The sequence below is a fragment of the Niveispirillum sp. FG156 genome (genome assembly GCF_057809555.1).
Map to the genome: position 1 here is coordinate 1 of NZ_JBMDKE010000018.1, position 109841 is coordinate 109841.

Sequence of the window (109841 nt, forward strand, 5' to 3'; positions counted from 1 at the left end):
CACGAAGGTGGGAGAGGGAGGGGCCCGAACGCGCCAGCGTTTGGGAGGGTGAGGGAGCGACATCTCCCCCCGCCCCTCAGTTCGCAAACGCCGCCTTCAGGGCCGCTGCCCCCTGGGCGATCGCAGCCTTGGCGGCTGGCGTCCCGGCCAGGCCATTCAGCATCACGAAATCATGGATGGTGCCGTTGTAGCGTGTGGAGGTCACCGTCACCCCCGCCTGGATCAGCTTCTTGCCATAGGCCTCACCCTCATCCCGCAGCAGGTCGTTTTCCGCCACGATGATGGTGGCCGTCGGCAGGCCCTGTAACTGCTCCAGACTGGCCTTCAGGGGGAAGGCCGTCACCTCGCCGCGCTTGTCGGCGGGGAAGGTGGCATCCAGGAAGTAATGCATGGCCTTTTCCGTCAGCCACGGGCCATTGCCGAACGCCTGATAGGAGCTGTTGGCCGACACATCATCGGTGACGGGGTAGAACAGCAGCTGGTGGCGGATGGATGCCCCCTGACGCGCCTTGGTCATCAAGGTGATGGCGGCGGCCATGTTGCCGCCTGCACTGTCGCCGGCAACCGCGATGCGGCTGCCATCCAGCCCGTACTGCGCGCCATTCTTGGCCACGAACTGCAGGGCGGCATAGCCCTGTTCATTCTGGGCCGGATAGACGGCTTCGGGCGCCCGGTCATAATCGACGAAGACCACCGCGGCGCCCGATGCGGCGGACAGTTCGCGGATCAGATGATCATGGGTGTTGCGGTCGCCCATCACCCAACCGCCACCATGATAATACATGATCACGGGCAGCAGGCCCTTCGCACCTTCCGGCTTCACGATGCGCACGGCCACCTTGCCCGTGGGGCCGACGGGGAAGCTGGTGTCCTGCATGCTGGTGGCGGCGGATTTCAGCGTCTGAGCCTGGGCACCCGCCAGCACGGCGCGGGCGTCGCTGTAGGACAAGGTGTAGATCGGCTTACCCCCCGATGCCGCCACGGCATCGACAAAGGCCTTCGTCCCGGCTTCCAACACAGGCGCATCGGCCAGGGCCGGGCCGGTCAGGGCAGCAACGGAAAGGGCCAGGGCGGCAACGGTGTTACGCAGACTGTTCATGATGATCTCCTGTCTGTCCGGTGAAGGGAGGGGGGGCGCCGGTTCGGTGCCCGTCATTCGATGGATAGAGTGATATTGTACGATTTAATCGTGTGCGATATAATTAAATGGATGGCGGCCATGCAGCAAAAGCGCCTGCGATCATATCGCGCACGATGCAATATGAAGGGTCATCACCGCTCATGCCCACGCAGGTGCCGCCATGTCCGACACTCCCGCCCTGAAACTGGGCGATTTCATCTGCTTCTCGCTTTACTCGGCCAGCCACGCCTTCACGCGTGTCTATAAGCCGCTGCTGGACCGGCTGGGCCTGACCTACCCGCAATATCTGGTCATGGTGCTGTTGTGGGAGAAGGATGGTCAGACGGTGGGCCAGATCGGCGAACAGCTGTTCCTGGAAAGCAGCACCCTGACCCCGCTGTTGAAACGGCTGGAGGCGGCGGGCCATGTCCGGCGCGAACGCAACCCCGCCGATGAACGCCAGGTCCTGATCCGCCTGACCGATACGGGCCGGGGCCTGAAGGACCAGACGGTGGATTTCTTCGAGCACCTGACCCAGGCCGTGGGCATGGGGTTGGAGGAAATCACCGAGCTGCGCGACAATATCCAGCGGTTGCGGTCCAACCTGAACCGGTTTGCGGGGTAGGGTGTATCAGGGCTGATCCGGTCCGCATTTTCTTCGTCATCCCGGCGCAAGCCGGGACCCAGGGCCAAGCGCCCCACTTGTCAGCAGCACCGATCGAGGCAAGCCGAAGCGTCATTTCCTGTGGCTCTGGGTCCCGGCTTGCGCCGGGATGACGAAAATGGAGAGCGAGGAATCGATTAACCGCGCTATCACCCCGCCCGCTGTGCCTCCCCTGACCGGCGCACAAGGTCGGCAATGTCCAGCAACTGTTTCGACAGCGGGCTGGATTTGCGCCAGACCATGCCGATGGTGCGCGATGGTTCCGGGTCCTTGAAGCGGGCGATGGAAACGGCGGCGGATTTGGTCTCCACCGCGACCGCCATTTCCGGGATCAGGGTGACGCCGATACCGGCCCCTACCATCTGCACCAGGGTGGACAGCGACGATCCGTCCAGCAACTCGCGCGGCAATGCTGTATTCATGTTGCAGAAGGACAGGGCCTGATCGCGGAAACAATGTCCTTCCTCCAGCAGCAGCAGGCGCATTTCACGCAGGGCCTCCGGGCTGGGCACGGGTTTGCCTTCCTCCTCCGCCGGGCGGACCAGCACGAAATTCTCTTCAAACAAAGCCACCTCGGTCAGGGATGGTTCCGACACGGGCAGGGCAACGACGGCGGTATCCAGCCGCCCCTCCAGCAGCTCATGCAGCAGCTTGGGTGTCACCGTTTCGCGCACATGAATGTCCAGGTCGGCATTCATACGGGTCAGGTCACCGATGATGGATGGCAACAGATACGGGGCCACCGTGGGGATCACCCCGATGCGCAGCCGCCCCGCCAGCTGATCCCGCGCGGCGCGGGCCAGATCGCCCAACTCATCCACCGACCGCAGGATGTCGCGCGCGCGGGCGGCAAATTCCTCCCCGAACCCGGTCAACCAGATCTGGCGGGGCCCGCGCTCAAACAGAGGTGCCCCCAACCCCTCCTCCAACTCCTTGATCTGCATCGACAGGGCGGGCTGCGAGATGGCGCAATCATCCGCCGCGCGCCCGAAATGGCCCAGCCGCGCCAGCGCATCGAAATAGCGAAGCTGCTTCAAGGTCAGGTTTGTCATAAGTGTACCTTATTAAGGCAATCAGAAAATCCGACTTAATCTTATCACATAAGTTTGCTAAATCTTAGTTCGCGAGGATGAGGAGCCCCCATGTCCCAACCGCGTCGCGTCACATCACCCCGATGGATCGCGGGTTCCGGTTTACCGGAACGGCAGGGGGCTTTGTGTGCCGGTCCGGCGGGAAATGCCGGGGCCGGTCGATATGTTCACCGATACCGAAGTCTGACGTCCTGATGGGCGCGATGCTGCTTGACCGCGGCGAACCCTTTCGTGCCCGCACCGCCACAATCGATCCATGACAGGAGATAAGAATGGACGGGAATAATTCGGGGAGCGCTGCCAAGTGCCCTGTGCTGCATGGGATTCGTCCCAATGCCACCTTTGGCGGCCGTTCCAACCGTGACTGGTGGCCCAACCAGCTGAACCTGAAGATCCTGCACCAGAACACGGCCCTGTCCGATCCGTTCGGTGGCCGGTTCAGCTATGCCGAGGCGTTCAAGGGCCTAGATTATGCCGCCCTTAAGGCCGATCTGACGGCGTTGATGACCGACAGCCAGGATTGGTGGCCCGCCGATTACGGTCATTATGGTGGCCTGTTCATCCGCATGGCCTGGCACAGCGCCGGCACCTACCGCACCTCCGACGGACGCGGTGGCGCCGGTTCGGGCACGCAGCGTTTCGCGCCGCTGAATTCCTGGCCCGACAATGGCAACCTGGACAAGGCGCGCCGCCTGCTCTGGCCCATCAAGCAGAAGTACGGCAAGGCCATCTCCTGGGCCGACCTGATGATCCTGGCAGGCAATGTTGCCCTGGAGTCGATGGGCTTCAAGACCTTCGGCTTTGGCGGCGGTCGCCCCGATGTTTGGGAGCCGGAAGAGGATATCTACTGGGGCAAGGAAGATACCTGGCTGGGCGACAAGCGCTATAGCGGGGATCGTGACCTGGAAAACCCGCTGGCCGCCGTCCAGATGGGCCTGATCTATGTGAACCCCGAGGGGCCGAACGGCAACCCGGACCCGATGGCGTCGGGCCGCGACATCCGCGAGACCTTTGCCCGTATGGCCATGAATGACGAGGAAACGGTCGCCCTGGTGGCCGGCGGCCACACGTTCGGCAAGGCGCACGGCGCCGGCGATCCTGCCCATGTCGGGCCGGAGCCGGAAGGCGCGCCCTTGGAGGCCATGGGCTTGGGCTGGCTGAACAGCCTGGGCACCGGCAAGGGTGTGCATACCATCACCAGCGGGATCGAGGGGGCCTGGACCCCGACGCCGACGCAGTGGGACAATTCCTATTTCGACACGCTGCTGGGCTATGACGAATGGGAACTGACCAAGAGCCCGGCTGGCGCGCATCAGTGGAAGCCCAAGGACCCGGATGCTGCCACGACGGTGCCCGACGCGCATGACCCGACAAAGCGTCACGCGCCCATGATGACGACGGCGGATATGGCCCTGCGCACCGATCCGGCCTATCTGGAAATTTCCAAGCGGTTCCGCGCCAATCCGGAAGAGTTCGCGGATGCCTTTGCACGGGCCTGGTTCAAGCTGACCCACCGCGACTCGGGTCCCAAGAGCCTGTATCTGGGGCCGGAAGTGCCGGCGGAAGACCTGATCTGGCAGGATCCGATCCCCGCCGTGGATCACCCGCTGATCGATGCCGCCGACATCGCGACGCTGAAGGCCAGCATCCTGGCGTCTGGCCTGTCGGTACCGGAACTGGTGGGGGCGGCCTGGGCCTCGGCCTCCACCTTCCGGGGATCGGACAAGCGCGGCGGGGCCAATGGCGCCCGTGTCCGTCTGGCCCCGCAGAAGGATTGGGTCGTGAACCAGCCGGCACAGCTGGCCAAGGTTCTGGGCGTGCTGGAAGGTATCCAGGCCGGGTTCAACGGCAGTGCGTCTGGCGCTAAGAAAGTATCGCTGGCCGACCTGATCGTGCTGGCCGGCGTGGCGGCGGTGGAGAAGGCGGCGGCAGATGCCGGCCATGCCGTGACGGTGCCCTTCACGCCGGGCCGTGCGGATGCCAGCCAGGATCAGACGGATGTGGACAGTTTCGCGGTGCTGGAACCGGTGGCCGATGGCTTCCGCAATTACCTCAAGACCGAATATTCGGTCCCGGCGGAAGAGATGCTGGTCGACAAGGCCCAGCTTCTGACCCTTACGGCCCCGGAAATGACGGTGCTGGTGGGCGGCATGCGCGCGCTGAACGCCAATTCCGGCGGGGCGCAGCATGGGGTGTTCACCAAGCGTCCGGGCGTGCTGTCCAACGACTTCTTCGTCAACCTGCTGGATGCCAGCACCGTCTGGAACGCCACGGACGGCACCCAGGGTGTGTTCGAAGGCCGCGACCGGACTAACGGTGCCATCAAATGGACCGCCACCCGCGTCGATCTGGTCTTCGGCTCTAACTCCCAACTGCGCGCGCTGTCCGAGGTTTATGGCAGCAGCGATGGTGAGGCGAAGTTCGTGAACGACTTCGTCGCCGCCTGGACCAAGGTGATGAATGCCGACCGGTTTGATGTGAAGTAAGCGCGGTCGGGTTGGTTGAAAAGAATGGCGGCTCCGGAATGACCGGGGCCGCCATTTGTTTTTGAAGACGTCGCTCCCTCACCCTCCCGAAAGCTTGCGCATTCGGGCCCCTCCCTCTCCCACATTCGTGGGCGAGGGGCGTAACTTCATGATGTGCCTGACATCGCCCCTCGCCCGCTTGCGGGAGAGGGAGGGACCCAAGCTGGAAGGCTTGGGAGGGTGAGGGAGCGACGCGCCCCTCACGCCGCCAGCAGCCTCTCCACCGTGTCGCTGGTCTGGTCGTTCAGGCGGAATTGCAGGCGCAGGCGGTTGCCTTCCTGCTGGATCACGCGGCCGGGCAGGGCGTGGCCGGACAGGCGCAGTTCCACTTCCGTCCCCGCCTGCACCGAGGCGCCGGTGAGCGCACAGCCGCCCAGGCCGATATCGGACAGGGTCACCTCGAACCGTTCCACTTTGCCGCGCGGGCCGTGGGCCGTTAGTTCACCGCGCAGGGCGCAGGAACGGCGTTCGAACTGGCGGCGTTCGCCGGCCTTCTGCATGGCCGACAGGAATTCCTCCACATCGGCGCGCAGCCGCTCGGACTGCTGCGACAGGTCGCCGGCGGCGGCCAGGAGCTGAGTGGAGGCGACCTTAGTGAATTCCGCACTTTCGCGCACGGTGCCCAGGCTTTCCGTCACCTCGCGTGTGCGGTCGGCGGCCTCTGTCACGTTGCGGGCAATCTCGTCCGTGGCGGCGCCCTGTTCGGTGACGGCAGATGCGATGGCGCCGGAATTGCCATCCACCTCCCCGATGATGCGGGCGATGGTGGAGATGATGCCGACGGCGTGACCGGCGGCCCCCTTCACGGCATTGACCTTTTCCTGGATTTCGTCTGTGGCCCTGGCCGTCTGGGTGGCCAGATTCTTCACCTCCGACGCGACGACGGCGAAGCCCTTGCCGGCCTCTCCCGCCCGCGCCGCCTCGATGGTGGCGTTCAGGGCCAGAAGATTGGTCTGGGCCGCGATGGCATGGATGAAATCAACCACGGCACCGACGCCATCCACCACATTGGCCAACTCATCCACCACGCCGCGCGCCTTGTCGGCCTCCGACACGGCATCCTTGGTGGTTAGGGAGGTGCGTTCGATCTGCGAGCCGATCTCCGCACTGGACGCGGCCAGTTCCTCCGTCGCGGCGGCTACGGTCTGGGCATTCTGGGTGGCGCGGTCGGCGCTCTGCCCCGCGATGCCGGTGCGGTTGGTGGTTTCATCCGCCTGATGCGACAGGTTGCGGGCCGTTGCCTCTAACTCGGTCGAGGCACTGGCGAAGGTGCGCAGCTGCCCGCTGACCGCCATCTGGAAGTCGCGGACCAGTTCCTCCAGTGCGGCCTGCCGACGGGCGCGGGCCTCCTGCTCGCGCTGCTGGGACTCTTCCAGTTCACGGTTGCGCAGGGCATTGGCCTTGAACACGCCCATGGCGCGGGCGAGCGCCCCCACCTCATCCTTCTGCTCGGCAAAGGCCACCTGCACCGTCAGGTCGCCATCGGCCAGCTGCCCCATGGACCGGGTCAGTTGTCCCAAGGGCGCGATGATGTAGCGCAGGACCACGAACAGCACGGCCCCCGACGCGATGGCGAACAGCAGGGCCGTGACGGCCAGCGTGATGATCTGTTCCTTGTGGAACTTGCCGATGCGCGTATCGAGCAGGCGCGACAGGTCGGCGGAGCCGGCGGTATACAGCGCGTCGATACGGGTCAGGGCGGCGATGGTGGCGGCATTGTCCAGGGCCTGGCTCTCCGCCTGGCTCACCAGGGTCTTGAAGGCGGCCTGCAGGTCGGCATCCGGCTTGCTCAGGGCCTTGGCCACGCTGCCATCGGCGCTGGCATCGATGGCGGCCTTTACCGAATTGCCCGACCCGTCGGCCACAGCCTTCAGCCCGCCCAGCGAGACATAGAGATCGACCTTCTCCTCCGCACTGACGCTGCCGTCGGCGTAGAGCATGTGGGTCAGGCTGTACATGGCGCTGGTCTGATCCAGCAGGTCCGGCAGCTTGATTAGCGCCAGATCCATGACGTAATAGCTGTCCAGATCGGGGTCCAGGATCAGGTTCGACTTGTCACCCACCCGCGTGATCAGGGCGCGCAGGGCCGTGCGGGCAGGACCCGTTGCCTGTCCGGCTCCAAGCGCGGCCACGGCATCCTTCACCTGGGTGGCGGCCTCCATCCCTTCGCCATACTGGCCGTCCAGCTTCTTCACCTGATCGGCCAGCGCCTTGCCATCCACGCTGTTCCTCGCGATTTCCGCCTTGGCGAGCGTCATCTGCACCTGTGCCAGCCCGCGCAGGTAAAGCGTGCCCTGCTGTTCCTTCTCGGCAAAGCCGATGGCCTCGCCTTGTTTTGCGACCAACGCCCAGAGCAGGAAGGCCACAGGCACCAGGAACAGCAAAGACGCCAGACCCAGCTTCGGGGTTATGGGCAGATCACGCAGCATCGTCAGGACTCTCCAGATTGGCACTAGTGAGGAAAGTGAACGCGGCGGTGGCGTGCCCGTTCGGTTCGGGCGGTATTTTCACAGAGTCTAACTGGGATTTGCGTGGCCCGGAATACGCGAAATGGCGAAGGGCCTTTGGCGGTGTAGTGTGTTGATGCCGCAGGGGGATGCGATGATCTGCTCCGCCACCTTCGGCCCGGCCCCGTGCCGCATCTGACGCACGCAAATGGCCAATGTTAGAAGTGAATGCCTATTTTTGCCGAAAATTCCCATGTAAGTGCGAAGACTACTGCGATCAACAATCAAAACGCAGTCCGTGCTCATAGACAAAGTTCCTTGGGAACTCTCGAAGCTTGTTGCGCATAAGGAGTAAGTGTTCAAGCCTTATTGTCCAGAAACGGGGGTGCTGTATTCCAATCTGATATCGCAGATACGCTGGTCGGAGAAAAATCTGCCGGATACAGCATAAATCCAGCGCCAATTGAAAGGGTTTTCAACGGCCACAGGTACTGTGCTATCGTGCTTGCCAGTCAGCTTGCATCTGACTTCCTCTGGGACCCTGCTAAACAACTTTATTTCTGTCAGGACTTGATATTCATGCTGCGGGCCATATTATCGGAATGAAACTTTGAGGCCAATATCGGCGCTGCTGTCCCTTCCGCCTAAAGTAGGCTCCACACGATCAACGACGGCGTCGGCTCTTGGTGTCGCGATAGGGCTGTGTGAAGTAAAATCGGAGAGAAAATTGAACGGAATTGCATCTTCCGGTAACGTCCTGTGTAATCTGGAAAACGCGCAAAATTATCTGCGCGTGCGCCTTGTGAACGTTATTGTCGACTGTAGCGTCGGCATCCATCCTTGGGAACAGTTTCCGGAACGCCCCAACCGCCTTGCGGTTAACGTGGATATGTACTGCAAGGGCTATGCAGATGCCGGCGGTTTTGAGGGCGGTGGAATTGTCGATTATGACCCTATCCGGTCCTTCATTGTGAGTTGGAGCAAGCGGCCCCACACGCCGTACCTGGAGACGCTGGCAGAGGCGCTTATCGTTGAATGCTTCCGTGATGCCCGCGTTGACGCAGTGTGCGTGTCCATCCTCAAGCCGGGCATCTTCAATGAGACGGCGGGCGCTGGAATCGAGATTTTCCGCAAACGTTCCTGAATGGGCGCCATTGCAGACCAGGGCGGGACGAACTCGAATTCCTTCTTGAGGATATTTTCAGCGGGCCCCCGACATATCGGGCCCGTCCTCATCCCTCCTGCGTCGCACGGGCTTCGAACATCACGTCTCGATTGCGCGGCTGCAGATGTTGTCCGCCGTCGATTGTGATTGTTCGACCAGACATCAAAGGCGCCTCAAGGCAGTATGCGACGAGTGCCGAAATATCAGCGGGCGTGGAGCCGCGACCGAGTGGTGCGGTCGCATGGGCTGTTTGGAAATCTTCTTCCGTCTGGTCACCACTGGGCAGACAAAGCCCGGGTGCAATCGCCAGAACCCTGACACGGCCTTGCCACGCCATTGCGCTAAGGCGGGTGACGCCTTCAAGGGCGAGCTTGGTTGCCGTGTAGCTGAAGAAATCGGGGTTAAGATTTGATATTTTCTGATCCAGAATATTGATTATGCACCTGTCCTCCAGGATTTCGCCCTGATTGGCGAATGCCTGAGACAAGAGCGTGGGCGCGCGCAGGTTGACAGCAAAGGCATGATCCCAGTTTTCAGCCTTGAAGCTGTCCGCCTCATCGAATTCAAATACCGATGCGCTGTTCACCAACGCCCGAATTGGCCCCAGGGCGGCCTGTGCCGCACTCACAACCTGAATACCGACATCGGGCGATGCCAGATCGGCCTGAATCAGGGCCGCCCGGCGTCCCAGTTGTTCCACTTCTTGGGCGACAGCTTCTGCCTCTGAGCGGGATGTCCCGTAATGGATGGCCACATCCCATCCCGCGCGCGCCAGATGCATCGTTATGGCCCGCCCAAGGCGCTTGGCAGCGCCAGTAACGATCACCGTTTTTGATCTCATGGAGGGCAGCCTAAAGTCAGTGGGCGAATGGGGCGCCGCCAGCAGCGGGCCTATCTGGAAGTAGCATGGCGGGCTGCCACCTCAAGCGGGGGCCTTTTTTACCTGCGTTGAACTTTTCGCACCAGCCGCATGAAGGCCGCTTCTATTGGGGCGCTTCAGAAGGAACCAGAAAGTCCAAAGCGTTTACGCGATCAGCGTGCAATGCCTTGTGGTGCCAGCAGGCTTCGCAGAACGCCCAAAAGAGCCGGCACGGTAGGTATTATCCGCGCCCTGCGTTCTGTACCGATGGTCGTGCAAAAATGCCAAAAGCCCCTTGGAACTTCTCCAAGAGGCCTATTTTTCATCGCCTTAGCGAGAAAATGGCGGAGGGGATGAGAGTGAAAGAGGCAAGGGCCGTCAAGCCGTTGTCGTGGCTAACTGCCAAAAGCGCCCCTTTGATTTCATTGCCCTTTTCAGCCTTAGGGCTAACCTTTCTAAGCGCTACCGCTCTACTCGCATGGGTGGTGGACATGCGTAGCGTCGTCGCCAACCCCACCCCGAACCGCCACCATCTGGCCGGGGAGTTACTGGACCTGTCCCGCGACGTGCGCCGCATCGGATGCGGGTTCCGTACTGACCCGGAAACCATTGCACTGGCCAAGGACAGCATCGCGGCCCGGCTGTGCGCTATCGCCCGCCAGTTGGAGGGGCACGCGCAGCTATGACCGGGACCAAACCCGAACCCAACCCCTTCGATAGCGCGGTCCTGTTCACCCCGCCCACACCCGGTGACGCAGCTTACGACAGCATCCGCCGGACGGTTGATGAAGCGGAACAGGTCGAGTTCAAGCCGCGAATCGTCGCATCCTCACGCGCTTCCCCGCTTATCGAGACGGAAGCCGGGGGCATTCGTGCCTGTCTGGCAAACGCCATCACGCTGCTGTCCGGGGAGCATGTGCCCGGCATTTTCCCGGACGGCAAGAACCCATGGGACGGTGTCCTTGCACATAACGAGTTCGCCATGCGGACCATTGCCAAGGCCCCCTTGCCTTGGACCGACCCGGCAGAGAAAGCCCAATGGCAACCGCGTACATGGACTCCGCAGGACGATTTCTATGCAGCGGACTGGTTGCAGCATCAGGGCTGCCTTGTAAACCCCAAGGTGGTATCGGCAGCGGTTGAGGCCGTGGCCCATCGTGCGCGCTTCCACCCCGTCCGTGACTACCTGGAAAGCCTGAAATGGGATGGTGTCCACCGATTGGAGGATTGGCCTTCCGATTATCTGGGGGCAGACAACAGCACCTATACCCGTGCTGTCGGATCACGATGGATGATTTCGGCGGTGGCCCGTGTCTTTGAACCGGGCTGCCAGGCGGATTGCGTCCTGATCCTGGAAGGCTGGCAAGGACAGGGGAAGTCATCCGCCCTGCGCACCCTTGGCGGGGAGTGGTTCACAGATGACCTTGCCGACCTGACCAGCAAGGACGCGGCGATGCAGACAGCCGGGGCATGGATCATTGAGGTGGCCGAACTGGACGCCTTCAGCCGTGCCGAGGCGGCCCGCATCAAGGCATTCGTGAGCCGTCGCATTGACCGCTTTCGACCACCCTATGGCGAGCGTCTGATAGACAACCCGCGCCAATGCGTCTTTGCAGGCACCACCAACAAGACGGACGGTTATCTACAGGACGCCACGGGCGCACGGCGCTTCTGGCCTATCCGCGTGGGCACCCCCGATCTGCCCGGCTTGGAGCGTGCGCGCAACCAGCTATGGGCGGAAGCCGTCCACCTGTACCGAACCCGCGCCCCCTGGTGGCTGGATACCGACGAACTGCGGCAAGAGGCACAGCAAGAGGCAGATGCACGGTATGATGCAGATAGCTGGGACTACCTCGTGTCCAAGTATGTCAGCGCCTTTCCCAGCATTTCCATTGGCCAAGTGTTGGAAGGCTGCCTTGCCCTTCCACCATCCGAGTGGTCGAAGGGCAACGAGATGCGCGTGGGCAAGATACTGACGGCCATGGGCTGGGAGCGGTATCAGGTGCGTGATGGGCAGGCCCGTCAACGGCGGTACAGGCCACCTGTCACCACCTTGTCACCACCTGCAAGCGAAGTGGTGACACGAAAACATGAATGAAATCAAAGCTGTCACCACTGTCACCACTGTCACCACCTGACGCGCGTACATGTGAGTTATCAGCACAGAACAAGAACACCCCCTTTCTCCGTATATAGAAACAAGTGGTGACAGTGGTGACAGTGGTGACAACGTTGAAATCATTGAACAATTCCTGTCACCACTTCTAGAGAGGTGGTGACAAGGTGGTGACAGGGTCAGCGGTCTGGGTCCCTCCCCCCTGCATCCCCCGTGGGTAATTCGAACCCACCACTTCCTTAGTCTCCAAGGGTTTAGGATAGTAAAATGCAGACGCTCTTAGACACTTTACCCGGCTTGCCCAAGGCTCCCGTCAGCCTGTCCAAGAGCGACTTTGCCCGCGAAATGGGGGTGACGCCGGGACGCATTTCCCAACTGATCACCCGTGGCCTGCCTGTTCTGCCGAATGGCCGGATCGATCCCGAGGTCGGGCGGGAGTGGTACGCGGCGAACATCGATCCCAGCCGGCGGCGGGCGGTGGTGCAGGCAGGCGAACATGGTTCGCGTCCTGTCAGCATCAAGGACGAGATCGAAACCGAACGTCTGGCCCATGCCCGCATGAAGCGCCTGCACCTGGAAAGGACGCTGGTGGACAAACAGGCGGTAGAGGCCGCCGTGTTCTCCCGTGCGCGGGCCGAACGGGACGCCCATCTTGCCTGGGTGGTCCGCATATCGCCCTTGCTGGCTGGGCAGGTGGGCAGCGACCCGGCCACCGTCTTCGCCTTCCTGGATCGGGAGATGCGGGCGCACCTGGCCGCCGTCGCCAGCCGTCCGATGGAGGGCCTGGCCGATGCTTGACGATGTGACCGCCTGGGTTGATGGCGTCTGGCGGCGGGGCATGTGCCCTGATCCCAGCATGACGGTTGCCGAATGGGCCGACCGGTTCCGCATCCTGCCCCCGTCCAGCGCCGAACCCGGCCCGTGGAGTACCGCCCGCCTGCCCTTCCTGCGGGAGCCGATGGAGAGGCTGACGGTCACCGACCCCACCGAACGGGTGGTGGTGATGAAAAGCGCCCAGGTGGGCGGCACCGAAACCGCCCTGAATTTCGTGGGCTATTGCATCCATCAGGCCCCCGGCAACGTCATGCTGGTCATGCCGTCCACCGACATGATCCGCCGCAACACGGCCACCCGCATCGATCCGCTGTTGGAACACACGCCCGTGGTGAAGGATCGGGTGGTGCCCTTCCGGTCCCGCGACAGCGGCAACAGCGCGACCCGCAAGAAATTCCAGGGTGGCGAGCTGCTGATGGTAGGCGCCAACAGCCCCTTGGGCCTGCGCAGCCTGCCCGCCCGCTTCATCCTGTTGGACGAAGTGGATGGCTTCCCGGTGGACGCGGACGGCGAAGGCGATCCGGTGGATCTGGCCATGCGTGCCGCCATCACCTATCGCGGGCGGCGGAAGATACTCATGATCTCCACCCCCACCACCAAGGGGTTCAGTCGCATCGAAACCGCCTACCTGGAATCGGATCAGCGCCGCTTTCATGTGCCCTGTCCGCATTGCGACGAACCCCACGTTCTGCGGTGGGAGAATGTGCGGTGGCCGGAGGGGCAGCGGCACCTTGCCCACCTGGTCTGTCCCCATTGCGGCGCTGAAATCACTGAGGCACAGCGGCACGCCATGGTCGGGCTGGGGGAATGGCGGGCCACGGCCCCCGGTGACGGGCGCACCGCCGGCTATCATATCGGCGGGCTGCTGTCCCCCTTCGTGTCCGTGGCCGAGCTGGCGGTGGAGCATGGCACCGTGTGCAAGGACCCGCCCCGCCACAAGACGTTCAAGAACGTCAAGCTGGGGGAGCTTTGGGAGGATGAGGGTGTCGGCATTACCGACGCCATGGCCTTCCTGGACCGGCGGGAGGATTGGGGCGAGCTGTTGCCGGCGGGCGTGGTCTGCCTCACCGCCGGAGTGGATACCCAGAATGACCGGCTGGAATTGGAGGTGGTGGGCTGGGGCCGGGATGAAGAAAGCTGGTCCATCGACCATCAGGTGCTTTGGGGCGACCCCGCCCAGCCCGAGGTTTGGGCGGCCCTGGATGCGGAATTGCGCCGCACCTTCCGCCACAGCCGGGCTGTGCCCGACATGCCCATCCGCGCCGTCGCCATCGACAGCGGCGGGCATCGTACCCAGGCCGTCTATGGCTTCGCTGCGGAGCGCCAGACGCGGCGCGTGTGGGCCATCAAGGGAAGGGGCGGTGCCGGCATCCCCGTATGGCCGAAACGCCCGTCACCGGCGGGCCGGGGCAACATGCCGCTGTACATCGTGGGCGTGGATGCGGCCAAGGAAACGATCTATCAGCGCCTGCCCCTGGTGGGTGCCGGTGCCGGCTGTTGCCATTTCTCCATGGCGCGGGATGAAGACTATTTCCGCCAGCTGACCGCTGAACGGCTGGTCACCCGCTATGTTGCCGGAAAGCCCGTGCGGGAATGGGCCAAGCAGAAGGGGGCACGCAATGAGGCCTTGGATATAAGGGTTTACGCCTACGCCGCCCTGCATGGCCTGGTCGCCTTGGGCTTCCGGTTGAACCGGGAAGCCGAAGGGCTGGACACAACCCCGATGCGACAGGCGAACGACACAGCACCCCTGCGAACCGTGTTCGCCGGCCCTACGTCGATCAAAAGCCGGTTCATGGGTGGTTAGGCGCTGGCATATCGGAGGGTTTCAAAACTCTCCGATAACTATCCGCAAAAATAGTACAATGATTTCAAGGCATTCGGAGGGTTTTGGATAGTTCGTATAGTTTGTCTACGTACACATATGAGAAATTGCCCGCTGATGGCACCTCTCACACGCGCACCCGCGCGCAACAGTCCAAACCTTCCGAACTGTCCGGTGCAGGCAGATTGCCTTGTCTCCCTGCGCTCCGAACTCTCCGTAGGGTTGGAGGGTTAAGGCTTGGGTAAATAGCCGTTCGCCTGCAACCACTCACGACAGATGCGCTCAACCATGAGGGAAATCGAGCGTTCATCGTCCTTGGCAGCCTTTTCAAGCGCGGCCTTGGTCTCCGGTGATAAACGGACACTGGTGGGCAGTGCTTTCATTGTAACTAATCCTGACTACAAACGCATTGACGTCAAACGGAACGTTAGTGCATTGTAGTCAATATAAAGCGACCGGGCAAGCGGGGTAGGAGCCGCCGGCCCGGTCTAACCCAACCGACCTTGTATGGAGGCACGGCATGGCTACTCGCATGCCTATCACCCGCCGGGGTGTTCTGTCAGCCCTTCCCATGGCCATTGCCGGCAGTGCCGTCGTGGCGGTGGCCGCGAACCCGGTCCCGGTGCCCTGCGCACCGCAACCCGATGCGGAGCTGATCCAACTGGGGGAAGCGTTCGAAGCCGCATGGCGGCATGAGAACGAGGAATACGCCCTGATAGAGGGCGTTGAACAGACGATCGAGAACGAAGAGATCATCTGCGCTTCCGCCCATGCGGCGACCCGCGCCACCAACGCGCTGGTAACCCAGATCATGCAATGCCGCGCCGTGACGGTGCAGGGCATGCGCATCAAGGCGCGGGCCATATCCTGGTGTCATGCCGGTGACCCGGCCCTTGCCGATTCGCTGAACCAAAGCACCGACACCATGCTTGCCGCTAGCATCATCCGCGACCTGTTGGGGGAATGACGCCATGGCCAAGGCCCCGAAACAGCAACCCCTGTCCGACCAAGAACGCGAGCTTTTGCACTACTTCCGCGCCTGCACCCCCGAGCGCCGCCAGCTTCTCTGGGAACTGTCCAAGGAACTTTGCCGCGCCAGCCCCAAGATCGAAATCCATGTGGTCACCGGCTCCGAGGCGCAGTGACCCTTGACAACCATCATCAACACACAGAAAACTCATGACACGGATTTGAGATTTTATGGAGGGTGTTATGAGCTATTCAGGCTTTGGCTACGGATGTAACAGGGACGAAGCGGCGCGGATCGCTGGGGTAACCCCGGACCAAATCCGCAACTGGATGGACCGTTATCATCTGTTCAGTTCCTTGCAGCGCGGCAGCGGCTTTCACCTCACGTTCGGCATGCGTCAGTTCATGACACTATCCGTGGTCGCGGCCATGATGGATATCGGCATGTCGGCCCGTGACGCCTGCGATATCGCTCGGTCGGAAATCTTCCACCGCAACTTCCTGAATAAGCCGAATGACAGCGTTTCCTTTACCCGTAACAAGGAAGGGCGCTGGATATATATCGAACTGCCCGGTTCCGTGGTGACCATCACAGTCCACTTGGATCCGTTGTATCGTGGCATCCGGGACCGGATGGGCATCGAGGCCGACAGCAACCCAGTCCTGGCTGCCGAACTGGCCCTCTGGGATGCCGAGTTGGCCAAGTTACGCGCCCGGCAGGAAGGGTAACGGGCCATGGGACTGCGGGATATCATCCGCCAGTTTCGTGGACACTCTGCCCGCTCCTTCGACGGCGCGGCTGGTGGCCGGCGCTGGGAAGGGGCGAAGTCCATCGCGAGCATGGAAGCCGCGACCCGCACCGCCGCCCTGCCCCTGCGCCGCCGGGCACGCTACTATGTCGCCAACAACCCTTGGGCCGCGAACGCCGCCGGCAGTTTCGCCGCCAATCTGGTTGGGGCTGGCATCAAGCCGCAGTCACAGCACCCCAGCCCGGAAGTCCGCCGTGCCATCAACCAGCTTTGGGAACGCTGGACGGACTTCGCCGATGCAGAAGGGGTGACCGATTTCCAGGGGATGCAAGCCCTTGCCGCCCGTACCCTGTTCACCGATGGCGAGGTTTTCGCCCGGATGGAGGCCGGCGGTTCCGGCCCCGTCCCCCTGATTGTCCGCCTGATCGAACCGGATCAGGTGGACGCCAGCCTGTCGCGCGCCCTGGATAATGGCCGCCGCATCATTGCGGGAGTGGAGTTCGACGCGCAGGGCACGCGCACCGCTTACCACGTCCTGCCCACCAGACCGGGTGACCCGGCGCTTACCGCGCTGTCACCCGTTGCCGTGCCGGCGGCGGATATGGCCCACCTGTTCCAACCCGTGGCACCCGGACAGGTGCGGGGTGTTTCCTGGCTACACCCCGTGCTTCTGCGGCTTCACGAGTTGGACCAAACGGAAGATGCCCAGTTGGTCCGCCAGAAGGTGGCGGCCCTGTTCGCGGGCTTCATTCTGGACGGGGAGGGCACCGCCGCCGGCTTCGAGGCTGATGGCAAGATGGCAGGGCCCAGCGTGTTGGATGGCGGGTTGGAGCCGGGCACGCTGAAAGTGCTTCCGCCCGGCAAGGATATCCGGTTCTCCGACCCGGCCCAGGTGGGCGACGTGCCCGACTTTATCAAGACCCAGCTGCGCGGCATCGCCGCCGGCATGGGCATTCCCTACGAGATGCTGACGGGTGACCTGTCATCCGTGAACTACAGCAGCATCCGGGCAGGCCTGGTGGAGTTCCGCCGCCGCGTGGAACAGGTGCAGCACAGCACCATGGTTTTCCAGTTCCTGCGCCCCGTCTGGCGGCGGTTCATCACCTTGGCCGTGCTGTCCGGTGCGCTGCCTGTCCGCGACTTCGCCGCCAATGCCGAAACCTACATGGCCGTGAAATGGATCACGCCGGGCTTTGATTGGGTGGACCCCAAGAAGGACGCGGAAGCGGATGCCATTGCCGTTGCCGCCGGGTTCAAGTCCCGGCGGGAGGTGGTGGCGGCCCGTGGGTACGATGTTGAAGCCCTTGATGAAGAAATCGCGGGCGATGCGGCCCGCGCAACCGGCTTGGGCCTGAAGCTGGGCACCCCGCCCGCAACCAGCCCCGCCACTACCAACGAGGACAAAACCGATGCGTGAGAGCGCTGATATCCTGGATGAAGGCACCGACGATCTTTCCGACCTGTTGGGGGAGGAAGGGAGCGAGGATTTGGGTTTTCTGGACGACATCCTGTCCGATCTGGCCGGAGCGCCGCTGCACACCCGCAACGCCCCGGCTTCCGACCTGATCGTGCGGGAAGCGGCCATTCAGCCGCGCACCTTGAACGATGCATCCCGCACCGTGGAAGTGACCTGGTCGACCGGTGCCGCCTATCGCCGCCGTGATCTGGCCGGCGACTTCATGGAAGTGCTGAGTATGGACCCGGCCCATGTGAACATGTCCCGGATGCGGGGTGCCCCGGTTCTGGACGCTCACCAGAAAACGGGCATCCGCCAAGTTCTGGGGACCGTCTTGGACGCCAGCGTTGACGGCAATGTCGGGCGTGCCACCCTGCAGTTCAGCGCCCGCCCGGATGTGGCCCCGATTTGGGATGATGTGCGGGCCGGTATCCTGCGGAATGTCAGCGTCGGGTACACGGTGGAGAAGTGGCAACAGGGCACCGATGCGTCGGGCCTGCGTAGCCTGACCGCCGTGGAATGGACCCCCTATGAAATCAGCTTTGTCCCCGTGCCGGCGGATGCCGGCGCACAGGTGCGAACCATGTTCGCCCCGCCGACCGGCGGCGAACGGGCGACCGTGAATGGCGAAATCCGTCAGATTGCCCGGCTGGCCGGTCTGGGAGAGGATTTCGCCAATGGCCAGATCGACCGCAACGCCACGGTGGATCAGGCGCGCGCCGCTGCATTCACCGCCCTGGCAGGGCGTTCCGGCGGCCCGATCCTGACCCAGCGGGCAGATATCGGCTTTTCCAACGACGATCCCACCGTGCGGGCCGAACGGATCGGTGAAGCGCTGTACACCCGCATGATGCCGGGGCATCGCCCGTCAGAAGCGGCCCGCGCCTACATCGGCTTGTCCCTGCCCGAGATCGGGCGGGATATCCTGCGCTTGCGCGGCATCTCCACCACCGGCATGTCGGCAGCGACCGTCATCACCCGCGCGCTGCACACCACCAGCGATTTTTCCCTGATCCTGGGGGATGCGTCCAACCGCATCCTGCGACAGGCCTATCAGGCGGCACCCATCGGGATTAAACAGCTTGCCCGCCAGACCAGCGCCAAGGACTTCCGCGCCAAGATGGCCCTGATGCTGTCGGAGGCCCCGACGCTGGAAAGGGTCAATGAAGCCGGTGAGTTCAAGTCGGGCACCCTGTCGGAAGCGGCAGAAACCTACCGCCTGGAAACCTTCGGGCGCATCGTTGCCATCAGCCGGCAAGCCCTGATCAATGACGATCTGGGGGCCTTCACCAGCCTGAACACCCGGTTCGGCACGGCAGCGGCGGAGTTTGAAGCGTTGCAGTTGCTGGCGCTGTTGGAAAGCAACAGCGGTAATGGCCCGACCATGGCGGATGGCAAGACGCTGTTTCACGCTGACCACGGCAACAAGGCCGGGACGGGTGCCGCCCCCAGCGAGACCACCTTGGACGCCGCCCGCATCGCCATGCGCAAGCAGACGGGCCTTGCCGGCGGACGGATCAGCGTCGCGCCCCGCTATGCCCTGGTGCCGGCGGAGCTGGAAACCACCATGGATAAGCTGGTTGCCGCCATCACGCCGGCCACCACCGGCGACGTCAACCCGTTCGCCAACCGTCTGACCCCCATCGTGGAGGCCCGGTTGACCAGCTCCAAGCGTTGGTATCTGGCCGCTGATCCTGCCCAGATGGACGGGCTGGAATATGCCTATCTGGACGGCGAACCCGGCCCCCAGATCGAAAGCCGCAACGGCTTTGAGGTGGACGGTGTCCAGATCAAGGTTCGGATGGATTTCGGGGCCGGTTTCATCGAACACCGGGGATGGTACGCCAACCCCGGCCCGGCGTAAGGGGGCACCATGGCGACCACGGAAGAGCTGACAAAGCATCGCGACGATCTCACCAAGGCGCGCTTTCAAGGTGCCCGGTCTGTCCAATTTGGTGAACGGGTGGTGACCTTCCGTTCTGACGCGGAAATGGCCGCGCTTGTCGCCACTTTGGACCGGCAGATTGCGGGCACCTCCCCCATCACAACCGTTCGCATCACTTCATCCAAGGGACTTTGACCATGCGCAACTATGTCCAACCGGGGAACACGGTGACCGTCGCCGCCCCCTATGCCGTTCTGTCCGGCGCTGGCGTTCTGGTGGGTTCGCTGTTCGGCGTTGCCTCCACCAGCGCCGCCGAAACCGCCCAGACCGAGATTGTCACGGAAGGCGTGTTCGACCTAGCCAAGGTGCAGGCCCAGGCCTGGACGGTCGGGCAGCCCATCTATTGGGATGCCACCGCCAAGCTTTGCACTACCACAGCCACCGACAACACCCGGATCGGCGTGGCCCTTGCGGTGTCCGCCAATCCCAGCGGAATTGGCCGTGTCCGCCTCAATGGCAGCTTCTGACGGCTGGGGGGGGCATCATGCCGGCATCACCTCGCACCACGCGCCTTCCGCCCAATCTGCCCCCGCGGCTGATTTGCCGGGAAGCCGCTGCGGAGTATGCCGGCATCTCCCCGTCGAAGTTTGACGAGATGGTTCGGGATGGCCGCATGCCGCGCCCCCGCCGGATCGATAGCCGCGTGCTGTGGGATGTCGCGGCCTTGAACCGATCTATCGACAACCTGCCGGGTGGCGAAGATATCGCCAACCCATGGGATGAAGTCGCATGACCAGCATTCGGCTGAAATTCATCCATCGCTACAAGGACCGGCATGGCAAGGAACGCATCTACTTCCGCCGTGGGGCGGAAAAGCGCGTTGTCCTTCCCGGTCCTGTGGGATCGCCTGCCTTCCTGAAAGCCTACAACGCAGCGCTGGCCGGTGATGGGGAGAAACAGCCATCCGTTAAGTCCCCACCGCCGGGCAGCCTTTCTGCCCTCTGCGAAGCCTACTATCGAAGCGCCGACTTCACGCAGTTGAGCGAATCGACCAAAGGCACCTATCGGGGCATCATCGAGAATTTCCGCGCCAAGCATGGGCACAAGCCGGTTACCCAGTTGGAGGCCCGCCATGTGCGCGGCTTCATGGATGACAAGAGCGACACGCCCGCCGCCGCCAACAACCTGTTGCGCATGCTGCGGCTGTTGATGCGGCATGCCCTGGAACGCGACTGGATATCCACCGACCCCACCCAGGCGGTTCGCCCGGTGCGCCGTAAGACGGACGGCTTTGCCACCTGGTCAGAGGATGACATCGCCCGCTATGAGGCATTCCACGCGGTGGGGAGCCGGGAGCGGCTGGCCTTCGCCCTGTTGCTCTACACGGGTGCCCGCCGGTCGGACGTGGTCAAGCTGGGGTGGCAGCATGTGCAGGGTGACCGGCTGGTGTTCCGCCAGCAGAAGACGGGTGGGCGGGTATCAATCCCCATCCACAAGGAACTATCGGCCATCCTGACCACCGTGCCACGCGACAGGCTGGCGTTCCTGTCCACTCGCTACGGAAAGCCGTTCACGGCAGAGAGCTTCGGGAACTGGTTTCGCGGCACCTGCAAGGATGCCGACGTGCCCGATGATTTGAGCGCCCATGGTCTGCGCAAGGCCGTTGCGCGGCGCTTGGCGGAAGCCGGATGCACCCCGCATGAAATTGCGTCGGTGACCGGTCATTCGACCCTGAAAGAGGTGGAGCGCTACACCAAGGAAGCGAACCGGGATCAGTTGGCAGAGGCCGCAATCGCGTCCATCGGGGCCAAAGCAGGAACACCCAATGGCTAACCGGTCAAAGCGGTTAGTCACAAACCGGGGAAAAGATATGATGCATCAATGCCCGCTTGGGCAAGATGGCGGAGGGGATGAGATTCGAACTCACGATACGCTTTTGACGTATACCCGCTTTCCAGGCGAGCGCCTTCAACCACTCGGCCACCCCTCCGCACTGGATGGGCGCGGAACATAATGAGGTCGATCCGATCCCGCAAGCTTTTTAATCACCCCTGTTTCGGCATGGCGGACCGGCGTTGCGACAGCAGCTGGATCAAGGCCATATCGTTGTGCGCTTCCAGGGGCAGCATCGCCTGATAGGGATCGCCCGGCAGATTCAGCAGGCGGGCGAAGGCCGGTTCGGTTTTAACGCCGGCCTGTTTAAGGGCGCGGATCGCCGGGCGCAGGCTGGGGTCCAATAGCAGGAGGCGGGCCTCCACCAGCATGTGCCGCCAGCCCATCTGCCGCTCCACCGGCACATCCTGCACGAAAATCTCGACGGGCAGACCATCCAGCGTGAAGGCGGCCACCAGGGCAGGACCGTCGCTGACGGTGATCAGGTGGCGCCTGTACCCCTGTTCCTGGCCGAATCCAGCGTCCAGCACGGGGGCGAAGCTGGTGGGGACGGCGGCGACCAGGATGTCGATGTCGGAGCCATCAATGGTGATGTCGATGGGGAAGGTGCCGGCAAGCGCGCCGTCGGCGCCTTCCAACCGGTCGAAGGGCTGGTGCCGTGACAGGGTGGCGAAGGCCCGGCGTTGATCCTCACTGCCATGCGCCAGGAAGGACCAGTCACGGAAATCGGGCAGCCTGTCAGGCATGGGGGGCCGGCTTGATCCGTTCGCCGAAAATGGCCGTGCCGACGCGCACGAAACTGGCGCCCAGGCGCACCGCCAGCTCGTAATCCCCGCTCATGCCCATCGACACCTCGCGAAGGCCGTGGCGCTGGGCCAGATCGGACAGCAGGGCGAAGAAGGGGGCCGGTTCCTGACCGGCGGGCGGGATGCACATCAGGCCATCGATGGTCAGGCCATGGGTATCGCGGCATTCATCCAGAAAGGCAGCAAGGTCGGCAGGCGCGATGCCGGCCTTCTGCGGCTCCGCCCCCACATTCACCTCCACGAACAGCCGGGGCAGGCGGCCTTGGCGGCGTCCTTCCTCGGCCAGGGCGGCGGCCAGTTTGGGGCGGTCCAGCGTTTGGATCACATCGAACAGGGCGACGGCTTCCTTGACCTTGTTGGTCTGCAAGGGGCCGATCAGGTGCAGTTCGATATCGGGATAGCGTTCACGAGCATCCGGAAACTTGGCTTTCGCCTCCTGCACCCGGTTCTCCCCGAACAGGCGGTGACCGGCGGTCAGTGCGGCTTCAAGCTTTTCCACAGGTTGCACCTTGGACACCGCGATCAGGCGGGCGGCACCGGCGGGGCGCCCGGCCTCAATGGCGGCTTTGTCGATGCGGGCCTTGATCTCGGCCAGGTTGGCGGCCACATCGTTGGCGGGATCGGTCATGGTTGGCTTCTCGTGCAATTACCGGAGCAGGTAGGCCATCGGCCTTGTTTTCGCCCCATCACGCACGTAAAGCCCTTCCTGTCCGCCCCGTCAATCCCGTGGCCGCGCGCCATCGCCGATATGGATGTGATCTTGCCCCGCCTGTCCCGCGCCATCCGCACCGCCGCCGTCAGCTTGCTGGCCGCGTTCCCCGCCGCCGGCGAAACGGTGGAGTTCACGGGGCGCGGCGTGGGGCAGGGGGCCGTCGTGCGCACGGGCGAGGGGCATGATATTTTCGGCGCCTATGCCGCGACGGGGGAGGGGACGGTCACGACCGATAGCGGGCTTGGCCTGTCGCTGACCGCCACGGTGGGGTCGGGCGATTATCAGAAAAGCCTGGACCGGCCCGGACGCAACGACCAGCTGACGGTGAATGAGGTCTTCCTGACCGTCAATTCCGCCTGGGGGCGCCTGCGCGTGGGGGATGAGGATGGGGCGGCCAAGCGGGCCGTCGATCTGCTGCCGCTGCTGGCGGGTGGGCAGATGGATGGGCTGTGGACCGGCATTGCCGGTACGGCCCCGCCCATCGACCATCTGGGCCGCGACAGCGATGATGCCACCAAGCTGCTGTATGAGACGCCGCGCGTCATGGGTCTGCGCTTAGGGCTCTCCTATGCGCCCAAGCGTGACAGTCTGGTGGAGGATATCGCCAAGCAGACGCCGGGCCGGCTGGATCGTGATCTCTGGGAGATCGGCCTGAATTACCAGGGCGACATCGACGCGGTTTCCTATGAACTGGCTGCCGGCTATGTGACCGCCGACAGCCGCAATCCCCTGCTGGGCGATACACAAAGCCTGAAACTGGCGGCATTGGCGCTGTATGGCGGGTTTTCGGGCAGCGTCATCTATGTGGATGACGGCGATAGTGGCCGGTTGAAGGGGGATGATGCCACCAGCACCACCCTGATGGCGTCTTATGAGAACGGCCCCTATGGCGCGGCCCTGTGGTGGCAGGGCGTCAGCCAGGATATCAGCCGGGATTACGATGCCTATGGCGCCGGCCTGTCCTGGCGCATCCTGGATGAAACCAGCCTCAGCCTGGACACCGTCCGTTATGAGGGCGGGCGCAGGGGCTGGGTGGGGACGCTGGGGGTCGAGGCGCGGTTTTAAGTTCTGGCTGGGCCATCCTCTCTTTCGTCACCCCGGCGGAAGCCGGGGCCCAGCATTGAGCGGCGTCTGCCGCGATATGGAGTCATTCGGCGCTGACCGCGCCTCACGCTGGGTCCCGGCTTTCGCCGGGATGACGATAAGGGGGTGTTTGCATGCATCTGACGGACTGCACCACCCCTCCCTACCGAAACCCCTTCCCTTCCATGTGAAATTCGCCCATCTACCGCGCTTGACCCGCAGGTGCCCGCTGGTCAAAAGTCGCGCTCCATCTATTTCCAACTCCTATCAGGGGAAAAGCCATGTCGTCGGCTGAAGTGCCCGTTTCCAGCGCCCAGGTTGCCATTACGCTGCCCGATGGCAGCGTGCGGACCTATGCGCAGGGCACTACCGGGGCCGACGTGGCCGCCTCCATCGCCAAGTCGCTCGCCAAGGCCGCCCTGGCCGTGAAGATCGACGGCGTTGTCCGTGACCTGGCCCTGCCGCTGCAGGCCGATTGCAACCTGGCGATCATCACGGACAAGAACGAGGCCGACGCGCTGGACCTGATCCGGCACGATGCCGCGCACATCATGGCGGAAGCCGTGCAGGAACTGTATCCCGGCACGCAGGTGACGATCGGCCCCGCCATCGCCACGGGCTTCTACTATGATTTTGCGCGCGACACGCCGTTCACGCCCGACGATCTGGTGAAGATCGAAAAGCGCATGCACGAGATCGTGGACGAGAACCGCCCCTTCACGCGTGAGGAATGGGACCGGACCGAGGCCATCGAGCATTTCAAGTCGATCGGCGAGAAGTACAAGGCCCAGATCATCGAGGATCTGCCCGCGTCCGAAACCATCACCATCTATCGCCAGGGCAAGTGGTACGACCTGTGCCGCGGGCCCCACCTGCCCAGCACGTCGCGCGTCGGCCATGCCTTTAAGCTGATGAAGGTGGCCGGTGCCTATTGGCGCGGCGATGCCAAGAACGCCATGTTGCAGCGCATCTATGGCACGGCCTGGCGCACCGAAAAGGAACTGGCCGATCACCTGCACCAGATCGAAGAGGCCGAAAAGCGCGACCATCGCAAGCTGGGCCGCGAAATGGACCTGTTCCATGTGCAGGAAGAGGCGACGGGGTCGGTGTTCTGGCACCCCAAGGGCTGGGCGCTTTACCGGAGCCTTGAAAACTACATCCGCGCCAAGCTGGTCACCGCCAACTATGTCGAGGTGCGCACGCCGCAGCTCTATGATTCGAGCCTGTTCAAGGCGTCGGGTCATTGGGACCTGTATGGCGACAACATGTTCAAGGTCCGGGAATCGGTGTCCGAGGACGGGGTGGAGAAGTATCTGGGCGTGAAGCCCATGAACTGCCCCGCCCATGTGCAGATTTTCCGCCAGGGCCTGAAGAGCTATCGCGACCTGCCGCTGCGCATGGCCGAGTTTGGCAATTGCCACCGCAATGAACCGTCAGGCGCCCTGCACGGTATCCTGCGCGTGCGCAATTTCACCCAGGATGACGCGCATATCTTCTGCACCGAGGATCAGGTCGGCAGCGAGGCGAAGGAATATTTCGCGTTGCAGCTGGGCGTCTATAAAGACCTGGGCTTCGACAAGATCGCCGTGAAGCTGGCCTTGCGCCCCGACAACCGTCTGGGCGATGACGCCACCTGGGACAAGGCCGAGGAAAGCCTGCGTGTCGCGCTCCGCGCCAACGGTCTGGAGTTCGAGGAGCTGCCCGGTGAGGGTGCCTTCTATGGCCCCAAGGTGGAATTCCACCTGACCGACGCCATCGGTCGTTCCTGGCAGTGCGGCACCTTGCAGCTGGATTTCCAGCTGCCGGAACGTCTGGACGCCTCCTATATCGGTCAGGATGGGGCCAAGCACCGGCCCGTCATGCTGCACCGGGCCATCCTGGGCAGCCTGGAACGTTTCATCGGCATGATGATCGAACATTATGCCGGCAAGTTCCCGCTCTGGCTGGCGCCCACCCAGGTGACCGTGGCCACCATCGTGTCGGACGCCGACGCCTATGCCGAACAGGTGGCAGCCAAGCTGCGCCGGGCTGGCCTGCGGGTGGAACTGGACGTTCGCAACGAGAAGATCAACTTCAAGGTCCGCGAACATTCGCTCCAGAAGGTGCCGGTCATGCTGGTGGTTGGTGCCCGTGAGGCGGAGCAGGGAACGGTCGCCGTGCGTCGTCTTGGCTCCAATGCGCAGGAAATCCTTGCCCTTGACGCCGCCATTGCTAATCTATCGGAAGAGGCGCGTCCGCCTGCGGATACGTCCTCCACCGATTCAGCGTTCTAAGATCGACCCTACCACCGTATAATAACGGATCGCCGCCCGCCCGCGCGCCCAAGCTGCCGCCGGGCGGCGATCCCAGGAAGACAGGAGAAGTTTCCATAGCCAGGCCTACCTCCCAAGACCGCGAACCCCAACGCGACGGTCCCCGCATCAACCGCGAAATCAATGTCCGTTCCGTGCGTCTGGTTGACGCCGAGGGCGAGATGGTTGGTGTCGTCAGCCTGCGCGATGCCTTGATTGCCGCTGAGGATGCCGGCCTCGACCTTGTCGAGGTCAGCCCCAACGCTGATCCGCCCGTCTGTAAGATCCTCGACTATGGCAAGTACAAGTACGAGGCGCAGAAGAAGGCCAACGAGGCCCGCAAGAAGCAGAAGATCATCGAAGTCAAGGAAATCAAGCTGCGTCCGAATATCGACGAGCATGATTACGAGATCAAGATGAAGGCCATGCGCCGCTTCCTGGAAGAAGGCGACAAGGTCAAGGTCACCATGCGCTTCCGTGGCCGCGAAATGGCCCACCAGGATATCGGCATGGCCGTTCTGGTAAAGGTGCGTGAGGCGCTGGACGATCTGGGCAAGGTCGAACAGATGCCGAAGCTGGAAGGCAAGCAGATGATCATGGTCTTGGCGCCGCGCTGATCGGCTGCCCCCGATGATCAAAAGAAAAGGCCGTATCCTTCGGGATGCGGCCTTTTCTTTTGGGTGCTTGTTGGGATTCACCTGAAATCGAGAAGACCCGCCTCCCGGCGAAGGCCGGGGAGGCACATACTCTCAGTTCAGCAGGTCTTAGTGTGCGACCGGCTTCTCCGGCGCGACATAGCGGAAGCTGATGCTCTTGGCCTGGGTGCCCTGGTTCTCTGGCCGGCGCGACTCGAATTTCGTGGACTGGTTGGGGAACAGGCGGCGCACGGGCGGCACGATGCGCCAGGCGTACAGTTCCTTACCGTCTTCTCCGACGGCGACGGCCTGGATATCGGGCACATCGCGCTGGCTGTCGGACTTGTTGGCGATCTCTCCCGATACGAACAGCATGTTGATGCCTTCGATGTCGCGGATTTCAACCTTGGTGGTCTTGGGATCACCCGGTTCCGACAGGCCCGTGCCCGGCAGTTCGGCCAGCCCCGCCATTTCATAGAGCGGGAAGGCGGCGGGCCAGGCCTGGATGATCATGTCCTTGCCATAGAACAGCCCGGCCCCGATGCCGCCCACGGCCAGTACCAGTCCGGCCCAGGCCGCTATCGCGGCCCGGCTGGCCTTGGACTGGCCTGGAAGGGCCGGCAGGTTGCTGCCTTTCGGGATGGGCCGGGGCCGGAAGGGCCGGGCCAGCCCCATATCATCGGCGTCGGCGTCGAATCGCTTGGAATCGAATCCATCGCTGTTGCCATCCCCACCCAGATCCCCGAATCCAGCCAGATCATCGCCCGGCGGATCGTCGAACAGGTTGCCGCGTGGCTCCTCCATGGGCGGGGGAGGCGGCGGCGGTGGGGGGGGGGAGACGGCGTTACGGGCCGGGGGGCGGCTTGCTGGCGCACTGCCGCCGCCGGCACCGGGCCGTTCCACCACGGCCAGCGGTGCCTTTGCCGGTGCTGCCGGACGTTGTGCGGCTGGCGCGCGCTGTGCTGGTGACGCGGCTGCGGGCCGGGAGGAGGGCGGCGGCGGTGCCACCGCCATGTTCGGCTCAGCGAACCAGACGTTCCCGCACTGGCCGCATTTCACCTTGCGGCCCGCACCCAGAAGACGCCCGTCGAGCATGAAGCGTTTTGCGCAGGACGGACAGGACAGGATCATCGGGTCGGGGCGCCGGGATACGGGGTGGATCGGAAATCGGAAGGCGAACGGCGATGCCGTCCGCGCCAATCCCTTATAGGCGGGCGCGGGCATCCTGTGCAAGGACGGGGGCGGAAAGAAGCGCTACCTCCGTCGGACGGGGTCTGCCGGCTTTACCTTGCCGTCCGCCCATGCCATTCCTGTCGCTGACCGACGGGCCGGGATGAACGGCCCCCCACAGCCGGAACAGGGACCGATGCGCCGCCGCGCCCATTTCGACATACCGCTGAGCCAGGACGCGACGGGGCGTTTCCTGCCCTGGATCATCGCCCTGATGGTCTATCTGGCGGCGCTGGCCCTGGCCGTGTCGCTGATTCTGTCGGGCTTGGCGCGGCGCTGGGACAGCGAGCTAACGGCGGGCATGACGGTACAGGTGGCGCCCACGGGCACCGCCAATGCCCGCGAACTGGATGAACGCGTGCGCAAGGTCATGGACGCCCTGTCGGCCAGCGCCTTTGTCGCGACGGCCAGCCGTCTGTCGGACGCCGATGCCCGCGCCCTGATCGAACCCTGGCTGGGGGAAGGGGCGCTGGTCTCGGAACTGCCGCTGCCGGTGCTGATTGATGTGCGTCTGGCCGACGGGGCCAATGTCGCCGACCTGTCCGAACAGCTGAACCGCGCCGCGCCTTTTGTGACGGTGGAGGACCCGGCCCGCTGGCTGGGTGACCTGCGCCGGCTGGCGCGGACCGTTCAGGCCGTGTCTGTCGGCATCATCGCGCTCATCGGTGGGGCGGGCGTCATCTCCATCATCTTTGCCGCATCTTCCGGATTCGCGGTGCATCGGCAGGAGGTGGAGCTGCTGCATGTCATGGGCGCCACCGACGGCTATGTCGCGGGCCAGTTCCAGACGCATATGCTGCGTCAGGCTTTGCTGGGTGGTGGTGTCGGTTTCCTGCTGGCGCTGGCCACGCTTTGGGGCCTGGAACAGGCGGGGCAGGGGCTGGGTGCGTCGCTGCTGCCCGACATGGCCCTGTCGCTGCGGGATTGGGCGTGGCTGCCTGTTGTGCCGGTGGTGGCGGCGCTGCTGGCTGCCCTGACGGCACGGCTGACCGTCATGCGGGCGCTGGGGCGTCTGCCGTGAGCGGACATCCGGCTTCCCGGCAGTTGCGCAGGCTTGTGCTGCTGGTCGCCCTGCTGGCGGGGACCTGGGGCGGTGGCCTGTTCCTGTTTGCGGCCTCCCTGCCGCGTCAGGCGCCCGAGGATGATGTCCGCACCGATGGCATCGTGGTGCTGACCGGTGGCAGCGAGCGGCTGTCGGTCGGGTTTGACCTGCTGCGCGCTGGCCGTGCCCGCAAGCTGTTCATCTCTGGTGTCTATCGCGGCGTGGATGTGCGCGAATTGCTGGCCATCTCCTCCAAGTCGGGTAACGACCTGGAATGCTGCGTGCAACTTGGCTACGACGCCGACGACACCGAAGGCAATGCGGTGGAAACCGCGCGCTGGATGGCCGATGAAGGCTTCCACAGCCTGCGCGTCGTCACCGCCAATTACCATATGCCGCGCAGTCTGGTGGAGTTCCGCCGCGCCCTGCCCGGTGTCACCCTGGTCCCCCATCCCGTAACACCGCAGAAGGTGCGCCTGGACGGGTGGTGGAGCTGGCCCGGCACGGCAGAGCTGATCATCGGGGAATATAATAAATATCTGCTGGCCGTGGTCCGTGCGGCCCTGACGGCGCCGCGCCCGGCGGTCTGACCCTACGGTACCGGCTATGGACAGGGCGGGGCCCTTCCGGTTAAGTGCACCCGCCCGCCGATCTTCCGGACCAGATGCGCATGATTTTCCTCCGCTCTCTGCTGTTCAACATACTGTTCTTTGCCTGGACGGCGGTTTACTGCACCTCGATCTTCTGGACGCTGCTGTTCCCCCGACCGGTCCTGATCGCGGCCATCCGCTTCTACATGCGCAGCCTTTCCTTCCTGGAACGCCATGTCATCGGCCTTCACTATGACGTGAAGGGGGCGGAACACCTGCCCAGGGATGGCGCCTATCTGGTGGGGGCCAAGCATCAGTCGATGTGGGAGACCATGAAGCTCCACCTGCTTTTCCGCGATCCCGCGATCGTGCTGAAGCATGAGCTGATCCATATCCCGCTCTGGGGCTGGTACGCGTGGCGGGCCCGCATGATCCCCGTGAAGCGCGGTAAGCGTGGGGCGGCCATCGCCTCGCTGGTGCGTGGCGCCAAAGAGATGAAACAGATGGGGCGGGAGATCGTGATCTTCCCGCAAGGCACCCGCGTGGCCGTGGGCGAGTACCGCCCCTATAAGGTTGGCATTTCGGTCCTGTACGACGAACTGAAGGTGCCGCTGGTGCCCATGGCGGTGAATTCCGGCGTCTTCTGGGGCCGCAAGACCTTCCTGAAACGACCGGGCCGCATCACCATCGAATTCCTGCCCCCGATCCCGCCAGGCCTGCCCCGGGACGTGGCTCTGTTCGAACTGGAGGCGCGGCTGGAAAGCGCCAGCAACCGGTTGGCTGTTGCTGTCGGGGGCGCTGCCACGCTGAACCCGCGCACCGCCGATCCTGGCAATGCCGTGGCGGTCCCGGTCGATGTTGAAGGCTGAAACGACAACGCCCCGCAGATGCGGGGCGTTTTGCATTTCGGATGTAGCCTGCCTGTGATCAGCCGCGGCTCTTGAAGCTGCGCAGCTGGCTGTTCAGCTGCATGGCCAGGCTGCTCATCCGGCTGGTCGCTTCGTTATAGCGGGCGGTGATTTCCGGGGTGAAATTGCCCTTCGCCTCCGCTTCCAGGCAGGACAGAAATTCCTGCGTCTCCACGATATAGGCCTTCACGGCATCCTGGGCCTGGTTCATCTCGGCCGGTGCCGCGGTGGCGCCATCGGGCACGGTGGGGGCGTTGTTGATGGCGCAGGCGGCAAAGGCGGGCGCCGGCAGCAGCGCCAGGGAGGCCAGCAGCAGGGCGGAACGGGTCTTGGTCAGCATAAGGCGGTCTCCTCTTTCATGCCGCGTCGCAACATGTCTTCCGGTATATCGTGTAAAGACGATGCCATATTGAGGGGAAAACGCAATAGTTTGAGCTTTTACTTTTGTGCATTGCAACCAACATAAGCTATGCACGAACAACTGTCACAATTCTGTACATTTTGTACTCCGAAGGCATCGATATCATCAGATAATTACCTCGCATTCGAGATAATTTCCAATTGCCCATTTTCTGAACACTTATGAGCCTTTCGGCGACGCAGACCGCACAAATACGCGGCCCACATCTGTCGATACCACCCCTTCCGCAGTGCGGTATGAGCGCTTATGTCTGCGGCCAGGGGCGAGACATCAGAAATTACAGGAATATCCATCGTGAAGACCAAACTGTTGATGGCGGTTGCCGCCATGCTGCTCGCCGCCACTGGTGCCGCCCGTGCCGAAGATGGCCCCTATGTCGCTGCTTCCGTCGGTGCCTTTGTCGGCAACGACTATACGCATGCGAAGACCTGGAAGACCGCCAAGGGTAACGCTGACAAGAAGTACGCCAGCACCATCGCCGCCGGTTACCGGCTGGCCGATTTCCGCTTTGAACTGGAAGGCGGCTTTGGCCGTCTGGCTGACATCACGGGGACCAAGTCCGCAACCGTGACCCGGCCCAATGGCGATCTGTCCATGTGGACGGCGCTGGCCGGTGCCTATTACGACATCCCCGTCACCAAGAAGTACCAGCCCTATGTCGGTCTAGGCGGCGGTGTTGCCGACCTGAAGAATGACAGCAGCCTGCTGGTCGTCAAGGAAGGTACCCACGGCGCCCTGTTCGCCGAGGCTGGCCTGAACATGGTGGTCTGGGATGGGCTGACCGTCGCTCCCGGCTATCGCTATCTGTGGGTGGATGCCAAGGGCAGCGGCTCCGACTATGTCACCAGCCACATCGTGAAGCTGACGGCCCGCGCCAGCTTCTGATGAAGTAAAGCCTGCCTTTCAGGGTGGTGGAAGCCACCCTGGGGGGCAGGGATGCAAGGCCCTGTAGTGATTCCCCTTTTCACGCGGGCCGTTCGGGTCTATATACCCATCATCTTTATCCCATACGGACCGGCCAGCGACCGTCGTTGGCAGGCTGGTCTGCTTTGCGGGTGGGCCTTTGGCCCGCCTTTTTGTTTATCTGGGCTCCGCGTATCCGGCATCGCGCCGGGCGGCGGGTGGAGTTGGAACGCGAATGGACGTGCAGGAACGCATCGGTGGCATCATCACCCCCTCGGTCGAGGCCATGGGGTATGAGATCGTGCGCCTGCAGATTTCCGGTGGTGAGCGCCCGACCTTGCAGATCATGGCCGACCGCACCGATGGCGGGGCCATGACGGTCGAGGATTGCGCTGACATCAGCCACGCCGTTTCCGCCCTGCTGGACGTGGAAGACCCGATCACATCGGCCTACACGCTGGAAGTATCCAGCCCCGGCATCGACCGGCCGCTGACCCGCCTGAAGGATTTCGAGCGGTTCAAGGGTCTTGAGGCTCGTATCGAGACCCAGATGCCGATGGATGGGCGCAAGCGCTTCCGCGGCACGCTTTACGGGGTCGAAGGCGAGAATGTGCTGATCGCCCTGGATGCCAAGACCTCTCAGCCGCCCAAGCGCAAGCCGGGCGCGAAGGTTTCGGCCAAGGCGAAGCCGGTGGAAATTGATCCGGGTCTGGTGGAAGTGGCGGAGATCCCCTTCGCCGAGATCGCTAAGGCCCGGCTGGAACTGACCGATGAGTTGCTGAGCATGGCGGCCTCCGAACAGGGGCTGGCGGCTGGCACCGAGGGCGGGCAGATGGATGTGGACGACACGGCCAAGCCGGTGAAGCGTCCCAAGGCCGAGAAGGCGTCCAAGAAGAAGGGTCCGGGGCGTTTCGCCCGTCCGGACCAGGATGAACAGGATATTGTGACCACCGATGGCCCCTCCGACGCCGATGCCGGCGCCGGGACGGTCTGACGATCAGGATAGAAGGCAGGGTTCGCCAGGATGGAACTGCTTCAAGTAGCCGACGCGGTCGCCCGCGAGAAGAATATCGACAAGGAGCATGTGCTCGAAGCCATGGAGGAGGCCATCAAGAAGGCTGGCCGCTCCAAATATGGGCACGAGCACGACATCCGCGCCCGGATCGACCGCAAGACGGGCGATATCCAGCTCACCCGCCACATGGAAGTGGTGGAAGAGGTGGAGAATGAGGCCGTACAGGTGACGCTGGCCAAGGCGCGCCGCAAAAGCCCGAAGGCGCAGCTTGGCGATTTCATCGTCGACCCGCTGCCGCCCATCGATTTCGGTCGCATCGCCGCCCAGACCGCCAAGCAGGTCATCGTGCAGAAGGTGCGCGAGGCCGAGCGCGAGCGTCAGTATAATGAATATATCGACCGCAAGGGCGAGATCGTGAACGGTCTGGTCAAGCGCGTCGAGTATGGCAATGTCACCGTCGATCTGGGCCGCGCGGAAGCCGTGCTGCGCCGGGACGAGTGCCTGCCTAGAGAGCATTTCAAGACCGGCGACCGCGTCCGCGCCTACATCTATGATGTGCGCAAGGAGCCGCGCGGGCCGCAGATCTTCCTGTCGCGTACCCATCCGATGTTCATGGCCGGCCTGTTCAAGGCCGAAGTGCCGGAAATCTATGATGGCATCATCGAGATCAAGTCGGTGGCCCGTGATCCGGGCAGCCGTGCCAAGATCGCCGTCATCTCCAAGGACAGCTCCATCGACCCCGTCGGTGCCTGCGTCGGTATGCGCGGTTCCCGCGTTCAGGCCGTGGTGGGCGAGCTGCAGGGCGAGAAGATCGACATCATTCCCTGGAAGCCCGATCCGGCCACCTTCGTCGTGAACGCACTGGCCCCGGCCGAAGTGGCCAAGGTCGTGCTGGATGATGAAGGCAACAAGATCGAGGTCGTGGTGCCCGATGACCAGTTGTCGCTGGCCATTGGTCGCCGTGGTCAGAATGTCCGTCTGGCGTCGCAGCTGACGGGCTGGACCATCGACATTATGACCGAGGCCGAAGAGCGCGAGCGCCGCCAGACGGAATTCTCGTCGCGGTCGGCCCTGTTCATGGAGGCCCTGGACGTCGACGATATGATCGCCCATCTGCTGGTGAACGAAGGCTTCACCTCGGTTGAGGAAATCGCCTTTGTCGACCTGGACGAACTGACCCGGATCGAGGCGTTCGACGAGGATGTGGCCGCCGAGCTGCAGAATCGCGCCGCCACCTTCCTGGAACAGCAGAACGAAATCCTGGAAACCAAGCGCCGTGAACTGGGCGTGGAAGATGATGTCGCCAATATCGAGGCGCTGTCGCCGGCCATGCTGGTCAAGCTGGGTGAAAAGGGTGTCAAGACGCTGGACGATCTGGCCGATCTGGCCGGTGACGAACTGCTGGACATCATCGGCAAGGATGCGATGACGCTGGACGAAGCCAATGAGGTGATCATGGCCGCCCGTGCGCATTGGTTCGCCGACGAGGAAGGGGCGGAAGGCTGAGGCCTTCCGATCCGTTTTTAGTTTTGAGTGATTTGGGAATGCAAGGCATGAGCAGCGGCACAGATACGACGCCCGGCTATCCGCCGGAACTCGACGCCGAGGCCCAGGCCGATGAACCTGAAGCCGTGGGGGGCCGTAAAAGCCCGCTGCGCCGCTGCATCGCCAGCGGAAAGGTCCAGGACAAGGCGGGCATGATCCGCTTCGTTGTGGGGCCGTCGCTTCAGGTGGTTCCCGATGTGGACGAAACCCTGCCCGGCCGTGGGCTTTGGTTGACGGCTGAGGTGGGATTGGTCGAAAAGGCCCTGAATAAGGGTCTTTTCGCCAAGGCTGCGCGCCAGGGCGTGAAGCCCGTGCCGGACCTGCTGGTGCTGACGCGCCGGCTGATCCGCCGCCGGGCCCTCGGTCTGATCGGTCTCGCCCGCAAGGGCGGGGGTGCCATCGCGGGTTTCGAGAAGGTACAGGCTGCATTGCGTTCCGGTTTCATAGGCCGGGCGGGCGGTGCGGGCCAAAAGAGTGTAGGGTTGTGGTTAGAGGCGTGTGACGGGTCCGACGATGGTCGGACCAAGCTGCATGCCTTGGCGCAGGCGCTGGGTGTGCCGCTGGTCGATGCCTTCGACCGGTCGGAACTGGGGGCTGCTCTGGGCCGGGAAGAGGCGGTGCATGCGGTGATGGCGGCGGGTCCGTTGGCACAGCAGGTCCGCCGCGAGGTTGCACGGCTTTCCGCCATTGGCGGAACGGCCGCCTGAGTCATTGGGCGGATGTGTTAGGTTTCAACGGCTTACTGTCGGATTAGGGATGAGCGATACCAACGACCAAAACCGCGACAAAAAGGTGCTGACCCTGGGTGGTCGCCCGACGCTTGGACTGGGCGGGGCCAATAAGCCGAAGCAGGCGGCCCCTGCACAGCCCGCAGCGGCAGGCGGCGGCGCAGGCGCGTCAGGCACCGTGCGCCAGAGCTTCTCGCATGGACGCGGCAAGGAAGTGGCGGTCGAGGTCAAGCGCAAGAAGACCTTCGAAAAGGGTGCCATTCCCGGCGTCGCCGATGGTGGTGCCGCCGCCCGGCGCGCTGCGGAGGGTGCGGCCGGTGGCCGTGGTCCGCAGCCGCGTGGCAATGCTCCCCGGCAGTTGAGCGACGCCGAGCGTGAGGCGCGCATCCGCGCCCTGCGTTCCGCCGCCGAGGCTGAGGGCGAGCGCGCGATCCAGGAAGCAGCCGAGGCGGAAGCCCGCGCCATTGCCGACGCTGAAGCGGCTGTTGCCGCCGAAGCTGCGGCCCGCGTCCGCGCCGAAGCCATCGCCCGTGCAGAGGCCGACGCCGCTGCCCGCGCGTCGGAGCCGATGGACGAGGACACGGTCCGCCGTCGCGAGTTGGAAGAGCTGCGCGCCATCCAGGATGCTGAGAAGGCCGCCGCTGCCGAGGCCGAGCGCCGCCGCAAGGATGCGGAGGACGCTCGCAAGGCCGAAGCCGCCAGCCGTACGGAAACCAGCCGGTCTCGTCACGCGGCTCCGGCGGCGTCCGATGATGACCGTTCGGCACGCCCGGTCGGCAATCGCCCCGCAAACACCACGCAGGAACAGCCTGCCGCCCGTCCGCCTTTGGGTGTGACGCCGCGTCCCGGCGATTTCGAGGACGAGGATGGTCCTCGCCGTGCCAAGGTGGCCGGCGGTCCCGGCAAGGCGCCTGCCAAGGTGCCCGCGGCCCCGGTCAAGGCCAAGGTCGACGACAAGCGTCGCGGCGGCAAGATGACCATCTCGCAGGCCCTGTCGGACGAGGAAGGCCGTCGTGGTCGTTCCATGGCCGCTGCCAAGCGTGCCCGTGAGCGTGAGCGTCTGCGCCAGTTTGGCCGTCAGGAGACCCAGAAGGTCACCCGCGACGTCATCATCCCGGAAGTCATCACCGTCGGCGATCTCGCCAACCGTATGGCCGAGCGTGGTGCCGATGTTGTGAAGTCGCTGATGCGCATGGGCGTGATGGCCACCATCACCCAGACCATTGATGCCGATACGGCTGAACTGGTCGTGCAGGAGCTGGGTCACCGTCCGGTTCGCGTCGCCGAGAGCGACGTCGAAATCGGCGTGATGGGCAACGAGGATCTGGCCGAGGACCTGGTGTCCCGTCCGCCCGTCGTCACCGTCATGGGTCACGTCGACCATGGCAAGACCTCGCTGCTGGACGCGCTGCGCAAGACCGACGTTGCTGGCCGTGAGGCCGGTGGCATCACGCAGCATATCGGCGCCTATCAGGTGCAGTTGAAGTCCGGGTCGAAGATCACCTTCATCGACACGCCGGGTCACGCCGCCTTTACCGAGATGCGTGCCCGTGGTGCCAACGTCACCGACGTTGTGGTGCTGGTCGTGGCCGCCGATGACGGCGTCATGCCGCAGACGATCGAAGCCATCCGCCACGCCAAGGCGGCGGGTGTGCCGATCATCGTCGCCATCAACAAGTGCGACCTGCCCTCGGCCAAGCCGGACCGTGTCCGCCAGGAACTGCTCCAGCATGAGCTGGTCGTGGAAGGCATGGGCGGCGACGTCCTGGACGTGGAAGTGTCGGCCAAGGCCGGCATCAACCTGGACAAGCTGGAAGAAGCCATCCTGCTGCAGGCCGAAATCCTGGAGCTGAAGGCCAACCCGCGCCGCACCGCCGATGGCGTGGTGGTCGAGGCCAAGCTGGACAAGGGCCGTGGTCCGGTCGCCACCGTGCTGGTGAAGCGCGGTACCGTGAAGGTCGGCGATATCGTGGTTGCCGGTTCCGAATGGGGCCGTGTCCGCGCGCTGGTCAATGATCGCGGCATCAATGTGCCTGACGCCCCGCCGGCCATGCCGGTCGAGGTGCTGGGCCTGGGCGGCGTGCCGCTGGCCGGTGAAGAGATGGTCGTGGTCGACAGCGAAAGCCGCGCCCGCGAAATCACCGAATACCGTGCCCGCAAGAAGCGCGAAGCCGATAGCGCCAAGTCTGGGCGTGGTTCGCTGGAACAGATGTTCAAGCAGATCCAGGCGGGCGAAGCCAAGGAACTGCCCATCGTCATCAAGGGCGACGTGCAGGGTTCGGTGGAAGCCATCTCCGGTGCACTGGAGAAGCTGACAGCCGAGCATACCGAGGTGAAGGTGCGCGTGCTGACGTCCGGTGTGGGCGCCATCACGGAAAGCGACATCACGCTGGCCAACGCGTCCAAGGGTCTGGTTGTCGGCTTCAATGTCCGCGCCAATCCGCAGGCCCGCGACATGGCCAAGCGCGACGGCGTGGAAATTCGCTACTACTCGATCATCTACAACATCATTGATGATGTTAAGCAGATGCTGACCGGCATGCTGTCGCCGACGCTGCGGGAGAAGTTCCTGGGCAACGCGCACATCCTGCAGGTCTTCAACATCACCAAGGTCGGCAAGGTTGCGGGCTGCCGCGTCAGCGAAGGCATCGTCAAGCGTGGCGCCAAGGTCCGTCTGCTGCGCGACAATGTCGTGATCCACGAGGGTACGCTGAAGACCCTGAAGCGCATGAAGGACGAAGTCCGCGAAGTGCGCGAAGGGTTCGAATGCGGTATGGCCTTCGAGAATTACGACGACATCCGCGAAGGCGACACCATCGAAGCCTTCGAGATCGAAGAAATCGCCCGCGTCCTGTAATCGGGTCTGGGGTGATGTGATAAAGGCCGGTGCCAGCAATGGTGCCGGCCTTTTTCTTTTTCGGGGTTACCCTCACCCTCCCAAACGCTGGCGCGTTTGGGCCCCTCCCTCTCCCACCTTCATGGGCGAGGGAAGAGGTTTCCGCCCCTCGCCTGCTTGCGTGAGGGTGAGGGCGGCAAGGGAGGGCGAGGGCAAGCACGGGGCAAAGCCTGATCTCCATCTTCTGCTGGCCTTTCCCTGTTCCACGGCGTTTCATAGGAAACGTGGAAGGAAAAGCCGCGACCCGCGCGGCGTCTGGGAGATCATAAATGCCCAAACTTGCCCAAAATCTGATCTGGATCGTCATCGGTGTCTTCGGTGCCGCTTGCCTGGGTGGGATCGCCCTGCACCGGGGGGAGACGATCAATGCCCTGTGGTTCATCGCGGCGGCCTTTGGCATCTATACCGTCGCCTACCGGCTTTATGCCGGCTGGATCGTCACCCGCGTGCTGGTGGCCGATCCCAGCCGGGCGACGCCGGCCCTGCGTATCAATGATGGGCGCGACTATGTGCCGACCCATCGCTGGATCACCTTCGGTCACCATTTCGCGGCCATTGCCGGTGCCGGTCCCCTGGTCGGGCCGACGCTGGCGGCGCAGTTCGGCTATCTGCCGGGCACGTTATGGCTGCTGACCGGTGCCGTTATCGGTGGCTGTGTGCAGGACATGGTGGTCCTCTGGGCCTCCACCCGCCGTGATGGCCGTACCCTGGGCCAGATGGCGCGGGACGAGCTGGGACCCGTGGCCGGGGGGGCCGCCCTGGTCGGTACCTTGCTGATCATGGTGCTGATCGTGGCCGTGCTGGGTCTGGTCGTCGTCAATGCCATGAAGCATAGCCCCTGGGGCACCTTCACGGTGGCCATGACCATCCCCATCGCCATCCTGGTTGGCATCTATATGCGCAGTATCCGGCCGGGCCGGGTGCTGGAAGGATCGCTGATCGGGCTGGCGCTGCTGCTGCTGGCCACGGTGGGCGGTGGCTGGGTGGCGCATGACCCGGTGCTGGGGCCGATGTTCAATTTCGATGGGCCGGCGCTGGCCCTGATGGTCATCGGCTACGGTTTCTTCGCGGCCATTATGCCGGTCTGGCTGCTGCTGGCGCCGCGTGACTATATCTCCACCTTCATCAAGATCGGGGCCATCCTGCTGCTGGCTTTCGCGGTCGTCATATTGCGGCCCGAACTGCATATGCCGGCCTTGACGCAGTTCACCGACGGCACCGGGCCCGTGGTGGCGGGCGGGCTTTATCCGTTCCTGTTCATCACCATCGCCTGCGGTGCTGTTTCCGGCTTCCATGCGCTGATCAGTGCCGGCACCACGCCCAAGCTGATCATGTCCGAAAAGGATCTGCGGCTGGTCGGCTATGGCTCCATGGCCATGGAAAGCTTTGTCGGCGTCATGGCCCTGATCGCGGCCTGCGTGCTGGACCCCGGCGTCTATTTCGCCATCAACAGCAGTGCCGGCATTGTCGGTGCCACGCTGGAAACGGCGACGGCCACCATCACTTCCTGGGGCTTCCCCGTCACGGCGGAGCATATGCAGGAACTGGCGACATCCATGGGGGAGACAACGCTGTTGGCCCGTACCGGCGGTGCGCCGTCGCTGGCCGTCGGCATGGCCCAGATCTTCGCGGGCGCCTTCGGGCAGAGCCTGTTGGCGCTCTGGTACCATTTCGCCATCATGTTCGAGGCCTTGTTCATCCTGACGGCGGTGGATGCCGGCACCCGCGTGGGCCGTTTCATGCTGCAGGACCTGCTGGGCAATATCTGGCGACCGCTGGGCGACACCAAGGCGCGGGGACCGGCCATCGTCTGTTCGGCCCTGTTCGTGGCTAGCTGGGGGTATTTCCTTTATATCGGGGTCATTGATCCCTATGGCGGCATCAATATCCTCTGGCCGCTATTCGGCATCTCCAACCAGATGCTGGCCGCCATGGCGCTGGCCATCGCCACCACCATCATCGTGAAGAAGGGCAAGGCCGCCTATGCCTGGGTCACCGGGCTGCCCATGGCCTTCCTGGCTGTCACCACCACCTATGCCGCCTGGCTGAAACTGTTCGATCCCGACCCGCGCGTGGGCTTCCTGGCCGGGGCCAATGCGCTGGAGGGCAAGCTGGCGGCGGGGTCGCTGTCGGGCAAGGCGCTAGAATCCGCTCCGCAGTTGATCTTCAATCAGCGGCTGGATGCCGGGCTGACGGTGTTCTTCATCATCGTGCTGTGGGTCATGATCATTGAGATGGCCCGCATCTCCCTGCGCCATGTGCAGGGTCAGACGGTACCCGCCCTGTTGGAGGCACCCTATGTCGATGTGGCAAGCTTGCCGCAGCCGACCGGTGCGGGAGGGCATTGATCATGATGGCGGGACCGGCCCATTTCCTGCGCACGGCCTGGACCGTGCTGCGGGAAGTGTCGGGCGACGCAGCCTATGACCTTTACCTGGCCCGCCATCGGGAGCGCCACCCGGACCAGCCGGCACTGGACCGGGAGGCCTTCTACCTGTCGGAGTTGGACCGGCGGTGGAGCGGGGTCAACCGTTGCTGCTGACGCAGCGTCGTCACCCGAGCTGTTTTCGGTTTACCGGAAGCAGCTCGGGCGGCGACTGCCGCCGCGCGGCACGTGCCGCGTAAGCCAAGCGGCGGATGCCGCGCCGGCGCTTGAGGAATACGAAAGCCTAGAGCGTGTTTCCGGCCAACGGAAACACGCTCTAGGCGTCATTGGCGGCGGGTAGTTCGCCGATCGACATGGGTTCGTGGTCGGGGAAGCGGTCCAGCAGGGCGTCGGCTTCTGCGGCCACGGGCCCCCGATCGGTGATGAAGCCGGTGATCAGCGACAAGGGCAGGATGTCGGCGCCCGGTGCCGTGATGGTGCCGGGCCCCAGCGCCTGCCAGTTGATGGCGGCGGCGGGCAGACAGACATGCAGCGGTGCGCCCGCGACCTTGGCTGCCCGCGCCAGATCACACGTGCCGGCGGGGACCAGAACGTCGCCGCGCGCACTGGCCCGGATGGCGGCCACGAACAGCCGCTCCACCACCCCGCGCCGGACAAGGTCCAGGGCGCCGTCAAGGTCGCAGGGGCTGTGCGGAATGCCCGCCTCCACCATCTCCCACGCGGCCAGTGGCCCGATGGTGACGACTTGCGGCGGGGCGATATCCTCGCCCAGAACGCCGCCCGTGGCTCGGCGCAGATCCACCTGTTCTTGTGCCAGAAACAGGCCGGCGGACGCAGCACCCCAGCCCACCGATGACAGCCAACCCGGTTCGGCGGCCAGCAACAGGGTCTGTGGCTTGCCGTCGCCGCCACCCGCACCGACTCGGCGCAGCATGCCCATGGCGTGGCGACCGATTGCAAGGTTGCCGGCCAGTTCCTCCGCCGCGATGGCATCAGCCTCCATATAGGCGCGGTGGGCGCGTTCGGCGGGCGGCGTGACATCCAGCACCTCCCGCATCCGATCCAGGACACCGCGCAGGCGCGGGCAGCGGGGATCGGTGGCGGCCAGCGCGTGCCAGGCCGTCATGACGGGGACAATGTCGGGATCGCGCCGTGCGGCCAGGGCCAGGCCGTAACCCGCCAGGACGGAAATCAGGCCCGGTCCCCGTACCACGCCGCCAACAATCGCGCCCAGCACCTCGCCCACAGAGGCGACGCGGCGGATCTGGCACTGCGCGGGCAGCCCGGTCTGGTCGATGACCTCCACGCCCCAGCCATCATCCGCCAGCCATATCGACTGGTGTCGCATGTAGCGGCGTGGAGAGGCAGCAGCGGGCATGGGGTTCCTGTTTCCGTTTGCGCACCCACCATGGACCGCCGCCGCGGCGCGGGTCAAGCTGCCTTACCCTGTCCGAAAGCACGGGGGACGATTTTTGCCCCGCTAAGCGGCGGACAGTTGTTCAACAAAACCGCTAACATTGCGGCGCAGGTCGCCCGCCTGTCCGGCCACGCCATTGGCCGTGCTGGTGACCTGTCGGGAGGTTTCCCCGGTTTCGCCCGCAACACCGACCAGACCGTCCAGATCCTGGCGGATATCCTCCGTCCCGACCGCTGCCGCCTGCACATTGCGGGTGATCTCGGCGGTGGCGGCGGACTGTTCCTCCACCGCTGCCGCGATGGCGCCCGTCATGCTGCGGATCTGGTCGATGGCGGTGACGATGCCGCCGATGGCCCCGACGGAGCCACGCGTTGCACTCTGCACCCCCTCCACCCGGCGCCTGATATCCTCCGTCGCGGATGCTGTCTGGTTGGCCAGCGCCTTCACCTCCGACGCTACGATGGCAAAGCCGCGTCCCGCGTCGCCAGCCCGCGCCGCCTCGATGGTGGCATTCAGCGCCAGTAGGTTGGTCTGGGCCGCGATCCCGTCGATCAGGTCTACGATCTGCCCGATCTGGCCCACCGTATCGGCCAGATCGGCAATGTCGCGGGCCGTGCGCTGGGCGCCGTCGGCCCCTTCGCCGGCCAGGGCTGCCACCTGTGTTGCCTGCCGGCTGATCTCCCGGATGGAGGCGGCCAGTTCCTCCGTGGCGGCGGCCACGGTCTGCACATTCGCGCTGGTGCGGTTCGATGCCTCGGCGGCGGCACTGGTGCGGTCTGCGGCAGTGGTGGCGGCGCGCTGCAACCCGCCGGCCTGGTTCTGCAAACCATCGGCATTGCCGGCCAGTTCGGTGACGATCGCTTCCATCCGTCCCACGAATTCCTGTATCAGACGTTCGCGGTTGATCCGGTGCGTGGCCATCGCGGCCTCCGCTTCCTTCTGTTCGCGGGCCAGCCGTTCCGCCCGCTCCATCCCGTCGCGGAACACGGCAACCGCGCGGGCCATTTCCCCGATCTCGTCCAGCCTGTCAGTATCGGCCAGTTTGACCTGCAGGTCATTGGCAGCCAGCCGGCCCATGGCCCCGATCAACCGGTTCAGGGGCGAGGTCACGCCCTTCAGCGCCACCACCAGCGACAGGCCGATACCGCCCAGGGTGCCCAGCAGCGCCGTCAACGACAGGGTCCAGCTGGTCAGCCGCTCCAGCGCATGCAGTTCGCCGGTTAGGGCCGCGACCGCCTTCTCCAGCGTCGTGATGTAGGGATCGGTCTGCTCGGATGCGGTGCGTTCGGTGCTCCGCACCTTATCCCGGAACAGGGCATGGGCGTCGGCACTTTTGCCCTCCATGGCCAGGGTCCGCACGTCCCGCAGGGCGGCGATCACCGGGGTCTGGCTGGCGGCGATGGCGGCAGGATCGCTGCCTGGCACCGGCGGCGACAGGGTGCGCATGGTGGCCACCGCCTCTTCCATGGTCGCCAGCCTTTTATCGAACCGGGTGGCGATGGCGGCCCGGCCATCGGCAGGTTCGAAAATCAGGTTCAGGGCGTCGCGCTGCAACGCGCGGCTGGTGGAGCGCAGTTCGCCCGCGGCCAGTGCCGCCTCATTCGCCCGGTTCAACGCCTCCGTCGCGCCATTGACGCGCGCCTTGGACCACAGCGCCGTGGCCGTCACGACCAGGGCGACCAGCGACAGGATGGCCACGGGGGCCAGAATCTTTATGGAAAGACGCATCAATGCCGCTCCCTTTTTGGACGAAACGCCGCGAAACGGAAGGGAAAGCTGGGCCAAGGAGGTCCTGGCCGATATATGCAGTTGAAAGGAGAGGATACGCCGGTCCGGGGATCGGGGAAGGGGCGATTGCGGTCCTGACGGATAGGGTTCCGATTATTTCCGGCCATCGCCATTCTGGAACCTGTGCGGCGGCACGATAAGGGGCGTGCCGATGGTTTCAGCACGCCCCTTTCCGACAAGTCCCTGTCAGCCGATCAGCACCCGCAGGGCAAAGGCCTCCATCGCGTCGGGCAGATAATCGGCCAAGCCCGGGGCCAGGGTATCGTAGCGCGCCCGGAAATCGGGATGCGTGCGGTAGATGTCGGCCAGACCCGCATAGGCATTGGCGTCGGGGCGGCGGCCCCAACTGGCCGTTACCCAATCCAGATGCCGGTTCAGCATCGGGTCAAGCCGGGGATCATCGGCCTCGATCCCGTCCCGCAACGCCTGGGCAATGGCCCCCTCCACGGTGGCCAGTTCGGCCATGTGCGCCGGCTGATCCAGTCCGGCCATGGCCTGTTTGGCACGGCCGATATCGGCCCGCATGGCGGGGCCATGACGCTCGACCAGCCAATCCTCATATCCCGCCTGTTTTTCGGGGTTGAACCCCTGGTACAACGTCTCGGCATCCATCACGGTTTTTCCTTCCAGTAGGGTGATGGTGCGGTCGATGGTGGTGACCAGGGCACGGTACCGTTCCGCCTCGGCCAGCAGGTGCCGCCGCTGGACGCGCAGGGTGTCCAGCCGGTCGAAGCCGGGGGCGTCCAGCACCCAGGCAATCCGGGCCAGCGGCAGTCCCAGTTCCCGGTGCAGCAGGATCTGTTGCAGGCGCAGCAGTTCATCTGCCCCGTAATAACGGTAGCCGTTTTCCCCCGTCACGGCGGGGCGCAGCAGGCCGATATGATCGTAATGGTGCAGGGTGCGCACCGACACACCGGCCAGTCGCGACAATTGGCTGACGGTATAACGGCTCATCCCCTGGTCCCCTCCATATTCCACACGCCCATTCTTGCTGGGCTATGACGCGGCGTCAGGGTCAAGGGGGGAATTAAAACAGATCGTCGATCTCGCTTTGGTCCATGGTGACGGCGGGGTTGCTGTTCTGCACGCTGCCATGGACGATGGCGCTGCCCCGATCGACCAGGGCCTGCAAACGCTGCCAGTAATCGGCGGCGGTAAAGCCCAGCATGTCGGCATCGTCGCGCATGGCCGACAGGTTGGCCACCGCCTCCACGATCAGGCTGTTCATATCATTGATCGCATCGTCGAACGGTGCCCGGAACTCGATGGGCACATGATCATAGGCTTCGATGGCCAGTGGCGCGAAAGCCAGGCCCGAATCCTCGAAATGCTGACGATAGGTCTTGGGCGTCCAGGCCACGATCTCGTCCAGCATGTCGGGCATATCACCCAACATGGACAGCAACATGATCACTTCATTGAAATGATTGAAGTAATCTGTCGACAGTAATGTCCTGTCGTCGATCGTCGTATCACGGACAAGTTGGCGGTAATGGTCGAGCATGGACGTATCTTGCATGGCATGGTCTCCATACCACAATGTTCGCTAACAATATCCCTAAAATTGCATCTACCCTGTCATCCCCACACCTCAAACCCATTTCCCTGTTGAACAATCCTTGTGCAGATATTGGGGCGAAGGGAAGGGGTAAGTCCCTATCCTTACGGTGTTTCCGGTTTCCCCGGTTGCCAACCCTGGGCGCGTTTCAGGACTTCTTCCGCCGTTACCCCCTGCTCGCGCAGGGTGCGGATACCTGTGGCGCCATCGCGTTTGGACAGGCGTTCCCCCTGGTCGTTCAACAGTAGATCGTGATGGTGGTAATCCGGTTTAGGCAGGGACAGCAGCGCCTGGAGCAGGCGATGGACATGGGTAGCATGGAACAGGTCCACACCACGCGTTACCAAGCTCACGCCCTGGATGGCATCATCGACAGTAACCGACAGGTGATAAGAGGTACGGACATCGCGCCGCGCCAGCACGATATCGCCCAGCAGGCCCGTGTCCGCCGTCACGATCCCCCGCCCCCGGTCATGCCAGGTCAGGGGGCCGGTCAGGCTGGCGGCCTTTGCCACGTCCAGGCGGATGGCGTGCGGCTCCCCCGCTGTCACGCGGGCCGCCGCGACATCTGGAGACACATGCCGGCAGATGCCGGGATAGAGCGGCCCCTCCGGCCCCATGGCCACCAGATGCGGGGCATTGCCGGCCCGCGCAATCTCATCCGCGATCTCCTTGCGCGAACAAAAGCAGGGATAGGTGACGCCCAAGGCCGCCAGCTGGTCCAGCGCGGCTGCATAATCATCCATATGGTCGGACTGCCGCCGTACCGGTTCCTCCCACCGGCAGCCCAACCAGGCCAGATCCTCCTTCAGCATCACCTCATATTCCGGGCGGCAGCGGTTGGGGTCGATATCCTCAATCCGCAGCAGAAAACGCCCGCCCGCCTGTTTTGCGGCATTCACGGCGAACAGACAGGAATGGACATGCCCCAGATGCAGGAAGCCTGTCGGGCTGGGTGCGAATCGGGTAATGACGGGGAGGGCGGGTTCAGTCATGCGTGGACACCGGGGATGGGGGCTGCGCCCCTGCTCTCACGACATATACCCCCAATGGGTGGCGGGTCACAAGCCAAGCGACCACAAGGGCTTGGGTGTCGTTTCTATTGCAGGCGCGTGATAATTGCGGATTACGCATGCCGGGCGGGTTGCCAGAAGGGGTCGGGCCGTTATATCAAGATGCCCGACGTTCCGGCCTGCCGCCAACCTGTCCGCCGCCCGATGCCGACGGTCCCGAAAGGGTCCTGACGGGTGGAAGAAGTCGGGGCTCCGGGGGTCGGGAACACCGACGGAACGGCGCTTGGGGGTGCAACTTGTCACCACCTTATGATGGGTGTCCTGCCTTGGTGCTGAATGCGGATTTCCGTCCGCTCAGCTATTTCCCGCTCTCGCTCTGGTCATGGCAGGATGCGGTCAAGGCCGTGTTCCTGGACCGCGTGAACATCGTCTCTCACTATGACCGCGTGGTCCGGTCGCCACAGCTGGCGATCCGGTTGCCCAGTGTCATTTCGCTGAAGGAATATGTGCCCGCCACGCGCCGGCCCGCCTTCACCCGCTTCAACGTGTTCCTGCGCGACCGGTTCACCTGTCAGTATTGCGGGCGCTGGTTCCCCACGCATGAACTGACCTTCGACCATGTCATCCCGCGCTGTCGGGGCGGGCGCACCAGTTGGGACAATGTCGTCACCTCCTGCTCGGCCTGCAATCTGGTCAAGGGCAGCCATATGCCCAGCCAGTGCGGCATGCACCCGATGCAGGAACCGTTCGCCCCCACGGCGTACGAGCTGCAGGAAAATGGCCGCAATTTCCCGCCCACTTTCCTGCATGACAGCTGGCGCGACTTCCTGTCCTACGATGATATCGGGGACGAGGTGGCAGCCGATCCGGGTGAGGATTTGCCCGGTGCCGCCTTCCCCGCCTCCATGACCAGCGCCGAATATTGGGGTGCCGAACTGGAGCAGGGCTGACGCGCTGGCAAGGGCCGCCGGATTGCCCAGCATCCCCTTCCATCCCGCCTTCATGTGATGGTGTTGAAAGGTCCGCTTCGGCGGGCCTTTCTTCCGTTATAGGCCGGTGCGGATGCTGCCGGGTGGCATAGGCTTTGTCCTACCTCGAAAGTTACACCCCTTCCGGCAAGTTGGATGGTTGAAGTGTGACGCATACGCATTAATTCTAAGTCAGCTTCTTTCAATGCTTTCAGAAAAGCAGCGGTGAAAATCAATAAATCAAGAGGTTGAGTTATATCTAAAATCCAACTGATCAAGAGGGTCGGCATTTTATTCTGATCAGATAGTTAAACTACTTTCCTGAATTCTCCAAAAAACTCTCCGTCGCTATCCTTCGTCAAGGATGGTCTCGTTCCTTCTTTGCCCGGATCGACCGTGGCCAGGAGAAATCGTATGCTGACCAAACTGCGCGACCTTTCGATTGCCCGCAAATTGCTGATCGCCTTCGGCGCCCTTGTGTTGACCTCTGCCGCTGTCGGCACGATCAACCGGGCACAGCTGGCCTTCATCGAACATGGTAATGCCGAAACCGTCCATACCTATGAGGTGATGCGCACGGTGCGTCAGCTGACCACGGCCAAGGTGGATCAGGAAACGGGTCTGCGCGGCTATATGCTGACCGCCGATGCCAGCTTTCTGGAGCCCTATACGAACGGTATCCGGAACTTTGACGCCAGCTTCGCCCGCGTCAGCGAACTGACCAAGGACAATCCCGAACAGCAGGCCCGCCTGCGGGAGATCAAGGAAGCGTCCGACGCCTGGAACCGCGAGGTTGCCGAACCGATGATTGCCGGTATGAAGGACCCGGCGACACGGGAAGAAACCCGTGCTGTTGCGGCATCCGGCATCGGCAAGAATCGCATGAACGCCGTCCGTGCCAAGGTGGAGGAAGTACAGAATGTGGAGCGCACCCTGCTGGAAAGCCGTCGCGCCGGCCTGATCAACGCTTTCTCCACGGCCAATATCGCCACCATTGCGGGGGCCGTCGGGTCGCTGATCATCGCCATCGTGGCCGGCCTGTCGCTGGCCGGTGCCATCGCCCGGCCCATCCGCGCCATGACCGGCCAGATGGGCCTGCTGGCCGGTGGCGACAAGACCATTCATATCGACGGGCTGGACCGTCAGGACGAGGTGGGCGGCATGGCCCGCGCGCTGGAAGTGTTCCGCCAGAACGCTATCCGCGCCGATGAACTGGCCGCTGAACAGGCCCGTGAGCAGGAGGCAAAGCTGCGCCGGACAGAGGTTGTGGAGGGGCTGATCGCCCGCTTCGACGCCGAGGTGACAGCCGTCCTGGGCAGCGTCGCCGGCGCCACCAGCCAGCTGGATGCCACGGCCCAGGGCATGACCGCCATTGCCGAGGAAACCCGCGCCCAGGCCACCGCAACCGCCAGCGCCGCCGACCAGACCGCCGCCAATGTGCAGACGGTCGCGTCGGCAGCGGAGGAAATGGCCAGCTCCATCCAGGAAATCTCCCGTCAGGTGGTACATTCGACCCAGGTCGCCGACAATGCCGCCAGCCAGGCCGCCCGTACCAATGACACGGTGCAGACCCTGGCCGATGCCGCACAGCGCATCGGGACGGTGGTGCAGTTGATCAGCGAGATCGCCAGCCAGACCAACCTGCTGGCCCTGAACGCCACCATCGAGGCGGCGCGCGCCGGGGAGGCGGGCAAGGGCTTTGCCGTCGTCGCGTCGGAGGTCAAGAGCCTGGCCAACCAGACGGCCAAGGCCACCGAAGAGATTGCGCAGCAGATCCAGTCGATGCAGGCCGTGACGGGCGACGCGGTTGGGGCCATCGGCTCCATCACCGGTACCATCGCGCAGATCAACGAAGCCATGGCCACCATCTCCGCCGCCGTGGAACAGCAGAACGCCACCACCTTGGAAATCAGCCGCAACGTGCAGCAGGCGGCCCTTGGCACCCGTGAGGTTTCCTCCAACATCGCCAGCGTGACCCAGGCCGCGGGAGAGACGGGTGCCTCCGCCACCCAGGTCCTGGGTGCGGCCCGTGAACTGGGTGAGCAGGCCGACGTGATGAAAAGTCAGGTGGAAAGCTTCCTGTCCGGCATCCGGGCCGCCTAACGGTTCCTTGCTCCAGTCTGTGGACAGCCCGGCATCCGGTTTCTGGATGCCGGGCCTTTCCTCTGGCACGATGCGGTCACTGCTCCTTTGACCGGTGTCCAAGATGCGCTTTGCTCCGTTCCGTTGCCTGCTCACGCTGCTTTTGAGTTCTGCACTGGCCGGGTGTGCCGCCGCTCCTCGGCAAGCTGCGCTTCCCGCCGGTGCGAAATATGTCGCGATGGGCAGTTCCTTCGCGGCGGGTCCCGGTTTGCCGCCCTATGTGTCGGACGCGCCGGCGCGGTGTGGACGGTCGGCCGGCAATTACGCGCAACAATTGGCGGCCAAGCGTGGTCTCGTCCTGACGGATGTCACCTGCTCCGGCGCGACGACAGGAGCTGTTCTGGACGGATGGGCAGAACTGCCGGCGCAGATTGCCGCTGTTGACGCTGACACACGGCTGGTGACGGTCACCATTGGCGGCAATGATGTCGGCTATATCGGCAACATGCTCTCCGTCTCCTGTCTGACCCTGGCACGCAACGCCGGTTCGGGAACGGAGAAGTGTCGCACCCCGTCCTGGGCCGAGGAGGAGAAGTTCCGGCAGCTTTCGGAGGCGCTGATCCGCATAGGAACGGCAGTGCGTGAACGTGCACCCAATGCCTTGCTGATCTTCGTCGAATATCCCGCCGTTCTGCCGCCCACGGGCACCTGCGCGGCAACGCCGCTGGACCCGGCGGAGGCCGACCGGTTGCGGGAGGTTGAGCGTCGTCTGCGTGATTTGACGGGGTTGGCGGCCAAACAGTCCGGTGCCCTGGTGCTACCAGCGGCGAAACTGTCGCGCGACCATGGTGTATGCGGGGCGGAACCCTGGATGGAGGGGTTTCCAGTTTCGGCGGGTAAGGCTCCCTACCACCCCAATATGGCGGGCATGAGCGCTGTTGCCGTTGCCCTGGATGGAATGCTGCCGCGCTGACGGATTGGAGATGTTCTTGTTTTGTTGATGCATGGCGGCGGGACTTGCCTATACTCCGCCGCCATGAGCGAGATTGTCCCCTTCCGCCGGCCCGGTACTGACAAGGCGCCAGATGCCCCGTCATCTGTGCGCACGGCGCCCCCGCGCCTGCTGCTGCCGGATGCGCCGGCCATTGTGGTGGGCGCGCGCGGGGTCACCTGGGTGACGCCCGATGGTGAGGTGGACCTGATCCCGCATGACGAGGCGGCGTACCGCCTTCGCCATGAAAGCGTGATTCTGGCCCATGCCCGCGCCGTGGGAAGGCGGCTGCGCACCGAGCGGATGAACGATCCGTTCGACGTCCTCGAACTTTTCGCCTTTGTCCGCCCCGCCCGTTTCTGTTTGCCCACGCCCAAGGGGCTGGCCGAGGTCACGGGACAGCCGGTCCCCGCCGATCCGGAGGCCGAGGCCCTGTCCCTGATCGACAGTGCCCGTGCCCTGCTGTCCGAACTGGCGGAGAATAACCGCCCGGAACCGGACGGGGAGAAGCGCAAGCAGCGGCGCGAACTGTCGGATGCCGCCGGCATCGGCTGGTTCATGGGGCAGGCGGGTTGGTCCTGGGCACCGTCGGTGATGGCGGCATTGGGCCTGCCGCATGGTCCCGGCGACGGGCGGGCGCGGCGTGGCCTGATGGTCTGGAACCAGCTGAAGGAATGGCAGGCCGAGGCACCGGAGCCACCGCCCGGCCATATCCCCGTGGAACCGGCGGAGGCGCGCTGGCGTCTGGCCGAACTGGTGGGCAGCGGGGCCGGGGCCGAACCGCGCCCGCAGCAGGCCGATTATGCCAGCGCCGTTTCCAGCGCCTTCACCCCCCGTGATGAACAGGGCGTGCCCAATGTGGTTCTGGCAGAGGCCGGGACGGGCGTGGGCAAGACCCTGGGCTACCTCGCCCCCGCCACCGTCTGGGCGGAGAAGAATAGCGGGCCAGTCTGGATTTCCACCTACACAAGGCAGCTGCAGCAGCAGATCGACAAGGAACTGGACCGGCTGCACCCCGACCCCGCCGTGAAGGCGAAAAGGGTGGTGGTGCGTAAGGGGCGGGAGAATTATCTCTGCCTGCTGAACCTGGAGGAAGCGGCCAATATCGCCCATACCCAGCCCGCCTATGCCAATGCCATCGGCCTGATGGCGCGCTGGGCCGCCGCCACGCGCGATGGCGATATGGCGGGTGGTGACTTCCCCGGCTGGCTGGTCGATATCCTGGGCAAGGGCCGCACGATGGGGCTGGCCGACCGGCGCGGCGAATGCGTCTATAACGCCTGCTCCCACTATTCGCGCTGCTTCATCGAGAAATCGGTCAGGCGGGCGCGCAAGGCCGACATCGTGGTGGCCAACCATGCCCTGGTCATGGTGCAGGCGGCGCTGGGCGGTGGTGACGATGCCTATGTCCCCACCCGCTATGTCTTTGATGAGGGCCATCATGTGTTCGATGCCGCTGACAATGCCTTTGCCGGGCATCTGACGGCGGCGGAGGCGGCGGAGCTGCGGCGCTGGCTGCTGGGGGCCGAGGTGTCGGGCCGCAGCCGGGCACGAGGCCTGCGCCGCCGGGTGGAGGATCTGGTCGGCGGCGACAAGGTGTCCCTGGAACTGCTGCAGGAAATCCAGCAAGCGGCCCAGATCCTGCCGGGGGAGGCTTGGTCACAGCGCATCCATGGCGGGGAGGTGAAAGGCCCTCTGGAAGCCTTCCTGGCCGGCGTGCGCGCCCAGGTCTATGCCCGCGCGCAAGGCGTGGACAATCCCTACAGCCTGGAAACCGACTGCAAGCCGGTGGCGGACGGTCTGGTTGATCTGGCCGTGGAGCTGGATGTGGCACTCCTGAAACTGGCCGCCCCGCTGGAAAAGCTGGCCGACCGGTTGAAGGAGATGCTGGACGAGGAAAGCGACGAGCTGGAGGCCGAAACCCGCCGCCGCATGGATAGTGTGGCGCGGGCCTGCAAGCGCCGCGCGCAGAATGAGGTGAATGGCTGGCGGCTGATGCTGCAAAGCCTGAAGGATGAAACCCCGCGCAAATTCGTCGACTGGTTCGGGGTGGAGCGGGTGGAGGGCCGGGATTTCGATCTGGGCATGTATCGCCACTGGGTCGACCCCACCATCCCTTTTGCTGACACGGTCGGCACCGTCGCCCACGGTCTGGTCCTGACCAGCGCCACCCTGACCGATGGCACGGGTGATGTGGAGCAGGATTGGCAGGCGGCCCATCTGCGCACCGGTACTGTGCATATGGGGGGCGTGGCTCTGCGTGCCGCCGTGCCCAGCCCGTTCGACTATTCCAGCCAGACCCGCGTGCTGGTGGTGAATGACGTGCGCAAGGATGATTTGGGGCAGGTGGCCGCTGCCTATCGCGAACTGTTTCTGGCGGCGGGCGGCGGTGGGCTGGGCCTGTTCACGGCCATTCAACGGTTGCGCGCGGTCCATGAACGCATCGCCGAACCGTTGGAAGAGGCCGGCATCCCCCTGCTGGCCCAGCATCTGGACGGCATGGATGTGCCCACCCTGGTGGATATTTTCCGCGGCGAGGAGGATGCCTGCCTGCTGGGCACCGATGCCGTGCGCGACGGGGTGGATGTGCCGGGCCGGTCCTTACGCCTGATCGTGTTCGACCGTGTGCCCTGGCCCCGTCCCGATATCCTGCACAAGGCGCGGCGGAATTATTTCGACAAGATCGCGGGCCGTCGCGGCTTTGACGACATGATCACCCGCCTGCGCCTGCGTCAGGCCTTTGGCCGTCTGGTCCGCCGCGCCGATGACCAGGGCGTGTTCGTCCTGCTGGACCCGATGATGCCGTCGCGCCTGATCGGCGCCTTCCCCGACGGGGTGGAGGTGCGCAAGGTCGGGCTGGCGGAGGCGGTGCGGGTGACGAAGGGGTTCTTGCACCGCCCCGTGTGACGGGGGGCCGGTCGGATGGTCAAGACGTAGCGCGGATTAGCGAAGCGTAATCCGCGGAGCGACGCTGGGGGGCCCCGCGGATTACGGCTTCGCCTAATCCGCGCTACACATACCCTGCTATCCCCCTCACGCCCCCGGCACACCCTTGCTGGTCGAATATTCGAAATGCAGCACATGGTCGGGATGCACCAGCGCGTGCACCGCGTGCGCTGCCATTGCCGCCTCGCTGAAACCGCACAAGATTAGTTTCAGCTTGCCCGGATAGTGCGCGATGTCGCCGATGGCGAAGATGCCGGGGGCTGACGTGGCCAGGGTACGCTGGTCGACCAGGATATGGCCCTTTTCCATGTCCAGGCCCCAATCGGCGATGGGGCCGAGATTCATGGCCAGACCAAAGAAGGGCAGCAGAATATCCGCCTCCAGTACCTTTTCATTATCATCCAGATCGGCAACGCGCACACCCGTCAGCTTTCCATCGGCCCCTTCCAGGCCCGAAAGCTGGTACGGCACCACCATCTCCACCTTGCCTTCCTTGACCAGCGCGTCCAGGCGGGACACGCTTTCCGGGGCGGCGCGGAATTTGGGGCGGCGGTGGACTACCATGACATGGGCGGCCACTTCCGACAGGGAATTGGCCCAGTCCACGGCGCTGTCGCCGCCGCCGGCAATGACGATGCGCTTGCCTGCGAAATCTTGGCGGCGCTTCACCAGATAGAAGATGCCGGTGCCTTCATAGGCCTCCAGACCGTCCAGCGGCGGCTTGTTGGGGCCGAAGGCACCCACGCCCGCCGCAATGATCACGGCCTTGGCGTCGATCACGGTGCCCTTGTCGGTACCCACGCGCCAGCCGGTATCGGTGCGGGTCAGGGTGGTGACCTGCTGTCCCAGATGGTAGGTGGGGTTGAAGGGGGCGGCCTGTTCGGCCAGCTTGTCGATCAGGTCGGCGCCATCAATGGAAGGGTGGGCCGGAATGTCATAGATCGGCTTTTCCGGGTACAGCGCCGCGCACTGCCCGCCCACCATGTCGAGCGCGTCCACCACATGGGTGCGCATCTTCAACATGCCGCATTCAAACACGGCAAACAGGCCCACGGGACCTGCGCCGATAATGACGACATCGGTGGAATGGCTGTTCTCGGACGACATGCAAACGCTCCCCATCGGGCGGACATCACGACTGGCGGGTTTGGTGCCGCGTTTCGCGCGCGATGGCAAGTGCGGATGCGCGGATGCGGGATTGCGTCACCCCTTGCGGTGCGGGGGTCTTTTGTCGGAGTCTGGGGTCATGATCCTGGAAAGCCTCTTCGAATGACCCTGACCCTTTCCCTTGCCGATGAGACCGCGACCAAGGCGCTGGCGGCACGTCTGGCCCCGCATCTGCGGGCCGGCGACGTGGTGACCCTGCGCGGTGACCTGGGCGCCGGCAAGACGGCGCTGGCCCGGTTCCTGATCCGGCATCTGGCGGGGGATGAGGCGGAGGAGGTGCCAAGCCCGACCTTCACCCTGGTCCAGACCTATGAGCACTTGACGCCGCCCATCTGGCATTTCGACCTTTATCGCCTGACCGATCCGGGGGAGGTGGTGGAACTGGGGTGGGAGGAGGCGCGCGACGCCTGCGCCCTGGTCGAATGGTCGGAACGGCTGGGCCCGCTGCTGCCGCGTGACCGGCTGGATGTGCAACTGACGCTGGACGGGCCGACGGCGCGGCAGGTGGTCATTACGGGCCATGGGACATGGGCAGAACGCGTGGCGGGGATATGAGTATGGTTCGTGAAGACGTGATTATCTCCTTCCTGGCCAAGGCCGGCTGGGGCGATGCGAGGCGGGTCGCCATGGGAGCCGATTGGTCCACCCGCCGCTATGAACGGCTGATGCGGGGCGATGGGGCCAGGGCCATCCTGATGGATGCGGCGGGTGATGGGGCGGGACAGGTGCCGCCCTTCGTGCGCCTGTGCAGCCTGCTGCGCGATGTGGATTTGTCGGCACCGGCGATCTTTGCGGAGGATCAGGGGCAGGGCCTTCTGCTGCTGGAAGATTTCGGGGATGATAGTTTCGCTACCCTGCTGGAACGCGGTGATGATCCCTGGCCGCTTTACGGTGTTGCGACCGATGTCCTGTCGCATCTGCACCAGCGCTTTGATCCCGGCACCGCCCCGGATGTGCAGCGCTATGACCTGTCCCTGTTTACTAAACAGGTGGCGCTGTTCGGCGATGCCTATCTGGAGGCGGCGGGCAATCCGTTGACCCCGGCGGGACGGCGGGCGCTGGATGAGGCCTGGGTGACCGTGCTGACCCAAGTGCTGGGTATCGTGCCCGACAGTCTGCTGCTGCGCGATTATCACCCCGGCAACCTGATGCGGCTGAACCGCACGGGCGTGCGGGCCTGTGGCCTGCTGGATGTGCAGGATGGCGGGATCGGGCCGGTCAGTTACGATCTTCTGTCGCTTTTGCAGGATGCACGGCGCGATGTGCCGGACGATATCCAGGCGGCGATGATCGACCGCTATCTGGCGTCCATGCCGGGCCTGTCGCGTGATGCCTTCCTGGCCAGTTACGCCGTGATGGGGGCCATGCGTCATGCCCGCATCCTGGGCCGTGTGGCACAACTGGCGGCGGGCGGGGGCAAGGCCAAGCAGCTGGCCTTCCTGTCCCGCGTCTGGGGACAGTTCCGGATGGCCATCGCGCATCCGCTTTTGTCGCCGTTACAAAGTTTCACGGATCAACATTTGCCCCAAGATGGGGCTGTGGCCCATATTCTGGGGCGATGACTAAAGTTGGAGTACAATTCGATGTCCTTCATGCCCAAGCGGGCGATGGTGCTGGCGGCGGGTCTGGGCCTGCGCATGCGTCCGATCACGTTGGAAACGCCCAAGCCGCTGGTGGCTGTCGGCGGCCGCACCATGCTGGATCACGCGCTGGACCGGCTGGAAGCCGTCGGCGTGGAAGAAGCGGTAGTGAATGCCCATTGGCTGGCCGACAAGATCGCCGCCCACCTCGAGGCGAACCCGCGCCGGAACCTGAAGCTGACCCTGTCGCGCGAAGAGACCCAGCTGGAAACCGGCGGCGGTGTGAAGCATGCCCTGCCGCTGCTGGGTGACGATCCGTTCTTTGTGGTCAATGCCGATATCGTCTGGCTGGATGGGCCGGTGCCGGCGCTGAAGCGGCTGGCCGGTGCCTGGAATCCCGACCTGATGGACAGTTTGCTGCTGGTCACCCCGACGCCCAGCGCCATCGGCTATGACGGGCGGGGCGATTACCTGATGGACCCCGATGGCCGCCTGTCGCAGCGCCCGGACCTGGAGGTTTCGCCCTTTGTGATGGCCGGCGTCTCGATCATGACGGCGTCACAGTTCACCGACACGCCCGACGGTGCCTTCTCCAACCTGCTGCTGTGGCAGCGGGCGGAAGCGGCGGGCCGCCTGTTCGGTGTCCGGCATGAGGGCAACTGGTACCATGTCGGCACGCCGGGCGCCGTGCCCCTGGTCGATGGTCATTTGCAGGCCCCGGCCAGCCGCGAGGTCGTGCCCTGATGTCCCATACCCCGCCGCCGGCCAGCGTTTTCACCCTGGCGCCCAACCTGCCCTTTGTCGATGCGCTGGCGGCGGGTCTGTGGGAACAGGCGGGCGGGGATGCGCTGGCGCTGAACCGGTTCACGGTGCTGCTGCCCACCGCGCGCGCCGTCCGGTCGCTGCGGGAGGCGTTTTTGCGCCTGTCGGGTGGGCGGCCCATCCTGCTGCCCCGCATGGCCCCGCTGGGCGATGTCGATGGGGACGAGGTATCGCTGATGATGGATGGGGTGACGGGCAAGGCCGGCGGCCTGGACCTGCCCCCCGCTATCGCCCCCCTGCGGCGGCAATTGCTGCTGGCCCGCGCCATTGCCGCCGCCGGCGACCGTTTTGCCAAAACGCGCGCACAGGCGGCACGCCTGGCCCGTGAACTGGCCAAGCTGCTGGACCAGACGCAGACGGAAGGGGTGGGGTTCGACCGGCTGCACAGTCTGGTCCCTGATGATTATGCCGAACATTGGCAGGTGACCCTGTCCTTCCTGTCGATCATCGTCGATCAATGGCCCGCCATCCTGGCCGCCGAAGGGGCCGTGGACCCGGCGCAGGAACGCAATAACCGCCTGCTGGCCTATGCGGCGGCCCTGCGCGCGGCCCCCCCCACGCACCCGATCATCGCCGCCGGCTCCACCGGTTCCATCCCCGCCACCGCCGAACTGCTGGCCACCATTGCGCGCCTGCCCACGGGTTCCGTGGTGCTGCCGGGGCTGGACCGCGAATGCGATGACGCGACCTGGGCGGCGCTGGACGATGCCCACCCGCAATTCGGCCTGAAACAACTGATCGACCGGATCGGCGTGACGCGGGATCAGGTGCCGGACTGGCCGCTTGCTGTCGGCGTCGCCCCATCCTGCCCGCCCGCCCGTACGGCCCTGATTGCAGAGGCATTGCGTCCCGCCGGCACGACGGAGGCCTGGCGCGATCTGGGGGCGCTGGACCCCACCGCCCTGTCCGGCCTGACGCGCATCGATGCCGCAACGCCGCAGGAAGAGGCAGGGATCATCGCCCTGATCCTGCGTCAGGCGCTGGAAATGCCGGGGCAGACGGCGGCCCTGGTCACGCCCGACCGCAATCTGGCCCGCCGCGTGGCCACCGAGCTGCGCCGCTGGGACATCCGCGTCGATGACAGTGCGGGCCGCCCTCTGGCCCAGACGCCCGTCGGGTCCTATCTGCGCCTGATCATGGATAACGCGGTGCAGGGCGCGCCCATCCCGCTGCTGTCGCTGCTGAAACACCCGATGGCGGGGGCCGGTTGGGAACCCGGCAAACTGCGGCGTCAGGCGCGGTTACTGGAAACCGCCATCCTGCGCGGACCCCGTCCGCTCGCAGGACTGGTGGGATTACGTCAGGCGATCCAAGCGGCATCCGCCAAGGGGGCCGAAGAGCGTGGGCGCATCGCCAATCCCGCCATAACCGAGGATTTGCTGCGCCTTGTCGATCGACTGGACAGGATGCTGGGCACGCTTTGTGCCGCTGTCGCGGATGGAACGGAACGGCCCCTGTCCGACTGGCTGCGCCTGCATGTCGGTGCGGCGGAGGCGCTGGCAGCGCTCACAGGGGAGAAAGGTGCCGACCGGCTGTGGCGTGACAAGGATGGCGAGGCCGCCGCCACCTTCATTGATGAGTTGCGCGATGCGGCGGACGGCTACCCGCCGCTGGGCGGCAAGGATTATGCCGGCCTGATGGAGGTGCTGATCGCCGGCAAGGCCGTGCGGTCGGCCTTCGGCCTGCATCCGCGCCTGCATGTTCTGGGTCTGATGGAGGCCCGGTTGCAGCAGTTTGACGTGATGGTCCTGGCGGGGCTGAACGAGGGGACATGGCCCCCCGCCCCGCCGCCCGACCCCTGGATGTCGCGCCCCATGCGCCGGGATTTCGGCCTGCCCGCGCCTGAACGCATGGTGGGACAGGCCGCCCATGATTTCGCCACCTCGTGCGGCGCGAAGACCCTGTACCTGACCCGGTCGGAACGGGTGGAGGGCACGCCGACGGTGCCGTCGCGCTGGCTTTTGCGCCTGGATACGGTGCTGGACAAGGCGGGCCTGCGCGGGCGGATTGAGGCGGATGGCGATTACTGGCGCGGCCTGTGGCAGGCGCTGGATCGCCCGGCGCAGGTGCGGCCCTGTCCCGCCCCGGCCCCGACGCCGCCGGTCGGGGCACGGCCCCGGAGCTTGTCCGTCACGCAGATCGAGACCTGGATGCGCGACCCCTACGCCATCTATGCGCGCAAGATCCTCAATCTCAAGGCGCTGGACCCCATCGATGCCGATCCGGGGGCGGCGGAGCGGGGGGAGATCATCCATAAGGCGCTGGACCTGTTCGTCCGCCAATATCCCGACACGCTGCCGCCGGACCCGCTGGGCGAGTTGATCGCCATCGGGCGCGGGGCATTCGGGGATTTGCTGGACCAACCGGGCGTTGCCGCCTTCTGGTGGCCGCGTTTTGAGCGGGTGGCGGAATGGTTCGTGGCGCAGGAGACGGAGCGGCGGCGGACCGTCAAGCCGCTGGCGACCGAGGTGACGGGCCGCGTCACCCTTTCCGGTCCCGGCGGCGACTTCATCCTGACGGCCAAGGCCGACCGCATCGACCGCACAGCAACCGGCGGCTTGGTCCTGATCGATTACAAGACCGGCACCCCGCCCACGGGCAAGGAAGTGCGCCTCGGCAAAGCCCCGCAATTGCCGCTGGAGGCGCTGATCGCCAGCGGCGGCGGGTTTGAGCATCTGAAAGCCGCCCCCGTGGATGGGTTGGAATATTGGCGCCTGTCGGGCGGCGATCCCGCCGGCACCATCCAGCTGCTGAAGGAAGACCCGGCGGCCCTGGCGGTGGAAGCGCGCGAAGGCCTGCTGGATCTGATCCACCAGTTCGATAATCCCGACATGCCCTATCACAGCCAGCCGCGCCCCGCCTGGGCGCCCAAATATACCGACTACGCCCATCTGGCCCGGATCAAGGAATGGTCCGCCGGCGGCGGGGGAGAGGCAGAGGGGTAATGCATGAACGACGAAATCCGCCTGCTGGCCGAACAGCTTCTGACCCAGGGCGAAACCGTCCTGTCAGACCGGGAACGCCGTGTCCTGACCCGCATCGCCCATCGCCGCGCCATTTCCCGCAACAGCCATTCCGACTTTGAAGCCAGCATGACCTTGGGTGACCGTCTGGCGGACAAGGTGGCGACGGTGGGCGGGTCGTGGAGCTTCGTGATCGCCTTCGCCCTGGTGATGGCGGTGTGGATGGGGCTGAACGCCGCCTTCTGGGGCTTCGCCTGGGACCCGTATCCGTTCATCCTGCTGAACCTGATGCTGTCCACCCTGGCGGCGGTGCAGGCCCCCATCATCATGATGTCGCAGAACCGGCAGGCGGCCAAGGATCGGGCCCAGGCCAACATGGATTACGAAGTCAACCTGAAGGCCGAACTGGAAATCATGGCCCTGCATGAAAAGCTGGACCGGCTGCGCACGGACGAATTGGAAGCCCTGCTGCGCCGGCAGCAGGAGGAAATCACCCTGCTGCGGGCGGCAGTCGAGGCGCTCAAGACCTAGAGCGTGTTTCCGTTGACTGGAAACACGCTCTAGGCTTTCGTTGTCCTCAATCGTCGGCGCTGCATCCGCAGCTTGGCTTGCGCCGCACGTGCGGCGTGGCGGCAGTCGCCGCCGGAGCTGTTTCCGGTCAACCGAAAACAGCTCTAGCGTGACCGGGTTCCATCTTACCGCAGGGTCTTGAACCGCTCCGTCGCCTGGACCAGGGCCATGCGGACGCCGGGTTCCATGGCGCTGTGGCCGGCATCGGGCACGATGATATAATCGGCTTCCGGCCAGGCGCGGTGCAGTTCGTCGGCGGTGCGGATGGGGCAGACAATATCGTAGCGCCCCTGCACGATGACGGCAGGGATATGCCGGATGGCCCGGATATCGCGCAGCAGCTTGTCTTCCGGGTCCAGCATGTTGTTGCGGAAATAATGCGCCTCGATCCGCGCCAGCCCCAGGGCGTGGTTATCCTCGCCTGAGGCGGACACCAGTTCCGGGCTGGGCATCAGGGTGGAACAGGCCCCTTCATACATGCTCCACACCCGGGCCGCAGGCAGGTGGATGGCCGGGTCGGGATGGGTCAGCCGCTTCCAGTAGGCCTCCAGCAGATCATCGCGTTCGGCCACGGGGATATAGGCGTTGAAATGGTTCCAGGCCTCCGGGAAAATCTGCTTCATCCCATAGAGGAACCAGTCGATCTCCGACCGGCGCATCAGGAAGATGCCGCGCAGGACCAGGCCGATCACCCGGTCGGGATGCGCCTCCGCATAGGCGATGGACAGGGTGGAGCCCCAGGAGCCGCCAAACACCATCCAGCGGTCGATGCCCAGATGCGCGCGCAGTGCCTCCAGGTCGCCCACCAGATGCGGGATATCATTGTTGCGCAGGTCGCCCAGCGGCGTGGAACGACCGGCCCCGCGCTGATCCAGGATGATGATGCGATAGAAGGTGGGGTCGAAAAATCGGCGATGGGTGGGCGAGGCGCCGGCCCCCGGCCCGCCATGCAGGAACAGCACGGGCACGCCATCGGGATTGCCGCTCTGTTCCCAGTAAAGGTTATGAACATCATCGACCTGCAACCGGCCGGTCTGGAACGGGTCAAGCGGGGAGAACAGATCGCCGCGGGGCATGGATGCATCCGTTTGTTGTTCCGCTGATTGTAGGCAAGCGCAACGCGCAACGCAAACCGTCCGCGCGGGCAAAGCTGGGGGAAATCGCGGCGGGTTAGGATCGTGTCATGATGACCACCCGCCTGCCCTATGCCCGCATTGATGATGACAGCCTGACGGTCCTGCTCATCGAATTCTATGCCGCCGCCCGTCTGGACCCGCTGCTGGGGCCCTTGTTCCAGACCATGGTGGGGGATGGGGACGAGGATTGGGCCGCCCATCTGCGCCGTGTGCATGATTTCTGGTCGTCGGTGACCATGGGCACGGGGCGATATGGGGGCCGGCCTATGCAGGTGCATGCGGGCATTCCCGGTCTGGATGCCGCGCATTTCCAGCGCTGGCTGGACTTGTTCGGACAGAGCACGGACCGGCTGTTCACCCCGCCCGCCGCCGCCTTCCTGCGTGACAAGGCCGCCCGGATGGGCGACGCGTTGCAACAGGGCATTGCCATGGCGCGGGGGGCGTGAAGCCGGGCCTTGCGTCCGGCCCCGCCAACCCCCATCTTGACGCCATGACCGATCCCGCCCACCCGCACCCTGACCTTGCCGACCCGCGCCCGCGCGGGGCCATCGGCCAATGGTCTGACCGGGTAAAGGCGCTGGCGCTGCTGGTGCTGCTGGCCTGTGCCGGCGTTCTGGCCGGGCTGGGCGGTGGCGAAGGGGATCGGGCGCGCGAAGGGCTGACGGCCAGTGGTCCCGGCCTGCGCGCCACCCTGTCGGAGGCGCCGGCCACGCTGGCCGCCCTGCCCGACGAACAGCGCCGCGCCGATCTGTCCGGTGGGGATGACCCGCCGCCGGCCAAATTCGTGGCGGCCAGCCCGCCCTGGGCGCCGGTCCCGGTTGCCCTGGACGGCGGCTCGTCCCTGCCGCCGGTCATCATGGGGCCTGCCATGGGCCGCGCGGGCCATGCCGCCCGCATGCCGACGGGCCCGCCCGCCGGACTTTCCGCCTGATCCACCCTGATCCTTGAATGCGCGGGGCATGCGTGGCCGATGCCCGCCCCTGCGCCCATGCCGGAAAGTCCTTTACGATGAAAAAGTCTCTGTTCTTCTACGCCGCCGCACTGGCTGCGGCAGGTGGCGTCATGACCATCAGCCGTCAGTGGGGCGGCTTCATGCTGCTGGCCACCTTCATCCTGTGGTTCCTGCACAGCGTCTTTGCCAGCACCGATGGAACAGGCCGGCAGCTGTAATCCCCGCCCTCATCCGGGCGCTGCCGCATTGGTAAGGGCCCGGATAATGCCTTTCCAGTCATCGATCACCGTCCGCAGGCGTGATTTCACCATCAGCAAACTGGTGACATCGTGTCTGCGGTCGATACGCGGCCAGGTGCCGAAATATCCGGGGCTGGAGATGATGGAGCAGGCACCGTCGGCGCCAATCTCCTCGCACCACAGGCCGATACCATAGCCCTTCATGGCTTCTGCCGCGTCGGGCTGTTCCCGGCGTTGGGCGGTGCCGATCTGGTCATGCTCCATGGCGGGGAAGATGTCGGCGGGCAGCAGGCGGCGCCCATCCGCCATCATGCCCCGTCGAGCAATCAGCAGCAGGATGCGTTCATAATCATCCGGGCTGGCGATCAACCCACCCGCCACGCCCCAGCGATCGCTCCACCGGCAGTCAGATGACAGGTCCAGCGGGTCGGCGATCAGGCGGCGGAACAGGCTGTTCCAGTCGGCCCCGCCCGCCTGTTCGGCCATGAAGGCCGCCACCTGCATCGACACGCCGGCATAGGCGAAAACCCCGCCCGGTTGTCCGATCAGGTCCATCTCGGCCAGCTTCTCCGCCGCCGCGCGCGGGGTGGGATAACGGCGCTGTTGCAGGATGGGGCCGGTTGCAGGCAGGGCGGAGGTATGGCTCATCAACTGTGCCAGCGTGATGCCTGCCTTCGGGCCGGTGCTGATCAGACCAGCCTCGGCCAGGGTGGTATCAAGCCGCAGTTGTCCCTGCGCCACCACGGCCATGATCACCAGACCCGCCACCCATTTGCTGGCCGATGCCACCTCGATGGCCGTTGCGGGGCCGATAGCGCCGAAATAGCCGCGATACAGCACGCGGTCCCCCTGATGCGCGATGGCCGCTACCCCGTCCAGCCGATGCCGGCGGATGGCGTCCTGGATCAGCGCTGTCACCTCCGGCAGGTCTGGTGAACGGGGATCGACAGGCAGGGAAAAGGCGGCGCGAACGGGCAGCAGCAGGCTGGCGCCAAGGCCGGACAGAAATAGGCGGCGGCTGGGCATGGGCATGCTCCGGGTTGGGGCCTATGCCTTATACGCCGCCTGCCGTCGATTCCGTCGTCGCACCGGGCCTATTCAAACCGATGCGGCACGAAGCGGGAGGTGTCGCGGGTGACAGCGGTACTGTCCTCACGGATGCCGATGCCCCGGCATTCATCGCCCACCATCCAGGCGCCGATCACGGCATGATGGTCGCGCACCACGCCCTTGATGTCCGGCCCCCGTGCCGACACCACCGGCGACCAGGCCTGATAGACATAGCCCTCTTCACCATAGGGTCCGGCCACATCCAACTCGCGCGTGGTCGGGCGGCCATCGGCGCCCATGGTGACGACGCTGATATTGGCTCCTTCGCGGCCCAGCAGCGGCTTTGCCACCACGCGCGTGCCGGCGGCAAAGGCGCGGCGGTCGAAATGCGCCTCCACCAAGTAGGGGTGGTAGGGGTACATTTCCCACAGAACCGCCAGCAGCCCCTTGTTGGACAGCAGCATCTTCCAGGCGGGTTCCACGACACGGATATCATTGCGCTGTGCCAGGGTCAGCAGGTTGGTGCCGAAATCATCGGCCACCAGCCATTCCCACGGCGTCAGCTTGAACAGGCATTTGATCTCCTGCTCCTCCAGGTCGGTGAAATAGCTGCGGGTGCGGCGGTTAAGGTGGTCCTGCTCCTCGGTCCAGCCGATATCCGACAGGGCGATGCTCTTGGTCGCCAGCCCGGCCTCGATGGCCGTGTCCTGGAGATAGCGAAGCGTGCCCTCATCCTCCGTATGCGGCATGGCGCAGGTCAGGTGCAGGGCGCGCCCCGCCTCCCATTCGCCCCGCCGACCGCCATCATCGGCCAGCAACCGGTCGGCGCGCAGCAGGGCCTTCCACTGTTCCACCAGCCCTTCATGGATTGAATTGAACTGATCCCCGTCGGGGAACACATCCTCCAGCCAGGCCCATTGCGCCACCGCCGCTTCATACAGGCCCGTGGGCGTATCGGCGTTATATTCCAGCAGTTTGGGCATGCCATCGCCATGGCCCGCCCCGCCATAGGCCAGATCGAACCGGCCATAGAGGGAGAATTCCTGTCCCCCCTGATGGCGCTGCCACGACGCCTCGATGGCGGGGATGGCGTGGGCCGGGATGTTCAGCAGCGGGTAGAGCCGTTCATCGATGATGCGCTTGGCGGCGGCCAGACACATCTTGTGAAGCTCGTTGCTGGCCTCTTCCAGCAGGTCGATCTCCGCCTCGCTGAACACCCAGCAGGCACTCTCATCCCAATAGACGCCGCTCGGGTCCTCGTCGGTCGGGATGGTGTGGAAATCAAAGCCCAGCGCTTCCATGCGGGCTTTCCAATCGGGACGCGGGCGGATGGATTGGCGATGCATGGCAATTGTCGCTCGGCTTGAGGCGAGGGGAGGGGGCGTTTACGAGGGTCGCGGTCAGGAACCGCCGCCGCCGAACTTGGCCGACGACTTGCCGAAGCCGCCCCGGCTGGTGGATTTGGTTGTGGTGCCCACCTGTGCCGACTTGCCCCGCACTTCGGTCTTCATGCCGAAGCCCGACTTGCCCTGGGTGAAGCTGTCACGGCTGACGGGGGCGCGGCCCAGGCTGCCCCTGCCGCTATACATGAAGCCGTCACGGTCGATATAGATGGGGCGCGGGTAATAGTAGCCGCCGCCGGCCCCGATATAGCCACCGCCATATTGCGGGGATGGCTGCAAGGCCTTGGCCATCATGAAACCCATCAGGGCCGGCACGAAGACGTTGCTCAGGCTGCCATCCGGCTGGGACAGGACCATGGGCTGACATGCACCATTGCCCATCGTCGCCTCGCACGCCGCCGCCGTGTCGAAGCGTGGGGTGGATTGCATATGCAGTTGCTTGGCCTGTTCAAAGGCGCCGTTGCATTCCTGCTGGCTGAACTCCACCAGACACGCCTCCACCGTGGGGAAGATGCGGGCGTCTGTCTCCTGCACATCATCGCCGCCGCAGCCCGACAGCATCAGGGCCGCCGCCCCACCGACAAGCAGGGTGGAGACATGGGCGGAACGGCGGCGTTTGCGCTGTTGGTCGGTCATGGCGGCCCGGATGGCGATGGTGGCGGGGTAACGGTTAGGGTCAGGGGGCGTTGCCGCCCTACTTGCTCCACTTGTCCGTGATGGCCAGCGGTGCCGCGTCGGGCGACGGACCCTTCAGGCGGGCCAGACGTTCCTGCACCGACAGGGCGGGTGCCCCGCCCTTGCCCACGGCGGCCAGGGCCGCCTGGATATCGGCGTCGCCCATATCATCGGCGGACTTGCGGGACAGGTCGCCCAGGGCCTGGGCCTTCATGCGGGCTGCCTCGGCATTGGCGCGGGCCTCGTTGGCGCGGCGGGTCATGGCGTCGATGGCGGTGTTCAGCTTCGACCCGCCATCATCGCGCAGGCCGGCCACCTGGGCGGCACGGTTGGCGCGCTCACGCTCGCGCTCCTCCTGGATGCTGGCGCGCTGCATATCGCGCTCGGCCTTGGCCAGGGCGGATTTGGCATCGGTCAGGGCGCGGGCCTTCTCGCGATAGGCAACCTCCGCTTCCGCCACCAGCGCCTCGGCCTCGTCGGCCTCCCGCTGCTCGACGGCGACCTCGCTCTCCAGCTCTTCCAACTGGGCCAGCAGCTTGGCCAGGCTGGCCTCCAGGCTGGCCAGACGCTCGCCCTCGGCGGTGGCCAGCAGGTTGTTCAGATGCTCGGCGGCGGCCAGACGGCGGTCATAATTCTCCCGCGCCTCGATGGCCTCCTTGCGCTCGCGCTGCATATCGACGCGCAGATTGGTCAGCAGCTTGCCAGCCTTGTCCAGATCGGCCTCCATGACCCGCAACTGGGCGACGGACGCGCTCTTGGGGTCCATGGCGACCAGGGCATCCACCACCTGGCGGCCCACCTTCTCACCCTTCACGCCCAACAGCGTGCGGAAGAACTGCATCATCGGAACTGGCTCCTCAAGACCAAGCAGAACGGCCCCGCCGGTCACAGCCGGGCGGGGTTAATCAGAGATGGGGAGGCAAGGCTTAAACCGAAAGCGCCCCGGCATTCAAAATTCCCATGGCAATGGACAGGGTGCCCAGCGTGACGCCATAGCCCAGCTTGTCCCCCTCAATCCCTTGCCGGAAACCGGGCAGCAGGAAACAGACAGCGACAAACACCAGCAACTGACAGACCAGCGCCACCCCACCCCACATCAGCAGCTCGGCGACCGAGTAGGTGCCCCGCGCCACCGATGACAGGGCAATGGCCATACCGATAGCCGTGCCCCCCATGCTGGTCGCGGCGGCTGAATTCCCCTGCCGGATCAAGGCCCATTCGCGATAGGGCGTGATCAGCGTATAGGCCAGCAAGGCCAGGGCCAGCAGCGCCACCGAGGCACCGACAAAGGTCAGGTAAAGCGGCAGGGTCTCGAACATCGATCCGTTGCTCCTTATGGGCGCCGACACGGTCACGCATTTGTCCGCACGCTACGGGAGCGTGCGCGAAATTGCAAAAAATGTTTGGATGACAGGCGGGACGTGCAAGGGGTGGGGAAGAATTATTCGTAATGCCAACGGCACTGGGCGATTTCCAGGTGCTGGTCGGTCCCTTGCCCGCCGATACGATAGACAAGTCGATGTTCAGATGTGATCCGGCGGGACCACCAGCCCCTGAGATTGCCGCCGAGAGGTTCGGGCTTGCCCAGGCCGATGAAGGGCGTGCGGCTTGCGTCTTTGATGAGCGTATTGATCTTTATCAGGATGTCGCGATCCTGTGCCTGCCAGTAAAGGTAGTCCTGCCACGCTCTGTCCATCCAGATCAAGCGCATTGCCAACTACTCAATCAGGTCCCGTTCCACACCTAGCCCCGCATCAGCCTGTGCGATGGCCTCCATCAACCGGCGTGCGTTCGCAGGCGAACTCAAGAGGTGCAGCGTCTCCTGAATGCTGCTCCACTCGCTTTCCGCGATGACCACTACGGGTTCGGCATTCTGGCGCGTGACGAACAGGGGGGCACGGCTGGCCTCCACCTCGTCAAGGTAGTGAGCCAGGTTCTGTCGGAACTGGGTCGCGCTGACATGGGACATGGAAGCCCTCCATCTGTACGGAAAAGCGTACACCCCCGTCTATCACCCCACAACAAAAAAGGCCGCCGGGTCGCCCCGACGGCCTTTCTGTCTCAACGCATCCCGACAGGCCGGGAAGCACCCTCGGGATATCAGCCCTGGGTGGCGTCGGCCTTCTTGGACAGGTCTTCGCCGGTCACCTGATCGACAACCTTCATCGACAGCTTGACCTTGCCGCGATCATCGAAGCCCAGGACCTTGACCTTCACATTGTCGCCCTGCTTCACGACGTCGGTGACCTTGGCCACGCGCTCGTTCTTCAGTTCGGAAATGTGGACCAGACCGTCCTTGGAACCCAGGAAGTTCACGAAGGCGCCGAAATCCATGACCTTGACGACCTTGCCGTCATAGATCTCGCCCACTTCGGCTTCGGCGACAATGCCCTTGATCCACTTGATGGCGGCGTCGGAGCACTTGCTGTCAACCGCCGACACCTTGACGGTGCCGTCGTCTTCGATGTCGATCTTGGCGCCGGTCTGTTCCACGATCTCGCGGATGACCTTGCCGCCCGAACCGATGACGTCGCGGATCTTTTCCTTGGGGATGTTGATGACGGTGATGCGCGGGGCATTGCCCGACACTTCGCCGCGCGCGGTGTTCAGCGCCTTGTTCATCTCACCCAGGATATGGATGCGGCCCTTCTGGGCCTGCGCCAGGGCGACCTTCATGATCTCCTCGGTGATCGAGGTGATCTTGATGTCCATCTGCAGGGCGGTGACGCCCGCTTCGGTGCCGGCGACCTTGAAGTCCATGTCGCCCAGGTGATCTTCATCGCCCAGGATGTCGGACAGGACGGCGAACTTGTCGCCTTCCTTGATCAGGCCCATGGCGATGCCAGCGATGGGGCGGGCCAGCGGGGCGCCGGCATCCATCAGCGACAGGGACGTGCCGCAAACCGTGGCCATGGAGGAGGAACCATTCGATTCCGTGATTTCCGACACGACGCGCAGTGTGTAGGGGAAATCTTCCTTGGAGGGCAGCAGCGGGTGGATGGCGCGCCAGGCCAGCTTGCCATGGCCGATTTCACGGCGGCCCGGGCTGCCCATGCGACCGGCTTCACCCACGCTGTACGGGGGGAAGTTGTAATGCAGCATGAAGCTTTCGCGGTACTCGCCTTCCAGCGCGTCGATGATCTGCTCATCCTGGTTGGTGCCCAGGGTGGTGACCACGAGGGCCTGCGTCTCACCGCGCGTGAACAGGGCCGAACCATGGGCGCGAGGCAGGATGCCCACTTCGGCCACGATCTGGCGGATGTCCACGGTGGTGCGGCCATCAATGCGCTTGCCCGTTTCCAGAACGGCGCCGCGCAGCACGTCGGCTTCCACTTCCTTGAACATCTCGGAAATGGCTTCCGGCGCGAACTCTTCCTTCAGCGCGGCCTTGGCCTTGTCCTTGGCGGCGCCCACGGCGGCGTAACGCGGCTGCTTGACCAGGATCGAATAGGCGGCCTTCACGTCCGCGCCGGCAACTTCCAGGATGCGGGCCTTCACGGCGGCCTTGTCAAAGGCCGGCGGGGCGATGTCGCGGGGTTCCTTGGCGCAATCCTCGGCCAGGCCGATGATCAGGTCGATGACCGGCTGGAACTGGGCATGGCCGAACATCACGGCGCCCAGCATCACCTCTTCCGACAGTTCCTTGGCCTCGGACTCGACCATCAGCACGCCTTCCTGCGTACCGGCGACGACCAGGTCCAGGGTGGCGTTTTCCATCTGGTCGGCGGTCGGGTTCAGGATGAACTGGCCGTTCTCATAACCGACGCGGGCCGCACCGATGGGGCCCAGGAAGGGCAGACCGGAGATGGTCAGCGCGGCGGACGCACCGATCAGGGCGACGATGTCGGGATCATTCTCAAGATCGTGGCTCAGCACGGTGCAGACGACCTGCGTCTCGCAGCGATAGCCATCGACGAACAGCGGACGGATCGGACGGTCGATCAGGCGGCTGACCAGCACTTCCTTCTCGGTCGGGCGGCCTTCGCGCTTAAAGAAGCCACCGGGGATCTTGCCCGCGGCGAAGGTCTTTTCCTGGTAATTCACCGTCAGCGGGAAGAAATCCACGCCCGGCTTCGGGGACTTGGCGCCGACGGCGGTGCAGAGCACGACCGTGTCGCCATAGCTCACCATGACGGCGCCGTCGGCCTGACGGGCGATCTTGCCGGTCTCGATGACCAGCTTGCGCCCGCCCCATTCCATTTCCTTGCGGAATACCTTGAACATCGTATCGATCCTTCCATCCGAAACCCGCAACACCCCGGATTGGGCGGCCGGGCCGGGGCCCGTTCGGACGGCCCCGCCTGTTTCTTGCCCCTTCAGTACAGCATTTCTGCGCATTCCGCACAGCGCGCATGGCAAAACGGCCAGCCGGAAGGGGTCCCGGCTGGCCGTCCACACCTCAACTCTGACGCGGGTCCCGACGGTTCCTACCGCCAAGGGGCCCGCCGCCGGCACGCCATCCCCCACCGCCGGAGCGGGTGTGGAACATCGTGTGGGCGGTGGGCTGCATGTTCACGTCGAACATCACCTTGGGCGTTCGGGTCTGTAACCGTCGCGACCGGCCCGCCTTAGCGGCGCAGGCCCAGGCGCTGGATCAGGCTGTCATAACGAGCCTTCTCCTTGCCCTTCACGTAATCCAGCAGACGGCGGCGCTGACCGACCATCACCAGCAGACCACGGCGCGAGTGGAAATCCTTCGCGTGGGTCTTCAGGTGTTCGGTCAGGTTGTTGATGCGCTCGGTCAGGATAGCGACCTGCACTTCGGGCGAACCGGTGTCGGTTTCGTTGGTCTTGTATTCTGCGATTAGCGCAGTCTTGCGCTCAGCCGTGATCGACATCGGATGTCTCCACATTTAGATGATTGAGGGATGAACGCACCCGGCACCGCGAAGGTGCCCTATCGACCGGGTTCCGGTATCCCGGAACGGGCACGCGCCCACGCGTTGCGGGGCCGTGCCGGGATGTCGTCCAGCACGGTCCCGCACGGGCGGGCGTCGATATGGGTGGGTTGATGCGCCAAACCCGGCTTCCGGTCAAGCGGAATCCTTGGATTTCCGCGCCTGTCCGGGCATGGCAGCGTCCCTTGCGGCTCCAGGCTCAGTTCTCTACCGGCAGCCAGGGGATGCTGGCGATGGGCACGCCCTCCTCCCGCAGGGCCTCGGCCTGCTCGGTTGAGGTTTCGCCATAGATGGCACGGCCTTCCACCTCGCCATAATGGATCTTGCGGGCTTCTTCGGCAAAGCGGTTGCCCACATAATCGGCGTTCTTTTCCACCTGGGTGCGCAGGTCACGCAGGTGCCGCAGGATTTCGGCCTGCGCCTCGCGTACCGCGTCGGGCACGGCTGGGGCCTCAACCGGCACGGGGACATCCGCCACGGGCGCCGGCGCGTCACGATCGCGCGACCGGCCACCCTTGGCAATGGCGGGGGCCATCGGGGCCTTTTCCACCTTGTCATCACCGCAGACAGGGCAGGTGATGGCGTGCGAAGCCGCCTGCGCGTCATAGGCCGCGCCATTACGGAACCAGCCCTCGAACCGGTGGTCGCGGCTGCATTTCAGGTTGAACAGGATCATGGGACGGTTATTGGTCAATGAGATGAAAGATAGATGGACCCTCCCGGCCCGTCGGGCAAGCCCGTTGCGCTGCGGGGTGCCATGCCGGGTCTGAACTGGTCAGCCGAGAACCGCCCGAGGGGATTTGAAGGCGGGAGCGCATTCCCAGCGTTGAAGATGCACTCCCGTGATGGGGGATGCGCCTGCGGCCAGCGGCGCCTATGATGACGGCATGAGCCACGCCCTGCCATTCTCCCCGCCCTCACCCTGGATCGCCCGCTTTGCGCCGTTGCTGCGGCCTGGGGGGCATATGCTGGATGTGGCCTGTGGCGGTGGGCGGCATCTGCGGCATTTCCGGGATCGTGGATTGGCGGTTACGGGCCTGGATATCGACCTGCGCGGTGTTGCCGACCTGACGAGCACGGATGGTGTAACCCTGATCCAGGCTGACCTGGAGGGGCCGGATGGTTGGCCGTCCGCCCTGTCGGACTTTGATCTGGTGGTGGTCACCAATTATCTGCACCGCCCGCTTCTGCCCGCCATCGCGGGCGCCGTAAAGCCGGGTGGGTTCCTGCTTTACGAAACCTTCGCCAATGGCAATCAGCGCCATGGCCGCCCGTCCAGCCCCGCTTTCCTGCTGCGCGAGGGGGAGTTGCTGCATCTGGCCATCGGGCAGGGATTGCAGGTGGTCGCCTTTGAACAGGGAGAGGTGTCCAGCCCAAAGGCCGCCATTGTGCAGCGGCTGGCCGCACGGCGTTCCTTTGGTGCCGCCGCAGACCTGAACGGTGACCCTGAACCTGTGCCCCTGCCGCCGGCCTGATCCGCGGGTGAGCCGGTTTAGCCCTGCCCGTCGCGGAACACGGCCACGCTCAAGGCGCGGTTGGATCGGACGGGCCCGGCACAAGGGCCCATGCCCGTTTGATCGGGGCCGCCCGACAGCTTGTCATAGATCATCAGCAGGTAGCGCGCGGCGAAGGCGCCACCCGGCGGCTGCCGCTCCAGCGGCAGGATCAGCCGGCGGACCAGGGCGACAGCGCCGTTGATATGCGTCACTTCGTCCAGGCTGGACATGGGCCGGAAGGAGCCGGCGCAGAAGGCGTAGGCAGGGATGATATCGGCCACATAGTCGGGCGGCATCAACTTTGACAGCGTCATGCCCGCCGGATCGAAGGTCAGCGACGCCATCACCCCGGCGCCCACCTTCTCCACCCGCGCGTCGCGGATGCTACCGGCTTCCAGATTGAACAGGATGCAATTATCCACCGTATCCGCCGCTTGCCGGCAGGCCATCATATCGGCCAGCGGCACCGCCGGGTTCCGCCTGGCAATGTTGGTCCAATGCGACAACGCATAATGCTGCGTGTCGTTGGTCAGGTCATCAAGGCGGAAAACATCATGCATGCGCGTGTCTGCTTGAAAGGGCACGGACAGATTGTACGCGGCATGCGGCGATGGCGCAGTGGGGAAAGGACAATCCAGAAGGATAGGATCAGGAATTAAAGTGACCGGCTGTGCTTTTCCTAGGGGAGAAGAGAATCACATAAGCAATGCCAATTCCTTTCGACGTGTTCCCCCAGCCTTTGATGGTCAATACATCCGCCCGCCATTGGGCACGGGCTGATCGGGGGAGAGAAGAACCACTTCACCCGTATCGCTGGGAACGCCCAGCACCAGAACCTCTGACATGAATTTGCCGATCTGGCGGGGCGGGAAGTTGGTGACGGCCATGACCTGCCGGCCGATGAGGCTATCCGGCTGATAATAGGCGGTGATTTGCGCGGAAGATTTGCGGATGCCGATCGGCTCGCCGAAATCGACCCAAAGCTTGATGGCGGGGCGGCGCGCCTCTGGAAAGGGTTCAGCCTTGACGATGGTACCGGCCCGGATATCGACCTTCTGGAAATCATCATAGGTGATGGGGCTGCTGCTGCCCGTCCCGTTCTCCGCCATCTGCCCTGTCTCCCTCCTGCGATCCTCACCGCAGTATGTTGCGCTGCGATAAGGCGGGAAAGGGAAAATGCACGTAAAAGATATTTGACATGATCGCGCCCATGCTGCACATGATGTTAAAAATACATAACATTATGAATGGAGAGCTTAACATGTCATTCCGGGAGAAACTGGTCTGGACGCAGTTGCTGGTCCTGTTGGGTTTCGGTGCTGCCTATTTCGGGCCGGTTTTCGGCTCTTATCGCGGCTGGGCTGCGGTGCCGGGTGGGGGCCAGTTCATGTGGATGGTGGCCTGCATCATCGGCCTGATTGTGGGGCAGGTGGTGCTGGCCGTGGCACTGGCCATCGTAACAGCGATCCGTACCCCGGCAGAAGCGCGCAGCCCCAAAGATGAGCGTGACCGGCAGGTCGGCCTGCTGGGCACCCGCACTGGCTTTTACGTCCTGGTGACGGGAACCATCTGCGCCATGCTCAGCCTGCACCATGGTGCCGACAAGGTCATGCTGGTGAACTTCATGTTCTTCGCCCTGCTGCTGGCCGAACTGTCGCGGCTGGGCACGCAGGTCTTCATGTATCGACGGGGCTGGTGATCCATGCTGCCCTTCACCAATCAGGTCCGCCGCCTGCGGTTCGAGGCTGGCGAGATGACGCAGCAGGACCTCGCTGACCGCATCGGCGTAACGCGCCAGACGGTGGCAGCCATCGAACAGGGCAAATACTCGCCCAGCCTGGAGGCCGCCTTCCGCATCGCCCAGGTCTTTCAGGTGCCACTGGAAACAGTGTTTCAGTGGCAAGGCGACGGCGCGGCGACAAACCCATGAAAAAGGGGCGGTCCCGAAAGGGCCGCCCCCATTTCATCGTTCCGCAAGGGAACTGATCAGCCCTCGCCGCTGCTGGCAGGGTTGCCGATCATGGCCAGAAACTCACGCCGGGTCTTCTCGTCCTCGCGGAAGGCACCCAGCATGCGGCTGGTGACCATCGTGACACCGGGCTTGTGAATGCCACGTGTCGTCATGCACTGATGCGTTGCCTCGATCACCACGGCAACGCCTAGAGGTTCCAGCACCTCATCGACGGTGTTGGCAATCTGGGCTGTCATCTTTTCCTGGATCTGCAGGCGCTTGGAATAAACCTCGGCCACGCGTGCCAGCTTGGAAATGCCGACCACGCGGTTGCGCGGCAGATAGGCGATATGGACCTTGCCGATGATGGGCACCATATGATGCTCGCAATAGCTTTCCAGCCGGATATTGCGCAGCACGACCATCTCGTCATAGCCGTCGGTTTCTTCGAAGGTCCGGGCCAGAAGGTCGACGGGATCGACCTCATATCCGGCAAAGAACTCCTCATAGGACCGGACCACGCGGTCGGGCGTGCCCACGAGACCCTCGCGGTCGGGATCATCACCGGCCCAGCGGATCAGGGTGCGGACAGCGGCTTCAGCTTCGGCCTTGCTGGGGCGGACCAGATTGGGGTTGGTGGCGGCAGGGCCGGCGCGGCGGCCATGGACGGGACCCGGCACGACCTTGTCGTCATTCTTCTTGGGCACGGTCACGGGGATGCACTCCTCAATGTATGTGTTCGGCTTGCATGCAGCCCCCTTGCAGGGCGGGCCACCGGCCAGTTCCCCCGATCCGGCCGGCCGGGCTACCTCGAAGGGTCAAGGTCAGTCCCGGCAGGAGAAGCAGATGGCTTGTTCGCCGAATGTTTCAAGCGCCGATTTCAGATATCCCCCCGGCGTCGGGTTTTTCTGCCCGTTCGGCATCATACCAATCCGCCGAAGGCTTAGCCTTTGGTGGATTGGAGGCCGGCGACCGCCGGCCCGGGCCCTCGTGGGTCCGTGAGCCAAGCCGCCGGATGGCGGCGCCCGGCGCATGAGGGAGATTGGCGTCAGTTCAGCCGCCGTTCCTGATGCGGGCTGTCCAGGGAAAAGGCGGGGATGGAGATGTCAAAGCTCTCCCCCGCCTCGCTTTCCATCCCATAGCTGCCGACCATGATGCCGGACGGCGTGGAAAGCGGCGTGCCGCTGGTATAGGTGAAATGTTCGCCGGGTCGCAGCAAGGGCTGTTCGCCCACCACGCCCGGCCCCCGCACCTCCATCAACCGGCCCCGCGCGTCGGTGATTCTCCAATGCCGGGTGCGCAGGCGCACCGTCTCTTGCCCCAGATTCTCGATCCGCACATGATAGGCCCAGACATAATGGCTTTCCGTGGGTTGCGACTGATCGGGCAGATAGCGTGGCTCCACCGTCACCCGGATCGCGCGTGTCGTGTCGCTATACATGGCGGCCTCCCGTCCCATTTCCGATCCGATGATCTGATCCCGGATTTCATCATGGCCCGCAGGCGAAAGATGCCCGCAGATCAGCATTATAGGCCGGTTCTGTCCCCGCACAATGCCGGGCGGTCCCTTGTGCATCCGGTCAGGGGGGACTTCGTCATGAAAACGCCGCTTGCGTCGGGGGGCGGATAGCCTCATATAGCAAATCACAGTCAACTGCTTATGAGCCGCGCGATGTTGCGCTTCACGCCCCTGCGACGACGAAAGCTCTCGGTCCCCTTCCATGGGCGGCCGGTTCTTGTGCACGGGACCTGAACGCCATCCGCGTGGGGGTCCCGGCCAGACGCTTCTTACAGTGTCTCCCCCACATTTCATTTTGCCGGGAAACCCCAATCGTATGAACATCACGCTTGAGCTGCCGGTTCACGCCGCCGCCATCGAAAAGCTTCTCGACAGCTCCTTCGGCCCCAAGCGCCACACCAAGACCGTTTATCGCCTGCGCAAGAATGTCGCCCCCGTGGCCGACCTGTGCTTTGTCGCAACCGATACGGACGAGGCGGGGAACGAGGTGATGCTGGGCACCATCCGTTACTGGCCCGTCATGCTGGGGAACAGCGTCCAGGCCCTGATGCTAGGCCCCATCGCCATCGATCCGGCCCACCGCAGCGAAGGCCTGGGCGGTAAGCTGATCCGCCACAGCCTTGAGGCCGCGAAGGCCCTGGGTCACCGCATCGTCATTCTGGTCGGCGACGCCCCCTATTATGTGCGCTTCGGGTTCCAGCGGGATCTTGTGACGGGCCTGTCCCTGCCCGGCCCGGTTGATCCGACCCGGTTCCAGGGTCTGGAACTGGTGGAAGGTGCCCTGACCGGCGTCACAGGCATGGTGGGTCGCGCCAAGCCCGCGAAGGTTCGGACGGCTGCTGTCGCCGCTCCCTCTGCCGCCCCCCGCGCCGCCGCCAAGGTCACCAAGCTTCCGCTGTTCGCGGCTCTGACCCAGGGGGCCGACCTGGACGCCCCGGTGTCCCGACGTCGTCAGCGGCGCGCGGCACGCTGAACCGGGCGGGTTGGCCAAGGGGCGATCGGATGACGATTAGACCCTTGATCCGGCATCGGGAACCCAATATAAGAACGGTCCCGGCGCGGGTGTAGCTCAATGGTAGAGCAGAAGCTTCCCAAGCTTACGACGAGGGTTCGATTCCCTTCACCCGCTCCAACGATTTTCCGGTTCATCCGGTTGTACAGTCGGCGCCCCAACGGGGCGCCGTTGTCGTTTTGGAGGTTATGATCCCGCCAAGGCCTTGGCGCGGATGCCGGACAGGGTGCTGGTCGGGGTGATGGCTTCGGGGTCCAGGCGAACATGCACCAGGGCAGGGCGACCGCTGGCCATGGCGGCGTCGAAGGCGGCCTGGAATTCGCCTGCCTTTTTCACTGTAAAGCCGACGCCGCCATAGGCGCGGGCGAGTGCTGCGAAGTCGGGGCTGTGGAGCTGCGTGCCCAGGACGCGACCAGGAAATTCACGCTCCTGATGCATGCGGATAGTGCCGTACATGCCATTGTCGATGACGACGGCTACGATGGCGGCGCCATGCTGGACGGCGGTTGCAAACTCCTGCCCATGCATCAGGAAACAGCCATCGCCGGCCAGTGCCACGACGGTGCGGTCGGGCTGGTGCAGTTTGGCGCCCACGGCGGCGGGCAGGCCATAGCCCATGGAGCCGCTGGTCGGCGCCAGCTGCGTGCCATAGGCCTGATAGCGATGGAACCGGTGCAGCCAGATGGCGTAGTTGCCGGCGCCGTTGCACATCACCGCAGAGGGCGGCAGGGCGCGCAGGGCCGCCACGACCTCCGCCATCTGCACGGGGCCGGGATTGGCCGGCACATCATCGGTCCAGGCGCGATAGGCGGCACGCGCCGCTTCCCGCCAGGCCGCACGCGGGGCTGGGACGGCATGCGCCAGGGCGGGCAGGGCAGCGGTCACGAAGGCGCGCGGGCTGGCCTGGATCGACAGTGCAGCCTGATAGACGCGGCCCAGTTCTTCGGCACCGGGATGCACATGCACCAAGGGCAGGCCGGGATTGGGGATGCCCAGCAATTCATAGCCCTGTGACGGCACTTCCCCCATGGTGCCGCCCAGCAGCAGGACCAGATCGGACTGTTTCACGCGGGCCAGCAGCGCCGGATTGGCCCCGAAACCCAGGTCGCCGGCATAGGTCTCGCTCATCCCGTCCACCAGCATCTGGCGGCGGAACTCCACGGCCAGGGGGATCTGGTGTGCCTCGGCAAAGGCGGTGAAGGCGGAGGTGGTCTCTGCGGTCCAGCCGCTGCCGCCCAGGATGGCCAGCGGGCGTTCGGCGACGGCCAGACGCCGGGCCAGATCGTTGATGGCGGCGGGGTCGGGGAAGGCCTCGACGATGGGGGCGATGGCGGAGTCGGCCACATCGGCCAACTCCGCCAGCATATCCTCCGGCAGGGCGATGACCACGGGGCCGGGCCGGCCCTGGCAGGCGACGCGGAAGGCGCGGGAGACCAGTTCCGGGATGCGGGCGGGATTGTCGATCTCAAACGCCCACTTCGTCATGCTGCCAAACACGGCGCTGTAATCCACCTCCTGGAACGCCCCGCGCTGGCGCATGTCGCGTGCCACCTGTCCCACGAACAGGATCATGGGCGTGGCATCCTGCTGGGCAATGTGGATGCCGGCAGCGGCGTTGGTGGCGCCGGGGCCGCGCGTGACGAAGCAGATGCCGGGACGGCCCGTCAGCTTTCCTTGCGCCTCCGCCATGATGGCCGCCCCACCTTCCTGCCGGCAGGTGATGAAGCGGATGCCGCTATCATGCAGGGCGTCCAGCACCGGCAGATAGCTTTCCCCCGGCACGCCGAACACCATCTTCACCCCTTGCGCCTCCAGTGCGGCGACCAGAAGGCGGGCGCCGGAGCGGGCGGTGTTGGGGGCGATGCCAGGGGCGATGGCGGCGGGCATGGTCATGACGGCGGTCCCTCGAGATTTGATTGCCGCGATTGTGGCGGCAATGACCGCCGGATTGAAGTGGCGGATCGGGCGGAATGCGGTGATGATCCCGTCGTTTCGACGGTCATTCACGGCAAAGTGCCATTACAGCGACAAGGTACGTACCGTGTCGCGGGCAGCCGTAACCTGCCGGTCATCACCGACGATCAGGAACAGCGCCTTGGCCCGGATGATCCGGCCCACTGGATTGGCCACGACCGCACCGGTATCGGCGCAGAGATAGCCGATGGGCGTGCCGATGCCGGCCCCGGCGATGCGGGTCAGCAGGTCCAGCCAGCTTCCTTCCCACATCCGGGGCAGGTCGATCCGGCGGCATTCATCGCCCTCTGCCGTGAACAGCTGCTCGATCAGCGCTTCCGATCCGGGGCTGACGATGGCGCGGGCCGCCACCTCCGGATAGCCATGCATGACCCGGATGGGCTGTGCCGCACCCAGTCTCGCCAAGCGATCATAGTCGGCCACATCCACACATTCGGCCACGATGGCGGTCTTCTGTCCCGCCTCCCGCAGGCGCAGGATGGTATCCAGCACGCGGGCCGTCGCCTCCCGGTCGGTTTCGGAGCTGGAAAAGACCAGGGAGGTGCGGGCACGGTCAGGCCCGGCATGGGCAAGCGCCGTGGCATCAGCCGCACTGCCCGTAACATGCACAACCCCACGGTCGGCCAGTGCGGCCGGCAGGCGGCCGGCCTCAAAGGCGCGGGTCAGCAGCAGGACAGGCGTGTCACGCCAATCCTCATGCGCGCGGACCTGATCGACCAGCCGGCAGAGATGCTGGACCGCGTCGCCGCTGGGTTCACCGATCAACAGCAGATGGTTCGACAATTTCCACCCCCAGGTCCCGTTGGCCTTGCGTTCCTGTTGATCCATGCGCCAATCGACCAACGCCGATACCAGGCTGGCCACCACAAAAATCCCGCCAATATACATCAAGCCGACGGTGGCCAGCCGCCCGGCATCGGTCTTGGCGAACAGATCGCCATAGCCGACGGTGACAATGGTCGTGGCGGTCAGCCACAGCGCATCGCGTAGGGCCATCCCTTCCAGCACCATCATGGCGATGACATGGGCCGCACAGACGGCCAGCACCCACAGCGCCAGCGTGCCCAGGCGCCGGCTCAGGGTCACCTCATGCAGGCGTGACCGGGGAGAGCGGAACCAGCGATAGAGCAGGGACAGCATGGTCGGTCAGTGGCCAGGGGGCGGAAGAGCAGCAGAAAGCAGAAGGGCGGGGATGTTGCCAGCCCCGCCCTTTCTTTATCACACGTCCAGGTTCGCAACCTTCAGGGCGTTTTCCTGAATGAAGGCGCGGCGGGGTTCGACCACGTCGCCCATCAGGGTGCTGAACACATCCTCGGCGTCGTCGGCGTGATTGACCTTCACCTGCAACAGGGTGCGGACATTGGGGTCCAGCGTGGTTTCCCAGAGCTGTTCCGGGTTCATTTCGCCCAGACCCTTATAGCGCTGAATGGTCAGGCCATGGCGGCCCTGGTCGATCACGCCCTCGAACAGTGAAGCCGGACCCGTGACATGGCGCAGATCCTTCACACGGTGGCGCAGGGTGCCGGCAATCGTATAGGTGGCCGACAGATGGTCGAACATGGCGTCCAGGCGACGCGCCTCCACGCTTTTCAGCAGGTCGGCATCCAGCACATGGCGGTGGGTCACGCCGCGGCGGGTGCGCGACAGGACCAGACCATCCTGATCCGCCGTACCCTGCCAGCCGCCAATGGCGGCGGGGGTGGCATCCACGGCCATGGCATCACCGGCGGCCAGCGCACGGTCACGCGCCAGCACGTTGAGACGGTCGGCAACGATACCGGCCAGTTCGGCGGCGCGCGGCGCATCGTCCAGCAGCTTGGAGGACAAGGCGCCGATGATCGCGGCCTGTTCCACCACGTCGCGGTTCCCGGCCTTGCGGGCCAGAGCCTGGATGGCGGATTTGGCCGCGCGCGCCTGCTCGACCAGACCGCGCAGATCATCGCCACCCTTGGCGGAACCATCGGCAGCCACCAGGAAGACGTCGTCCGTACCCTGATTGATCAGGTAATCTTCCAGCGCGCGGTCATCCTTCAGATACCGTTCCTTGGCCGTGCCGCGCTTCACGCGGTACAGCGGCGGCTGCGCGATGTAGAGATAGCCCTTCTCGATCAATTGCGGCATCTGCCGATAGAAGAAGGTCAGCAGCAGGGTGCGGATATGGGCGCCATCGACATCGGCGTCCGTCATGATGATGATCTTGTGGTAGCGGGCCTTTTCGATCTGGAACCCGATTTCCGGGTTCAGTTCGTCACGCCCGATACCGGTGCCCAGCGCCGCGATCAGGGTACCGATCTCAGCCGATGACAGCATCTTGTCAAAGCGCGCACGCTCCACATTCAGGATCTTGCCGCGCAGGGGAAGGATGGCCTGGTTCTGGCGCGAACGGCCCTGCTTGGCGGAACCGCCGGCCGAATCACCCTCCACGATGAACAGTTCGGACAGGGCCGGGTCGCGTTCCTGACAATCGGCCAGCTTGCCGGGCAGGCTGGCCATATCCAGCGCCCCCTTGCGGCGGGTCAGTTCGCGGGCCTTGCGGGCGGCTTCACGCGCGGCGGCGGCCTCCACCACCTTGCCTACGATCTTGCGGGCGTCGGCGGGATGTTCTTCAAACCAGGAGGACAGGGCGTCGGCGCAGATTGCCTGCACCACAGGCCCCACTTCCGACGAAACCAGTTTGTCCTTGGTCTGGCTGGAGAATTTCGGGTCCGGTACCTTGACGGAGATGATGCAGGTCAGGCCCTCGCGCATATCGTCGCCCGACAGCGCCACCTTCTCCTTCTTCAGGATGCCGCTTTCTTCTGCATATTTGTTGACGGTGCGGGTCAGGGCGGCCCGGAAACCGGCCAGATGGGTACCACCATCACGCTGCGGAATGTTGTTGGTGAAGCACAGCGTCGTCTCGTGATAGCTGTCGTTCCATTGTAGCGACACTTCCACACCGACGGGCACGCCGGCCTCTGTGGCGCGTTCACCCTTGGCATAGATACCGGGCTTGTGCAGGGCCGTCTTGGACCGGTCGAGATAGGCGACGAACGCCTCCAGGCCGCCCTCATAGAACAGCTCAACCGACTTCGGCTCCACCCCGCGCGCGTCGGTGAAAATGATCAGCACGCCGGAATTGAGGAAGGCCAGTTCGCGCAGGCGGTGTTCCAGGGTCTGGAAATCAAACTCGGTCTTGGTGAAGGTGGCCTTGGACGGCAGGAAGGTCACCTCCGTGCCGGTCAGGGCCTCGCCAGCGCGCTTACCCTGCTGGACGATGGGGGCGGGGCCAACATCGGCCAGCGGCGCCACGGCATCGCCATGGGCGAAGCGCATCTCCCACACCCGGCCCAGCCGCCAGATGCGCAGGTCCAGCACCTCCGACAGGGCGTTCACCACCGACACGCCCACGCCGTGCAGACCGCCGGACACCTTGTAGCTGTTCTGGTCGAACTTACCGCCGGCATGCAGCTGGGTCATGATGACCTCTGCCGCCGACACGCCCTCTTCCTTGTGAATGTCCACGGGGATGCCGCGGCCATTGTCACGCACCGTCACGGACCCGTCGGCATTCAGGCGCACATCCACGCGGTCGGCATGGCCGGCCAGCGCCTCGTCGATGGCATTGTCCACCACCTCATACACCATGTGGTGCAGGCCGGACCCGTCATCGGTGTCGCCAATATACATGCCGGGGCGTTTACGGACGGCGTCCAGGCCCTTCAGCACCTTGATGGAACTGGCCCCATATTCCTCTGCGGCAGCGGAAACGGACAGGGCGGCGGTGGTGTTGTGATCGGTGTTCGTCATGGTGCCGGAGTGTAGCAGAAAGAGCCGGAAAACAGGGGTAAAAGCGCAGGCGGACGCCTAAAATTCCGCATGGCACAATCGCGATTGTGCAACCGTAACATGGGTGGCCGACGCACCCAGCGGGCGGAAGATACCGGCATCGGTACCGGTCATCCAGGCTTGGCTGCCGGTGGCCAGAATCTCCTCGAAAAGCGCCTGCCGGCGGCCTTCATCCAGATGGGCTGCCACCTCATCCAGCAGCAGCAGCGGGGCGGTTCCCGTCTCTGCCCGCATCAGGCGGGCATTGGCCAGCACGATGGCGATCAGCAGTGCCTTCTGTTCGCCGGTACTGCCCAGTTCGGCGGGCATATCCTTGGCACGGTAGGTCACGGAAAGGTCCGACCGGTGCGGCCCGATGGTGGCCCCGCCCGCCGCCGCATCGGCCCGCCGCCCGTCGGCCAGCGCCTTACGAAAGGCCTCTTCCGCTTCCAGCGCCGGGCGCCCGGCCAGCAGCGCATCGACGGCCCCGATGATGGCGATGCCGGGAGCGGGGAAGGGGCCGACCCCCTGTGCCGCCGCCGCCTCCAGCCGTGCCGCCATGTCGGCCCGTGCCGCCGCCACCGCGATGCCGGTTTCCGCCATCTGGCTTTCCAGGCTGGACAGCCAGGCGGGATCGACCGGACCGTCGCGCAGGATGCGGGCGCGTTCGCGCAGGGCGTTCTCGTACTTGGTCAGGCGCCCGGCATGGCCGCTGTCAAACCCAAAGACCAGCCGGTCCAGAAACCGCCGCCGCCCCGCCGCCCCTTCCAGGAACAGCCGGTCCATCTGTGGTGTCAGCCAGACGACGGAGACATGCTCGGCCAGTGCGATCTGGCCCTTGGCGGGGCGGCCATCAATATGGACCAGCCGCCGCTCACTCTCCCCACCCGCCGGGTCGCGGCCCGTGCCGATCTCCACCGGGCCGGCTGGCGTGGCGACGGTTGCGGCGATGGCCCAACCGGGCCCGCCCGTCCATTCCGCCGCCGAACTGTCGCCGATGCGCTCAATCTCCGACAATTTGGCCCGGCGCATGCCGCGACCGGGGGCCAGGAAGCTGACGGCCTCCAGGATATTGGTCTTGCCCGCCCCATTCTCCCCCGTCAGCACGACAGGCCGCGCATCGCATTCAAGGCGCGCGCTGGCATAGGATCGGAACCGGGTCACCGTCAGGCGGGTGACGGCCAGGGTGGGGGTGGGGTTCATCAGATGGGTGCAGTTCGGATACACTGGATAGTGGGCAATTCAGGACCTGCCACGCGAAGCCATGCTTTGTCAGCGGTCAAAACCAGTGCGCCTCTTCGGTTGCCGAGTGCCAAGCATATCCTATCCCCCAAGGATAGACCGGCGCGGCGCGTAGATGGCCGCAACGAAGCGGCGAGAACCGCCTGATCGGCATCCAGATCAACGATTTCAACGCCTAGGCCAATCACGGCCTCGCGCGCCTCATCCATCGGGAACCCGCGCTCGACCAGTTTGGTAAGGACTTCAGCATAGTTGGCAGCTGACATCAGTGCGCCGGGCAGTACGTCTGCCACCCTCTCTCCTCCCGGCTCTTCTAACATCAAGGCCAGTAGCGCCGAACTGTCGAGGACAGCCTCACTCATGCTCAGCGGCTGCGTGACGTTCAGCGATCAGTTCGTCAGCGAGGCTGACCCCGGCTGGTACGTATTTTCGCATAAGTGCCTGTGTACGCTTGATTGCAACGGCTATTGGCTCAAGCACAACGGCTCCATCAACGAGTCGCGCAACGACACGCCCTCCCTCAGGCATGCCCAATGCGGCCCGCATACCCGCTGGAATGACGACACGGCCGTTGGACGCGATAGTCAGATTGGCTTGCAAGCCGCTGGTGGTCATGGGCCTACTCTTCCTGCCATACCGTTCGATTCTGACATTGGTTGGATTTATGTCAAGCAGGCTGCAGCATGCCCTGCCACATCATTCGCCTCGATCTTCGTGGCGGGCTATGCGCAGGGTGGCACTGTCGGGCCGGGCGATTTCCACTATGGTTTCCAACCGTGTCAGGCGACGTTCATGGTCTGCGATGGTTTTAACGGTTTCCCGGCGCAACTCCCCCACCGTTGCATCCAGCCGCTGTACCTTTTCCTCAATGAGAACGATGGTCTTCAGACCGCTAAGGATTTTGTCGCCAAAGCTCATGCCGGACGGTCCTTGCTCAGGTTGGCAAGGGCCGCCTCCGCTGCTTCAATGGAGTGGTCGAGGTGGCCCAGGATGCGGGGGGCTGCATCGTTCAGCGCGGACAGCAACGCCTCTATCTCTTCCCGGTTCTCGATCAAGTCATCATCGGCCACGCGGCGGCGCACGAACTCAGAGGTCGTGATGCCCAGGCGCCGGGCCTGTGCATCCAACCTGGTCTTTTCCGCCGGGGTCATCTGCACCACCAGCCGCGCCGTCGCCGCCATCATCATCTCCTATGTCCATGGCATGGACATAGGATGCGCTTCTGACGGGAACATGACAAGTGGCTGGAAAAAAGAAACGCCCCAACCGGTCTCCCGGCCAGGGCGTTCCACAAACTCAAACCGTCCTTATCCTCACACGCGCATCGGCATCAGCACGTAAAGTGCCGTGGCATCCTGGGCGTCGCGGACGATGGTGGGGGAGCCGCCATCGGCCATCTGGAAACGCGCAGTGCCGCTTTCGATCTGGCCGGTAATGTCCAGCAGGTAACGGCTGTTGAAGCCGATTTCCAAGGGCGTGTTGTCATAGGCGATTTCCAGCTCTTCCGTGGCCGAACCGGCATCGGCGGAGTTGGCGGACAGGGTCAGAAGGTCACGGCCCAGCGACAGCTTCACGGCGCGCGACTTTTCGGTCGAAATGGTGGCGACGCGGTCGACGGCGGCGGCGAAGGACTTGGAATTGACCTCCAGCACCTTGTCATTGCCGGCGGGGATCACGCGCTCATAATCCGGGAAGGTGCCGTCGATCAGCTTGCTGGTCAGCACGACATTGTCGAAGGCAAAGCGGACCTTGGTTTCCGACAGCTGCACATCGATGCTGCCCGCGACCTCGTCCAGAAGCTTGCGCACTTCCAGAACGGTCTTGCGTGGCACGATCACGCCGGGGATGGCGGACGCCCCCTCCGGCAACGTCACCTCCACCCGGGCCAGACGGTGACCATCGGTGGCCACGGCGCGCAGGGCCGGGGATTCGCCGCCCTTCGGCTTGGTCGCATGCACATAGATACCGTTCAAATAGTACCGGGTTTCCTCGGTGCTGATGGCGAACTTGGTGCGATCGATCAGGGCCTTCAGCTCGCTGACCGTCAGGGTGAAGCTGTGGGCCAGATCGCCCTGGGCCATCTGCGGGAAATCATCGATGGGCAGGGTGCCCAGCTTGAAATGCGACCGGCCCGACCGCAGGGTCAGCACGTCACCCGTCGCATCCAGCTCCACCTGGCTGCCATCGGGCAGCTTGCGGGCGATGTCATACAGGGTGTGGGCGGGGGCGGTTGCCGAACCGGGCGTGGCGATTTCCGCTGGCACGCTTTCCACAATCTCCAGGTCCATGTCGGTGGCGGTCAGCGACAGTTCGCCATTGGCCGCGTTCAACAGGACATTGGACAGGACCGGAATGGTATTGCGCCGTTCGACGATGCTCTGCACATGCCCGAGGGAGCGAAGCAGGGCGGCACGTTCGATGATGATCTTCATCCTGGTTCCGGTCGGCTAGGTCCCCCGAAAGGGGACGACAATGTTCTTCCAATCCCCCAGCCAAGGGCCGGAAGGGGCGCTACCATAGCATAAGACATCGGACATAACAGGGGTTTGCTGCATGGATCGGGCCACTGTCTGATGGACAGGGTGCGACCCGGCAAACCGCGCCGGCGGCGACTACCGCCGCGCCGCACGTGCGGCGTGAAGCCTGAGCGGCGGATGCCGCGCCGGCGCCTGAGGAAAATGAACGACTAGGGCGTGTTTCCGGTCACCGGAATACGCTTCAGCTCACCACGGGGGCGGGGCGTTTGGGATAGTCGAAACGCGGCGGCAGACGGTGGTGCAGGGCCGCGTAAATGGTCATGACCGCCGCCCCGGCCACCGCGATGGCCAGCAGTTCCAGGGCCGGCATGGTGGTCGACCCCGCCACCACCACGGGCATGGCGCCTGCCGGCGGATGGGTCAGGCGGGCCAGCGACATCATGGTGATGGCGGCCCCCACCGTCAGCCCCACCACCCACCAGTCGGCGGGCAGGGCCATATGGGCCAGAAGGGTGATCAGACCGGCCAGCAGATAACCGCCGACCACGTTCACCGGCTGTGCCAGTGGGCTTGCGGCCTGCGCGAACAGCAGGACCGCACTGGCCCCGAACGGTGCCAGCAGCAGTGGCAGATGCGTCACCCCGGCCAGCCAGCCCGCCGCCGCGATGGTCACGGTTGCCCCCAGCCCGGCCTTCACATGGGAGGCCAGATGCGGATGGCGGGATTCATGACGGACCAGCAGATGACGCGGCATGGGTAAATCCTGTGCATTGCGCGCCTGTTTTCTGACCTGGGATCGCACAATTTGCAATCAATCTCTATCGTGGCACTCGGTTGAGCGCTGTGCATGCCTGCGGTTCGGATTGTGTCCTATCGGAACTGATCCGATTTCGGATTTATTAGGGTGGGGAGCTTTGGGAGAGAGGGAATAGGGTTATGACGCGGATACTGATCTGCGCCTTGCTGGTTATGGGAACGCTTCTGGGGTTGGCGGGGATTGATCTGGTCCTGCCGGCGCTACCGCTGCTGGCCGGTTGGCCGGGCGGGGATGCGGCGCGGGCACAGCTGGTGATCGCCGCCTATGTGGCGGGTGCCATGGCGGGCATGCTGCTGTTCGGCACGCTGGCGGCACGTTTCGACCGACGCTTCCTACTGCTGGGTGCCATGGCGGCGTTCGGCATCCTGTCGGGCCTGTCGGTGCTGATCACCGATCTGGATATGCTGATTGCGCTGCGTGCCGGGCAGGGGCTGGCCGGGTCCGCCCCCGCCGTCTTCGCCCCCGGCATCATCCGCCGCCTGTTTGATGAGGTCGGGGCCATGCGCGCCCTGGCGCTGCTGGGCTCGATAGAGGCCATTGCACCGGGGGCCGCACCGCTGGCCGGGGCGGCACTGATCGCCTGGGCCGGGTGGCAGGCGCCGTTCCTGGCCATCGCGCTGGCGGCCCTGCTGGTGCTGGCCTGCCTGACGGCGGGTCTGGGCATTCTGCCGGGTGGACGGGTGGAGAAGCGGCAGGGTGGTTCCTATGGTCGCTTGCTGCGTGATCCGGTCTTCCTGCGCTATGGCCTGTCGCATGGCGGGGTGCTGGGTGGGCTGCTGATCTTCGTGTTCGGGGCACCCGTCACCATCACGGCCGGCATGGGCGGCAGCATGGGCGATTTCGTGGTGATGCAGGCCATCGGCGTCACCCTGTTCGCGGTTACCGCCAATCTGGCCGGTGGGCTGGCAAGACGGTTCGGGATCGAACGCATGATCGGTATCGGCACGGCCATGGCCTTCCTGTCGGGTGTCCTGCTGCTGATCTTCGGATGGACGGGCGGCGGGCCGGTCTGGATGCTGTCGGTGCTGTTCGCGCCCATGAATATCGGCCTGGGCCTACGCGGGCCGCCGGGTTTCCTGCGGGCCATCATGGCAGGGCGCGGCGATGATGATCGCGCCTCGGCCCTGGTGATCCTGTTCATCACCGGCATTTCGTCGGTGGGCACCGCCCTGCTGGCCCCGTTCATCACCCTGGGCCTGCCGGCCCTGACCCTGGCGGTGGCTCTGGTGCAGGCGGTGGGGCTGGCGGCGTTGATCCTGCTGCCGCGGCTGCCGGACTGATGTGCTTGTACAGGGTGGCGGTTTCCGCCACCCTGTACGCGGTCATGATGGGAAAGGCGGCATGGGCTGGGGTTACGGTCTGGAGGCAAAGCTGGCCGATTGGCGGCGCGAAGGGTTGATCAGCGATGATCAGGCCGCTCGCATCGCCGCGTTCGAGGCCAGCCGGGGCAAACCGAAGCTGGCCCTGGCCCTGGCGGTGCTGGGGGCGTTTACCATCGGTGTCGGCATCATCGCCATCATTGCCGCCAACTGGGACGCCATCCCCATCGGCCCGCGCCTGGGCCTGCATATCCTGATCAATCTGGTCCTGGGGACCCTTGTCTGGCATTGGGCGGGGCGCACCTTACTGTCCGTTCGGGTCGAAGGCGGGGTGCTGCTGCTGTCGCTGTCCACCCTGGCCCTGATCGCGCATATCGGACAGAGCTTCCAGTTGCAGGGCAGCGCCAGCGGCCTGTTGGGGGGATGGCTGCTGCTGTCCACCCCCTTCACGCTGGCCCTGGCACGCGGTGGGCTGAACCGCTGGGTCTGGGTCCTGGGCCTGTTCACCTGGGCCGGTGCCCTGCTGGCCGACCATTGGGATTGGCTGCATGACAGGCGCTTGTCGGCCAGCGTTCTGATCCTGTTCCTGGCGCTGCTTTATCTGATCCGGCTGTCGCCCCGGCCTGTGCCGGCGGTCTGGGCGCGCCATTTTGGGCAGGTGGCGGTGGGCGCGCTGATCGGCGGGCTGACCATCCTGCTGCTGGTGCTGCGTCCCCTGATCGACGGGGTGCCGGAACCCGATGTGATGTGGGATGCCGGTATCGGCGGGGCTGTGGGCATGGTGGCCATCGCCGCCGCCCATGCCCTGTCGCCGGGGGACATGAGGGGGGTGCGGCTGGCCTTCGGTGCGCTGTTGGCCCTGGCGCCGCCGCTGTCCGTGCTGCCCTTCCTGCTGGATGGCACCCTGGCCGCCATCGTGACGGGGGTGCTGTTCTGCCTCTACTGGATCGCGCTGGCGCGGCTGGCCCTGCTGACCGAACGACCGGGCTGGTTCAGGCTGGCCGTCGCATTGATCGCGGTACGGGTCTTTGTCGCCTATCTGGATGCCACGGGCGGGTTGCTGGCCACCGGCTTCGGGCTGGTGCTTGCGGGGGCCGTGCTGCTGGGGCTGGCCTTTGCCGCGCGGCGGGTCATGGAATGGGGTGAGGCCCGGCGGGCGGGGGAGGGGGCGTGATGGGCAAGGAGATGCTGCTGCGCGCGGCCCTGCTGATCCTGCCGACCGCCATCCTGGCAGGCTGGGCCGCGTCGCTGCCGCTGCTGCGGGCAGAGGAGCCGGTGATGCGGGTCCGGCTGGCCGGCTTTGACCCGCGCGACCTGCTGCGCGGTCATTATCTGCTGGCGCGGCTGGATATTGCCGGACTGTCGCCGGGGCGCTCAGGTGCCGGGGACTGTGTCTGTCTGACGCCCGGCGGCGCCGATGGCCGGCCCGGCTTCACGGCCCTGCCGGCCTGCACGCCGGATGTCCTGTCGGCCTGTCGCTATCCCTTGGCCGATCCGGGGCGGGAATTGCGGATTTACCAGTCGCAGGAACGGGCGCTCCGGCTGGAGGCGCTGCTGCGCGGTGCCAAGGTGCGGGTCGATGTCGCGGTGCGATTCGACGGCAAGGGTGGCATCGCTTTGGAGGATGTCCAGGTTGACGGCAAATCCCTGCCCGAAGCCGAATAGCCAGGGAGGAATGCCGTTATGGCGCGTGAAGGCCGTTTGATCCGGGTGGAGGTCGCGCTGACCCATCTGGACGGGTTCATGGAATATTTCGGCCATAATCTGCGCCACAGCCGGCAGGAGCCGGGCTGTATCCAGTTTCGCGCCGCCCGCTCCCCCTCGGAGGAGAAGGAGGGTGGCCCCGCCATCTTCCATGTCTGGGAGGAATTCGTGGATGAGGCGGCGATGCGCAGCCACCATGCCTCGGCGCATTTTCAGCACTGGAGCAAATGGCGGGAGGTGCAGGGCGATGCCGTCGTCAGGGTCGGTCTGGTGACACAGCCGTGGCCGGAGGATTGAGCGTGCCTGCGTCCTCCCCCGCCCAACCGCAGGCAGTGAGTGCTGCCTGCATGTGGGGCGGGACGGGGGCCGTGATGGTGACGGGCGGCTTGGTGGCCTGAATGGGCACCGTGATGGCGCGGGAATGCAGGTGCAGCAGGTCGCCCACCTTGCCCGCCGCGCCGGGCGGCAGATAGATCGGGTCGCCTAGCAGCGGGTGCCCCAGATGCTGCATATGCACCCGGATCTGATGCGTGCGGCCCGTCTTGGGGTTCAGTTCCATGAAACTGACGGGTCCTATGCCCGGCAGGTTGCCGCGTCCGCGCACCCGCCAGATCGTAACCGACGCCTGCCCATTCTCCTTGTCGATGACCATACGCCAGCCGCGCCGCGCATCGCTGACCTTGGTCAGGCCGGCATCGATCTTGCCGCTATTGTCGGCGGGATGGCCCAGGGCGATGGCCCAATAGGTCTTGGCGACCTTACCTTCCTGAAACAGGATGCCCAGCCGGCGCAGCGCCTTGGGATGCCGCCCCAGGATCAGGCAGCCCGAGGTATCGCGGTCCAGCCGGTGGGCCAGCGATGGCGGCTTGGGGAAGCCAAAGCGCAGCGCATCGAAATGCCGCTCCAGATTGTCGCCCTTGCCCTTGGCCGTATCCGGGCCCGCATGCACGGCGATGCCTGCCGGCTTGTCCAGCACCAGCATCAGCCCGTCACGGTAAAGCAGGCGGGAAAGAAGATCGTCAGCGTTCATGGAAGGGGCCGGGCTATGCGGGAAGTGTAGGGACAGGGCCCCATCCGCGTTGGCGCGGATGGGGCATGGCAATCTCAGGTCTGTGGTGTCGCCACTAGCAAGGTCACCACACGCCGGACCAGGGGCAGGACCAGCAGCAGGGTGGGAAAGGCCACGACCCAGGACAGGGCCCAGTTCTGAAGCCACAGCCATTGTATGCCATCGACAAGACCGACGCTGCGCAGGGTGGCGATGGCCGACACGACGCAGGTCATGAGGATGGACAGGACAAGGGGCATCACGATGCCGGCATACCGTGCCGGCAGTTTGCGAAACCGGAACCGCTGTTCCGTACCGGAACCGCTGCCCTTGATGGTGGGATTGCTCATTTACGCTCTCCTTGTCCCCGCCCCGCCGTGGCCGTCGCATCTGTACCGGCAGGGACCACGCGGTCAGGCGGGGTCCTGTTGGTACGTTGGCTGACGTAAACGCTTACGGCGACTTGCATTCGGGGCAAGCGCATCGGTTGTATAGCGGGGCTTCCGGCGGCTGTGCAAGCGCGGTCAGCGCAAAAACAAACGGGGCGCCCGGTGAGGGGCGCCCCGCTGTCATGGACCGGAAGGAAACCAGCCGATCCACCACTGATCACGTGCTCAGTGGACTTCCGACCACAGGCGACGCTTCGCGGCATACATGATGCCGGCAAAGAACACCAGGAACAGCATGACCATCAGGCCGACGCGGCGGCGCTCTTCCAGCTTGGGCTCAGCCGCCCAGGCCAGGAAGGTCGTCACATCATGGGCCTGCTGATCGATCGTGGCCTTGGTGCCGTCCGTGAACGTCACGCCATTATCGTACAGCGGCTGCGCCATGGCGATGGCGTGGCCGGGGAAGTACTTGTTGTAATTGCCGCCCGGCGGCAGTTCCACCCCGGCGGGGGCGTCGCTGTAACCGGTGAGGATCGCGTAGATGTAATCCTCGTGATGGGCGCGGGCCTTCACGATCAGCGACAGGTCCGGCGGTGCCTTGCCGCCATTGGCGGCCGCCGCGGCCTGCTTGTTCGGGAACGGGTTCTTGAACCGGTCGGACGCCAGGCCCGGCCGGGTGAACATCTCGCCCTGGTCATTGGGGCCGTCGGTGATTTCCACCGAGGCCGCGATGGCCTTCACTTCCGCCTCGTTGAAGCCGATGTCGTGCAGGTTGCGGTACGACAGCAGGTGCATCGAATGGCAGGCAGAGCAGACTTCCTTGTAGATCTGGAAGCCGCGCTGCACGGAAGCGTAATCATAGCCCTTGAAGAAGGACAGGAAGCTGTTCACCCCGCCATGGGCCCAGGTCTGGGCCGGGGGCAGGGGCGCGTCGCCGGAAGCCAATGCCTGACCGGTCAGACCGGTGATGGCAAGGGCGCCTGCGGCGATAAGGGTACGAAGACGACGCATCAGGCCTTCTCCATCACTTGGGCGTGGAGGGGGCGTTGCCGCCACCCAGGACCGGGTTGGCGATGCTGGCCGGCAGCGGCAGCGGCTTCTCGATCCGGCCGATGATCGGCAGGGCCAGGAAGAAGGCGAAATACATCACCGTGCCCAACTGGCCGATCAGCACGTAGGGCTGTTCAGCGGGCTTGCCGCCGGCATAACCCAGCATGAAGAAGGCCGGCACCAGGCAGAGCAGCACCCACCACTTGAAGATCGGGCGGAAACGGGCCGAACGGACCGGCGAACTGTCCAGCCAGGGCAGGACGAACAGGATCGCGATGGAGCCGAACATGGCCAGCACGCCACCCAGCTTCGCCGGGATCAGCACCACGTCGGTAAACGGCAGGCTGATGGCGAAGGTGATGGAGCGCAGGATCGCGTAGAACGGCAGGAAGTACCATTCCGGAACGATATGCGCCGGCGTCACCAGCGGGTCGGCCGGGATATAGTTATCCGGGTGACCCATGTAGTTCGGGGCGAAGAACACGAAGGCCGCGAAGATGATCAGGAAGATCGTCGCGCCGAAGATATCCTTCGTCGTGTAATAGGGATGGAACGGCAGCGTATCCTGCGGACCCTTCGGCTCCACACCCAGCGGGTTGTTGGACCCGGTGATATGCAGGGCAGCCACGTGCAGGACCACGACGGCCAGCAGCACGAACGGCAGCAGATAGTGCAGCGCGAAGAAGCGGTTCAGGGTCGGGTTATCGACCGAGAAGCCACCCCAGAGCAGGGTCACGATGCTCTCACCCACCACCGGGATGGCCGAGAACAGGTTCGTGATCACCGTGGCGCCCCAGAAGGACATCTGGCCCCAGGGCAGCACATAGCCCATGAAGGCGGTGCCCATCATCAAAAGCAGGATGACGACGCCGAAGATCCAGATCAGCTCGCGCGGCGCCTTGTAGGAACCGTAATAGATGCCGCGAAAGATGTGGATATAGACGGCGATGAAGAACATCGACGCGCCATTGGCGTGGATGTAACGGATCATCCAGCCCCAGTTAACATCGCGCATGATGCGTTCGACACTGTCGAAAGCCAGCAACGTGTTGTTGGTATAGTGCATCGCCAGGAAGATGCCGGAGACGATCATCGTCATCAGCACGACCATGGCGAGGGCGCCGAAGTTCCAGAAATAATTGAAGTTACGCGGAGTCGGGAAGGACCCGTACTCCTTGTTCATCATCGTGAAGATCGGCAGGCGCTGGTCGATCCAGTTCACCACCGGGTTCTCGAAATTGGACTGTGGGGCGTGAGCCATCTGGCACTCCCTGACTGGATCTATCTTTTAGCCGATCTTGACGCGGGTGTCGGTCAGGAACGCATATTCCGGCACGTGCAGGTTCAAGGGCGCGGGGCCCTTGCGGATACGGCCCGACGTGTCGTAGTGCGACCCGTGGCAGGGGCAGAACCACCCGCCGAAATCACCCTTCGATTCGCCCGAGGAGGTGCCCAGCGGAATGCAGCCCAGATGGGTGCAGACGCCGACCAACACCAGCCAGTTATCCTTGCCTTCCTTGACACGGGCCTGGTCCGGCTGCGGATCAATCAGCTCGGCCGTGGGAACGGCGCGGGCGCTGTCGATCTCTTCCTGGGTGCGGTTGCGGATGAAGACCGGCTTGCCGCGCCACATGGCCTTGATGGCCTGACCCGGCTGGATCGGGGCCAGATCGACCTCGATGCTGGCAAGGGCCAACGTGTCGGCGGCCGGGTTCAGGCTGTGGATGAAGGGCCACAAAGCAGCAGCGGCACCAACACCGCCCATGGCGGCGCCAGCCAGATAGATGAAGTCGCGGCGGGTCTGGCCGTCGCCCGCATGCATGGTGTCCGCCATACCTCTCATCTCCTCGGCGAATGGACGCGGCCCCCGTCGGGCCGACGCCTTTTACTGAAACAACGATATGGACCCGGGAACCCGGGCTGAATTGGGCTTGTCCGCCGGTCTTTCCACCCCCACTTACTGCGTCACAGCGCGCATCGGGTGATGCGGTGCGACAGGTGCAGTGCGGGGAACGGGAAAGGCCAGCACGAACGGAGCGGCCAGAGGCTTCCCCGGTCGCGGATGTTCGATATACATGGCCCGCCAACGGTTGGGAAGCGCATGCTTCTGGACAATCTGTCGCGCTGTCCGGCGCCTGGGGCATCGATCCCCCCGCGCATGCGCATGGCGGCGCGCTTGCATCCGTCCCGGTTTGGGAATATCCCTGATTTCACAGCGCGACCGCCGTGCATTTTGACGGCAGAATGTGCTGATTTACCGGTAAACAATCTATCCGGCCCCAAGGGCCAGAGGGATGCCGAAGGGATATCGCCCTTGTCCACAGCGCCACCGCCTGTGCAATCACTCGCCGGCCGCCGCGTCCTGCTGATCGTGGCGGGGGGGATTGCCGCCTTCAAGACGCCGGATCTGGTGCGCCGCCTGCGCGAACGCGGGGCATCGGTGCGCGTGGTGTTGACCGATGGCGGGGCGCAGTTCGTGACGCCGTTGACCCTGCAGGCGGTGTCGGAGGACAATGTCTATCGGGATCTCTGGTCCCTGACCGACGAATCGGCCATGGGGCATATTCAGCTATCGCGGTCGGCGGATGTGGTGCTGGTGGCGCCGGCCACGGCCAACATCCTGGCCCGCATGGCGCATGGTCTGGCCGATGATCTGGCCACGACAGTGCTGCTGGCGACCGACAAGCCGGTGCTGGTGGCGCCCGCCATGAATGTAAGGATGTATGAACATCCGGCGACCCAGGCCAATCTGGCCCTGCTGGCGGCGCGTGGTGTGGGCATCATCGGTCCCGATGACGGGGCCATGGCCTGTGGCGAATATGGGCCGGGCCGCATGGTGGAACCGCTTTCCATCGCCGATCATCTGGCCGGCTGGTTCGCGGCGCAGGCAGCGCCCAAGCCGCTGGCCGGGCGCCATGCCCTGGTCACCAGTGGTCCGACCCATGAACCCATCGATCCCGTGCGCTATATCGCCAACCGGTCCAGCGGCAAGCAGGGCCACGCCGTCGCGGCGGCGCTGGCAGCATTGGGCGCGCGGGTGACGCTGGTCAGTGGCCCTGTGCGCCTGCCTGACCCGGCGGGGGTGAATGTGGTGGCGGTGGAGACGGCGGCGCAGATGCTGGCCGCCTGTCGTGCCGCCCTGCCTGCCGATATCTTTGTCGCCGCGGCTGCTGTCGCTGACTGGCGTGTGGAGGCGGCGGGGCAAAAGCTGAAGAAGCGGGAGGGCGGCGGACCGCCGGCCCTGACCTTGACCGAGAATCCCGACATCCTGGCCACCCTGTCGGCTGCCGGACCGGATCGCCCGGAACTAGTGGTTGGTTTTGCTGCCGAAACGAATGATGTCGTGGCCTATGCCCGCGCCAAGCGGTTGCGCAAGGGCTGCGACTGGATCGTGGCCAATGATGTCTCACCAGCCACCGGCACCTTCGGCGGTGATCGCAATTCCGTGCATGTCATCCGCGCCGACGGCACAGAGGAAGCCTGGGAAAACCTGGCCAAGACCGAGGTGGCAAGCCGTCTGGCGACCGCCATCAGTGATCATTTCGTAAACGGAAAGAAATAAGAATGTCGGATATCAGCATTTCCATCCGCCGCCTGCCGCATGGCGCCGATCTGGCCCTGCCCGCCTATGCCACGGCCCTGTCCGCCGGCATGGACCTGCTGGCCGCCGTGGCAGACCCGGTGACCCTGGAACCGGGTCAGCGCAAGTTGATCCCGACCGGCATTGCCATCGCCCTGCCGGCAGGGTTTGAGGCGCAGATTCGCCCGCGCTCCGGTCTGGCCCTGAAAAACGGCATCAGCCTGGTCAACAGCCCCGGCACCATCGATGCCGATTACCGTGGCGAGATCGGGGTGATCGTCATCAACCATGGCGACCAGCCCTTTACCGTGGAACGCGGCACCCGCATCGCGCAGATGGTGATCGCCCGGCATGAGCGGGCCGTCTGGACGGAAGTGGACAATCTGGACGAAACCGCGCGCGGGTCGGGCGGTTTCGGATCAACCGGCACCAAGGGCTGAGGGGGAACGGGGATGCTACGCATATCCAAGAAACTGATGTTCGCCATCGAGACGGTGCTGGACATCGCCTATAATGCCGGCTCCGCCCCGGTACAGTCGGCGGAGATCACGCAGCGTCAGGGCATCCCCAAACGCTACCTTGAACAGGTGCTGCAGGCCCTGGTGCGGGCCGGCGTCCTGGCCGGTGTGCGCGGGCCCAAGGGCGGCTACCGTCTGGCCAAGGAACGCCGCCGCATCACGGTGGCCGAGATCGTGCGCGTCGTCCGCGCCCTGGAACAGGCCACCGATCCCATCGAGGAAGAGGTGGGTGCAGAACTGGGCCGGCAGGTCGTCCGCCCCCTGTGGGCCGAGCTGCAGGACGAGGTGATGGCGCGGCTGGAACAGACCAGCATCGAAGACCTGTGCGTTCGCGCCCATCAGGCCGGCGTGGCCAGCGAGGCGGCGTCGAAGCTCGATTTCAGTATTTAGTAGTCCCTCAGGTGCCGGGCGGCGGCATCCGCCGCCTTGGCTTACGCGACCATGGGGTCGCGGGCGCTCAACGCGCCAGCCCACCCGCGATAAGACATCGCGGGTGGGCATCAGCACTTTGACAGCGCATGCGCCTGCCTATATACACAACATTGACCCGGTATTTCTGATGAATACCACAACGGAGATGTGAAATGTCCGCCAGCCCTGAATTCCGTGGCAAGATCTATGACAGCATCCTGGACACGATCGGCGCCACGCCGCTGGTGCGGCTGAACCGGCTGGCGGCCAAGCATGGTGTCGTGGCCGATGTCGTCGCCAAGCTGGAATTCTTCAACCCGCTGTCCAGCGTGAAGGACCGTATCGGCAAGGCCCTGATCGAGGCGGCGGAGGCCGAGGGCAAGATTTCGCCCGACCGCACCGTCCTGATCGAGCCGACTTCGGGCAATACCGGCATCGCGCTGGCTTTCGTCGCCGCGGCCAAGGGCTACCGCCTGATCCTGACCATGCCGGAAAGCATGTCGATCGAGCGGCGCAAGATGCTGAAGCTGCTGGGCGCTGAACTGGTCCTGACGCCTGCCCCGCAGGGCATGAAAGGCGCCATCGCCAAGGCCGAGGAATTGCAGGCCAGCACGCCCGGCGCCTATGTCCTGCAGCAGTTCAAGAACCCGGCCAACCCGGCCATCCACCGCGCCACTACTGCGGAGGAAATCTGGAACGACACGGCGGGCAAGGCCGATATCCTGATTTCCGGCGTGGGTACCGGCGGCACCCTGACCGGCGTGGCCCAGGTGTTGAAGGAGCGCAAGCCCGGCTTCAAGGTTGTCGCCGTGGAGCCGGAGGACAGCCCCGTCCTGTCCGGCGGCCTGCCCGGCCCGCACAAGATCCAGGGCATCGGTGCCGGCTTCGTGCCCGACATCCTGGACAAGGACCTGATCGACGAGGTGCTGCGCATCTCCAACGTCCGCGCGTTTGAGCTGTCGCGTGACGCCGCCAAGACCGAAGGCATCGCCGTCGGCATCTCGTCCGGTGCGGCCCTGGCTGCGGCGTTCGAGGTGGGGGCGCGGGCCGAGAACAAGGGCAAGCTGATCGTCGTCGTCCTGCCCAGCTTCGCCGAACGCTACCTGTCCACGGCCCTGTTCGAGGGTCTGGAGTAACGAACGGGGCGGGGGAGGTCGGCCTTGGCCGCCACGGCAGAGCCGGAACGGCTTCCCCCGCCACCCTTCTGGCGAACGCGCTACTTCGCGTTCGATGTGATGACGCGGCGTCCCGATCTGGACCCGATTGATATCCGCCGTATCATCGACAAACCGGAAGTGCGTATCCGGCAACCCGATGGCCGCATCCGGCTTTATGGCTATTCTGAAACGCTCGGCTGTTATCTGCGCGTTGTGCTATTATCCGACGGCATGACGGTCATAACGCCTTCCCGGATGAAGCTTTCGGGCCATGAAGACCAGCTACGATCCTTCCACCGACAGTCTCTATATCGAGATCCGGCCTCTGCCGTCGAAGCGCACGGTGGAGGTGGAGACGGATGTCATGGTGGATTACGGTGCCGATGGGCAACCGGTCGGGTATGACGTCCAACATGCCTCCACCAAGCCGGACGTGATCGCCCGCCTGATCCTTGTGCCCGCCGCCGCTGAATGAGCGGGTGATGACCCCCACCTTACGCGCCTTGGCGCTGTCCAACTCGATCAATGCCACCATTCTGGACCGGCTGCCTGCCTTGGGGCTGGATCAGGCCTATCTGGTGGCTGGGTGCCTTTATCAGGCCGTGTGGAACGCCCGCGACGGGCGTTCCCCCGGCTGGGGCGTGAAGGATTACGACCTGTTCTATTATGACCCGGACACCAGCTGGGAAGCCGAGGATACGGTCATCCGGCGGGCCGCCGGTCTCTTTGCTGACCTGGGCGTGGAGGTTGAACTGCGCAATCAGGCGCGGGTCCATCTCTGGTATCCGCAGCGATTCGGGACGGTGATCCCACCCCTGGAAAGCAGCCGCGACGGCATTGCCGGTTTCCTGGTCCGCTGCACCTGTGTCGGCCTGTCGGCGACGGGGGAGGTGGTGGCGCCCTATGGGCTGGATGAACTGGCGACCGGTATCCTGCGCCAGAACCCGCGCACCGACAATCCGCCGCAGTACCGGATCAAGGTCGACAGCTATCGCGCCCGCTGGCCCTGGCTGGTCGAACGAGCCTGAGGGAACAAACGCCGCCTGCGGTTGTTATCCCCGCATCGCCGGCTGAATGCCGGTTTCGATGTGAGAGGACATCATGAAGAAGCGTACCCTGACCCTGGCGATCCCGCTGCTGCTTTCCGCCTTCGCCCTGTCGGCCTGCAACACGGTTGAAGGTGTGGGCAAGGATGTGAAGTCGGGCGGCAAGGCCATTGAGAATACCGCGCAGGACGCCAAGAATTAATTTGGTGCGCCTTGCCCCGGCGGGGGCTTTGGCGGCATGGTTGATCCATGAGCACGCCCCCCGCCGACCTCGCCCGTCTGTCCCCGCCGCCGCCGATCAGCGGCCCGCGCGTGCGCATGGTGCCGCCGGGGGAGGATCGGGAGCGGCTGGTCTGTCCCGATTGTTCCTATATCGCTTATGAGAATCCCAAGATCGTTGTCGGCGCTGTGGTGACCGATGATGAGGGCCGGTTCCTGCTGTGCCGCCGCGCCATCCAGCCACGCAAGGGGTTCTGGACCCTGCCCGCCGGCTATATGGAGCTGAATGAGACGACGGCGCAGGGCGCGGCGCGGGAGGCGATGGAGGAGGCAGGCGCCCATATCGCCATCGACGCCCTGCTGGCCGTGTACAACATCCCCCGCCTGTCCCAGGTGCAGATGATCTACCGCGCCAGACTTTCCGACCCCGCCATCGCGGCGGGGGTGGAAAGCCTGGAGGTCGGCATGTTCGCGTGGAAGGACATTCCCTGGGACGAACTGGCCTTTCCCAGTGTCGTCTGGGCCCTGCATGAATGGCGGGAAAAGGCGGGGCAGACGGGATTTGGCCCTGGCACCAACCCGCCGCCGCCCTTGGAGGGCTTGTAACCGCCGCCCTGTCCGGGCACAGTCGCCATCAGAAGCGACCAACAGCCGGACAGAGACAGAATGCGCCGTTCCCAGACCGCCGCCCAGGGCACCATCCACCGCCTGACGCTGGACAGCCAGGTCCTGCGCGGCAATCTGATGGGCGATAGCCCCGCGCGTGCGGTGCATGTCTATGTCCCCGCCGGCCATGATGGAAGTGACCTGCCGCTGCTGGTCGATATTGTTGGCTACACGGCGGGCGGCCCCGCCCATACCAACTGGAAGAATTTCGGGGAGAATCTGCCCGAACGGCTGGACCGGCTGATCGATAGCGGGGCCATGGCCCCGGCTGTCGTGGTCTTCCCCGACTGTTTCACCCGTCTGGGCGGCAACCAATATATCAATTCCGCTGCCCTGGGCCGCTGGATGGATTTCTTGTGTGACGAGATGGTGCCCTTTGTCGAAGGACGTTTCGGTTGTGGCGGGACCGGTCGGCGGGCGATCTTCGGGAAGAGCAGTGGTGGCTATGGCTCAATGGCGCATGCCTTCCTGCGGCCCGACATCTGGTCCGCCGCGGCCTGCCATTCCGGCGATATGGGGTTTGAGCTGTGCTATCTGCCCGATATGCCGGGCGTGCTGCGGTCGCTCGCCCGCCATGGCGGCTCCATTGAGCGGTTCATGAATGCGTTCGAGACGGCGCGCAAGGTGGATGGCAAGGACACCCATGTCCTGATGATCCTGTGCATGGCCGCCACCTATGATCCCGACCCGTCACAGTTCCTGGGCATCCGCCTGCCGGTGACGCCGGATACGTGCGAGGTGATTGAGGAGCGCTGGGCCAACTGGCTCGCCTGGGATCCGGCACGCATGGTGGAAAAGCATGCCGAGGCCTTGCGGGGGCTGAAGGGTCTGTTCATCGATTGCGGCGACCGTGACCAGTATAATCTGGTCCATGGCGCCCGCCGTCTGCATCGCCGTCTGGAAGCGCTGGGCATTGCCCACCGGTATGAGGAATTCCCCGATGACCATTCCTCTGTCGATTACCGGATGGATGAAAGCCTGCCCTTCCTGGTCCGCGCCCTGAACGGATAAGCGCGCATGGCCGAACAGGACATCACCGCCCTTGATCCCGCCGATGCCGCAGAGGTGGCAAAGGGCCGGCTGCGGCTGGATAAATGGCTCTGGTACGCGCGCTTTTTGAAAACCCGCAGCCAGGCGGCCAAACTGGCGACGTCCGGCAGCCTGCGTATCGGCGGCGCACCGGTTGCCAAGGCCAGTCAGGTGGTGAAGGTGGGCGACATCCTGACCTTCCCCCTGGGCGCCTATGTCCGGGTGATCAAGGTCAAGGCCCTGGCCGCACGGCGGGGATCGGCACCGGAGGCACAGGCCCTGTATGAAGACCTGGACCCGCCGACGCCGGAGGCGCGGTTGCCGTGGGGGTAGTCAGGTCGGCGTGATCGACCACCCGGTTGCGGCCCTGCCGTTTGGCCTCATACAGTGCGCCGTCGGCGGCCTGATAAAGCTGTTCCCAGCCCATGCCGTCGGATTGGGCGACCGCGATGCCAAGGCTGGCGGTGACGGTGATGGCATAATCCTGATGCAGGGCCGTCTGCGCCTCAATACGCAGGCGCAGACGTTCGGCGACGGCGCGGGCCTGATCCTTCACACCCGGCAGAAACAGCAGGAATTCCTCTCCCCCCATGCGGGCCGACAGGTCTTGCGCGCGCAATGCCTGCCGCAGGGTGCTAGCGGTGGCAGCAAGGGTTGCATCACCGGCGGCGTGGCCGTAACGGTCATTCACCTGCTTGAAATGGTCCAGGTCCAGCACGATCATCGCGTCGCCGGCCTGGATGATCGGGGGCATCCTGGCCTCCAGCCAGCGGCGGTTGCCGATGTCGGTCAGGCTGTCGATCTCCGCCGCCTGCCGCAGGCCGCGTTCGGCCCGGTCGGTGGCAAAGCCGCAGACCAGGACGGCGATGCCGAAATTCCCCAATATCTGAAGTGCGAAGCCATGGGCGATCCAGTCGACATAGTCCGGCCTTGCCAGGATCGCCCACGCCCCCACGCCGAATACCAGCGCACAGGCCGCCAGCACCACGGCCAGCGGCAGGCGTGATGGTAGCGGGTCATGCCGCCGGTCACGCCAGACCGGCCAGGCGGCAACAGCCAGGAACAGGCCGGCCTGCAGATGGAACAGGCAGGACCGGATACGGTCGTCGGTATGAAAGCCGGTGACCAGGGCTGCCAGGACGAACAGGGCCGGTGGCACCAGGATCAGCCAGCCCTGCCTTGCCTGCCGCTGCCGGCTCAGCGCATGGATGCCCAGATAGATCAGGCCATAGCCCAGGGTACCTAAAATCAGGCTGGCCAAGGTCCAGAATTCAAGCGGCAGCTGGCCCGCCGCCCCCCATCCGGCCAGGGTGGAGCCCAGGATCAGCAGTCCAAAACCAAGGATCAGGGTCCGCAGGCCTGACTGTCTGTGGGATTGTCTGCGCAGATGCATGAAAGCCAGCGCGCCCGCGATCAGCGAGGATTTGTACATGACCAGGGTGGTGACAATGTCCAGCGGGAACATCAGGCTTTCCGTCTGGCGGAGAAAAGTCTCGCCGCCCGTCTCATAACATGATGACCCCTGTATGTCTTCCCGATAGGTTAATCCTTAAGGATGGAGTACGCGCTGTCCGTGTGTGCCGGCTGCATCATGCAGCCTTTGTGTGGCTGTCAGACTGGTACAAATCCTACCAATCATGCGCCCCCTTGAACGCTGCGTTGCATGCAGGCACCCGGCGAAGTGCCGGCACCCGCTTGCCGTGGTCGGGTCGTGCCGCTATGCTCCGCCACCACGTAACAATGTGACCGTAAAGCCGCCCCCGTCTTTGCGGTTCGATCCTTGACCCCCAGGTGAGTGACCATGGCCCGCACCCTCTATGACAAGATCTTCGACAGCCACACCGTCCACCGTCAGGAAGACGGCACCGCCGTGCTGTATATCGATCTGCATCTGGTGCATGAGGTGACGAGCCCGCAGGCCTTCGAGGGTCTGCGCATCGCGGGGCGGCAGCTGCGTCAGCCCAAGAAGACCCTGGCTGTGGCCGACCATAATGTGCCGACCAGCAAGGACCGTCTGGCGGGCATCAAGAACGAGGAAAGCCGCATCCAGGTGGAGCAGCTGGCCATCAACGCCAAGGAATTCGGCGTTGAATATTTCGACATGAGCGATATCCGCCAGGGCATCGTCCACGTTGTCGGGCCGGAACAGGGCGTGACCCAGCCGGGCATGACCATCGTCTGCGGCGACAGCCACACGGCCACCCATGGCGCCTTTGGCGCGCTGGCCTTTGGCATCGGTACGTCGGATGTGGAACATGTGCTGGCCACGCAGACCCTGCTGATCAAGAAGTCGAAGAACATGCTGGTGACGGTCGATGGCGACCTGCCGCCGGGTGTCACCGCCAAGGACCTGACCTTGGCCGTGATCGGCAAGCTGGGTACTGCCGGCGGCACCGGCTATGTCATCGAATATGCCGGCAAGGCGTTCCGCGACCTGTCCGTGGAAGGCCGCATGACGGTCTGCAACATGGCCATCGAGGCGGGCGCCCGCGCCGGCCTGATCGCCCCGGACGAGAAGACCTTCGACTATCTGCGGGGCCGCAACCGCGCGCCGCAGGGGGCCGATTTCGACCGCGCGGTCGAATACTGGAAGTCGCTGCCCAGTGATGAGGGTGCGGTCTATGACAAGGTCGTGGAACTGAACGCCGCCGATATCGTGCCGCTGGTCACCTGGGGCACCAGCCCGGAAGACGTGGCCCCGATCACCGCCAATGTGCCCAGCCCGGCGGACTTCAAGGACCCGAACAAGGCCAAGGCCGTGGAACGTTCGCTGGCCTATATGGGCCTGACGCCGGGCACGCCGCTGTCGCAGGTGCCGGTGCAGAAGGTGTTCATCGGCTCCTGCACCAACAGCCGTATCGAGGATCTGCGCGCCGCCGCCGACGTGGCCAAGGGGCGCAAGGTCGCCGATGGCGTCTATGCCATGGTCGTCCCCGGTTCCGGTCTGGTGAAGAAGCAGGCCGAGGAAGAAGGCCTGCACACAATCTTCACCGAGGCTGGTTTTGATTGGCGCGAGCCCGGCTGCTCCATGTGTCTGGCCATGAATGACGACAAGCTGAAGCCCGGCGAACGCTGCGCCAGCACGTCGAACCGCAATTTCGAAAGCCGCCAGGGTCCCGGTGGCCGCACCCATCTGGTCAGCCCCGCCATGGCCGCCGCTGCTGCCATCAAGGGCCACCTGACGGACGTGCGCACCCTGGGCTGATGACCGCTGGCCGTAGGTCGTGGGTGAGCGTTAGGCGAACCCCGACAAGCGACGGTCCCATTGAATGTCGGGGTTCGGCAAGCGCCTCACCCGCGACCTACGGTGGGTTAGCATTAAGGATCTTGGTATAAAGAGGGGCGTCCCCGTGGGGTGCCCCTTTTTTTACTGCGATTTGCGCTGTGCCAGATACCGGATCAGGGCCAGGGCGTCGGGAGGCGGACCCCGTTCGATGCGGCGGTAATCGCGGCAATCGGCGGTACGGCTGACCAGCCCCTGTTCCACCAGTTCGCGGCGCAGCAGGGCGAAGTCGCGGAAACTGTGCATCTCGTTCAGTTTCCGGCTGATCTGCTGTTCCGTCATGCTGTCGCGCGGCGACAGGCGTGACCAGATCACCCACAGGCAGGTGGCCTGTTCGTTGAACTTGTTGGGCCAGCGGATCAGCTGTCCGGCATCATCGAAATGCCGCATCAACCGGCGCACGCGGGCATGGTCGATCGCCACCGTCGGGGCGAGGGGCGTCGGGTTCTCCAACTGCTCAAGCGCCGCCGCCTGCGCCCGGTAATGCTGGAAATTGCGATAGCCGGCGCCGCGCGCCAGCATGTTCAGAAGCTGCACATGGCCGGCCCGGCCCTCATGCGCTTCCAGTTGTGATTTCAGTGACTTGGCCAGGGCGCCGATATCGGCGACCTGAAAGGGCAATTCCTGCTTCGACATGGGTCAACATCCCGTTTCACGGCACGCCTTGATCCTTGCTGGAACCGTCGGTGGTCGCCATCTTGCCGACGCGGCACGCCTTTGGGGTGTGACGGTCGATAACATTTGAGAAGGCAGGTTTAGCGGCCCCTTGAAGGGCTGGCGACGCCTGGGTGAACTGCCGACCGGCGGCAGCATTAACATGAAACGGGCGGACAGGGCCATCCTTTATGGAATAAGTACGTCCGCCGCCGCCCGTTGCACGGCCTTGGTCAGGCGGGACAGGGTGGCGCTGGGCATGCGGCTGCGCTGCCAGAACAGGGGCACGTCTAGCCCCAGGCCCGGCAATACTTCCAACAGCCGGCCCGCCGCCAGATGTGCTGCTGCCAGGGGACGCGGGTTCATGCCCCAGCCGACCCCCGCCAGGGCCGCATCGATGAAGGCCTGGGACGAGGGCAGCCAATGGGTGGGCACCGTCCCCTCCATCCCCGCCCGGCGCAGCCATTGTGCCTGCAACCGGTCCTTGGCGTTGAAGGTCAGGCAGGGCGCCCGTGCCAGCGCCTCTGCCGTCACCCCATCGGGGAAATGACGCTGCATGAAGGCAGGGCTGGCCGTGGCGACATAGGGCAGGGCACCCAAGGCGGCGCTGTCACAGCCGGGGACGGCCCCACCACCCGCCGTCACGGCGGCCACAACCTCCCCCCGGCGCAGCCAGTCGGCGCTGTGATCCTGATCATCCAGGACCAGATCGAACAGACAGTCGGGCATATCGGCCATGGCCGCCACAAACCATGTGGCCAGACTGTCGGCATTGACGGCAATGCGGAGAACCGGGCGGGGACCCTCCCGCGCCAGACCTGGCAGGCTGGCCGGCAGTTCGCTTTCCAGCAGCGCCACCTGTTCGGCATGCTGGCACAGCCTGGCCCCCGCCGGGCTGGCGGTACACGGGCTGCCGCGCACCACCAGCACCGCCCCCATCCGTTCCTCCAGCAGTTTCACCCGCTGGGAGATGGCGGACGGGGTGACGTGCAGCTGCTGTGCGGCACGTTCGAAACTGCCCGTCCGCACCACGGCGGCCAGGGCGGAAAGCAGGGCATAGTCCAGCATGGGATCAGCAACGCTTAATCAGAGTAAGAAACATTAAGTACGCTTAATCATCGCCGGATGATAGGTCCGTTCCCGTCACGCCACGGGAGAACCGCCCTATGTTCAACGCCATCCTGTCCGGCTATCTGCTGGGCCTCAGCCTGATTGTCGCCATCGGGGCGCAGAACGCTTTTGTCCTGCGCCAGGGGTTGCGGGGGCAGCATGTGCTGCCCGTCGTGCTGACCTGTGCCCTGTCGGATGCGGTGCTGATCGCCGCCGGGGTGGCGGGCCTGGGTTGGCTGGTGGAACGCTGGCCGGGGATGCTGCCTGTCCTGCGCTATGCGGGTGCGGCCTTTCTGCTTGCCTATGCGCTGCGCGCCCTGTGGTCGGCATGGACCGCGAAGACGGGATTGGACCCGGCGGCGGGGGAGGGGGCGGGACGGGCGGCCACGCTGGCCACCTGTCTGGCGCTAACCTGGCTGAACCCGCATGTCTATCTGGATACTGTCGTCCTGATCGGATCGGTGGCCAGCCGGTTCGGGGAGTTGAAGGGCTGGTTCGGCCTGGGGGCCGTGGCGGCGTCGTTCAGCTTCTTCTTCGCCCTGGGCTTCGGTGCCCGGCTTCTGCGGCCATTATTTGCCCAGGCAACGGCATGGCGGGTGCTGGATGGGGTAATTGCCCTGGTGATGGGCGGATTGGCGGTCAAGTTGTTGCTGTGAAACATTTCGCCCTTCGTTTGGGCCGCCAATTCCGGTAAAGGGAAAGTCCGGTCCCCCAACCATACCGCAGGCCCATGCAGCAACCGGCACGGCAGATCCTGACGCTTTTCCCGTTGGCGCTCACCCTGCTGCTGGCCCTGCCAGCCATGGCGGCGGAGCCCCGGCTGATCGGGATTTTCCGCGACTGGAACGCCTTCATGCTGGAGGAGGCGTCGGGCCCCGTCTGCTGGATGGTGTCGCGGCCCAAGAAGATGGAAGGCGATTTCACCAAACGCGGCGATGTCTTCCTGATGATCACCCACCGCCCGGCGGAGCGGACCTTTGATGTGGTGAATTTCATCGCAGGCTACCCGTTCGCCGAACATGCCGAGGTGCAGGTGCAGGTCGGCAAGCAGAGTTTCAAACTGTTCAGCAAGGATGAACAGGCCTGGGCCCGCGAGGCCGACACCGACCACGCCATCACCCAGGCGCTGCGCCAGGGATCGACCCTGGTGGTGCGCGGCACCAGCCTGCGCGGCAGCCGCACCACCGACACGTTCAGTCTGGCCGGCAGCGGCGGTGCCTATCAGGCCATCGGCGATGCCTGTGCCGAACGGGCGGCGCCCCCCCAAGTGGAACCGCCGCCGCAGTGAAGGCGCCGGCGGTTCCGCGGATTACGGCTGCCGCCTAATCCGCGCTACGAAATGGGCATCGACACAATCGTAGCGCGGATTAGCGAAGCGTAATCCGCGGCGCACTTGCCTTACCCCAGCCCCTTCTCCACAAACGCCGCCATGCGGCGGGCAAAGGATAGCGGGTTGGGCAGGGTCTCACCCTCCAGAATGCGCGCCTGATCCAGCAGCAGCCAGGCCGCATCCTCCAGCGAGGTCGCCGCCCCGTCCTGCGTCGCCTTCTCCGCCAGACGGCGGATCAGGGGGTGGCTGGGGTTGATCTCCAGCACCCGCTTGGACGCGGCATCGGCCCCCAGCTGCCCATGCTGCTTCAGCAGGCGCTGCAGGTGGATATCCATGTCGCCATCATCTGCCACCAGACAGACGGCACTGTCGGTCAGGCGTTCGGAACGGCGGACATCCTTGACCTCGTCCCCCAGCGTCAGTTTCAAAAGGGCGGTCAGGGAGGACAGGTCGCCATCCGACGCCTTGTCCTTCTTCTCGTCCTCCGGCTTTTCCTCGCCCTTGATCTTGGACAGATCGGCCCCGCCGCGCGTCACAGACTTGAACGGCTTGCCATCGGTCTCGCGCACCGACCCGACCCAGAATTCGTCCACCGGATCGGTCAGCAGCAGCACCTCCACGCCCTTGGCGCGGAAGCCTTCGACCTGCGGGCTGCGGTCCACGGCCGATTTCTCATCGCCCGTGATGTAATAGATGGCGTCCTGGCCTTCCTTCATGCGCCCGATATAGGTGGCCAGGCTGACCAACTCGCCCTTGCTCTCCGTCGTACGGAAGCGCAGCAGCTTCAGCAGGTCGTCGCGGTGGGCGAAATCCTCATACAGCCCTTCCTTCAGCACGGCCCCGAACGCGTCCCAGAAGCGGGCGTAATCGGCGGCCTGCTCCGGATCGGCGGCCTTCTTGTTCAGGTCACCCAGCACGCGCTTCACGATCCCGGCCTTCAGCTTGGCCAGCACCGGATTGTTCTGCAGCATCTCGCGGCTGACATTCAGCGGCAGGTCCTCGCTGTCCACGACGCCCTTCAGGAAGCGCAGGTACGGCGGGACCAGCCCTTCCGCCTCGTCCGTGATGAAGACGCGGCGGACATACAGCTTCACATGATGGGCGCGGCGCGGATCGAACAGGTCGAAGGGCCGCTGCTGCGGCACGAACAGCAGGCCCGTATACTCGATCACGCCCTCGGCGCGCCAATGCAAGGTCAGCCACGGCTCATCAAAGGCGTGGCCGACATGGTGATAGAATTCCTTGTACTGCTCTTCCGTGATCTCCGACTTCGACCTTGTCCACAGGGCGTTGGCCGCGTTCACGCTGTCGGTGGTGTCGGCACCCAGCAGGATGGGCACGGCAATATGGTCGGAATAGGTCTTGATGACATGGCGCAGGCGTTGTTCCTCCAGGAACTCCGTCTCCGCCTCGCGGATATGCATGACGATGCGGGTACCGCGCGCGGGGGCATTCTCGTCCTCGGCCACGGTAAAGCTGCCCTGGCCATCGCTGACCCAGCGCCAACCGGTGGCCTCACCCGCCTTGCGGCTGAACACCTCAACCTTTTCCGCCACCATGAAGGCGGAATAGAAGCCGACGCCGAACTGGCCGATCAGGCTGACATCCTTTTTGCTGTCGCCCGACAGGTTCTTGACGAAGGCCGACGTGCCCGATCGGGCGATGGTGCCCAGATTGTCCACCAGGTCCTGACGGTTCATGCCGATGCCATTGTCGACCAGCGTCAGGGTCTTGGCATCCGTGTCGGCGACGATGCGGATCTTGAAGTCAGGGTCTTCCCCCAGCAGCGACCCATCGGTCAGCGCTGCATAACGCAGCCGGTCGCACGCGTCCGACGCGTTGGAGATCAGTTCCCGCAGGAAGACTTCCTTCTCCGAGTAGAGGCTGTGTGCCACGATGTCCAACAGGCGGCTGACCTCGGCCTGGAAACTGAGCCGTTCCTCGCTCATCTCTCTCACCTTGCTCTGCGATTTACATCCAATGAGGGTGGCCTTGAAGCCGCTGCTGGATATGGGGCAGACGGTGG

The 109841-nt window shown here is 64.7% G+C and carries 111 protein-coding genes, 2 tRNA genes and 1 pseudogene; 63 read left to right on the top strand and 51 right to left on the bottom strand.

The genetic code is table 11. The features are described 5' to 3' along the window. Positions 1-76: 76 nt before the first annotated feature. Positions 77-1099, bottom strand: a complete 1023-nt coding sequence (locus ACODSP_RS12920) for an alpha/beta hydrolase (protein WP_488965984.1) — start codon at positions 1097-1099, stop codon at positions 77-79. Between the two features lie 202 nt (positions 1100-1301). Here ACODSP_RS12920 and ACODSP_RS12925 point away from each other — a divergent pair, with 202 nt between their 5' ends. Then, positions 1302-1745 carry a MarR family winged helix-turn-helix transcriptional regulator gene (locus ACODSP_RS12925; RefSeq protein WP_488965985.1) on the top strand — a complete coding sequence of 148 codons (444 nt, stop codon included), beginning with the start codon at positions 1302-1304 and terminating at the stop codon, positions 1743-1745. Between the two features lie 188 nt (positions 1746-1933). Here ACODSP_RS12925 and ACODSP_RS12930 read toward each other — a convergent pair whose 3' ends face one another. Continuing rightward, entirely contained in the window at positions 1934-2836 is a 903-nt protein-coding gene (locus ACODSP_RS12930) for a hydrogen peroxide-inducible genes activator (RefSeq protein ID WP_488965986.1), read from the bottom strand. Positions 2837-3147: 311 nt separating this feature from the next. Between ACODSP_RS12930 and katG the strand changes: the two genes are divergently transcribed. Continuing rightward, the gene (gene katG, locus ACODSP_RS12935; RefSeq protein ID WP_488965987.1) at positions 3148-5361 is read left to right on the top strand and encodes a catalase/peroxidase HPI; all 2214 of its coding nucleotides are present in this window, start codon (positions 3148-3150) and stop codon (positions 5359-5361) included. Positions 5362-5600: 239 nt separating this feature from the next. Here the strand turns inward: katG and ACODSP_RS12940 are convergent, their stop codons facing one another. Then, positions 5601-7829 carry a methyl-accepting chemotaxis protein gene (locus ACODSP_RS12940; RefSeq protein ID WP_488965988.1) on the bottom strand — a complete coding sequence of 743 codons (2229 nt, stop codon included), beginning with the start codon at positions 7827-7829 and terminating at the stop codon, positions 5601-5603. A 745-nt stretch (positions 7830-8574) separates the two neighbouring features. On the opposite strand from ACODSP_RS12940, the gene ACODSP_RS12945 reads away from it, so the two are divergent. Then, a complete protein-coding gene (locus ACODSP_RS12945; RefSeq protein WP_488965989.1) occupies positions 8575-8991 on the top strand; it encodes a dihydroneopterin aldolase in 417 nt (138 codons plus the stop codon). An 88-nt stretch (positions 8992-9079) separates the two neighbouring features. Here ACODSP_RS12945 and ACODSP_RS12950 read toward each other — a convergent pair whose 3' ends face one another. Then, the gene (locus ACODSP_RS12950; RefSeq protein WP_488965990.1) at positions 9080-9853 is read right to left on the bottom strand and encodes an SDR family oxidoreductase; all 774 of its coding nucleotides are present in this window, start codon (positions 9851-9853) and stop codon (positions 9080-9082) included. 509 nt (positions 9854-10362) lie between these two features. Here ACODSP_RS12950 and ACODSP_RS12955 point away from each other — a divergent pair. The 4 genes from ACODSP_RS12955 to ACODSP_RS12970 all read left to right on the top strand — a co-directional run bounded on the left by ACODSP_RS12955 (position 10363) and on the right by ACODSP_RS12970 (position 14628). After that, on the top strand, positions 10363-10557 hold the full coding sequence (locus tag ACODSP_RS12955; RefSeq protein ID WP_488965991.1) for a hypothetical protein: 195 nt from the start codon (positions 10363-10365) through the stop codon (positions 10555-10557). Next, positions 10554-11969 (top strand): virulence-associated E family protein, encoded by a 1416-nt coding sequence (locus ACODSP_RS12960; RefSeq protein WP_488965992.1) that lies wholly within the window; start codon positions 10554-10556, stop codon positions 11967-11969. Before ACODSP_RS12955 ends, ACODSP_RS12960 begins: the two co-directional genes overlap by 4 nt. A gap of 285 nt (positions 11970-12254) precedes the next feature. After that, positions 12255-12785: a hypothetical protein gene (locus ACODSP_RS12965; protein ID WP_488965993.1), complete on the top strand. Its 531-nt coding sequence runs from the start codon at positions 12255-12257 to the stop codon at positions 12783-12785. Next, complete coding sequence (locus ACODSP_RS12970) at positions 12778-14628, top strand: phage terminase large subunit family protein (RefSeq protein ID WP_488965994.1); 1851 nt, start codon at positions 12778-12780, stop codon at positions 14626-14628. Before ACODSP_RS12965 ends, ACODSP_RS12970 begins: the two co-directional genes overlap by 8 nt. 248 nt (positions 14629-14876) lie before the next feature. Here ACODSP_RS12970 and ACODSP_RS12975 read toward each other — a convergent pair whose 3' ends face one another. After that, the gene (locus ACODSP_RS12975) at positions 14877-15029 is read right to left on the bottom strand and encodes a ribbon-helix-helix protein, CopG family (RefSeq protein ID WP_488965995.1); all 153 of its coding nucleotides are present in this window, start codon (positions 15027-15029) and stop codon (positions 14877-14879) included. Positions 15030-15166: 137 nt separating this feature from the next. On the opposite strand from ACODSP_RS12975, the gene ACODSP_RS12980 reads away from it, so the two are divergent. The 9 genes from ACODSP_RS12980 (at position 15167) to ACODSP_RS13020 (ending at position 21538) form a co-directional block, all read left to right on the top strand. Next, positions 15167-15613 (top strand): hypothetical protein, encoded by a 447-nt coding sequence (locus ACODSP_RS12980; RefSeq protein WP_488965996.1) that lies wholly within the window; start codon positions 15167-15169, stop codon positions 15611-15613. 4 nt (positions 15614-15617) lie between these two features. Next, complete coding sequence (locus tag ACODSP_RS12985) at positions 15618-15791, top strand: hypothetical protein (RefSeq protein WP_488965997.1); 174 nt, start codon at positions 15618-15620, stop codon at positions 15789-15791. Between the two features lie 67 nt (positions 15792-15858). Continuing rightward, positions 15859-16344, top strand: coding sequence for a MerR family transcriptional regulator (locus tag ACODSP_RS12990; protein WP_488965998.1), 486 nt, complete (start codon positions 15859-15861; stop codon positions 16342-16344). A 6-nt stretch (positions 16345-16350) separates the two neighbouring features. After that, positions 16351-17781, top strand: a complete 1431-nt coding sequence (locus ACODSP_RS12995) for a phage portal protein (protein WP_488965999.1) — start codon at positions 16351-16353, stop codon at positions 17779-17781. After that, entirely contained in the window at positions 17774-19684 is a 1911-nt protein-coding gene (locus ACODSP_RS13000) for a prohead protease/major capsid protein fusion protein (protein WP_488966000.1), read from the top strand. The genes ACODSP_RS12995 and ACODSP_RS13000 overlap by 8 nt, the downstream gene beginning before the upstream one ends. Before the next feature lie 9 nt (positions 19685-19693). Continuing rightward, positions 19694-19900: a phage head-tail joining protein gene (locus ACODSP_RS13005; protein WP_488966001.1), complete on the top strand. Its 207-nt coding sequence runs from the start codon at positions 19694-19696 to the stop codon at positions 19898-19900. Positions 19901-19902: 2 nt separating this feature from the next. After that, positions 19903-20232 (top strand): DUF2190 family protein, encoded by a 330-nt coding sequence (locus ACODSP_RS13010; RefSeq protein ID WP_488966002.1) that lies wholly within the window; start codon positions 19903-19905, stop codon positions 20230-20232. 17 nt (positions 20233-20249) lie between these two features. Beyond that, positions 20250-20498, top strand: a complete 249-nt coding sequence (locus ACODSP_RS13015; protein WP_488966003.1) for a helix-turn-helix transcriptional regulator — start codon at positions 20250-20252, stop codon at positions 20496-20498. After that, positions 20495-21538, top strand: coding sequence for a site-specific integrase (locus ACODSP_RS13020; protein WP_488966004.1), 1044 nt, complete (start codon positions 20495-20497; stop codon positions 21536-21538). Before ACODSP_RS13015 ends, ACODSP_RS13020 begins: the two co-directional genes overlap by 4 nt. A 66-nt stretch (positions 21539-21604) precedes the next feature. On the opposite strand, the gene ACODSP_RS13025 is transcribed toward ACODSP_RS13020, so the two are convergent. The 3 genes from ACODSP_RS13025 to ACODSP_RS13035 all read right to left on the bottom strand — a co-directional run bounded on the left by ACODSP_RS13025 (position 21605) and on the right by ACODSP_RS13035 (position 23032). Next, positions 21605-21695 (bottom strand) — tRNA-Ser (locus ACODSP_RS13025). 55 nt (positions 21696-21750) lie between these two features. Continuing rightward, complete coding sequence (locus ACODSP_RS13030; RefSeq protein ID WP_488966005.1) at positions 21751-22344, bottom strand: DUF4269 domain-containing protein; 594 nt, start codon at positions 22342-22344, stop codon at positions 21751-21753. Then, positions 22337-23032 (bottom strand): YggS family pyridoxal phosphate-dependent enzyme, encoded by a 696-nt coding sequence (locus ACODSP_RS13035; protein WP_488966006.1) that lies wholly within the window; start codon positions 23030-23032, stop codon positions 22337-22339. The genes ACODSP_RS13030 and ACODSP_RS13035 overlap by 8 nt, the downstream gene beginning before the upstream one ends. Before the next feature lie 132 nt (positions 23033-23164). Here ACODSP_RS13035 and ACODSP_RS13040 point away from each other — a divergent pair, with 132 nt between their 5' ends. The 3 genes from ACODSP_RS13040 to infC all read left to right on the top strand — a co-directional run bounded on the left by ACODSP_RS13040 (position 23165) and on the right by infC (position 27107). Continuing rightward, on the top strand, positions 23165-24181 hold the full coding sequence (locus ACODSP_RS13040) for a porin (protein WP_488966007.1): 1017 nt from the start codon (positions 23165-23167) through the stop codon (positions 24179-24181). A gap of 299 nt (positions 24182-24480) precedes the next feature. Further along, positions 24481-26472 (top strand): threonine--tRNA ligase, encoded by a 1992-nt coding sequence (gene thrS, locus ACODSP_RS13045; protein ID WP_488966008.1) that lies wholly within the window; start codon positions 24481-24483, stop codon positions 26470-26472. Positions 26473-26567: 95 nt separating this feature from the next. Further along, positions 26568-27107, top strand: a complete 540-nt coding sequence (gene infC / locus ACODSP_RS13050; RefSeq protein ID WP_054166937.1) for a translation initiation factor IF-3 — start codon at positions 26568-26570, stop codon at positions 27105-27107. Positions 27108-27254: 147 nt separating this feature from the next. Here the strand turns inward: infC and ACODSP_RS13055 are convergent, their stop codons facing one another. Beyond that, the gene (locus ACODSP_RS13055) at positions 27255-28349 is read right to left on the bottom strand and encodes a zinc-ribbon domain-containing protein (RefSeq protein ID WP_488966009.1); all 1095 of its coding nucleotides are present in this window, start codon (positions 28347-28349) and stop codon (positions 27255-27257) included. Between the two features lie 142 nt (positions 28350-28491). Between ACODSP_RS13055 and ACODSP_RS13060 the strand changes: the two genes are divergently transcribed. From ACODSP_RS13060 to ACODSP_RS13070, 3 genes are all read left to right on the top strand, one after another. After that, positions 28492-29376: a cell division protein FtsX gene (locus ACODSP_RS13060; RefSeq protein ID WP_444732799.1), complete on the top strand. Its 885-nt coding sequence runs from the start codon at positions 28492-28494 to the stop codon at positions 29374-29376. Then, on the top strand, positions 29373-29987 hold the full coding sequence (locus tag ACODSP_RS13065; protein ID WP_488966010.1) for a YdcF family protein: 615 nt from the start codon (positions 29373-29375) through the stop codon (positions 29985-29987). The genes ACODSP_RS13060 and ACODSP_RS13065 overlap by 4 nt, the downstream gene beginning before the upstream one ends. Positions 29988-30067: 80 nt before the next feature. Continuing rightward, the gene (locus ACODSP_RS13070) at positions 30068-30856 is read left to right on the top strand and encodes a lysophospholipid acyltransferase family protein (protein ID WP_488966011.1); all 789 of its coding nucleotides are present in this window, start codon (positions 30068-30070) and stop codon (positions 30854-30856) included. Positions 30857-30914: 58 nt separating this feature from the next. Here ACODSP_RS13070 and ACODSP_RS13075 read toward each other — a convergent pair whose 3' ends face one another. Then, the gene (locus ACODSP_RS13075) at positions 30915-31235 is read right to left on the bottom strand and encodes a hypothetical protein (RefSeq protein WP_488966012.1); all 321 of its coding nucleotides are present in this window, start codon (positions 31233-31235) and stop codon (positions 30915-30917) included. A 375-nt stretch (positions 31236-31610) separates the two neighbouring features. Here ACODSP_RS13075 and ACODSP_RS13080 point away from each other — a divergent pair, with 375 nt between their 5' ends. The 7 genes from ACODSP_RS13080 to ACODSP_RS13110 all read left to right on the top strand — a co-directional run bounded on the left by ACODSP_RS13080 (position 31611) and on the right by ACODSP_RS13110 (position 40945). Further along, positions 31611-32201: an outer membrane beta-barrel protein gene (locus ACODSP_RS13080; RefSeq protein ID WP_488966013.1), complete on the top strand. Its 591-nt coding sequence runs from the start codon at positions 31611-31613 to the stop codon at positions 32199-32201. 253 nt (positions 32202-32454) lie between these two features. Beyond that, positions 32455-33213, top strand: coding sequence for a ribosome maturation factor RimP (rimP, locus tag ACODSP_RS13085; RefSeq protein ID WP_488966014.1), 759 nt, complete (start codon positions 32455-32457; stop codon positions 33211-33213). A gap of 30 nt (positions 33214-33243) precedes the next feature. Continuing rightward, positions 33244-34740, top strand: coding sequence for a transcription termination factor NusA (gene nusA / locus ACODSP_RS13090; protein ID WP_488966015.1), 1497 nt, complete (start codon positions 33244-33246; stop codon positions 34738-34740). Between the two features lie 47 nt (positions 34741-34787). Continuing rightward, positions 34788-35486, top strand: a complete 699-nt coding sequence (locus ACODSP_RS13095) for an RNA-binding protein (protein ID WP_488966016.1) — start codon at positions 34788-34790, stop codon at positions 35484-35486. A 49-nt stretch (positions 35487-35535) separates the two neighbouring features. Next, complete coding sequence (gene infB, locus ACODSP_RS13100; protein ID WP_488966017.1) at positions 35536-38364, top strand: translation initiation factor IF-2; 2829 nt, start codon at positions 35536-35538, stop codon at positions 38362-38364. A 308-nt stretch (positions 38365-38672) separates the two neighbouring features. After that, complete coding sequence (locus ACODSP_RS13105) at positions 38673-40751, top strand: carbon starvation CstA family protein (protein WP_488966018.1); 2079 nt, start codon at positions 38673-38675, stop codon at positions 40749-40751. A 2-nt stretch (positions 40752-40753) separates the two neighbouring features. Then, entirely contained in the window at positions 40754-40945 is a 192-nt protein-coding gene (locus ACODSP_RS13110; protein ID WP_102112231.1) for a YbdD/YjiX family protein, read from the top strand. A gap of 160 nt (positions 40946-41105) precedes the next feature. On the opposite strand, the gene ACODSP_RS13115 is transcribed toward ACODSP_RS13110, so the two are convergent. The 5 genes from ACODSP_RS13115 to gluQRS form a co-directional block, all read right to left on the bottom strand. Next, on the bottom strand, positions 41106-42167 hold the full coding sequence (locus ACODSP_RS13115; RefSeq protein ID WP_488966019.1) for a translation initiation factor eIF-2B alpha/beta/delta subunit family protein: 1062 nt from the start codon (positions 42165-42167) through the stop codon (positions 41106-41108). A 102-nt stretch (positions 42168-42269) separates the two neighbouring features. Then, positions 42270-43934 carry a methyl-accepting chemotaxis protein gene (locus ACODSP_RS13120; RefSeq protein ID WP_488966020.1) on the bottom strand — a complete coding sequence of 555 codons (1665 nt, stop codon included), beginning with the start codon at positions 43932-43934 and terminating at the stop codon, positions 42270-42272. Positions 43935-44180: 246 nt separating this feature from the next. Then, positions 44181-44948: a MerR family transcriptional regulator gene (locus ACODSP_RS13125; protein WP_488966021.1), complete on the bottom strand. Its 768-nt coding sequence runs from the start codon at positions 44946-44948 to the stop codon at positions 44181-44183. Positions 44949-45021: 73 nt separating this feature from the next. Then, on the bottom strand, positions 45022-45513 hold the full coding sequence (locus ACODSP_RS13130; protein ID WP_488966022.1) for a hypothetical protein: 492 nt from the start codon (positions 45511-45513) through the stop codon (positions 45022-45024). Positions 45514-45656: 143 nt separating this feature from the next. Then, complete coding sequence (gluQRS, locus tag ACODSP_RS13135) at positions 45657-46547, bottom strand: tRNA glutamyl-Q(34) synthetase GluQRS (RefSeq protein ID WP_488966023.1); 891 nt, start codon at positions 46545-46547, stop codon at positions 45657-45659. 314 nt (positions 46548-46861) lie between these two features. Between gluQRS and ACODSP_RS13140 the strand changes: the two are divergent. After that, positions 46862-47404, top strand: a pseudogene (locus ACODSP_RS13140) (HNH endonuclease); the annotation flags it as partial. 161 nt (positions 47405-47565) lie between these two features. Here ACODSP_RS13140 and ACODSP_RS13145 read toward each other — a convergent pair. Continuing rightward, positions 47566-47823, bottom strand: coding sequence for a hypothetical protein (locus ACODSP_RS13145; RefSeq protein WP_488966024.1), 258 nt, complete (start codon positions 47821-47823; stop codon positions 47566-47568). 124 nt (positions 47824-47947) lie between these two features. On the opposite strand from ACODSP_RS13145, the gene ACODSP_RS13150 reads away from it, so the two are divergent. The 3 genes from ACODSP_RS13150 to ACODSP_RS13160 all read left to right on the top strand — a co-directional run bounded on the left by ACODSP_RS13150 (position 47948) and on the right by ACODSP_RS13160 (position 53513). Continuing rightward, on the top strand, positions 47948-49636 hold the full coding sequence (locus tag ACODSP_RS13150) for a methyl-accepting chemotaxis protein (protein WP_488966025.1): 1689 nt from the start codon (positions 47948-47950) through the stop codon (positions 49634-49636). 217 nt (positions 49637-49853) lie between these two features. Further along, positions 49854-50588, top strand: coding sequence for an SGNH/GDSL hydrolase family protein (locus ACODSP_RS13155; RefSeq protein WP_488966026.1), 735 nt, complete (start codon positions 49854-49856; stop codon positions 50586-50588). 63 nt (positions 50589-50651) lie between these two features. Then, positions 50652-53513: an ATP-dependent DNA helicase gene (locus ACODSP_RS13160; protein ID WP_488966027.1), complete on the top strand. Its 2862-nt coding sequence runs from the start codon at positions 50652-50654 to the stop codon at positions 53511-53513. A 126-nt stretch (positions 53514-53639) separates the two neighbouring features. Here ACODSP_RS13160 and ACODSP_RS13165 read toward each other — a convergent pair whose 3' ends face one another. Beyond that, positions 53640-54659 carry an NAD(P)/FAD-dependent oxidoreductase gene (locus tag ACODSP_RS13165; protein WP_488966028.1) on the bottom strand — a complete coding sequence of 340 codons (1020 nt, stop codon included), beginning with the start codon at positions 54657-54659 and terminating at the stop codon, positions 53640-53642. 162 nt (positions 54660-54821) lie between these two features. Between ACODSP_RS13165 and tsaE the strand changes: the two genes are divergently transcribed. From tsaE to ACODSP_RS13190, 5 genes are read left to right on the top strand one after another with little or no spacing between them, the layout of a single operon-like run. Further along, on the top strand, positions 54822-55274 hold the full coding sequence (tsaE, locus tag ACODSP_RS13170; RefSeq protein WP_488966029.1) for a tRNA (adenosine(37)-N6)-threonylcarbamoyltransferase complex ATPase subunit type 1 TsaE: 453 nt from the start codon (positions 54822-54824) through the stop codon (positions 55272-55274). Between the two features lie 2 nt (positions 55275-55276). After that, on the top strand, positions 55277-56281 hold the full coding sequence (locus ACODSP_RS13175) for an aminoglycoside phosphotransferase family protein (RefSeq protein ID WP_488966030.1): 1005 nt from the start codon (positions 55277-55279) through the stop codon (positions 56279-56281). 21 nt (positions 56282-56302) lie between these two features. After that, positions 56303-57043 (top strand): nucleotidyltransferase family protein, encoded by a 741-nt coding sequence (locus ACODSP_RS13180; RefSeq protein WP_488966031.1) that lies wholly within the window; start codon positions 56303-56305, stop codon positions 57041-57043. Continuing rightward, on the top strand, positions 57043-60066 hold the full coding sequence (addB, locus tag ACODSP_RS13185) for a double-strand break repair protein AddB (protein ID WP_488966032.1): 3024 nt from the start codon (positions 57043-57045) through the stop codon (positions 60064-60066). The genes ACODSP_RS13180 and addB overlap by 1 nt, the downstream gene beginning before the upstream one ends. Positions 60067-60069: 3 nt before the next feature. Next, on the top strand, positions 60070-60615 hold the full coding sequence (locus ACODSP_RS13190) for a DUF1003 domain-containing protein (RefSeq protein ID WP_488966033.1): 546 nt from the start codon (positions 60070-60072) through the stop codon (positions 60613-60615). 164 nt (positions 60616-60779) lie between these two features. Here ACODSP_RS13190 and pip read toward each other — a convergent pair whose 3' ends face one another. Then, positions 60780-61730: a prolyl aminopeptidase gene (gene pip, locus ACODSP_RS13195; protein ID WP_488966034.1), complete on the bottom strand. Its 951-nt coding sequence runs from the start codon at positions 61728-61730 to the stop codon at positions 60780-60782. Between the two features lie 107 nt (positions 61731-61837). Here pip and ACODSP_RS13200 point away from each other — a divergent pair, with 107 nt between their 5' ends. The 3 genes from ACODSP_RS13200 (at position 61838) to ACODSP_RS13210 (ending at position 62960) form a co-directional block, all read left to right on the top strand. Next, positions 61838-62236, top strand: a complete 399-nt coding sequence (locus ACODSP_RS13200) for a group III truncated hemoglobin (protein ID WP_488966035.1) — start codon at positions 61838-61840, stop codon at positions 62234-62236. Next, a complete protein-coding gene (locus ACODSP_RS13205; RefSeq protein WP_488966036.1) occupies positions 62233-62721 on the top strand; it encodes a hypothetical protein in 489 nt (162 codons plus the stop codon). Before ACODSP_RS13200 ends, ACODSP_RS13205 begins: the two co-directional genes overlap by 4 nt. A gap of 77 nt (positions 62722-62798) precedes the next feature. Next, positions 62799-62960: a hypothetical protein gene (locus ACODSP_RS13210; protein ID WP_488966037.1), complete on the top strand. Its 162-nt coding sequence runs from the start codon at positions 62799-62801 to the stop codon at positions 62958-62960. Positions 62961-62969: 9 nt separating this feature from the next. On the opposite strand, the gene ACODSP_RS13215 is transcribed toward ACODSP_RS13210, so the two are convergent. From ACODSP_RS13215 to ACODSP_RS13260, 10 genes are all read right to left on the bottom strand, one after another. Continuing rightward, a complete protein-coding gene (locus tag ACODSP_RS13215) occupies positions 62970-64007 on the bottom strand; it encodes a serine hydrolase domain-containing protein (protein WP_488966038.1) in 1038 nt (345 codons plus the stop codon). A gap of 68 nt (positions 64008-64075) precedes the next feature. Continuing rightward, positions 64076-65377, bottom strand: coding sequence for a glutathionylspermidine synthase family protein (locus ACODSP_RS13220; RefSeq protein WP_488966039.1), 1302 nt, complete (start codon positions 65375-65377; stop codon positions 64076-64078). A gap of 54 nt (positions 65378-65431) precedes the next feature. After that, positions 65432-66070, bottom strand: coding sequence for a DUF1190 domain-containing protein (locus ACODSP_RS13225; protein WP_488966040.1), 639 nt, complete (start codon positions 66068-66070; stop codon positions 65432-65434). A gap of 58 nt (positions 66071-66128) precedes the next feature. Next, positions 66129-66953 carry a hypothetical protein gene (locus ACODSP_RS13230; protein WP_488966041.1) on the bottom strand — a complete coding sequence of 275 codons (825 nt, stop codon included), beginning with the start codon at positions 66951-66953 and terminating at the stop codon, positions 66129-66131. A gap of 82 nt (positions 66954-67035) precedes the next feature. Beyond that, positions 67036-67428 (bottom strand): DUF350 domain-containing protein, encoded by a 393-nt coding sequence (locus ACODSP_RS13235; RefSeq protein WP_488966042.1) that lies wholly within the window; start codon positions 67426-67428, stop codon positions 67036-67038. A 122-nt stretch (positions 67429-67550) separates the two neighbouring features. Then, positions 67551-67820: a Txe/YoeB family addiction module toxin gene (locus ACODSP_RS13240; RefSeq protein WP_488966043.1), complete on the bottom strand. Its 270-nt coding sequence runs from the start codon at positions 67818-67820 to the stop codon at positions 67551-67553. Positions 67821-67826: 6 nt separating this feature from the next. Then, positions 67827-68078 carry a type II toxin-antitoxin system Phd/YefM family antitoxin gene (locus tag ACODSP_RS13245; protein WP_488966044.1) on the bottom strand — a complete coding sequence of 84 codons (252 nt, stop codon included), beginning with the start codon at positions 68076-68078 and terminating at the stop codon, positions 67827-67829. Between the two features lie 131 nt (positions 68079-68209). Continuing rightward, positions 68210-70333 (bottom strand): polyribonucleotide nucleotidyltransferase, encoded by a 2124-nt coding sequence (gene pnp, locus ACODSP_RS13250; RefSeq protein ID WP_488966045.1) that lies wholly within the window; start codon positions 70331-70333, stop codon positions 68210-68212. 344 nt (positions 70334-70677) lie between these two features. After that, complete coding sequence (rpsO, locus tag ACODSP_RS13255) at positions 70678-70947, bottom strand: 30S ribosomal protein S15 (RefSeq protein WP_054166903.1); 270 nt, start codon at positions 70945-70947, stop codon at positions 70678-70680. A 259-nt stretch (positions 70948-71206) separates the two neighbouring features. Continuing rightward, positions 71207-71683, bottom strand: a complete 477-nt coding sequence (locus tag ACODSP_RS13260; RefSeq protein WP_488966046.1) for a DUF1178 family protein — start codon at positions 71681-71683, stop codon at positions 71207-71209. 169 nt (positions 71684-71852) lie between these two features. Between ACODSP_RS13260 and ACODSP_RS13265 the strand changes: the two genes are divergently transcribed. Further along, positions 71853-72482, top strand: coding sequence for a class I SAM-dependent methyltransferase (locus ACODSP_RS13265; RefSeq protein WP_488966047.1), 630 nt, complete (start codon positions 71853-71855; stop codon positions 72480-72482). Between the two features lie 17 nt (positions 72483-72499). Here the strand turns inward: ACODSP_RS13265 and ACODSP_RS13270 are convergent, their stop codons facing one another. Together ACODSP_RS13270 and ACODSP_RS13275 are read right to left on the bottom strand one after the other, a co-directional pair. Further along, positions 72500-73063 (bottom strand): hypothetical protein, encoded by a 564-nt coding sequence (locus tag ACODSP_RS13270; RefSeq protein ID WP_488966048.1) that lies wholly within the window; start codon positions 73061-73063, stop codon positions 72500-72502. Between the two features lie 186 nt (positions 73064-73249). Further along, positions 73250-73612 carry a tRNA-binding protein gene (locus ACODSP_RS13275; protein WP_488966049.1) on the bottom strand — a complete coding sequence of 121 codons (363 nt, stop codon included), beginning with the start codon at positions 73610-73612 and terminating at the stop codon, positions 73250-73252. Between the two features lie 152 nt (positions 73613-73764). Here ACODSP_RS13275 and ACODSP_RS13280 point away from each other — a divergent pair, with 152 nt between their 5' ends. Then, positions 73765-74202 (top strand): hypothetical protein, encoded by a 438-nt coding sequence (locus ACODSP_RS13280; RefSeq protein WP_488966050.1) that lies wholly within the window; start codon positions 73765-73767, stop codon positions 74200-74202. Between the two features lie 3 nt (positions 74203-74205). Next, a complete protein-coding gene (locus ACODSP_RS13285; protein ID WP_488966051.1) occupies positions 74206-74433 on the top strand; it encodes a helix-turn-helix transcriptional regulator in 228 nt (75 codons plus the stop codon). Between the two features lie 56 nt (positions 74434-74489). On the opposite strand, the gene folE is transcribed toward ACODSP_RS13285, so the two are convergent. Then, positions 74490-75134, bottom strand: a complete 645-nt coding sequence (gene folE / locus ACODSP_RS13290) for a GTP cyclohydrolase I FolE (RefSeq protein ID WP_054166987.1) — start codon at positions 75132-75134, stop codon at positions 74490-74492. A gap of 368 nt (positions 75135-75502) precedes the next feature. Then, on the bottom strand, positions 75503-75895 hold the full coding sequence (apaG, locus tag ACODSP_RS13295) for a Co2+/Mg2+ efflux protein ApaG (RefSeq protein WP_488966099.1): 393 nt from the start codon (positions 75893-75895) through the stop codon (positions 75503-75505). 394 nt (positions 75896-76289) lie between these two features. Here apaG and ACODSP_RS13300 point away from each other — a divergent pair, with 394 nt between their 5' ends. Together ACODSP_RS13300 and ACODSP_RS13305 are read left to right on the top strand one after the other, a co-directional pair. After that, positions 76290-76946: a GNAT family N-acetyltransferase gene (locus ACODSP_RS13300; RefSeq protein ID WP_488966052.1), complete on the top strand. Its 657-nt coding sequence runs from the start codon at positions 76290-76292 to the stop codon at positions 76944-76946. Between the two features lie 85 nt (positions 76947-77031). Continuing rightward, positions 77032-77105: transfer RNA gene (locus ACODSP_RS13305), tRNA-Gly, on the top strand. Between the two features lie 66 nt (positions 77106-77171). Here ACODSP_RS13305 and ACODSP_RS13310 read toward each other — a convergent pair. The 10 genes from ACODSP_RS13310 to ACODSP_RS13355 all read right to left on the bottom strand — a co-directional run bounded on the left by ACODSP_RS13310 (position 77172) and on the right by ACODSP_RS13355 (position 87239). Further along, entirely contained in the window at positions 77172-78878 is a 1707-nt protein-coding gene (locus ACODSP_RS13310; RefSeq protein WP_488966053.1) for a thiamine pyrophosphate-binding protein, read from the bottom strand. A gap of 126 nt (positions 78879-79004) precedes the next feature. Next, positions 79005-80099 (bottom strand): potassium channel family protein, encoded by a 1095-nt coding sequence (locus ACODSP_RS13315; RefSeq protein WP_488966054.1) that lies wholly within the window; start codon positions 80097-80099, stop codon positions 79005-79007. 78 nt (positions 80100-80177) lie between these two features. After that, on the bottom strand, positions 80178-82748 hold the full coding sequence (gene gyrB / locus ACODSP_RS13320; protein WP_488966055.1) for a DNA topoisomerase (ATP-hydrolyzing) subunit B: 2571 nt from the start codon (positions 82746-82748) through the stop codon (positions 80178-80180). A gap of 57 nt (positions 82749-82805) precedes the next feature. After that, positions 82806-83969: a DNA replication/repair protein RecF gene (gene recF / locus ACODSP_RS13325; protein WP_488966056.1), complete on the bottom strand. Its 1164-nt coding sequence runs from the start codon at positions 83967-83969 to the stop codon at positions 82806-82808. Next, on the bottom strand, positions 83969-84370 hold the full coding sequence (locus ACODSP_RS13330; RefSeq protein ID WP_488966057.1) for a type II toxin-antitoxin system VapC family toxin: 402 nt from the start codon (positions 84368-84370) through the stop codon (positions 83969-83971). Before ACODSP_RS13330 ends, recF begins: the two co-directional genes overlap by 1 nt. After that, positions 84363-84623, bottom strand: coding sequence for an AbrB/MazE/SpoVT family DNA-binding domain-containing protein (locus ACODSP_RS13335; RefSeq protein WP_488966058.1), 261 nt, complete (start codon positions 84621-84623; stop codon positions 84363-84365). The genes ACODSP_RS13330 and ACODSP_RS13335 overlap by 8 nt, the downstream gene beginning before the upstream one ends. 81 nt (positions 84624-84704) lie before the next feature. Continuing rightward, positions 84705-84926: a hypothetical protein gene (locus ACODSP_RS13340; RefSeq protein WP_488966059.1), complete on the bottom strand. Its 222-nt coding sequence runs from the start codon at positions 84924-84926 to the stop codon at positions 84705-84707. Further along, positions 84923-85195, bottom strand: coding sequence for a plasmid mobilization protein (locus ACODSP_RS13345; RefSeq protein WP_488966060.1), 273 nt, complete (start codon positions 85193-85195; stop codon positions 84923-84925). The genes ACODSP_RS13340 and ACODSP_RS13345 overlap by 4 nt, the downstream gene beginning before the upstream one ends. 126 nt (positions 85196-85321) lie before the next feature. Continuing rightward, a complete protein-coding gene (gene dnaN, locus ACODSP_RS13350; RefSeq protein WP_488966061.1) occupies positions 85322-86440 on the bottom strand; it encodes a DNA polymerase III subunit beta in 1119 nt (372 codons plus the stop codon). Between the two features lie 286 nt (positions 86441-86726). Then, a complete protein-coding gene (locus tag ACODSP_RS13355) occupies positions 86727-87239 on the bottom strand; it encodes an HPP family protein (RefSeq protein WP_488966062.1) in 513 nt (170 codons plus the stop codon). Between the two features lie 182 nt (positions 87240-87421). Between ACODSP_RS13355 and ACODSP_RS13360 the strand changes: the two genes are divergently transcribed. The 4 genes from ACODSP_RS13360 to ACODSP_RS13375 all read left to right on the top strand — a co-directional run bounded on the left by ACODSP_RS13360 (position 87422) and on the right by ACODSP_RS13375 (position 90622). Beyond that, complete coding sequence (locus ACODSP_RS13360) at positions 87422-88582, top strand: MFS transporter (protein ID WP_488966063.1); 1161 nt, start codon at positions 87422-87424, stop codon at positions 88580-88582. Between the two features lie 61 nt (positions 88583-88643). After that, positions 88644-89795 (top strand): DUF2157 domain-containing protein, encoded by a 1152-nt coding sequence (locus tag ACODSP_RS13365; RefSeq protein ID WP_488966064.1) that lies wholly within the window; start codon positions 88644-88646, stop codon positions 89793-89795. Next, positions 89795-90286, top strand: coding sequence for a hypothetical protein (locus ACODSP_RS13370; protein ID WP_488966065.1), 492 nt, complete (start codon positions 89795-89797; stop codon positions 90284-90286). The genes ACODSP_RS13365 and ACODSP_RS13370 overlap by 1 nt, the downstream gene beginning before the upstream one ends. An 18-nt stretch (positions 90287-90304) precedes the next feature. Next, entirely contained in the window at positions 90305-90622 is a 318-nt protein-coding gene (locus ACODSP_RS13375; RefSeq protein WP_488966066.1) for a putative quinol monooxygenase, read from the top strand. Here the strand turns inward: ACODSP_RS13375 and ACODSP_RS13380 are convergent. The 5 genes from ACODSP_RS13380 to petA all read right to left on the bottom strand — a co-directional run bounded on the left by ACODSP_RS13380 (position 90582) and on the right by petA (position 94646). Then, positions 90582-91355, bottom strand: coding sequence for an RluA family pseudouridine synthase (locus ACODSP_RS13380; RefSeq protein WP_488966067.1), 774 nt, complete (start codon positions 91353-91355; stop codon positions 90582-90584). The two genes, ACODSP_RS13375 and ACODSP_RS13380, sit on opposite strands and share 41 nt — an antisense overlap. 74 nt (positions 91356-91429) lie before the next feature. Beyond that, entirely contained in the window at positions 91430-91723 is a 294-nt protein-coding gene (locus tag ACODSP_RS13385; protein ID WP_488966068.1) for a DUF2798 domain-containing protein, read from the bottom strand. A gap of 264 nt (positions 91724-91987) precedes the next feature. Then, positions 91988-92773 carry a cytochrome c1 gene (locus ACODSP_RS13390; RefSeq protein WP_488966069.1) on the bottom strand — a complete coding sequence of 262 codons (786 nt, stop codon included), beginning with the start codon at positions 92771-92773 and terminating at the stop codon, positions 91988-91990. A 13-nt stretch (positions 92774-92786) separates the two neighbouring features. Next, the gene (locus ACODSP_RS13395; protein WP_488966070.1) at positions 92787-94073 is read right to left on the bottom strand and encodes a cytochrome b; all 1287 of its coding nucleotides are present in this window, start codon (positions 94071-94073) and stop codon (positions 92787-92789) included. A gap of 27 nt (positions 94074-94100) precedes the next feature. Beyond that, positions 94101-94646, bottom strand: coding sequence for a ubiquinol-cytochrome c reductase iron-sulfur subunit (gene petA / locus ACODSP_RS13400; protein ID WP_488966071.1), 546 nt, complete (start codon positions 94644-94646; stop codon positions 94101-94103). A 480-nt stretch (positions 94647-95126) separates the two neighbouring features. Here petA and coaBC point away from each other — a divergent pair, with 480 nt between their 5' ends. The 10 genes from coaBC (at position 95127) to ACODSP_RS13450 (ending at position 101771) form a co-directional block, all read left to right on the top strand. Beyond that, the gene (gene coaBC, locus ACODSP_RS13405) at positions 95127-96374 is read left to right on the top strand and encodes a bifunctional phosphopantothenoylcysteine decarboxylase/phosphopantothenate--cysteine ligase CoaBC (RefSeq protein ID WP_488966072.1); all 1248 of its coding nucleotides are present in this window, start codon (positions 95127-95129) and stop codon (positions 96372-96374) included. Positions 96375-96376: 2 nt separating this feature from the next. Then, positions 96377-96832: a dUTP diphosphatase gene (gene dut, locus ACODSP_RS13410; protein ID WP_488966073.1), complete on the top strand. Its 456-nt coding sequence runs from the start codon at positions 96377-96379 to the stop codon at positions 96830-96832. A 12-nt stretch (positions 96833-96844) separates the two neighbouring features. Next, positions 96845-97300, top strand: a complete 456-nt coding sequence (locus tag ACODSP_RS13415; protein ID WP_054166884.1) for an RrF2 family transcriptional regulator — start codon at positions 96845-96847, stop codon at positions 97298-97300. A gap of 194 nt (positions 97301-97494) precedes the next feature. Continuing rightward, positions 97495-98457, top strand: coding sequence for a cysteine synthase A (gene cysK / locus ACODSP_RS13420; RefSeq protein WP_488966074.1), 963 nt, complete (start codon positions 97495-97497; stop codon positions 98455-98457). Between the two features lie 292 nt (positions 98458-98749). Next, a complete protein-coding gene (locus tag ACODSP_RS13425; RefSeq protein WP_488966075.1) occupies positions 98750-98953 on the top strand; it encodes a DUF2283 domain-containing protein in 204 nt (67 codons plus the stop codon). 7 nt (positions 98954-98960) lie between these two features. Beyond that, positions 98961-99506 (top strand): nucleotidyltransferase family protein, encoded by a 546-nt coding sequence (locus ACODSP_RS13430; protein ID WP_488966076.1) that lies wholly within the window; start codon positions 98961-98963, stop codon positions 99504-99506. Positions 99507-99579: 73 nt separating this feature from the next. Then, positions 99580-99726: an entericidin A/B family lipoprotein gene (locus ACODSP_RS13435; RefSeq protein ID WP_102112185.1), complete on the top strand. Its 147-nt coding sequence runs from the start codon at positions 99580-99582 to the stop codon at positions 99724-99726. A 47-nt stretch (positions 99727-99773) separates the two neighbouring features. Beyond that, positions 99774-100349 carry an NUDIX hydrolase gene (locus tag ACODSP_RS13440; protein ID WP_488966077.1) on the top strand — a complete coding sequence of 192 codons (576 nt, stop codon included), beginning with the start codon at positions 99774-99776 and terminating at the stop codon, positions 100347-100349. A gap of 60 nt (positions 100350-100409) precedes the next feature. Then, positions 100410-101420, top strand: coding sequence for an alpha/beta hydrolase (locus tag ACODSP_RS13445; RefSeq protein WP_488966078.1), 1011 nt, complete (start codon positions 100410-100412; stop codon positions 101418-101420). 6 nt (positions 101421-101426) lie between these two features. After that, positions 101427-101771 (top strand): RNA-binding S4 domain-containing protein, encoded by a 345-nt coding sequence (locus tag ACODSP_RS13450; RefSeq protein WP_488966079.1) that lies wholly within the window; start codon positions 101427-101429, stop codon positions 101769-101771. Here ACODSP_RS13450 and ACODSP_RS13455 read toward each other — a convergent pair. After that, complete coding sequence (locus ACODSP_RS13455; protein WP_488966080.1) at positions 101671-102903, bottom strand: GGDEF domain-containing protein; 1233 nt, start codon at positions 102901-102903, stop codon at positions 101671-101673. The two genes, ACODSP_RS13450 and ACODSP_RS13455, sit on opposite strands and share 101 nt — an antisense overlap. A 330-nt stretch (positions 102904-103233) precedes the next feature. On the opposite strand from ACODSP_RS13455, the gene leuC reads away from it, so the two are divergent. Continuing rightward, positions 103234-104643 (top strand): 3-isopropylmalate dehydratase large subunit, encoded by a 1410-nt coding sequence (leuC, locus tag ACODSP_RS13460; protein ID WP_488966081.1) that lies wholly within the window; start codon positions 103234-103236, stop codon positions 104641-104643. Positions 104644-104805: 162 nt separating this feature from the next. Here leuC and ACODSP_RS13465 read toward each other — a convergent pair whose 3' ends face one another. Beyond that, positions 104806-105357 (bottom strand): DUF2087 domain-containing protein, encoded by a 552-nt coding sequence (locus tag ACODSP_RS13465; protein WP_488966082.1) that lies wholly within the window; start codon positions 105355-105357, stop codon positions 104806-104808. 207 nt (positions 105358-105564) lie between these two features. Further along, positions 105565-106443 (bottom strand): LysR family transcriptional regulator ArgP, encoded by an 879-nt coding sequence (locus ACODSP_RS13470; protein WP_488966083.1) that lies wholly within the window; start codon positions 106441-106443, stop codon positions 105565-105567. A gap of 98 nt (positions 106444-106541) precedes the next feature. Here ACODSP_RS13470 and ACODSP_RS13475 point away from each other — a divergent pair, with 98 nt between their 5' ends. Together ACODSP_RS13475 and ACODSP_RS13480 are read left to right on the top strand one after the other, a co-directional pair. Next, positions 106542-107141: a LysE/ArgO family amino acid transporter gene (locus ACODSP_RS13475; protein WP_488966084.1), complete on the top strand. Its 600-nt coding sequence runs from the start codon at positions 106542-106544 to the stop codon at positions 107139-107141. A 74-nt stretch (positions 107142-107215) separates the two neighbouring features. After that, positions 107216-107773 (top strand): invasion associated locus B family protein, encoded by a 558-nt coding sequence (locus ACODSP_RS13480; protein ID WP_488966085.1) that lies wholly within the window; start codon positions 107216-107218, stop codon positions 107771-107773. A gap of 110 nt (positions 107774-107883) precedes the next feature. Here the strand turns inward: ACODSP_RS13480 and htpG are convergent, their stop codons facing one another. Next, a complete protein-coding gene (gene htpG / locus ACODSP_RS13485; RefSeq protein ID WP_488966086.1) occupies positions 107884-109764 on the bottom strand; it encodes a molecular chaperone HtpG in 1881 nt (626 codons plus the stop codon). Positions 109765-109841: the final 77 nt, after the last annotated feature.

Bases quoted from the DNA above. Each gene is read 5' to 3' on its own strand.
- apaG (WP_488966099.1), bottom strand. From the start codon at position 75,895: ATGTATAGCGACACGACACGCGCGATCCGGGTGACGGTGGAGCCACGC.
- ACODSP_RS13030 (WP_488966005.1), bottom strand. From the start codon at position 22,344: ATGCCTGACAGGCTGCCCGATTTCCGTGACTGGTCCTTCCTGGCGCAT.
- ACODSP_RS12960 (WP_488965992.1), top strand. From the start codon at position 10,554: ATGACCGGGACCAAACCCGAACCCAACCCCTTCGATAGCGCGGTCCTG.
- pip (WP_488966034.1), bottom strand. From the start codon at position 61,730: ATGCCCCGCGGCGATCTGTTCTCCCCGCTTGACCCGTTCCAGACCGGC.
- ACODSP_RS13165 (WP_488966028.1), bottom strand. From the start codon at position 54,659: ATGTCGTCCGAGAACAGCCATTCCACCGATGTCGTCATTATCGGCGCA.
- ACODSP_RS13210 (WP_488966037.1), top strand. From the start codon at position 62,799: ATGAAAAAGTCTCTGTTCTTCTACGCCGCCGCACTGGCTGCGGCAGGT.
- ACODSP_RS13120 (WP_488966020.1), bottom strand. From the start codon at position 43,934: ATGCGTCTTTCCATAAAGATTCTGGCCCCCGTGGCCATCCTGTCGCTG.
- ACODSP_RS13075 (WP_488966012.1), bottom strand. From the start codon at position 31,235: ATGCTGACCAAGACCCGTTCCGCCCTGCTGCTGGCCTCCCTGGCGCTG.
- ACODSP_RS13180 (WP_488966031.1), top strand. From the start codon at position 56,303: ATGTCCTTCATGCCCAAGCGGGCGATGGTGCTGGCGGCGGGTCTGGGC.
- ACODSP_RS13370 (WP_488966065.1), top strand. From the start codon at position 89,795: ATGGGCAAGGAGATGCTGCTGCGCGCGGCCCTGCTGATCCTGCCGACC.
- ACODSP_RS12970 (WP_488965994.1), top strand. From the start codon at position 12,778: ATGCTTGACGATGTGACCGCCTGGGTTGATGGCGTCTGGCGGCGGGGC.
- ACODSP_RS12975 (WP_488965995.1), bottom strand. From the start codon at position 15,029: ATGAAAGCACTGCCCACCAGTGTCCGTTTATCACCGGAGACCAAGGCC.
- ACODSP_RS13095 (WP_488966016.1), top strand. From the start codon at position 34,788: ATGAGCAGCGGCACAGATACGACGCCCGGCTATCCGCCGGAACTCGAC.
- ACODSP_RS13000 (WP_488966000.1), top strand. From the start codon at position 17,774: ATGCGTGAGAGCGCTGATATCCTGGATGAAGGCACCGACGATCTTTCC.
- ACODSP_RS13395 (WP_488966070.1), bottom strand. From the start codon at position 94,073: ATGGCTCACGCCCCACAGTCCAATTTCGAGAACCCGGTGGTGAACTGG.
- ACODSP_RS13335 (WP_488966058.1), bottom strand. From the start codon at position 84,623: ATGACCACCAGCGGCTTGCAAGCCAATCTGACTATCGCGTCCAACGGC.
- ACODSP_RS13160 (WP_488966027.1), top strand. From the start codon at position 50,652: ATGAGCGAGATTGTCCCCTTCCGCCGGCCCGGTACTGACAAGGCGCCA.
- htpG (WP_488966086.1), bottom strand. From the start codon at position 109,764: ATGAGCGAGGAACGGCTCAGTTTCCAGGCCGAGGTCAGCCGCCTGTTG.
- ACODSP_RS13115 (WP_488966019.1), bottom strand. From the start codon at position 42,167: ATGCCCGCTGCTGCCTCTCCACGCCGCTACATGCGACACCAGTCGATA.
- ACODSP_RS13265 (WP_488966047.1), top strand. From the start codon at position 71,853: ATGGGGGATGCGCCTGCGGCCAGCGGCGCCTATGATGACGGCATGAGC.
- ACODSP_RS13475 (WP_488966084.1), top strand. From the start codon at position 106,542: ATGTTCAACGCCATCCTGTCCGGCTATCTGCTGGGCCTCAGCCTGATT.
- rpsO (WP_054166903.1), bottom strand. From the start codon at position 70,947: ATGTCGATCACGGCTGAGCGCAAGACTGCGCTAATCGCAGAATACAAG.
- ACODSP_RS13445 (WP_488966078.1), top strand. From the start codon at position 100,410: ATGCGCCGTTCCCAGACCGCCGCCCAGGGCACCATCCACCGCCTGACG.
- tsaE (WP_488966029.1), top strand. From the start codon at position 54,822: ATGACCCTGACCCTTTCCCTTGCCGATGAGACCGCGACCAAGGCGCTG.
- ACODSP_RS13345 (WP_488966060.1), bottom strand. From the start codon at position 85,195: ATGATGATGGCGGCGACGGCGCGGCTGGTGGTGCAGATGACCCCGGCG.
- ACODSP_RS13440 (WP_488966077.1), top strand. From the start codon at position 99,774: ATGAGCACGCCCCCCGCCGACCTCGCCCGTCTGTCCCCGCCGCCGCCG.
- ACODSP_RS13415 (WP_054166884.1), top strand. From the start codon at position 96,845: ATGCTACGCATATCCAAGAAACTGATGTTCGCCATCGAGACGGTGCTG.
- ACODSP_RS13275 (WP_488966049.1), bottom strand. From the start codon at position 73,612: ATGGCGGAGAACGGGACGGGCAGCAGCAGCCCCATCACCTATGATGAT.
- ACODSP_RS13055 (WP_488966009.1), bottom strand. From the start codon at position 28,349: ATGCCCGCGCCCGCCTATAAGGGATTGGCGCGGACGGCATCGCCGTTC.
- ACODSP_RS12990 (WP_488965998.1), top strand. From the start codon at position 15,859: ATGAGCTATTCAGGCTTTGGCTACGGATGTAACAGGGACGAAGCGGCG.
- ACODSP_RS12980 (WP_488965996.1), top strand. From the start codon at position 15,167: ATGGCTACTCGCATGCCTATCACCCGCCGGGGTGTTCTGTCAGCCCTT.
- ACODSP_RS13380 (WP_488966067.1), bottom strand. From the start codon at position 91,355: ATGAACGCTGACGATCTTCTTTCCCGCCTGCTTTACCGTGACGGGCTG.
- infB (WP_488966017.1), top strand. From the start codon at position 35,536: ATGAGCGATACCAACGACCAAAACCGCGACAAAAAGGTGCTGACCCTG.
- ACODSP_RS13270 (WP_488966048.1), bottom strand. From the start codon at position 73,063: ATGCATGATGTTTTCCGCCTTGATGACCTGACCAACGACACGCAGCAT.
- addB (WP_488966032.1), top strand. From the start codon at position 57,043: ATGTCCCATACCCCGCCGCCGGCCAGCGTTTTCACCCTGGCGCCCAAC.
- ACODSP_RS13285 (WP_488966051.1), top strand. From the start codon at position 74,206: ATGCTGCCCTTCACCAATCAGGTCCGCCGCCTGCGGTTCGAGGCTGGC.
- ACODSP_RS13375 (WP_488966066.1), top strand. From the start codon at position 90,305: ATGGCGCGTGAAGGCCGTTTGATCCGGGTGGAGGTCGCGCTGACCCAT.
- ACODSP_RS13450 (WP_488966079.1), top strand. From the start codon at position 101,427: ATGGCCGAACAGGACATCACCGCCCTTGATCCCGCCGATGCCGCAGAG.
- ACODSP_RS13175 (WP_488966030.1), top strand. From the start codon at position 55,277: ATGGTTCGTGAAGACGTGATTATCTCCTTCCTGGCCAAGGCCGGCTGG.
- ACODSP_RS13155 (WP_488966026.1), top strand. From the start codon at position 49,854: ATGGGCAGTTCCTTCGCGGCGGGTCCCGGTTTGCCGCCCTATGTGTCG.
- ACODSP_RS12965 (WP_488965993.1), top strand. From the start codon at position 12,255: ATGCAGACGCTCTTAGACACTTTACCCGGCTTGCCCAAGGCTCCCGTC.
- ACODSP_RS12920 (WP_488965984.1), bottom strand. From the start codon at position 1,099: ATGAACAGTCTGCGTAACACCGTTGCCGCCCTGGCCCTTTCCGTTGCT.
- ACODSP_RS12995 (WP_488965999.1), top strand. From the start codon at position 16,351: ATGGGACTGCGGGATATCATCCGCCAGTTTCGTGGACACTCTGCCCGC.
- ACODSP_RS13425 (WP_488966075.1), top strand. From the start codon at position 98,750: ATGAAGACCAGCTACGATCCTTCCACCGACAGTCTCTATATCGAGATC.
- ACODSP_RS13330 (WP_488966057.1), bottom strand. From the start codon at position 84,370: ATGAGTGAGGCTGTCCTCGACAGTTCGGCGCTACTGGCCTTGATGTTA.
- ACODSP_RS13035 (WP_488966006.1), bottom strand. From the start codon at position 23,032: ATGACCGATCCCGCCAACGATGTGGCCGCCAACCTGGCCGAGATCAAG.
- ACODSP_RS13465 (WP_488966082.1), bottom strand. From the start codon at position 105,357: ATGTCGAAGCAGGAATTGCCCTTTCAGGTCGCCGATATCGGCGCCCTG.
- ACODSP_RS13230 (WP_488966041.1), bottom strand. From the start codon at position 66,953: ATGATGCAGTTCTTCCGCACGCTGTTGGGCGTGAAGGGTGAGAAGGTG.
- ACODSP_RS13360 (WP_488966063.1), top strand. From the start codon at position 87,422: ATGACGCGGATACTGATCTGCGCCTTGCTGGTTATGGGAACGCTTCTG.
- dnaN (WP_488966061.1), bottom strand. From the start codon at position 86,440: ATGAAGATCATCATCGAACGTGCCGCCCTGCTTCGCTCCCTCGGGCAT.
- ACODSP_RS13015 (WP_488966003.1), top strand. From the start codon at position 20,250: ATGCCGGCATCACCTCGCACCACGCGCCTTCCGCCCAATCTGCCCCCG.
- ACODSP_RS13215 (WP_488966038.1), bottom strand. From the start codon at position 64,007: ATGCCCAGCCGCCGCCTATTTCTGTCCGGCCTTGGCGCCAGCCTGCTG.
- ACODSP_RS13280 (WP_488966050.1), top strand. From the start codon at position 73,765: ATGTCATTCCGGGAGAAACTGGTCTGGACGCAGTTGCTGGTCCTGTTG.
- recF (WP_488966056.1), bottom strand. From the start codon at position 83,969: ATGAACCCCACCCCCACCCTGGCCGTCACCCGCCTGACGGTGACCCGG.
- ACODSP_RS13340 (WP_488966059.1), bottom strand. From the start codon at position 84,926: ATGAGCTTTGGCGACAAAATCCTTAGCGGTCTGAAGACCATCGTTCTC.
- ACODSP_RS13190 (WP_488966033.1), top strand. From the start codon at position 60,070: ATGAACGACGAAATCCGCCTGCTGGCCGAACAGCTTCTGACCCAGGGC.
- petA (WP_488966071.1), bottom strand. From the start codon at position 94,646: ATGGCGGACACCATGCATGCGGGCGACGGCCAGACCCGCCGCGACTTC.
- gyrB (WP_488966055.1), bottom strand. From the start codon at position 82,748: ATGACGAACACCGATCACAACACCACCGCCGCCCTGTCCGTTTCCGCT.
- ACODSP_RS13315 (WP_488966054.1), bottom strand. From the start codon at position 80,099: ATGCTGTCCCTGCTCTATCGCTGGTTCCGCTCTCCCCGGTCACGCCTG.
- ACODSP_RS13355 (WP_488966062.1), bottom strand. From the start codon at position 87,239: ATGCCGCGTCATCTGCTGGTCCGTCATGAATCCCGCCATCCGCATCTG.
- ACODSP_RS13130 (WP_488966022.1), bottom strand. From the start codon at position 45,513: ATGCAAGATACGTCCATGCTCGACCATTACCGCCAACTTGTCCGTGAT.
- ACODSP_RS13220 (WP_488966039.1), bottom strand. From the start codon at position 65,377: ATGCATCGCCAATCCATCCGCCCGCGTCCCGATTGGAAAGCCCGCATG.
- ACODSP_RS13390 (WP_488966069.1), bottom strand. From the start codon at position 92,773: ATGCGTCGTCTTCGTACCCTTATCGCCGCAGGCGCCCTTGCCATCACC.
- ACODSP_RS13105 (WP_488966018.1), top strand. From the start codon at position 38,673: ATGCCCAAACTTGCCCAAAATCTGATCTGGATCGTCATCGGTGTCTTC.
- ACODSP_RS13430 (WP_488966076.1), top strand. From the start codon at position 98,961: ATGACCCCCACCTTACGCGCCTTGGCGCTGTCCAACTCGATCAATGCC.
- ACODSP_RS13070 (WP_488966011.1), top strand. From the start codon at position 30,068: ATGATTTTCCTCCGCTCTCTGCTGTTCAACATACTGTTCTTTGCCTGG.
- ACODSP_RS12925 (WP_488965985.1), top strand. From the start codon at position 1,302: ATGTCCGACACTCCCGCCCTGAAACTGGGCGATTTCATCTGCTTCTCG.
- ACODSP_RS13260 (WP_488966046.1), bottom strand. From the start codon at position 71,683: ATGATCCTGTTCAACCTGAAATGCAGCCGCGACCACCGGTTCGAGGGC.
- katG (WP_488965987.1), top strand. From the start codon at position 3,148: ATGGACGGGAATAATTCGGGGAGCGCTGCCAAGTGCCCTGTGCTGCAT.
- ACODSP_RS13010 (WP_488966002.1), top strand. From the start codon at position 19,903: ATGCGCAACTATGTCCAACCGGGGAACACGGTGACCGTCGCCGCCCCC.
- ACODSP_RS13470 (WP_488966083.1), bottom strand. From the start codon at position 106,443: ATGCTGGACTATGCCCTGCTTTCCGCCCTGGCCGCCGTGGTGCGGACG.
- ACODSP_RS12955 (WP_488965991.1), top strand. From the start codon at position 10,363: ATGCGTAGCGTCGTCGCCAACCCCACCCCGAACCGCCACCATCTGGCC.
- ACODSP_RS12985 (WP_488965997.1), top strand. From the start codon at position 15,618: ATGGCCAAGGCCCCGAAACAGCAACCCCTGTCCGACCAAGAACGCGAG.
- ACODSP_RS13235 (WP_488966042.1), bottom strand. From the start codon at position 67,428: ATGTTCGAGACCCTGCCGCTTTACCTGACCTTTGTCGGTGCCTCGGTG.
- pnp (WP_488966045.1), bottom strand. From the start codon at position 70,333: ATGTTCAAGGTATTCCGCAAGGAAATGGAATGGGGCGGGCGCAAGCTG.
- ACODSP_RS13245 (WP_488966044.1), bottom strand. From the start codon at position 68,078: ATGTCCCATGTCAGCGCGACCCAGTTCCGACAGAACCTGGCTCACTAC.
- ACODSP_RS13005 (WP_488966001.1), top strand. From the start codon at position 19,694: ATGGCGACCACGGAAGAGCTGACAAAGCATCGCGACGATCTCACCAAG.
- ACODSP_RS13435 (WP_102112185.1), top strand. From the start codon at position 99,580: ATGAAGAAGCGTACCCTGACCCTGGCGATCCCGCTGCTGCTTTCCGCC.
- cysK (WP_488966074.1), top strand. From the start codon at position 97,495: ATGTCCGCCAGCCCTGAATTCCGTGGCAAGATCTATGACAGCATCCTG.
- ACODSP_RS13310 (WP_488966053.1), bottom strand. From the start codon at position 78,878: ATGACCATGCCCGCCGCCATCGCCCCTGGCATCGCCCCCAACACCGCC.
- ACODSP_RS13200 (WP_488966035.1), top strand. From the start codon at position 61,838: ATGATGACCACCCGCCTGCCCTATGCCCGCATTGATGATGACAGCCTG.
- ACODSP_RS13150 (WP_488966025.1), top strand. From the start codon at position 47,948: ATGCTGACCAAACTGCGCGACCTTTCGATTGCCCGCAAATTGCTGATC.
- gluQRS (WP_488966023.1), bottom strand. From the start codon at position 46,547: ATGACTGAACCCGCCCTCCCCGTCATTACCCGATTCGCACCCAGCCCG.
- thrS (WP_488966008.1), top strand. From the start codon at position 24,481: ATGTCGTCGGCTGAAGTGCCCGTTTCCAGCGCCCAGGTTGCCATTACG.
- ACODSP_RS12950 (WP_488965990.1), bottom strand. From the start codon at position 9,853: ATGAGATCAAAAACGGTGATCGTTACTGGCGCTGCCAAGCGCCTTGGG.
- ACODSP_RS13480 (WP_488966085.1), top strand. From the start codon at position 107,216: ATGCAGCAACCGGCACGGCAGATCCTGACGCTTTTCCCGTTGGCGCTC.
- ACODSP_RS13145 (WP_488966024.1), bottom strand. From the start codon at position 47,823: ATGCCGACCCTCTTGATCAGTTGGATTTTAGATATAACTCAACCTCTT.
- ACODSP_RS12930 (WP_488965986.1), bottom strand. From the start codon at position 2,836: ATGACAAACCTGACCTTGAAGCAGCTTCGCTATTTCGATGCGCTGGCG.
- ACODSP_RS13060 (WP_444732799.1), top strand. From the start codon at position 28,492: ATGCGCCGCCGCGCCCATTTCGACATACCGCTGAGCCAGGACGCGACG.
- ACODSP_RS13455 (WP_488966080.1), bottom strand. From the start codon at position 102,903: ATGTTCCCGCTGGACATTGTCACCACCCTGGTCATGTACAAATCCTCG.
- ACODSP_RS13385 (WP_488966068.1), bottom strand. From the start codon at position 91,723: ATGAGCAATCCCACCATCAAGGGCAGCGGTTCCGGTACGGAACAGCGG.
- ACODSP_RS12940 (WP_488965988.1), bottom strand. From the start codon at position 7,829: ATGCTGCGTGATCTGCCCATAACCCCGAAGCTGGGTCTGGCGTCTTTG.
- ACODSP_RS13300 (WP_488966052.1), top strand. From the start codon at position 76,290: ATGAACATCACGCTTGAGCTGCCGGTTCACGCCGCCGCCATCGAAAAG.
- nusA (WP_488966015.1), top strand. From the start codon at position 33,244: ATGGAACTGCTTCAAGTAGCCGACGCGGTCGCCCGCGAGAAGAATATC.
- ACODSP_RS13110 (WP_102112231.1), top strand. From the start codon at position 40,754: ATGATGGCGGGACCGGCCCATTTCCTGCGCACGGCCTGGACCGTGCTG.
- ACODSP_RS13125 (WP_488966021.1), bottom strand. From the start codon at position 44,948: ATGAGCCGTTATACCGTCAGCCAATTGTCGCGACTGGCCGGTGTGTCG.
- rimP (WP_488966014.1), top strand. From the start codon at position 32,455: ATGGACGTGCAGGAACGCATCGGTGGCATCATCACCCCCTCGGTCGAG.
- ACODSP_RS13225 (WP_488966040.1), bottom strand. From the start codon at position 66,070: ATGACCGACCAACAGCGCAAACGCCGCCGTTCCGCCCATGTCTCCACC.
- ACODSP_RS13365 (WP_488966064.1), top strand. From the start codon at position 88,644: ATGGGCTGGGGTTACGGTCTGGAGGCAAAGCTGGCCGATTGGCGGCGC.
- ACODSP_RS13240 (WP_488966043.1), bottom strand. From the start codon at position 67,820: ATGCGCTTGATCTGGATGGACAGAGCGTGGCAGGACTACCTTTACTGG.
- dut (WP_488966073.1), top strand. From the start codon at position 96,377: ATGTCGGATATCAGCATTTCCATCCGCCGCCTGCCGCATGGCGCCGAT.
- ACODSP_RS13020 (WP_488966004.1), top strand. From the start codon at position 20,495: ATGACCAGCATTCGGCTGAAATTCATCCATCGCTACAAGGACCGGCAT.